The 115,343-nt window shown below is 59.9% G+C and carries 89 protein-coding genes and 1 tRNA gene (1 of these 90 running past the window's edge); 50 read left to right on the forward strand and 40 right to left on the reverse strand.

From position 1 onward, the window contains the following. From AC1DX3_RS16395 to AC1DX3_RS16420, 6 genes are all read right to left on the reverse strand, one after another. Nucleotides 1-468, reverse strand: a 468-nt coding sequence (locus AC1DX3_RS16395) for a calcium-binding protein (protein WP_476990394.1), incomplete at its 3' end; no start/stop codon positions are given. 82 nt (nucleotides 469-550) lie between these two features. Then, nucleotides 551-691, reverse strand: coding sequence for a hypothetical protein (locus AC1DX3_RS16400; RefSeq protein WP_476990395.1), 141 nt, complete (start codon nucleotides 689-691; stop codon nucleotides 551-553). A 67-nt stretch (nucleotides 692-758) separates the two neighbouring features. Beyond that, nucleotides 759-3,338 (reverse strand): beta strand repeat-containing protein, encoded by a 2,580-nt coding sequence (locus AC1DX3_RS16405; RefSeq protein ID WP_476990396.1) that lies wholly within the window; start codon nucleotides 3,336-3,338, stop codon nucleotides 759-761. A gap of 71 nt (nucleotides 3,339-3,409) precedes the next feature. Then, nucleotides 3,410-6,016, reverse strand: a complete 2,607-nt coding sequence (locus AC1DX3_RS16410; protein ID WP_476990397.1) for a hypothetical protein — start codon at nucleotides 6,014-6,016, stop codon at nucleotides 3,410-3,412. A 119-nt stretch (nucleotides 6,017-6,135) separates the two neighbouring features. After that, nucleotides 6,136-7,803, reverse strand: coding sequence for a calcium-binding protein (locus AC1DX3_RS16415; RefSeq protein WP_476990398.1), 1,668 nt, complete (start codon nucleotides 7,801-7,803; stop codon nucleotides 6,136-6,138). Between the two features lie 343 nt (nucleotides 7,804-8,146). After that, complete coding sequence (locus AC1DX3_RS16420; RefSeq protein WP_476990399.1) at nucleotides 8,147-9,607, reverse strand: calcium-binding protein; 1,461 nt, start codon at nucleotides 9,605-9,607, stop codon at nucleotides 8,147-8,149. A 213-nt stretch (nucleotides 9,608-9,820) separates the two neighbouring features. Here AC1DX3_RS16420 and AC1DX3_RS16425 point away from each other — a divergent pair. Next, nucleotides 9,821-9,912, forward strand: a tRNA-Ser gene (locus AC1DX3_RS16425). A 221-nt stretch (nucleotides 9,913-10,133) separates the two neighbouring features. Here the strand turns inward: AC1DX3_RS16425 and copD are convergent. From copD to AC1DX3_RS16465, 8 genes are all read right to left on the reverse strand, one after another. After that, nucleotides 10,134-11,045 (reverse strand): copper homeostasis membrane protein CopD, encoded by a 912-nt coding sequence (gene copD, locus AC1DX3_RS16430; RefSeq protein ID WP_476990400.1) that lies wholly within the window; start codon nucleotides 11,043-11,045, stop codon nucleotides 10,134-10,136. A 26-nt stretch (nucleotides 11,046-11,071) separates the two neighbouring features. Then, nucleotides 11,072-11,437 carry a copper homeostasis periplasmic binding protein CopC gene (gene copC, locus AC1DX3_RS16435; RefSeq protein WP_476990401.1) on the reverse strand — a complete coding sequence of 122 codons (366 nt, stop codon included), beginning with the start codon at nucleotides 11,435-11,437 and terminating at the stop codon, nucleotides 11,072-11,074. 25 nt (nucleotides 11,438-11,462) lie between these two features. Beyond that, the gene (locus AC1DX3_RS16440) at nucleotides 11,463-12,242 is read right to left on the reverse strand and encodes a copper resistance protein B (RefSeq protein WP_476990402.1); all 780 of its coding nucleotides are present in this window, start codon (nucleotides 12,240-12,242) and stop codon (nucleotides 11,463-11,465) included. Then, a complete protein-coding gene (locus tag AC1DX3_RS16445; RefSeq protein ID WP_476990403.1) occupies nucleotides 12,232-14,100 on the reverse strand; it encodes a copper resistance system multicopper oxidase in 1,869 nt (622 codons plus the stop codon). Before AC1DX3_RS16445 ends, AC1DX3_RS16440 begins: the two co-directional genes overlap by 11 nt. Nucleotides 14,101-14,175: 75 nt before the next feature. Beyond that, nucleotides 14,176-14,580, reverse strand: a complete 405-nt coding sequence (locus AC1DX3_RS16450; RefSeq protein ID WP_476990404.1) for a hypothetical protein — start codon at nucleotides 14,578-14,580, stop codon at nucleotides 14,176-14,178. A gap of 96 nt (nucleotides 14,581-14,676) precedes the next feature. Further along, nucleotides 14,677-16,182, reverse strand: coding sequence for an N-acyl-D-amino-acid deacylase family protein (locus AC1DX3_RS16455; RefSeq protein WP_476990405.1), 1,506 nt, complete (start codon nucleotides 16,180-16,182; stop codon nucleotides 14,677-14,679). A gap of 22 nt (nucleotides 16,183-16,204) precedes the next feature. After that, nucleotides 16,205-17,488 carry an alanine racemase gene (locus tag AC1DX3_RS16460; RefSeq protein WP_476990406.1) on the reverse strand — a complete coding sequence of 428 codons (1,284 nt, stop codon included), beginning with the start codon at nucleotides 17,486-17,488 and terminating at the stop codon, nucleotides 16,205-16,207. 12 nt (nucleotides 17,489-17,500) lie between these two features. After that, a complete protein-coding gene (locus tag AC1DX3_RS16465; protein ID WP_476990407.1) occupies nucleotides 17,501-17,890 on the reverse strand; it encodes a RidA family protein in 390 nt (129 codons plus the stop codon). A gap of 220 nt (nucleotides 17,891-18,110) precedes the next feature. Here AC1DX3_RS16465 and AC1DX3_RS16470 point away from each other — a divergent pair, with 220 nt between their 5' ends. Further along, a complete protein-coding gene (locus AC1DX3_RS16470) occupies nucleotides 18,111-19,037 on the forward strand; it encodes a MurR/RpiR family transcriptional regulator (RefSeq protein ID WP_476990408.1) in 927 nt (308 codons plus the stop codon). Here AC1DX3_RS16470 and AC1DX3_RS16475 read toward each other — a convergent pair. Further along, nucleotides 19,034-21,340, reverse strand: a complete 2,307-nt coding sequence (locus AC1DX3_RS16475; protein WP_476990409.1) for a beta-N-acetylhexosaminidase — start codon at nucleotides 21,338-21,340, stop codon at nucleotides 19,034-19,036. The two genes, AC1DX3_RS16470 and AC1DX3_RS16475, sit on opposite strands and share 4 nt — an antisense overlap. Nucleotides 21,341-21,820: 480 nt before the next feature. On the opposite strand from AC1DX3_RS16475, the gene AC1DX3_RS16480 reads away from it, so the two are divergent. The 4 genes from AC1DX3_RS16480 (at nucleotide 21,821) to AC1DX3_RS16495 (ending at nucleotide 29,017) form a co-directional block, all read left to right on the forward strand. Next, nucleotides 21,821-24,781 (forward strand): TonB-dependent receptor domain-containing protein, encoded by a 2,961-nt coding sequence (locus AC1DX3_RS16480; RefSeq protein ID WP_476990410.1) that lies wholly within the window; start codon nucleotides 21,821-21,823, stop codon nucleotides 24,779-24,781. Between the two features lie 134 nt (nucleotides 24,782-24,915). Beyond that, nucleotides 24,916-26,034, forward strand: coding sequence for an acyltransferase family protein (locus AC1DX3_RS16485; protein ID WP_476990411.1), 1,119 nt, complete (start codon nucleotides 24,916-24,918; stop codon nucleotides 26,032-26,034). A gap of 19 nt (nucleotides 26,035-26,053) precedes the next feature. Next, complete coding sequence (locus AC1DX3_RS16490) at nucleotides 26,054-27,403, forward strand: gluconate:H+ symporter (protein WP_476990412.1); 1,350 nt, start codon at nucleotides 26,054-26,056, stop codon at nucleotides 27,401-27,403. 63 nt (nucleotides 27,404-27,466) lie between these two features. Next, the gene (locus AC1DX3_RS16495; protein ID WP_476990413.1) at nucleotides 27,467-29,017 is read left to right on the forward strand and encodes a tetratricopeptide repeat protein; all 1,551 of its coding nucleotides are present in this window, start codon (nucleotides 27,467-27,469) and stop codon (nucleotides 29,015-29,017) included. Between the two features lie 58 nt (nucleotides 29,018-29,075). Here AC1DX3_RS16495 and AC1DX3_RS16500 read toward each other — a convergent pair whose 3' ends face one another. Next, nucleotides 29,076-30,548 (reverse strand): methyl-accepting chemotaxis protein, encoded by a 1,473-nt coding sequence (locus AC1DX3_RS16500; RefSeq protein ID WP_476990414.1) that lies wholly within the window; start codon nucleotides 30,546-30,548, stop codon nucleotides 29,076-29,078. A gap of 552 nt (nucleotides 30,549-31,100) precedes the next feature. On the opposite strand from AC1DX3_RS16500, the gene AC1DX3_RS16505 reads away from it, so the two are divergent. After that, a complete protein-coding gene (locus AC1DX3_RS16505) occupies nucleotides 31,101-31,706 on the forward strand; it encodes a cation efflux transmembrane domain-containing protein (RefSeq protein WP_476990415.1) in 606 nt (201 codons plus the stop codon). A gap of 6 nt (nucleotides 31,707-31,712) precedes the next feature. Here the strand turns inward: AC1DX3_RS16505 and AC1DX3_RS16510 are convergent, their stop codons facing one another. Then, nucleotides 31,713-33,737, reverse strand: a complete 2,025-nt coding sequence (locus AC1DX3_RS16510) for a M13 family metallopeptidase (RefSeq protein WP_476990416.1) — start codon at nucleotides 33,735-33,737, stop codon at nucleotides 31,713-31,715. 207 nt (nucleotides 33,738-33,944) lie between these two features. Between AC1DX3_RS16510 and AC1DX3_RS16515 the strand changes: the two genes are divergently transcribed. Then, a complete protein-coding gene (locus tag AC1DX3_RS16515; protein ID WP_476990417.1) occupies nucleotides 33,945-34,343 on the forward strand; it encodes a GFA family protein in 399 nt (132 codons plus the stop codon). Here the strand turns inward: AC1DX3_RS16515 and AC1DX3_RS16520 are convergent. Then, on the reverse strand, nucleotides 34,340-35,113 hold the full coding sequence (locus tag AC1DX3_RS16520; protein ID WP_476990418.1) for a class II glutamine amidotransferase: 774 nt from the start codon (nucleotides 35,111-35,113) through the stop codon (nucleotides 34,340-34,342). The two genes, AC1DX3_RS16515 and AC1DX3_RS16520, sit on opposite strands and share 4 nt — an antisense overlap. 213 nt (nucleotides 35,114-35,326) lie before the next feature. Between AC1DX3_RS16520 and AC1DX3_RS16525 the strand changes: the two genes are divergently transcribed. After that, on the forward strand, nucleotides 35,327-36,655 hold the full coding sequence (locus AC1DX3_RS16525; protein WP_476990419.1) for a hypothetical protein: 1,329 nt from the start codon (nucleotides 35,327-35,329) through the stop codon (nucleotides 36,653-36,655). Between the two features lie 6 nt (nucleotides 36,656-36,661). On the opposite strand, the gene AC1DX3_RS16530 is transcribed toward AC1DX3_RS16525, so the two are convergent. Continuing rightward, entirely contained in the window at nucleotides 36,662-36,910 is a 249-nt protein-coding gene (locus tag AC1DX3_RS16530; protein WP_476990420.1) for a hypothetical protein, read from the reverse strand. A gap of 686 nt (nucleotides 36,911-37,596) precedes the next feature. Here AC1DX3_RS16530 and AC1DX3_RS16535 point away from each other — a divergent pair. The 5 genes from AC1DX3_RS16535 (at nucleotide 37,597) to AC1DX3_RS16555 (ending at nucleotide 55,693) form a co-directional block, all read left to right on the forward strand. Next, nucleotides 37,597-44,688, forward strand: a complete 7,092-nt coding sequence (locus AC1DX3_RS16535) for a M10 family metallopeptidase C-terminal domain-containing protein (RefSeq protein WP_476990421.1) — start codon at nucleotides 37,597-37,599, stop codon at nucleotides 44,686-44,688. 378 nt (nucleotides 44,689-45,066) lie between these two features. Next, entirely contained in the window at nucleotides 45,067-46,173 is a 1,107-nt protein-coding gene (locus AC1DX3_RS16540) for a helix-turn-helix transcriptional regulator (RefSeq protein WP_476990422.1), read from the forward strand. Continuing rightward, a complete protein-coding gene (locus tag AC1DX3_RS16545; RefSeq protein WP_476990423.1) occupies nucleotides 46,173-47,144 on the forward strand; it encodes a helix-turn-helix transcriptional regulator in 972 nt (323 codons plus the stop codon). The genes AC1DX3_RS16540 and AC1DX3_RS16545 overlap by 1 nt, the downstream gene beginning before the upstream one ends. Before the next feature lie 708 nt (nucleotides 47,145-47,852). Next, entirely contained in the window at nucleotides 47,853-54,068 is a 6,216-nt protein-coding gene (locus AC1DX3_RS16550; protein ID WP_476990424.1) for a hypothetical protein, read from the forward strand. 200 nt (nucleotides 54,069-54,268) lie between these two features. After that, nucleotides 54,269-55,693: a calcium-binding protein gene (locus tag AC1DX3_RS16555; RefSeq protein WP_476990425.1), complete on the forward strand. Its 1,425-nt coding sequence runs from the start codon at nucleotides 54,269-54,271 to the stop codon at nucleotides 55,691-55,693. A gap of 1 nt (nucleotide 55,694) precedes the next feature. Here the strand turns inward: AC1DX3_RS16555 and AC1DX3_RS16560 are convergent, their stop codons facing one another. Both AC1DX3_RS16560 and AC1DX3_RS16565 read right to left on the reverse strand, forming a co-directional pair. Continuing rightward, complete coding sequence (locus AC1DX3_RS16560; protein ID WP_476990426.1) at nucleotides 55,695-56,201, reverse strand: PIN domain-containing protein; 507 nt, start codon at nucleotides 56,199-56,201, stop codon at nucleotides 55,695-55,697. After that, entirely contained in the window at nucleotides 56,202-56,453 is a 252-nt protein-coding gene (locus AC1DX3_RS16565; RefSeq protein ID WP_476990427.1) for a type II toxin-antitoxin system Phd/YefM family antitoxin, read from the reverse strand. 568 nt (nucleotides 56,454-57,021) lie between these two features. Here AC1DX3_RS16565 and AC1DX3_RS16570 point away from each other — a divergent pair. The 10 genes from AC1DX3_RS16570 (at nucleotide 57,022) to AC1DX3_RS16615 (ending at nucleotide 68,332) form a co-directional block, all read left to right on the forward strand. Continuing rightward, nucleotides 57,022-58,422 (forward strand): cation:proton antiporter, encoded by a 1,401-nt coding sequence (locus tag AC1DX3_RS16570; RefSeq protein WP_476990428.1) that lies wholly within the window; start codon nucleotides 57,022-57,024, stop codon nucleotides 58,420-58,422. A 142-nt stretch (nucleotides 58,423-58,564) separates the two neighbouring features. Continuing rightward, the gene (locus AC1DX3_RS16575) at nucleotides 58,565-59,044 is read left to right on the forward strand and encodes a nuclear transport factor 2 family protein (RefSeq protein ID WP_476990429.1); all 480 of its coding nucleotides are present in this window, start codon (nucleotides 58,565-58,567) and stop codon (nucleotides 59,042-59,044) included. Between the two features lie 69 nt (nucleotides 59,045-59,113). Further along, nucleotides 59,114-59,851, forward strand: a complete 738-nt coding sequence (locus AC1DX3_RS16580) for a hypothetical protein (RefSeq protein ID WP_476990430.1) — start codon at nucleotides 59,114-59,116, stop codon at nucleotides 59,849-59,851. 16 nt (nucleotides 59,852-59,867) lie between these two features. Then, nucleotides 59,868-60,761 (forward strand): pirin family protein, encoded by an 894-nt coding sequence (locus tag AC1DX3_RS16585; protein ID WP_476990431.1) that lies wholly within the window; start codon nucleotides 59,868-59,870, stop codon nucleotides 60,759-60,761. A gap of 14 nt (nucleotides 60,762-60,775) precedes the next feature. Next, nucleotides 60,776-61,180, forward strand: a complete 405-nt coding sequence (locus tag AC1DX3_RS16590) for a hypothetical protein (RefSeq protein WP_476990432.1) — start codon at nucleotides 60,776-60,778, stop codon at nucleotides 61,178-61,180. Between the two features lie 134 nt (nucleotides 61,181-61,314). Then, a complete protein-coding gene (locus AC1DX3_RS16595) occupies nucleotides 61,315-63,285 on the forward strand; it encodes a M61 family metallopeptidase (RefSeq protein ID WP_476990433.1) in 1,971 nt (656 codons plus the stop codon). A gap of 389 nt (nucleotides 63,286-63,674) precedes the next feature. Next, nucleotides 63,675-65,603, forward strand: a complete 1,929-nt coding sequence (locus AC1DX3_RS16600) for a M61 family metallopeptidase (protein ID WP_476990434.1) — start codon at nucleotides 63,675-63,677, stop codon at nucleotides 65,601-65,603. Nucleotides 65,604-65,860: 257 nt separating this feature from the next. Further along, nucleotides 65,861-66,664 carry a prolipoprotein diacylglyceryl transferase gene (locus AC1DX3_RS16605; RefSeq protein WP_476990435.1) on the forward strand — a complete coding sequence of 268 codons (804 nt, stop codon included), beginning with the start codon at nucleotides 65,861-65,863 and terminating at the stop codon, nucleotides 66,662-66,664. After that, nucleotides 66,651-68,039 carry a radical SAM protein gene (locus tag AC1DX3_RS16610; RefSeq protein WP_476990436.1) on the forward strand — a complete coding sequence of 463 codons (1,389 nt, stop codon included), beginning with the start codon at nucleotides 66,651-66,653 and terminating at the stop codon, nucleotides 68,037-68,039. The genes AC1DX3_RS16605 and AC1DX3_RS16610 overlap by 14 nt, the downstream gene beginning before the upstream one ends. Then, nucleotides 68,036-68,332, forward strand: a complete 297-nt coding sequence (locus AC1DX3_RS16615; RefSeq protein WP_476990437.1) for a hypothetical protein — start codon at nucleotides 68,036-68,038, stop codon at nucleotides 68,330-68,332. Before AC1DX3_RS16610 ends, AC1DX3_RS16615 begins: the two co-directional genes overlap by 4 nt. On the opposite strand, the gene AC1DX3_RS16620 is transcribed toward AC1DX3_RS16615, so the two are convergent. Then, nucleotides 68,333-68,992, reverse strand: a complete 660-nt coding sequence (locus tag AC1DX3_RS16620) for a TMEM175 family protein (protein WP_476990438.1) — start codon at nucleotides 68,990-68,992, stop codon at nucleotides 68,333-68,335. It abuts the gene before it with no gap. Between the two features lie 96 nt (nucleotides 68,993-69,088). On the opposite strand from AC1DX3_RS16620, the gene AC1DX3_RS16625 reads away from it, so the two are divergent. The 3 genes from AC1DX3_RS16625 (at nucleotide 69,089) to AC1DX3_RS16635 (ending at nucleotide 73,269) form a co-directional block, all read left to right on the forward strand. Then, on the forward strand, nucleotides 69,089-69,832 hold the full coding sequence (locus AC1DX3_RS16625; RefSeq protein WP_476990439.1) for a 16S rRNA (uracil(1498)-N(3))-methyltransferase: 744 nt from the start codon (nucleotides 69,089-69,091) through the stop codon (nucleotides 69,830-69,832). 83 nt (nucleotides 69,833-69,915) lie between these two features. Further along, nucleotides 69,916-71,271 (forward strand): glutamate--cysteine ligase, encoded by a 1,356-nt coding sequence (locus tag AC1DX3_RS16630; RefSeq protein ID WP_476990440.1) that lies wholly within the window; start codon nucleotides 69,916-69,918, stop codon nucleotides 71,269-71,271. A 120-nt stretch (nucleotides 71,272-71,391) separates the two neighbouring features. Continuing rightward, a complete protein-coding gene (locus AC1DX3_RS16635) occupies nucleotides 71,392-73,269 on the forward strand; it encodes a peptide MFS transporter (protein ID WP_476990441.1) in 1,878 nt (625 codons plus the stop codon). A 131-nt stretch (nucleotides 73,270-73,400) separates the two neighbouring features. Here the strand turns inward: AC1DX3_RS16635 and AC1DX3_RS16640 are convergent, their stop codons facing one another. The 3 genes from AC1DX3_RS16640 to AC1DX3_RS16650 form a co-directional block, all read right to left on the reverse strand. Continuing rightward, nucleotides 73,401-75,455 carry a TonB-dependent receptor plug domain-containing protein gene (locus AC1DX3_RS16640; RefSeq protein ID WP_476990442.1) on the reverse strand — a complete coding sequence of 685 codons (2,055 nt, stop codon included), beginning with the start codon at nucleotides 75,453-75,455 and terminating at the stop codon, nucleotides 73,401-73,403. Nucleotides 75,456-75,745: 290 nt separating this feature from the next. Further along, entirely contained in the window at nucleotides 75,746-77,182 is a 1,437-nt protein-coding gene (tldD, locus tag AC1DX3_RS16645) for a metalloprotease TldD (protein WP_476990443.1), read from the reverse strand. A gap of 36 nt (nucleotides 77,183-77,218) precedes the next feature. Next, the gene (locus AC1DX3_RS16650) at nucleotides 77,219-77,455 is read right to left on the reverse strand and encodes a hypothetical protein (RefSeq protein WP_476990444.1); all 237 of its coding nucleotides are present in this window, start codon (nucleotides 77,453-77,455) and stop codon (nucleotides 77,219-77,221) included. A gap of 79 nt (nucleotides 77,456-77,534) precedes the next feature. Between AC1DX3_RS16650 and coxB the strand changes: the two genes are divergently transcribed. The 10 genes from coxB (at nucleotide 77,535) to AC1DX3_RS16700 (ending at nucleotide 87,570) form a co-directional block, all read left to right on the forward strand. Further along, nucleotides 77,535-78,575: a cytochrome c oxidase subunit II gene (coxB, locus tag AC1DX3_RS16655; RefSeq protein ID WP_476990445.1), complete on the forward strand. Its 1,041-nt coding sequence runs from the start codon at nucleotides 77,535-77,537 to the stop codon at nucleotides 78,573-78,575. Nucleotides 78,576-78,600: 25 nt separating this feature from the next. Beyond that, nucleotides 78,601-80,295 (forward strand): cytochrome c oxidase subunit I, encoded by a 1,695-nt coding sequence (gene ctaD / locus AC1DX3_RS16660; RefSeq protein ID WP_476990446.1) that lies wholly within the window; start codon nucleotides 78,601-78,603, stop codon nucleotides 80,293-80,295. 138 nt (nucleotides 80,296-80,433) lie between these two features. Then, entirely contained in the window at nucleotides 80,434-81,414 is a 981-nt protein-coding gene (locus AC1DX3_RS16665) for a heme o synthase (RefSeq protein WP_476990549.1), read from the forward strand. Next, a complete protein-coding gene (locus tag AC1DX3_RS16670; protein ID WP_476990447.1) occupies nucleotides 81,411-81,599 on the forward strand; it encodes a hypothetical protein in 189 nt (62 codons plus the stop codon). The genes AC1DX3_RS16665 and AC1DX3_RS16670 overlap by 4 nt, the downstream gene beginning before the upstream one ends. 2 nt (nucleotides 81,600-81,601) lie before the next feature. Next, the gene (locus AC1DX3_RS16675; RefSeq protein ID WP_476990448.1) at nucleotides 81,602-82,150 is read left to right on the forward strand and encodes a cytochrome c oxidase assembly protein; all 549 of its coding nucleotides are present in this window, start codon (nucleotides 81,602-81,604) and stop codon (nucleotides 82,148-82,150) included. A gap of 224 nt (nucleotides 82,151-82,374) precedes the next feature. Further along, a complete protein-coding gene (locus AC1DX3_RS16680) occupies nucleotides 82,375-83,271 on the forward strand; it encodes a cytochrome c oxidase subunit 3 (RefSeq protein ID WP_476990449.1) in 897 nt (298 codons plus the stop codon). Beyond that, nucleotides 83,272-83,604 carry a DUF983 domain-containing protein gene (locus AC1DX3_RS16685; RefSeq protein ID WP_476990450.1) on the forward strand — a complete coding sequence of 111 codons (333 nt, stop codon included), beginning with the start codon at nucleotides 83,272-83,274 and terminating at the stop codon, nucleotides 83,602-83,604. After that, on the forward strand, nucleotides 83,604-84,305 hold the full coding sequence (locus AC1DX3_RS16690) for an SURF1 family protein (RefSeq protein ID WP_476990451.1): 702 nt from the start codon (nucleotides 83,604-83,606) through the stop codon (nucleotides 84,303-84,305). Before AC1DX3_RS16685 ends, AC1DX3_RS16690 begins: the two co-directional genes overlap by 1 nt. 96 nt (nucleotides 84,306-84,401) lie before the next feature. After that, complete coding sequence (locus tag AC1DX3_RS16695) at nucleotides 84,402-85,664, forward strand: M16 family metallopeptidase (RefSeq protein ID WP_476990452.1); 1,263 nt, start codon at nucleotides 84,402-84,404, stop codon at nucleotides 85,662-85,664. A gap of 103 nt (nucleotides 85,665-85,767) precedes the next feature. Continuing rightward, nucleotides 85,768-87,570 (forward strand): putative bifunctional diguanylate cyclase/phosphodiesterase, encoded by a 1,803-nt coding sequence (locus AC1DX3_RS16700; protein WP_476990453.1) that lies wholly within the window; start codon nucleotides 85,768-85,770, stop codon nucleotides 87,568-87,570. 11 nt (nucleotides 87,571-87,581) lie between these two features. Here the strand turns inward: AC1DX3_RS16700 and AC1DX3_RS16705 are convergent, their stop codons facing one another. Continuing rightward, nucleotides 87,582-88,208: a YqgE/AlgH family protein gene (locus tag AC1DX3_RS16705; RefSeq protein WP_476990454.1), complete on the reverse strand. Its 627-nt coding sequence runs from the start codon at nucleotides 88,206-88,208 to the stop codon at nucleotides 87,582-87,584. Between the two features lie 118 nt (nucleotides 88,209-88,326). Between AC1DX3_RS16705 and AC1DX3_RS16710 the strand changes: the two genes are divergently transcribed. Then, nucleotides 88,327-88,809, forward strand: coding sequence for a redoxin family protein (locus AC1DX3_RS16710; RefSeq protein WP_476990455.1), 483 nt, complete (start codon nucleotides 88,327-88,329; stop codon nucleotides 88,807-88,809). Nucleotides 88,810-88,938: 129 nt separating this feature from the next. Here the strand turns inward: AC1DX3_RS16710 and AC1DX3_RS16715 are convergent, their stop codons facing one another. The 3 genes from AC1DX3_RS16715 to AC1DX3_RS16725 all read right to left on the reverse strand — a co-directional run bounded on the left by AC1DX3_RS16715 (nucleotide 88,939) and on the right by AC1DX3_RS16725 (nucleotide 92,237). Next, nucleotides 88,939-89,850, reverse strand: a complete 912-nt coding sequence (locus AC1DX3_RS16715) for a DUF2268 domain-containing putative Zn-dependent protease (RefSeq protein ID WP_476990456.1) — start codon at nucleotides 89,848-89,850, stop codon at nucleotides 88,939-88,941. 146 nt (nucleotides 89,851-89,996) lie between these two features. Next, nucleotides 89,997-91,787, reverse strand: coding sequence for an acyl-CoA dehydrogenase C-terminal domain-containing protein (locus AC1DX3_RS16720; protein WP_476990457.1), 1,791 nt, complete (start codon nucleotides 91,785-91,787; stop codon nucleotides 89,997-89,999). Nucleotides 91,788-91,829: 42 nt separating this feature from the next. After that, complete coding sequence (locus AC1DX3_RS16725) at nucleotides 91,830-92,237, reverse strand: MerR family transcriptional regulator (RefSeq protein ID WP_476990458.1); 408 nt, start codon at nucleotides 92,235-92,237, stop codon at nucleotides 91,830-91,832. Nucleotides 92,238-92,395: 158 nt separating this feature from the next. On the opposite strand from AC1DX3_RS16725, the gene AC1DX3_RS16730 reads away from it, so the two are divergent. The 3 genes from AC1DX3_RS16730 (at nucleotide 92,396) to AC1DX3_RS16740 (ending at nucleotide 97,173) form a co-directional block, all read left to right on the forward strand. Then, on the forward strand, nucleotides 92,396-94,105 hold the full coding sequence (locus AC1DX3_RS16730) for a hypothetical protein (protein ID WP_476990459.1): 1,710 nt from the start codon (nucleotides 92,396-92,398) through the stop codon (nucleotides 94,103-94,105). Nucleotides 94,106-94,187: 82 nt separating this feature from the next. Continuing rightward, the gene (locus AC1DX3_RS16735; RefSeq protein WP_476990460.1) at nucleotides 94,188-95,858 is read left to right on the forward strand and encodes a lysine--tRNA ligase; all 1,671 of its coding nucleotides are present in this window, start codon (nucleotides 94,188-94,190) and stop codon (nucleotides 95,856-95,858) included. A gap of 151 nt (nucleotides 95,859-96,009) precedes the next feature. Then, nucleotides 96,010-97,173, forward strand: coding sequence for a serine hydrolase domain-containing protein (locus AC1DX3_RS16740; protein WP_476990461.1), 1,164 nt, complete (start codon nucleotides 96,010-96,012; stop codon nucleotides 97,171-97,173). Here the strand turns inward: AC1DX3_RS16740 and AC1DX3_RS16745 are convergent, their stop codons facing one another. Genes AC1DX3_RS16745 through AC1DX3_RS16755 form a run of 3 tightly spaced genes read right to left on the reverse strand, consistent with a single transcriptional unit; the run spans nucleotide 97,174 to nucleotide 98,731 of the window. Next, on the reverse strand, nucleotides 97,174-97,518 hold the full coding sequence (locus tag AC1DX3_RS16745) for an antibiotic biosynthesis monooxygenase family protein (protein WP_476990462.1): 345 nt from the start codon (nucleotides 97,516-97,518) through the stop codon (nucleotides 97,174-97,176). Next, on the reverse strand, nucleotides 97,515-97,844 hold the full coding sequence (locus AC1DX3_RS16750; RefSeq protein WP_476990463.1) for an NIPSNAP family protein: 330 nt from the start codon (nucleotides 97,842-97,844) through the stop codon (nucleotides 97,515-97,517). The genes AC1DX3_RS16745 and AC1DX3_RS16750 overlap by 4 nt, the downstream gene beginning before the upstream one ends. Further along, the gene (locus AC1DX3_RS16755; protein WP_476990464.1) at nucleotides 97,841-98,731 is read right to left on the reverse strand and encodes an alpha/beta hydrolase; all 891 of its coding nucleotides are present in this window, start codon (nucleotides 98,729-98,731) and stop codon (nucleotides 97,841-97,843) included. The genes AC1DX3_RS16750 and AC1DX3_RS16755 overlap by 4 nt, the downstream gene beginning before the upstream one ends. 82 nt (nucleotides 98,732-98,813) lie before the next feature. On the opposite strand from AC1DX3_RS16755, the gene AC1DX3_RS16760 reads away from it, so the two are divergent. Beyond that, a complete protein-coding gene (locus tag AC1DX3_RS16760; protein WP_476990465.1) occupies nucleotides 98,814-99,494 on the forward strand; it encodes an ArsR/SmtB family transcription factor in 681 nt (226 codons plus the stop codon). Here AC1DX3_RS16760 and AC1DX3_RS16765 read toward each other — a convergent pair. Both AC1DX3_RS16765 and AC1DX3_RS16770 read right to left on the reverse strand, forming a co-directional pair. Then, nucleotides 99,491-99,928 carry a PaaI family thioesterase gene (locus tag AC1DX3_RS16765; RefSeq protein ID WP_476990466.1) on the reverse strand — a complete coding sequence of 146 codons (438 nt, stop codon included), beginning with the start codon at nucleotides 99,926-99,928 and terminating at the stop codon, nucleotides 99,491-99,493. The genes AC1DX3_RS16760 and AC1DX3_RS16765 overlap by 4 nt on opposite strands. 5 nt (nucleotides 99,929-99,933) lie before the next feature. Then, entirely contained in the window at nucleotides 99,934-100,377 is a 444-nt protein-coding gene (locus AC1DX3_RS16770; RefSeq protein ID WP_476990467.1) for a PaaI family thioesterase, read from the reverse strand. A gap of 227 nt (nucleotides 100,378-100,604) precedes the next feature. Between AC1DX3_RS16770 and queC the strand changes: the two genes are divergently transcribed. The 3 genes from queC (at nucleotide 100,605) to AC1DX3_RS16785 (ending at nucleotide 104,108) form a co-directional block, all read left to right on the forward strand. Further along, nucleotides 100,605-101,354, forward strand: a complete 750-nt coding sequence (queC, locus tag AC1DX3_RS16775; RefSeq protein ID WP_476990468.1) for a 7-cyano-7-deazaguanine synthase QueC — start codon at nucleotides 100,605-100,607, stop codon at nucleotides 101,352-101,354. Further along, nucleotides 101,351-101,986, forward strand: a complete 636-nt coding sequence (queE, locus tag AC1DX3_RS16780) for a 7-carboxy-7-deazaguanine synthase (RefSeq protein WP_476990550.1) — start codon at nucleotides 101,351-101,353, stop codon at nucleotides 101,984-101,986. The genes queC and queE overlap by 4 nt, the downstream gene beginning before the upstream one ends. A gap of 76 nt (nucleotides 101,987-102,062) precedes the next feature. Beyond that, nucleotides 102,063-104,108, forward strand: a complete 2,046-nt coding sequence (locus AC1DX3_RS16785) for an alpha/beta hydrolase family protein (protein ID WP_476990469.1) — start codon at nucleotides 102,063-102,065, stop codon at nucleotides 104,106-104,108. A 6-nt stretch (nucleotides 104,109-104,114) separates the two neighbouring features. On the opposite strand, the gene AC1DX3_RS16790 is transcribed toward AC1DX3_RS16785, so the two are convergent. The 4 genes from AC1DX3_RS16790 to aroC form a co-directional block, all read right to left on the reverse strand. Next, nucleotides 104,115-104,588: a hypothetical protein gene (locus AC1DX3_RS16790; RefSeq protein ID WP_476990470.1), complete on the reverse strand. Its 474-nt coding sequence runs from the start codon at nucleotides 104,586-104,588 to the stop codon at nucleotides 104,115-104,117. Nucleotides 104,589-104,640: 52 nt separating this feature from the next. Beyond that, nucleotides 104,641-105,348, reverse strand: a complete 708-nt coding sequence (locus AC1DX3_RS16795; RefSeq protein ID WP_476990471.1) for a pirin family protein — start codon at nucleotides 105,346-105,348, stop codon at nucleotides 104,641-104,643. A gap of 68 nt (nucleotides 105,349-105,416) precedes the next feature. Further along, on the reverse strand, nucleotides 105,417-105,839 hold the full coding sequence (locus AC1DX3_RS16800; RefSeq protein WP_476990472.1) for a hypothetical protein: 423 nt from the start codon (nucleotides 105,837-105,839) through the stop codon (nucleotides 105,417-105,419). Nucleotides 105,840-106,118: 279 nt separating this feature from the next. After that, a complete protein-coding gene (gene aroC, locus AC1DX3_RS16805; RefSeq protein ID WP_476990473.1) occupies nucleotides 106,119-107,222 on the reverse strand; it encodes a chorismate synthase in 1,104 nt (367 codons plus the stop codon). Between the two features lie 130 nt (nucleotides 107,223-107,352). Here aroC and AC1DX3_RS16810 point away from each other — a divergent pair, with 130 nt between their 5' ends. Further along, the gene (locus tag AC1DX3_RS16810; protein WP_476990474.1) at nucleotides 107,353-108,633 is read left to right on the forward strand and encodes a dicarboxylate/amino acid:cation symporter; all 1,281 of its coding nucleotides are present in this window, start codon (nucleotides 107,353-107,355) and stop codon (nucleotides 108,631-108,633) included. Here the strand turns inward: AC1DX3_RS16810 and AC1DX3_RS16815 are convergent. Further along, a complete protein-coding gene (locus AC1DX3_RS16815) occupies nucleotides 108,630-109,367 on the reverse strand; it encodes a GNAT family N-acetyltransferase (protein ID WP_476990475.1) in 738 nt (245 codons plus the stop codon). The two genes, AC1DX3_RS16810 and AC1DX3_RS16815, sit on opposite strands and share 4 nt — an antisense overlap. Nucleotides 109,368-109,418: 51 nt before the next feature. Continuing rightward, the gene (locus AC1DX3_RS16820) at nucleotides 109,419-110,189 is read right to left on the reverse strand and encodes a DnaJ C-terminal domain-containing protein (RefSeq protein WP_476990476.1); all 771 of its coding nucleotides are present in this window, start codon (nucleotides 110,187-110,189) and stop codon (nucleotides 109,419-109,421) included. 80 nt (nucleotides 110,190-110,269) lie between these two features. On the opposite strand from AC1DX3_RS16820, the gene pdxH reads away from it, so the two are divergent. From pdxH to AC1DX3_RS16840, 4 genes are all read left to right on the forward strand, one after another. After that, complete coding sequence (gene pdxH / locus AC1DX3_RS16825; protein ID WP_476990477.1) at nucleotides 110,270-110,932, forward strand: pyridoxamine 5'-phosphate oxidase; 663 nt, start codon at nucleotides 110,270-110,272, stop codon at nucleotides 110,930-110,932. A gap of 45 nt (nucleotides 110,933-110,977) precedes the next feature. Continuing rightward, the gene (locus tag AC1DX3_RS16830; RefSeq protein ID WP_476990478.1) at nucleotides 110,978-112,408 is read left to right on the forward strand and encodes a bifunctional aminoglycoside phosphotransferase/ATP-binding protein; all 1,431 of its coding nucleotides are present in this window, start codon (nucleotides 110,978-110,980) and stop codon (nucleotides 112,406-112,408) included. 171 nt (nucleotides 112,409-112,579) lie between these two features. Beyond that, nucleotides 112,580-113,482 carry a DUF1499 domain-containing protein gene (locus AC1DX3_RS16835; RefSeq protein WP_476990479.1) on the forward strand — a complete coding sequence of 301 codons (903 nt, stop codon included), beginning with the start codon at nucleotides 112,580-112,582 and terminating at the stop codon, nucleotides 113,480-113,482. A gap of 715 nt (nucleotides 113,483-114,197) precedes the next feature. Further along, a protein-coding gene (locus tag AC1DX3_RS16840; RefSeq protein ID WP_476990480.1) for a TonB-dependent receptor domain-containing protein crosses the window boundary here: on the forward strand, nucleotides 114,198-115,343 show its 5' end (the start). Its footprint extends 1,938 nt past the window's final position; the window shows 1,146 of its 3,084 coding nt (coding positions 1-1,146); it begins with the start codon at nucleotides 114,198-114,200; its stop codon lies beyond the right edge, outside the window.

The raw sequence follows: 115,343 nt of genomic DNA on the forward strand, positions 1-115,343 counted from the left end.
AAGGCCGCCCTTCAAAGTGTCGATACCTTTTCCGCCATCGAGCGTATCGTCGCCCAGCCCACCGATCAGAATGTCGTTGCCAGCCAAGCCGTTCAGCCGATTGCCACCGTCATTGCCGGTGATGGTATTGGCCAGATTGTTGCCATTGCCCTGACTGTTGCCGGTGCCGGTGAGGGTCAGGTTTTCGACATTGGCGCCCAAAGTGTAGAGGCGCGAGCTGATAACCGTGTCGATACCTTGACCCGACAGTTCGGTGACAAGGTCGCCGCTGCTGTCGACATAATAGGTGTCGTTGCCCGTGCCGCCCGACATCTTGTCGGCGCCGGTGCCACCGTCAAGGATATCGTTGCCGCCTTCACCGAAGAGTTCGTCATTGCCGGCCAGGCCGTCAATCTGGTCATCGCCGCTGGTGCCGTGCAGCGCGATCGCGCCCGTGTCGTTGCCGGCTGTGCCGATGATATGCGCCATGATCATGTCCTCCACTTTTTTTATGGCCGGAAGGGTAGCATGCCCCGACCGTTTCGCACGTTACAAATTCGGGTGGGCGACCCTACCAGACGATATGGCTGAGGAAGGCGGCGTCGTTCGCGTTGGTGTTCAGGACGGTGACGGTATTGCCGCCGCCGGTGAGGACGTCGCTGCCGGCGCCGGCGCCGGTGTCGTGGCCGGCGGTTCCGATAATATGGGTCATGGCATGCTTTCCATGGACAAATGAAAATGAAAAGGCAGGCCGCGGGACCTGCCTTCAGGCTGTGCAACTAGAAGATATTGAAGTCATTCAGGGTGGTGTGCGCCAGGGTGATGACGTCGCCATTTCCCCAGTCATAAACCAGGTTGGAGCCGTCCTGATGAATGTTGACCGTCCTGCCGGCCGCCGAAAAGGCCGAGAAATTGAGGTGGTCGTAAGCAAAGGAGTGGCGATCATTGGTCGGCTGGAAGTCGTTAATGAGATCGTTGCCGCAACCTGGAGCGAAGACGAAGGTATCCAGCCCTACGCCCCCAGAGAGTATGTCGTCGCCGGCGCCGCCGATGATGGTGTCGTTGCCATGGCCACCGACAATGATATTGTCCAGATCGTTTCCGGTCGCCGTGACCCTGGCACTGCCGATGGTGTTGACCGTCAGATTTTCCACGGCCGTCCCAACCAGGCTGAAACTGGCCTTGGTGTAGACCGTGTCCGTGCCTTCGTTGGCATTTTCGACAACCTTATCTTTGATGTCGTTGACATAGTAGGTGTCATTGCCCGCGCCGCCGGTCATGATGTCGGCGCCCGCCTTGCCGTCGAGGACATTGTCATTGGCATTGCCTGTCAGAACATTGTCAAGCGTGTTGCCGGTGCCGGAGTTAGCGCCGGTGCCCGTCAGGGTCAGGTTTTCGATATTGGTGGCCAGGGTCCAGGTGACCGACGCCATAACGGTGTCGGTTCCGCCACTGGAGAATTCCAGGATCCTGGCGCTGGCGCTGGAAACGAAATAGGTGTCGTCGCCACTGCCGCCGGCCAGCAAGTCGTTTCCCGTCAGGGTGTCGGCAAAATCACTGCCCTGGACGCGCTGAATATTCATGAGCGTATCGTTGCCGGTGGCCGTGCCGCTGGCCGTGCCGGCCAGCAGGTCGACGGTCACACCAGCGCTGCTGGCCTTGTAGTCGATGGTATTGATGCCGCCGGCGCCGTCGATGAAATTGTCGCCGGCATTGCCGCGCATCACATTGTTGAGGCCATTGCCCGTGGCATCGATATTGGCGCTTCCCATCAGGTAAAGGTTTTCGACCTGGTCGTCGCCGAGACTAAAGGTGGCCGACGCGCGGACGAGGTCGATACCCCCGGTGTCGACGACCAGGTCACCCGAATTGTCGACGATATAGGTATCGTTGCCATTACCACCCGACATCAGGTCGGCGCCGGCCTTGCCATCCAGGAGGTTGTTGCCGTCGTTACCCTGGAGCGTGTTATCGAGGGCGTTACCAATACCCCGCCCGGCGGCACCGGTCAGGACAAGGTTTTCGACGTCATTGCCCAGGATGTAATCGACACTCGAAGTCACGGTGTCGTTGCCGCCGCCGAGGGCCTCAAAGACCTGGTCGCTTATTGTGTCGACATGATAGCTGTCGTTGCCGAGCCCGCCCGTCATGGTATCGGCGCCCGCCGCGCCGTCGAGATTATTGTCGCCGGCGTTGCCTGTAATGATATTGTCCAGGTCGTTGCCTGCGGCATCCGTGTTCGCTGAACCTGTCAGGGTAAGGTTCTCCAGATTGGCGCCGAGCACGTAGCTGATAGCAGCCCGAACCGTATCCGTGCCGCCTGCGGCCTCTTCGCTCACGGTATCGCCGGCAAAGTCGACGACATAGGTGTCGTCGCCAAGGCCACCTGCCATGGTATCTGCGCCGACTTTGCCGTCGAGGCTGTTATTGCCGCTATTGCCGGTGAGGAGATTATCCAGGCTGTTGCCTGTGGCCGTGATATCAGCTGTTCCTGTCAAAACAAGATTTTCAAGATTTTTGCCCAGTATAAAGTCGAGGCTGCTGTAGACTCGGTCCGTACCCTGGGCGGTATATTCGGCAACCGTATCGCCGGCGTTGTCGACATAGAAAGTGTCGTCGCCCTTACCGCCGCGCAGGGTGTCGGCGCCCTTGCCGCCGTCGATGACGTCATTGCCGTCGCCGCCGCCCAGCGTATTGTCGCCGGCGTTGCCAGTGATGGTATTGTCGAGCGCATTGCCGGTGCCGAAGAGGTTCTTCATTCCCGACAGGGTGAGATTTTCGACAAAGGAACCGAGCGTATATCTGACGGAACTGAGGACCGTGTCGGTACCGTGGCCGCCGAATTCAACCACCACGTCCCCGGCATTGTCGACATAGTAGCGATCGTCGCCCGTGCCACCGTCCATCAGGTCGGCGCCGATCCCGCCGTCCAGCGTATCATTACCGCCACCACCGCCAATGCGGTCGTCGCCCGCCCAGCCGTTCAGCCGATTACTGCCGGCATTGCCGGCAATGGAGTTATCGGCGGCATTGCCGTTGCCCTGGTAATTGCCGTCGCCTATGAGGATCAGCTTTTCCAGATTTTCGTCCAGGGTATAGATATGCGACGCCATGACAGTGTCGCTGCCCTGACCCGCCAGTTCGATGACCTGGTCTCCGGCATTGTCGACATAATAGATGTCGTTGCCCTGACCGCCGTACATCCAGTCCCTGCCTTCACCGCCGTCCAGTTCATCGTCGCCGTCACCGCCGAATAGCTGGTCGACGCCCTGCAGGCTTTGAATGATGTCGTCTCCGGAGGTGCCGTACAGCGCTTCCGCGCCGCGATCGTCGCCGGGTGTGCCGACAATATGGGCCATGAAATGTCTCCAATGTCGTCAAGAAGTAACCGCCGCCCTTATGAGCGGCGGCGAGCGCAGGGAGGAACCAGTTACCAGACGATTTGATCGTGCACGCCTGCGACTGTCGTATTGGTTAGCGTAATGACATTGCCACTGCCGAAGTCGAAAACGACATCGCTGCCTGATTGTGAGATCACCGAGGTGTCGGCGGTGCCATTGGTATAGGCGTGGACATCGATCAGATCGTAGTAGGAGCCGCCGTTGATGTATTGCTCTAGGAAGTCGGTGACGACGTCGTTACCACTGCCCGGCCCGAAAACGAACGTATCGATATCGGCCCCGCCGAACAGGGTGTCGTTGCCCGCCCCGCCGATAACGGTATCCTGGGCGTTGCCGCCCGTGATCACGTTGTCGCCTTCGCTGCCAGTCAGGGTAATCTTCGCATGGCTGCCGACGGCCGAGAGGACTTCCGTCAGGTTTTCTATATTAGTGCCGGCCAGGCTGAAACTGATCTTGGTGTTGACCGTGTCCGTGCCTTCGCCGGTGTTTTCGACGACGGTGTCGCCGGTTTGTTCGACGATATAGGTGTCGTCACCGGCGCCGCCCATCATGGTGTCGTTGCCGCCCAGGCCCCAAAGCATGTTATTGCCGCTGTTGCCGATGAGGGTGTTATTCGAAGCGTTGCCGGTGCCGTCGATATTGGCGCTGCCGGTCAGGGTCAGGTTCTCGACATTGGCCGTGAGGGCATAGGTGATCGATGCCATGACGGTATCGAGACCGGAACTGACATTTTCGACGACATTGGTGCTGGGGGCGGAGACGATATAGGTGTCGTTGCCCGTGCCGCCCGCCATGACGCCATTACCGGCCAGGGTGTCGGCGAAGGCGCTGCCCCAGACGTGCTGGATGTTGATCAGGGTGTCGCTGCCGATCGCCGAGCCGCTGGCTGTACCGGCGATGAGGTCGACCGTGACACCGTCGGCGCTGGCGGTATAGTCGATCGTATCGCCGCCGCCACCAGCGCCGTCGATGATATTGTCGCCGCTATTGCCGCCCATCACATTGCTGAGGTCGTTACCGACGGCATTGATGTTGGCGGTGCCGGTCAGGTAGAGGTTTTCCAATTGGTTGCCGGCATCCAGGCTGTAGGTCACCGACGATTTGACGATGTCCGTACCGGCGGTGTCGGCGATCATATCGGCTATGTTGTCGACGATATAGGTGTCGTTGCCGTTACCGCCCGATAGGGTGTCCGCGCCGGCGCCGCCGTCCAGGATATTGGCGCCGGCCGTGCCAGTCAGGCTGTTGCCCAGTGCATTACCCGTGCCGTTGAGATTGGCGCCGAAAAGCACCAGGTCCTCGACATTGTCGCTCAGCGTATAGCTGACGTTTGATACCACCGTGTCGGCGCCACCGGCCAGGCCTTCAACGACGATGTCGCCGGTAGTATCGACATGGTAGACGTCGTTGCCGAGGCCGCCCGCCATGGTATCGGCGCCGACACCGCCATTCAGGTCATTGTTGCCGGCATTGCCGGTGAGGGTATTGGCCTGACCGTTGCCGGTGCCGTTAAGATCGGCGAGGCCGGTCAGGGTCAGGTTTTCGATATTGGCGCCCAGGGTGTAGCTGAGGCTGGCGCGGACCGTGTCGCGGCCGCTGCTGACGGCCTCGCTGACGGTATCGCCGGCATTGTCGACGACATAGGTGTCGTTGCCGGTGCCGCCCGCCATGGTGTCGGCGCCGGCCTGGCCGTCGAGGACATTGTTGCCGGCATTGCCGGTGAGGGTGTTATCGAGGCTGTTGCCGGTGGCGTCGATAGGACCGGTGCCCGCCAGGGTCAGGTTCTCGACATTGTTGGACAGAGTGAAGTCGACCGAACTGAAGACCGAGTCCGTGCCTTGGCCGGTATATTCCGCGACGCTGTCGCCGGCATTGTCGACCCAGAAAGTGTCGTCGCCCATGCCGCCGCGCATGGCGTCCATGCCCAAACCGCCGTCGATGACATCATTGCCGTCGGCACCGCCCAGGGTGTTGTCGCCGGCATTGCCCGTGATAACATTGTCGAGCGCGTTGCCGGTGCCGAAGCGGTCGCCGGACCCCGTCATGGTCAGGTTTTCAATGTTCAGGCCCAGGGTATAGGTGCCGTTGATATAGACGGTGTCGTCGCCGTGGCCGGAATATTCGACGACGACGTCGGCGGCCTTGTCGAGGAAATAGCGGTCATTGCCGACGCCGCCGTTCAGGGTATCGATTCCCTTGCCGCCATCCAGGGTATCATCGCCCAGGCCGCCACCGATCGTGTCATTGCCATCGCCGCCGTTCAGCCGGTTGCTGCCGTCATTGCCGATGATCGAGTTGTTGAGCGCGTTGCCGTTGCCCTGATAATTGGCGGTGCCGGTCAGGATCAGTTTTTCGACATTGGCTGTCAATGTGTAGGCACGGGCGGCGAACACCGTGTCGCTGCCTTCGCCGGCCAGTTCAACGACCAGGTCGTTGGGATTGTCGACATGATAGATGTCGTTGCCGGCGCCGCCATACATTTTGTCGGCGTCTTCGCCGCCATCGAGCTCGTCGCTTCCGTCGTTGCCGAAAAGTTCGTCGCGGCCTTGGAAGCCTTCAATCAGGTCGTCGCCCGAGGTGCCGATAAGGGCGTCCGCGCCGCGGTCGTCACCGGCCGTACCGATAATATGAGCCATGGGATTATCCTTCCTGTTTTATGCCGGCACGGTAACACGGCCGGACGGTTTCACATGTTGCAAATTCTGCCGAGCGCTCCTGCCACCGGACCTTTCCGTCATTCCGGGACGGCTATCCGCTACCAGACGATATGGCTCAGCAGGTTGGGATCGTTATAGGTCGTGTTGACGATGGTAATGACATTGCCGCCGCCGAGATCGAGCCTGGTGTCGGCGCCGGCCTGGGACAGGTCCGACAGGGTGACGGTACCGCCGGTATAGGCGTGAACATTGATCAGGTCGTTCTGGGCGGCCGAGAAGTCGGTGATCGTATCCGCGCCGCTGTTGATATTGAACAGGAAGGTGTCCGCTCCCAGTCTGCCGGTCAGGGTGTCGTTACCGTCACCGCCATCCAGGACGTTGTCGAACTGGCTGCCGCGCAGGATATTGTTGTCGGCGCTGCCGGTGGCATGGACGGCGTGGCCGGTCAGTTCGAGATTTTCAATAGAGGTGCCCGCCAGGGAAAAATCGACCGAACTGAAGACCTGGTCGTTGCCAGCGCCGGCCGCTTCGACGACGACATCGCCGGCATTGTCGACCGTGTAAATGTCGTCGCCCAGTCCACCGATCAGGGTGTCGGCGCCGTAACCGCCATTGAGGACGTTGCCGCTGTCATTGCCGGTCAGGACATTGGCCAGGCTGTTGCCCGAGCCGAAACGCGCTGTTCCGGTCAGGGTCAGATTCTCGATCGGGACGCCCGACAGGCCGTAGTCGAGACCGGTGACGACGGTGTCCGTGCCGCCGCTGTCGCTGATGGCGTCGCCCAGGCTGTCGACCCTGTAGGTGTCATTGCCGTTGCCACCTTTCATGGTGTCGTCGCCGGCGCCGCCATCGAGGACATTGTCGCCGGCATTGCCGGTGAGGACGTTGGCGAGACTGTTGCCCGTGGCGTCGATATTGCCCGTCCCGGTCAAGGTCAGGGTTTCGACATTGTTGCCAAGCGTAAAGCTCGCGGTACTGAACACGCTGTCGGTGCCCTGGCCGGTATATTCGGTCACGACATCGCCGGTATTATCGACATAGAAGGTGTCGTTGCCGGTGCCGCCGCGCATGGTGTCGGCGCCAAGACCGCCGTCGATCGTGTCGTCACCTTCGGCGCCGCCCAGGGTGTTGTTGCCGGCGTTGCCGGTGATATGGTTGGCGAGATTGTTGCCCGTGCCGAAACGATCAGCCGTACCTGTGATAATCAGGTTTTCGACGCTGGCGCCCAGGATGTAGGTGCCGTTGATAATGATCGTGTCATTGCCCTGCTGGAAGAATTCGCGGACCACGTCGGTTCTGCTGTCGAGATAGTAGCGATCGTCGCCTTCACCGCCCTTCATCACGTCCAGGCCCTTGCCGCCATCCAGCGTATCGTTGCCCAGCCCGCCTAGCAGGACATCATTGCCGGCCAGGCCGTTCAGCCGGTTGCCGCCATCATTGCCGGTGATCGTGTTGTCGAGCGCGTTGCCGTTGCCCTGGGCATTGCCGATGCCGGTCAGGGTCAGGTTTTCGACATTGTCGGTGAGCGTGTACAGGCGCGACGCGAACACGGTGTCCTTGCCCTGGCCAGCCAGTTCGACGGCCTGGTCGTTGGCATTATCGACGTGATAGATGTCGTTGCCGGCGCCCCCATACATCTTGTCGCCGCCTTCGCCGCCGTAAAGGTCGTCGCGGCCTTGCAGGCCTTCGATCAAGTCGTCGCCCGAGGTGCCATGCAGCGCGTTCACGCCGCTGTCGTCACCGGTTGTGCCGATAATGTGAGCCATGTCTGGTTTCCTTTAGGATCTAAGGCAAAGAGCAGGCCGCCGCCCTGCGCTTAAGGCACTAAACGCGTTACCGAAATCATAGGTAGCAAGACGCCGCCGGACGTGTTGCTCGGTACTGTCATGACATGTTTATCGGGCAGGGCGCTTGCGCCAGCACCAAATCCTGTTGCGATCCATCCCGTCTTAGTTGGGCCGACTTATATCGGCCGATTTTTATTGACCGGGACGGTATCATGAACTTTTGGTTTAGCACGTTACAAATTAACGTGACTGCTGCTGAAGGTAGACAGCACGCCGACAGCCAAGCGATGGGGCCTGGCTGTCGGCTCAGGTTCGGTACGGCTTAACCGTGCGAATCGAGGTGGCTGCGGAAGGCGGTGTCGTCCATGGTGTTGAGCACGACGATGGTTTCGCCGGCACCGAACTGGATATGGACGTCGGCGCCGACCTGGGTGATGACGGCGGTCGACATGTGGTCGCCGTCATAGCTGATCATGTCGTCTTCCGAAGCCGAGAAATCGGTGATCGTATAGGTGCCGTCCTGGCTGGCGAAGAAGAAGGTGTCGGCGCCCGCCCCGCCGGTCAGCATGTCGTCACCGCCCACCCCGGCAATGAAGTTGTCGCCGGCATTGCCGATCAGGACATTGTCTTCGCTGTTGCCGTGGACGGCGCTATTGCCGGAACCGGTCAGGTGGACGTTCTCGATAAAGGCGTTGGCGATGACGCTGGCGTCGAAATCGACCGAGCTGAAGACCGTATCGGTCCCCCCGTGGTCCAGTTCGACGACGACGTCGCCGGCATTGTCGATATAATAGGTGTCGTCACCCTTGCCGCCGGCCATGACATCAGCGCCGGCCTTGCCGTCCAGGACATTGTCACCGTCATTGCCGGTCAGGAGGTTATTCAGGCTGTTGCCGGTGGCGTCGACATCGGCCACGCCGGTGAGGGCGAGGTTCTCGACATTATTGCCCAGGGTAAAGGAGACCGAGCTCAAGACGCTGTCATTGCCCTGAGCGGTATATTCGGTGACGGTATCGCCGGCATTGTCGACATAGAAGACGTCGTTGCCGGTGCCGCCGCGCATGGTATCGGCGCCCAGGCCGCCATTGACGATATCGTCGCCGCCGGCGCCGCCCAGGGTATTGTTGCCGATATTGCCGGTGATGATATTGTCCATGGCGTTGCCGGTGCCGAAGCGGTCGTGGGTGCCGCTCAGGGTCAGGCGTTCGATATTGTCGCCGATCGTAAAGGTCGATGAGCTGTAAACGGTGTCGAGGCCTTCGCCGTGATCTTCGGTGACGGTATCGTTGAGGTCGACAAAGTAACGGTCATTGCCTTCGCCGCCCTTCAGCGTATCGGTGCCCTTACCGCCATCCAGGGTGTCATTACCCCAGCCGCCGCTGATCATGTCGTTGCCGTCATTGCCGTTGAGCCGATTGCCGCCGGCATTGCCGACCAGGGTGTCATTGCCGGCGCCGCCGTAGCCGGCGATATTGTTGAAGCCGGTCAGCACCAGTTTCTCGACATTGTCGGCGATCGTGTAGATGACCGACGAATATATGGTGTCATTGCCTCTGTTCGTGCCTTCGGCGACCGTGTCGCCTCTGTCGTCGACCCAGTAGGTGTCGTCGCCATAACCGCCGAACATATTGTCGGCGCCGTTGCCGCCGTCGAGAATGTCGTTGCCGTTGAGGGCGTAGAGATCGTCGCGGCCGTCCAGGCCTTCGATCTTGTCATCGCTATTAGTGCCGGTCAGGGCTTTGCTGCCCAGGTCGTTGTCGTTCGTGCCGATAATATGCGCCATTGGGGCGTCCTCCAAAAGTTTCTGATGACGCAAGGTTAACAGGACCGTGAAAAGCCACCAGACGACGGTTCCTGACGAAACGACCGCGGATAATCATCGCTTTTTAACAGATACACGCACCAAGAGAGGACTTGAGAGCGGCATCCCGAGCGCTGTGGATTTTTCGCAAACGGCGTTGCCTTTTAAAATCGAACACGCTAAGTGAACCGTAACGGAGACGTGGCCGAGAGGCTGAAGGCACTCGTTTGCTAAATGAGCGTACCCCCAAAAGGGTACCCAGGGTTCGAATCCCTGCGTCTCCGCCACCAACCAAAAAGCTCGCCCTTCGGGGCGAGCTTTTTTGTTGGTCGCGGTCGACGCGGGATTACGAACCCGTGGGTTCGAAACGAGTGATGCGCTTTCGCGCATCGCGAGTTCGACGTAGCGAAGCGAAGTCAATCCCTGCGTCTCCGCCGCCCGCCGCAGGCGGGCATCTCTTCGATCATCCATTTCCGAAAAATATGAAATAAGTCACCTAAGCACGTCTCTACTCCGCCGTCAGAGGCTCAAGCATGCCGATGACGCCGACCACAGCGAGAACGACCAGTCCCGCCATGAATTCAATGAGAATGCTGCGTTTCAGGTCACCCAAGGCTTTGCTCACCCGGATTTCGTCGCCCAGGGCCAGTTCGAGCGCCGGCGTCAGGCGGAAGCGGTTCCCGGCTGCCAGCCCGACCATGACCGCGAAGAGGACGATCTTGATCATCAAAAGGCCGCTGTACACCGAGGTGAACAGGCGCGAAAAATGGTCGAGGCCGATCAGGAAATAGCTGTTGATCAGGCCCGAGACCACCAGGACCGCCACGAGGGCCGAACCGATTCCGGAAAAATTCGTGAGCGCATTGTAGAGCGCCAGTTGTTGTTCGCCATCCCCGGCCTTCGGAAGGCCGAGCAAAGCCAGAAACGCCGCCAGGGCGCCGAGCCACATCCCGGCGGCGATGAGATGGGCGATGTCGGCCAGGAGATGGACCAAGCCGCCCGCGCCTTCGGTGGAGGCGCCGTGACCTGTCCAGGCGAAGCTGGCCAGGATAAGGACGCCGAGCCAACAGCTTACCCACCACATCGCAGCCGCAGCCCTCAGACTGAAGGCGGCCACAACGGCGATCAGGCTGAGCGCGATCCGGACGGCGATCGCTTGGCCCCACTGCGTATCCGTAAGCACGACGGAAACCGAGGGGATGTCCAGTTTATCGAGCGAAATGCCGTTCATCGTGGCGGCCTGGGCCGCGAGCGACAGCAGGGCGCCCAGGAAGAGAAGAAGGCTGCTGGTGATCAGGAGCGGCTTCGGCCAGCGCAAGGTACCGGCCGATGCTTCGCCATGGGGCGGCAAGAGGATGAGACAGAACAGGGCCGTGCCGAAAAAGCCGGTTGCCCCTGCATATTCGAAAAATCTCGCCAAACTCGCCGCCCACATCCGGGTGTTCCTTACTTCACGGTGAAGGTGTATTCGCCCGTCACGCGGTGACCGTCATCGGTGGTCACGGCATGCCAGGTGACTTTGTAAGTACCGGCCATCAGGGTGGTCTTGACCGGCGCGGTCAACATCAGCCCGCTGGAATCGACGGCCGGGGTGACGTCGATCTTCATGCCGTCGGCCATGGTGACTTCGAAGCCTGACAATTTCGGCGCCAGCTTCTCGTTGAAATGCAGCATGATCGTCTTGGGCGACGGCACGGTCGCATTGACCGCCGGCATGGCGGCCTGCAGCTTGGCATGGGCGTCGGCGATATTGGCGACGAGTGCCGCGGTCAACACCGCGGCGGCGGCGAAGAACAGGTTGAGCTTTTTCACGATAGTCTCCTTGAGTTCAAAGGGTTTAGAACAGCCAGCGAATGCCGGCGGTGAGGGTGGTCGATTCAGGCTTTTCGCCCCTGAGCCGGGCAAAATCGGCGGTTTGGCCGAACTTTTTTTCGTATTTGAGGTCGATATAGGGTGCGACATGCCGCGAGATTTCGTAGCGGGTCTGGAGCCCCAAGGAGGCATCCGTCACACCCGTACCGAGGCCGTTGGCTCGGTCGGCCTTGCCGTTGAGGTTGATTTCCAGGCGTGGCTTGACGATCAGACGGTTGGTCAGGAGGATCTCGTTTTCCTGACGGAACCGGGCGCTTACCGCCCCATCGTCGCGAACGAAGAGGTGGGCTTCGGTGTCGAAGAAATAGGGCGCCAGGCCATTGACGCCGACGGCCAGGTAGGTGTGGGCCTTGCCGCCGCCGGCGGTTTGGAAATCCTGCCGCAGGCCGACCTGCGCGTCYCAGAAGGTCGAGACGTTGCGGCTGTAAAGGGCCCAGGCCTCGGCCTTGTCAGTCTTGGCGCCGCGCAACTCACCTTCGCTTTTCAGCCACAGCTTGTTGATGTCGCCGCCGATCCAACCGTCGAGGTCCCAAGAGGCGGTCGCGTCGCCGTCGTGATGGCCGATATCGGTTTCGAGCCGAATGGCGTGATAGACGCCGCCACCATGTTCGGCGGCCATGGCGGACGCGGAGTCCGGGCCCATCGGCATGTCTTTCATGCTTTGGCCCTTTTCATCCTGGGCCGTCGCGATGGCCGGGAGCGCGAGAAGGGCGATGATCACCGATGCCAGGGATTTAGTGCGCATGTTGGTTATCCTTCTGGCTCATATCTATCCCGCCCATATCCATGCCTTTCATGCTGGGTTTCGGCTTGGGCTTCGCCTTGGGTTTCGCCTTGGGTTTTTGGGCAACCGGAGCCGGCTTGGGCGCGGTCTTCGCGGTCTGGGCGGCGGCGGGCTGGGGCGCGGGTTTGCCCATGTCCATGCCCTGCATATCCGTCGAGCCGTCGGCCGGCTTGGCGGCTTCGGGCGCCGTCGTATCACTTGTGGCGGCGGGCTGAGGATCGTGTTGCTCGGCCGGCGGCAGCGGCGCGTTCGGATCGGGTTCGGCGACGATGAGTGTCGTCATCATGCCCGACGCCATGTGATAGATCAGATGGCAGTGGAACGGCCAGCTTCCCGGATTGTTGGCGGTCAGGAGGACGGACACGGTCTGGCCCGGCGGCACGATAACCGTGTGCTTGTTGGGCAGCTTGTCCATGGGCTGGCCGTTTTCGAGCTGCACGAACATGCCGTGCAGATGCATGGGGTGAGCCATCATGGTTTCGTTGGTATAGGTGATCCGCACGCGTTCGTTATAGGCCAGCCTGATCCCGTCATTGGGGTCGAAGGTCTTGCCGTTCATCGTCCAGATATAGCGGTTCATGTTGCCGCCGAGCGCGACGGCGATCTCGCGGGTCGGTTCGCGGGTGTCGGGCTGGCTGCCGAGCGCGCGCAGATCGTCATAGCTCAGCACCTTGGCGCCTTCGGGAGCCCCGGTCTGGGCCCAGCCGCTGGGTTCGTCCATGGACGACATATCCATATTGGGGTTGTCCTTCATCATGACGCCCATATTCATGTCGGCCATGGTGAGGCGCACGCGGGGGCGGTGGACGGGCGTGTCGCCCTTCATGCCTTCGCGTGGCGCAAGCGTGCCGAGGGCGAAACCTTCGCGGTCGATGGATTCGGCGACGATCGTATAGGCCTTGTCCTGCGTCGGTTGGACGATGACGTCATAGGTCTCCGCATTGCCGAAGCGGAACTCGTCGATTTCGACAGGCTCGACCGCCTGGCCATCCGCCGCCACGACCGTCATCTTCAGGCCGGGGATGCGAATGTCGTACATGGTCATGGCGGAGCCGTTGACGAAGCGCAGGCGCACCGTCTCGCCGGGCTTGAATATGCCCGTCCAGTTCTGGCTGTTGGTCATGCCGTTGACGAGGAACTGATAGCCGCTGACGTCCGACAGGTCGGTGGGCAGCATGCGCATCTTGCCCCATTCGGCGGCCGACTTGACGGCCTTGCCCAGGCCCTTGGCGCCGGCGTCGGTCAAGAGGTCGCCGAGCGTGCGCCGGCGATATTGATAATAGTCCGACGACATCTTGAGATGGGCGAGGATCTGGCGCGAATCCTCGCGGCTGTAATCCGACAGCAGCACGACATAGTCGCGGTCGGAGACGATTGGGTCCGGCGCTTTCGGCGCGATCACGATCCCGGCGTAGAGCCCGTCCTGTTCCTGGCCCAGGGTGTGGGCGTGGTACCAGTAGGTGCCGGACTGCCGGATCGGGAAACGATAGGTGAAGGTCTGTCCAGGCTTGATGGCTTCGAAGCCGCTGAAGCCGGGGGCGCCGTCCATATTGGCGGGCAAGACCATGCCGTGCCAATGGATGGAGGTATCCTCCGTCATGTTGTTGGTCACGTGGATGACCGCGTCGTCGCCTTCGGTGAAATGAAGGACGGGGCCGGGAATCGTGCCGTTGACGGTGATTTTCTTGAGCTTTTCACCGGTAATGGTCACGACCTGGCGGTCGATGGTGAGATGGTATTCTTTGGTTTCGGCAGACGCCGACAGGGGCAGGCATGCCCATGCCAGGCAGCCGAACACCCATAAAGCAAGGTATTTCATCGTATTGATCCTGGGGAGAAGACAGGGGGCGGCCGTGAGCGATCGCCCACGACACGTCGTCTAAAATTTCAGGAATCAGGCTCGAGGCGGCCGTTTCAGCGTGTCCGCCAGATAGGAGGGCAGGGCGGGATCGCTCCCGCCGAATATGGACGATGCTTCCCGATGAAAAACAGTCGGGAGGCCAAAGGTCAGCAGGGCTGGCGTGGCCGGGCAATGGCTGAGCGGGCAATTACAGCCGTCCGAGCAGCAATTATCGCCCATGTGCCCAACCGCCTTCTTGGTCTGGGAGACCTTATCCTTCGCGGCTTGCACAGTCATGGCCTTGGTACAGGCTGCGTCCATGCCGGGCATGGCCGTGGTTTCGGCCGTGGCCTGCGGGGAGCGGTCGTGTCCGGCCGACGCCTGGGCATGCAGGGGCGATGTCATCGTCACGAAGACGAAAACCAGTCCCATCAGCAGTCTTGTCCAAACCTTGGCCATGATCCCTTGGAGAGTGCGAACTTTGTACAAAGATATCCAGAACGACTCATATACCCCCTGTGGGTATGGCGGGCAAGGGCCAGTTTGCACTTTCGCTCAGTTCAGAGCATGAGCCCTGGCGGTCGTGGGCCGTGTGTCGGCGCGGATTCCGCCGTCGCCGCGGCGCAGGAACCGGCCGGCCCGTTCACCGGTCACGGCCTTGTCCGACCACCCCAAGGTGCCATTGACGAACACATGGACGATGCCGTCGGCCATTTGCAGGGGCGCCTCGTAGGTGGAGCGGTCGATGACGGTTGCGCGGTCGAAAACCGTGATGTCGGCCTTCATGCCGATGGCGATGCGGCCGCGATCGGATAAGGCGAAAGTCTGCGCCGTCAGGCCGGTCATCTTGTGCACGGCTGTTTCCAGCCCCAAGACCTTGAGATCGCGGGCATAGCGTCCCAGCACGCGCGGGAAAGTGCCCCAGAGCCTGGGGTGCGGCAGGGAATCGTGCGGCAGGCCGTCGGAACCGACCATGCAGGCGCGGTGCTTGAGGATGTCGCGCATATCCTGTTCGTGGATCTGGAAATAGCTGGCGCCGCCGGGCATCAACTTTTCGGCGGCTTCGGCCTCGGTCGTGCCCCAGTCCGCGGCGATGGCCTTGAGCGTGCGGCCCGCCATGTCCGGGTGAGGGGTCGACCAGTTGATCAGGATCTCGACCTCACCGTCGGCCAGGTCCGGGCGGATCACCGTCGATCCTGCAGTATAGGGATAGCAGTCGAGATGCACAGGCTGGGTTTTGCAGGCTTCATCGATCAGGCCGAGGGTCTCGGCGGCGCGGCCCCAATTGCGCACGCCGGCGCATTTGTGGTGCGACAGGACCAGGGCGGCGCGGTCCGGCCGGGCGACGACGAAGGCTTCCTGCAGGGCGTCGACAATGCCGTCGCGTTCGTCGCGGATATGGGCGGTGTAGACGCCGCCGGCGTGCGCGACGGTCCGGGCCAGGGGCTGAAGTTCGGCGATATCGGCCGCCTGGGCCGGGGTATAGAAGACGCCGGAGCTCATGCCGACGGCTCCGTCGTCGAGGGCGGCCTGCAACAACACCGCCATGTGCTCGCGCTCGGCCGCCGTGGCGGGGCGGTCGAGATCGGCGACGCAACGCACGCGCAGGGTCGAATGGCCGACCAGAGCGGCGACATTGACGCGCGGCGCGGCGTCGTCGACGGCCTGACGGTAGGCGGCGAAGGTGTCGTAGGCGAAATCCTCTGGCTGGCCCAAGAGGTTGAACGGTTCACTGACCGTGTCGGCGAAGCGCAGCGGCGGGGCGGAAATCCCGCAATTGCCGACAATGACCGTGGTGACGCCCTGGCTGATCTTCGGGGTCATGTCGGGTTGGGTGATGCAGATCAGGTCGTCATGGGTGTGGGCGTCGATAAAGCCCGGCGCCACGATGAAACCCGTCACGTCGATGACCCGGTCCGCCTTGACGCCGGTCATGTCGCCGACAGCGACGATGGTATCGCCGCGCACGGCGACGTCGGCGGCAAAGGCCGGCCGCTCGCTGCCGTCGATGACCATGCCGCCTTTCAGGACGAAATCGGCGCGGGGAAGGCTCTTTGTCATGGTAGCGGGTACTCGAAAATCATCAGAAAAAGGTCTTGAAGCCGCCGACGACCGTGTAGTCGTCATCGACCTCCATCAGGACCGACCATTTGTCGAAGGTGGTGCAGGGGTGCGAAATATCGCAGCCGATGAGATCGCCGACCGCCAGGTCCGTGCCTGCGGGGACGGTGAGGAAGCCGTGCTGGTCGCTGAGCTTGTCGACGATCACGCCGGCGATCGGCTGGGGTGCGTCGTGCAGGCCTTCGCGGTACCACAGGCGTGGCATCGGCAGATCGATATCGAAGGAGACATCGCGTTTGCCCATCATGACGATGGCCTGGTCCGGCTGGGGTCGCGAAATGACCCGGGTCCAGACCTGCAAGGCGGGCGTCAATTGCGGCGCCGGCCCGACAACGGCGCGGTCCGCGATGCGCGCCAGCAGGCGGCGGTAAAAGCCGCTGTCGTGGGTGAGGTAGCAGCCGCAGCGCAGGACCGGCACCATCCCCTTGGCGCCAGTTGCCAGGATATGGGCGGCCATATCGTAATAGGCGGAGCCGCCGGCGCTGAGAATGATTTGATCAGGATCGGCGAACAGGTTGTCAGCGGTGAGAGCGTCGAACAGTTGCAGCATGGTTCGGAGATAGGCCGACACCGCCCAGGCATCGCTGCCGGCGTGGTCACTGACGATCAGGCCTTCGTAGCCTTCGACGCCATGCAGTTCGACATGGGGCAGGGCGTGAATGGCCCGCGCCAGGGCCAGGCCTTCGTCCAGGGTGCGAACGCCGCAGCGGCCGTCCGTCATGCCGACCTCGATCAGGAGACGGGCGGGCGGGGCGCCGGGAACAGCGGCGAAACCGGCGGAAATCGCCCTGGCGCCATCGAGGCTGTCGACCAGGACGTAAGCGTTGCGCTCGGGCGCCTCCGCCGACATCCGGGCGAGGGCGATAATTTCGGCGCGGCCGACCAATTGATTGGCCAGGATGAGATTGGCGACACCCAGGTCGTGGCACAGCTTGAACTGAGTCATGGTCGCCACCGACAGGCCCCAAGAGCCGTGCGCCAGCTGACGGGCGAACAGTTGCGGGCACATGGTCGTCTTGGCGTGCGGCGCCAGACAGACGCCGGCGTGTTCGATATAGGCCTGCATGACCTTGAGATTATTGTCGAGCGCCGAACGCTTCAGCACGGCGACCGGCATGGGCAGGTCGCCGCGCAACAGGTTCAGGCCGCGGCCGGACAAATCGCCCAGGCACGCCACGCTGCCGTCGAGCGGAAGCCCCTTGGTGCCCAATGGCAGCGCCATGTTGATGATATCGTCCAGCCCCATGGTCGCCCTTTCTCAGGCCTGCGGCTTCAGGGCGATGACTTCAATCTCGACCTTGGCGTCGACCATCAGGGCCGATTGCACGCAGGCGCGCGCCGGCAGGGCATCCTTGAAATAGCTGGCATAGACGCGGTTGAAGGCTTGAAAATCGCGGGTATCGTCGAGCCAGACATTGGCCTTGACGACATCTTCCAGTGTACAGCCGGCCTTGGCGAGGATGGCAATGACATTTTGGATCGTCTTGTGTGTCTGGGCGATGATGCCGCCCTCGACGATTTCGCCGTCATCGCCCATGGCGACCTGGCCGGAAACAAAGACGAAACCGTTGGCGACGGTCGCCTGACAAAAGGGCAGATGCTGTCCGCCCGTGCCTGTCCGCGCGCCGCCAATACGTTCAATAGCCAAAAATACCTCCTGTTGTGGGCATGTCGTTTTCCAGTTCGAAATGCCATCAAAAATGTAGCAATGTCAATAAAAATGAAACATAATTGATATCATGCTCTACCGGTAGCCGTGGAAACAGGCCAATTGAAATGCCGGGCAAACATTATTATGGTCCGACACGGAATATCAGGTCCGGGTTCTCGCGTGGCTGCGCCGCGTTTCTTAGGAAGTATATGTCGACATGACTGACCCGCAGGCCGTTTCCGACCAAGGCGATATCCTCCCCCGGCTTAAAAGCATGATGGAATCGATGACGCGGTCGGATACCAAGATCGCCAAGATGATCCTGAGTGCGCCCAACGATTTCGTCCGTTCCAGCGTGCGTGCGGTGGCGGCCGATTTGGGAGTCAGCGAGCCGACCATCGTGCGGTTTTGCCGCACGATCGGCTGCGAGGGCTTCAAGGACCTGAAATTCCGCCTTATCCAGGAACTGGCCCTGTCCCAGGCGATCTCCGACCGGAGCCAGAGTGCCCGGGCGTCGCGGGCGGCAGTTCCACCGGCGACGGATGAGAGCGCGGACTATGACCGCCTGTTCGACACGGTCATCGAAGCCGTGTCACGGACCCGCGACACCCTGGTGCGCAAGGATATTCTCCAGGCCGCCCAGGCGATTGCCCAGGCCGGGCGCGTGGTCGTTTACGGTATCGGCGGCAGTTCGGCCGTCCTAGCGACGGAGGTGCATAACCGCCTGTATCGCCTGAATATTCCGGTCATGGCCTTCACCGACGGCTATGCCCAGCGCATGTCGGCGGCGATCCTGGGCGAAGGCGATGTCGCGTTGTTCGTGTCCTCGACCGGCCGCCCGCGCGAACTCCAGGAAAGCATGGAACTGGCGAAGTATTACAAGGCCTTTTGCATCGCCATCACCGACAGCGATACGCCCCTTGGGCGCGAGGCCGATATCTGCCTGCATGTCGGCCTATTCCCCTCGGGTGTCGAGGAGTTTCAGCCGAATCCGATGCGCTTCGCCCAGCTTTTCGTCATCGATACCCTGGCCTATGCCGTGGCCGTGGTCCTGGGCGATAAGGCCCATGTCGCCCTGCGCAAGGCGCGCGGCAGTGTCGCCTGGCTGCACGGCATTACGCCGCAGCAGCCCATTGGCGACTAGGGTACAAGCGATATTTGATCGATTGCCCATAGGGTGCCGGCCGATGGCCGGTTGAAGGTCAGGCACAGGTCGTGGACGCCGGCGCCGGCCGGGATATGGCCGGTAATCACGGACAGTTCCGGATTGTCATTGACTGCCTTTGACAACGGTATGACGGCCAGGGTTGCTCCTTCGCAGACCGCCGCGTCGCCGGTCCGCTGGCGCACGACCAGTTCGCCATAGGGGCTGAGGGCTGGCTTGTCGAACTGCACGATCCGCCGTCCGCCGGCCAGCTGGAAGTTGAACGGCGCCTGGCCGATACGTGCCGTTACGGTCAGGCCATGCGACAGGTCGACGGCGGGCCATACCCAGCATGGCTTGTAGATGCTGATCATGAAGACGGGACGCTTGCCGCTGGCCGGGGCGTCGTCCTCGAGGCGCAGCGGCACGCTGGTGGAGCAAGGTTGCAGCTGGCTGCTGCTGCGGGTGTCGAGGGCCTGGGTCGAGATGTCATAGCTGCGGGCGACGCCGAGCGGAGTCTCGCCCTCGAAAGTTTGCGCCTGCAACCGCGTGCCCTCCGGCAGGTTGAGCGGCGACTCATAGAGCGGTGATTGCGGCGACGGCGCTGAGCCGTCCGTGGTATAGCGGATATCGCCGATAGCGAGCGGCGAGGCCAGGGCCGCGGTGATGCCGGTATCGCTTTTCGACAAGGTTGCGAGCGGCTCGAACGGCACGCTGTCATAGGCCATGCCGAGACGGCGGAGCTGGGCCAGGGTCACCGGCAGGCCCGCGCTGAAGCGCGTCCAGCTGCGCGCCGCTTCCGGCGTCCAGCCGGTTTCGGCCAGAGCCGTCAACCGCGGGAAAGCCATTTCCTGCAAGCGTTTGGCTGTGCGCATATGCTCGGTCCAGGCATTGGCCTGGACGCCCAATATATGGTGGTACTGTTCCGGCGGAATGCCGGCCGGTTGCGTGTCGAACATGTAGACAGTCTGGAGCGTGCTGACTTCGCTGCGGCCCGGCGGCTCGTTCGGCGACAGACTTTGACGGCTGTCGAGATAGAGCGCCGGCTGCGGCGTCAGGATGGTGTCGTGGCCGAGACGGGCAGCCTGCGCGGCGCCGTCCAGTCCGCGCCACGACATGATGACCGAATCGGGGGCCGGGCCGCCTTCGAGGATCTCGTCCCAGCCGATGAGATGACGCCCGCGCGCCGTCAGATGCTCGCCGACCCGGGCGATGAACCAGCTTTGCAGGGCGCTTTCGTCCTTGATGCCGAGGGCCTTCATATGGGCCTGGATGTCGGGGCTGGCCTGCCACTGGTTCTTGATGGCTTCGTCGCCGCCGATGTGGATGTAGGGGCTGGGGAACAGGTCCATCACTTCGTCGAGTATGGTGTCGAGGAAGGTGAAGGTCTTGTCGTCGATGGAATAGAGATTGCTGTAGACGCCCCAGTCGGACATGCCCGATGCCGGGACCTGGCCGATGACGCCGTATTCCGGATAGGCCGTCAAGGCGGCGCTGGCGTGGCCGGGCAGCTCGATTTCCGGAACGATGGTGACATTGCGCGCCTGGGCGTAGGCCACCAGGTCGCGCACCTGATCCTGGGTGTAAAAGCCGCCGTATTTCCCGCCCGTATGTCCGCTGTCGGCGCCTTTCGGGGCGCGCCAGGCGCCGATTTCGGTCAGTTTCGGATAGGCCTTGATCTGTAGGCGCCAGCCCTGGTCGTCGGCGAGATGCCAATGCAGGATATTGAGTTTGAAGGCGGCCATGGCGTCGATCAGTTGCTTCAACTCGTCAACGCTTTGGAAATGACGCGCCGAATCGACCAGCAGGCCGCGCCAGCCATAGCGCGGCGTGTCGGCGATCGTCACGGCGGGCAGGACCGGAGGGCCGGCCGTGCCTTGAGTCGCCAGCTGCCAAACCGTGACGGCGCCATAGAACAGGCCCTTGCGATTGGCCGCGGAAATCGCGACGCGGCTGTCGTCGACCGTGAGACCATAAGCCTCGTCGGAAGACGATTCCGCTGTCCGGACCAGGACAACGGCCGGCCCCGTTGCCGGCGGCGTACCCTCTGCAATAGATAGGTGCAGACCCGGCGTCCCGGGGCGCAGCAGCATGTCGCGCAACTGCATCGCTACATTTCGCGCCTCGCGGTCGCCGGCGGGGACCCAGATAATTATATCTCCCTTGAGGGCGAAACCGCCATTGCCCGTGACGATCTGCGCCGGGTAGGGGACGATGACCGGCTGTGCGGCGTGTAGCGGCGTGGCCAGCAAAAACAGGGCTGTCAGGGAGATGGCGGCGCGCAGGAAGATCTTGGCTGTCATGGATAGGCCCTGGGATTGACGCTGACTGGGTCGGCCGGACGGATGCCCCGGCACGTCGTTATGTAACATTTCAACATTCTGTTTGCGGCATGATAGGAAAAAGTCGCTTCAAGCGCGAGATAATACGTATTCGATATGCGGCGAGAGGTGATCCTGATGCAAAATGTTGCAAAATAAACACATTGCACGGATGGGAATTGGAGTTAAAATATTGATATTTAACGAGAAGTGGTGATGCGTTGGCCGCCGTTGTCATAAAATGTTTACATAATTACATAAATGACAGCTTCATTGATTGACGGTTTTAGAAAGCCATGCCTATCCTCGGACGACCTGAAAATGGGGTTTCACAAGGTTGGGCGCAGCAAAACGAGTCCTTTGCTGTCATCGGCAGAGTCGCGCCGGCCCGTGAATGTTTGCGGCATTGTGTCGTTGTCAAAAGAAATACCGCCAGGGCGGTTTAAAAAATGGGGTTTACGGATGCTGAAGGTTAAGCGGAATATGTATGTCGGATCGGTGTCGGCTTTGGCGATATGGGCTGTCGCGGCCTGCGCCCATGCCGGCGGTCAGGTTGCAGCGTCGGATGCGGCCCCGGCTAAGGACGAGAGCGTGACGGAGGTCGTGGTCACCGGTTCGCGCATCACCTCGCGCGGCTTCACCCAGCCGACGCCGACCACCACCTTGTCGACTCTGGATATCCAGAAGACCGCCGAGCCGAACATCTTCAACACCGTGGCGCAATTGCCGGCGCTCCAGGGCAGCACCGGCCGCCAGGCCCGCGTCAACAGCACCAGCAGCGGCCAGCAGGGCCTGAGCTCTTTCAGCCTGCGTGGTCTCGGCGAGATCCGCACCCTGACCCTGCTTGACGGCCAGCGCGTCACGCCCGCCAACTTCATCGGCGTGCCGGACGTCAGCCAATTCCCGCAATTGCTGGTCAAGCGCGTCGATGTCGTGACCGGCGGCGCCTCAGCCTCCTACGGTTCCGATGCTGTCGGCGGCGTCGTCAACTTCATTACCGACAAGAAGTTCGAAGGCCTCAAGGCCAATATCGAAGGCGGCGAAACCACCTATGGCGACGACAAGAACATCACGGCGCAACTAGCCTGGGGGCGCGCCTTCCTGAACGGCCGGCTGAATGTCGAAGGCAGCGGCGAATACGGCTATGAAGGTGGCGTGCCGTCGGGTGGTTTCGGTGTCACCGGCGGCGCCAACGGCCGCACCTGGTACGACGCGCCGTCGCTGCTGACGCGTCCCAACAGCGCGACGACCGACGGCCTGCCGAAATATACCGTCATTCACAACGCCCAGCAGTATCAGTATACCAAGTACGGCCTGATCACCAGCGGACCGCTGCAGGGCACCGCCTTCGGCGTCAACGGCACGCCGTTCCAGTTCCAGTACGGCTCCAACGGCGTGCCGGTCGGCAATGGCACGGTCACCGGTTGTTACAGCCCGTTCTGCGTCGGCGGCGATCTCAGCGGCGATGTCGGCCAGGGCACCAGCCTGGCCAGCCGTTTGCAGCGCCAAGTCCTCTATAATCGCGTCGGCTACGACCTCGACGACAATAACGAAATCTATTTCACCGCCAACCTGGCGCGTGTGACATCGATGAACATCCCCAATGCCGGGGCTGAACGCGGCGCGTCTCTGACCATCCAGTGCGAAAATCCCTTCGTCCCGGCCTCGATCCAGGCGGCCTGCGCGACCAACAACATCACCAGCTTCCAGTTCGGCACCTCCAACGGCGGCTTTCCCAACTTTATCAATGTCCATACGCGGCGCAAACAGCAGCGCTTCGTCGTCGGGGCGGACGGTTCTTTCGGCCTGTTCGGCACGCGCTGGACCTATGACGCCTATGCAGCCCACGGTGAAAACGATACGGCGGTCGATGTCCGCGACATCATGAATGTGTCGCGTTACAACAAGGCGATCGACGCCATTGTCGGACCGAACAATACCATCATTTGCCGCGACCCGGTGGCCGTGGCGGCGGGCTGCAAGCCGCTGAACATCATCGGCCAGGTGACGATCGATCCCGCGGCGCTGGCCTATGTCGTGCCCGAAAACGGACCCATGCAGCGCTCGCATCAGACCCAGGACGTCGTCAGCTTCAATATGAGCGCCGAGCCGTTCTCCTCGTGGGCCGGCCCCGTCGGCGTCGCCACCGGCTTCGAATTCCGCTCCGAAGCTTACAGGACCGTCGCCGATCCTTACGGCAACGGCGTTTCGGCCGATAGTCCGAATTCCGTCGACTATCCCGCCGATCCCGTCATGAATACGGCCGTCGGCAACAACTGGTACGCCGGCAATTATCACAATGGCCACGGCAAATATAATGTCGGCGAAGCCTATGTCGAACTCAATGTGCCGGTCCTGAACTCAGCCACGCTGGGCGAAGCCAATATCAACCTGGCGACGCGCGAGACCCATTACAGCACCGCCGGCGACGTCAATGCCTGGAAGATCGGCGGCACGTGGAAAACGGCGATCGACGGCCTGCGTTTCCGTGCGGTGACCTCCCAGGATGTGCGGGCGCCGAACCTGAGTGAACTGTTCGCGGCGCCGATCGTGACCAATAGCACGGTCAATTACAACGGCACCTCGATCACCGTGCAACGACGGATCACCGGCAATACGGATCTCGTGCCCGAACTGGCGCGCAATACCGAGATCGGCGTCGTCCTGGCGCAACCGAAGTGGCTGCCCGGCTTCAGCGCCTCGCTCGACTATTACGACATCAAGATCGACAACGCGATCTCGGGCCTCAGCATCCAGCAGATCGTCGACCTGTGCGCCGCCGGCAACCAGGCCCAGTGCGACAAGGTGCTGCTCGACAGCCCGACACCGAACACCAACTATGTCGAGGTCTCGGCATTCAACGCCGCCAGCCTGGCGACCAGGGGCTACGACATCGAAGCGACCTATCGCACCAGCATGTCCGGGATCGGCTTGCCAGGTAACTTCACGGTGCGCGCCCTGGCGACCCATGTGATCGACTATATCACGACCTCGGACGTCATCGGCACGATCCCGATCGATACGGCCGGTGTCAATGGTGTCGTCGTCGGCGGCACGACACCCTCGTGGAAGGGGCTGTTCACCGAAAGCTGGGACACCGACACCTTCAGCCTCAGCCTGACGCAGCGCTGGATCAGCGACGGTGTTTACAGCAACGAATGGATCGAATGCCAGACCAACTGCCCCGTCGCGACCGATGCCCATCCGACCATCGATAACAACAAGATGAAGGGCTATCTGTATGTCGATGCCGGCGGCACCTACAAGGTGTCCGAGAAGGTGACGGCCTATTTCAAGGTCGACAACCTGTTCAATAAGTCCCCGGCCGCCGCGCCGCAGACGGATGTCGGTTACGGCGCCAATCCCTACCTCTACGATGTCCTCGGCCGCATGTATCGTGTCGGCTTCCGGATGAATTTTTAAGTCTCGACAACCGACGCGATCGGCGGGATTTTTCCCTCTGCCGGTCCGCATCGGGGGGACGTGCCGCAGGCCCCGAAGCCCGCGGCACATTTTATGAAAGCGGCAATAATGACGGTATCCAGGAAGGGTTGCAGATGAACGCCAATACGGGCCCGGAGCCGCAGCGTCTGATCTCCCTGGACGTCCTGCGCGGCCTGACATTGATCGGCATGATCGTGGTCAATACGGCGGCCGATCTGGAACAGAAGATGGCGACCTTTCCGTTCCTGCTCCACTCCCACTGGGAGGGGTTCACCCTGGCCGACAGCGTCTTTCCGGCGTTTCTGTTCATGGTCGGCACCTCGATTCCCATGGCGTTGGGAAAGGCGGCCGGTCAACCCGCCGCATCGACCCTGCGCCATATCGTGCAACGCAGCCTGGTCCTGATCCTGATTGGCTTTATCCTGCACAATCTCGGTTCGCTCAGCGACTTTTCCCGGCCGCTGCGCCCGTTCGGCGTGCTTCAGCGCACCGGCCTGGCCTATGGCGTCTGCGCCTTCCTGTTCCTGTACATGAAGCCGCGTCTGCGCTTGATGCTTATTCCGCTCCTGTTGCTGGCCTATTGGGCGTTGCTCTATGTCCCCTGTCCTGACGGCGTGATGACCGACCTGTGGCAGCGCGGGCATAATTTTGTCGGCGCCTTCGACCGCCTGCTGCTGGGCGATCATCGCTATGTCAAAGGCCCGGAAGGCTATGACCCGGAAGGCCTGCTGGGCGACATCCCCAGCATCGCCCACGTCCTGATCGGCGTCGCCGTCGGCGAATATCTCCAGAAAAACCGCGGGCTTGCCGCCATGACGCGATTGGCCGTGGCCGGGCTGGTCATGACCGCCGTGGGCGCCGGTTGGGGCTTTGTCCTGCCCGTCGTCAAGAGCCTGTGGACGCCCAGCTTCGTCCTGCTGAGCTGTGGTTTGACCATGACGGCCCTGGCGGCCTTGAGCGCGTTGCTCGACACCGGGCAGGGGGAGGGGCGGGCGCCCAATCCCGTCGTGGCCTTTTGCCTGGCCTTCGGCATGAACGCCATCCTGGCCTATACGCTGCACGTCCTGGCATCGTGCATCCTGGGGGCGGACCTGTTCACGGTGCCCTATTCCTATCTCGCGCCGCTGATCGGCGGGGTGTGGGCCGAGCTGCTGCCCATTACCATTTTCCTTGCGCTCGTCTGGCTTCCCCTGGCCTATATGCAGCGCAAGCGATGGATCGTGAAAATCTGAACGTCGAAGGAGAGCTGTTTTGATCGTTCTTGCCGTTGTGGTCCTGGTGGCGCTGCTGATCGTTCTGATCAGCTGGGGCAAGGTGCCGGCGTTTGCCGCCTTCCTGATTACGGCCGTCACCGGCGCCCTGGCTTTCGGTATGCCTTTGGAAGGTATCGGCAAGTCGCTGGAGCACGGCATAGGCGACATGCTGGGAGGGATTACGGCGATTATCTGCCTGGGTGCCATGTTCGGGCGCGTGATCGCCGAAAGCGGAGCAACCCAGACCATTGCCAGGACGCTGATCGGCCTTGTCGGACAACGCTTCATCCTGATCGCCATGGCCTTTACCGGCCTGATCGTCGGCATACCGCTCTTCTATACGGTCGGCTTCGTCGTCATGGTGCCGCTGATCTTCTCACTGGAACGCAGCGCCAGATTGCCCGCCGTCTATCTCGGTATCCCGCTTTTGTGCGGTCTGTCGATCGCCCACGGTTTCCTGCCGCCGCATCCGTCGCCGATCGTGCTGGTCAAGATGTTCGGCGCCGATACCGGCCTGACCCTGATCTACGGCCTGATTGTCGGCGTCGTCGCCCTGATGGTCGCCGGTCCCTTACTGGCCCTGACCCTGAAAGGCATCGCCCCCCAGGCCACGGATCCGGCGACCGGCCAGGCGCCGATGGCGTCAGCCCTGACCGATGTCCCCGAAGACAGCCTGCCCGGTGCGTTCAACAGCTTTTTCACCGCCCTGCTGCCCGTGCTGCTGATCGCCGCGGCGACCCTTCTGGCCTATGTGCAGGATAAACCACCCGTCCTCGCGGCGGTTTCGGCGCTTCTCGGACAACCGACGCTCGTCCTGTTGATCTCCCTGATCTACGCCACCTTCAGCCTGTGCCTGGCCCGCGGCAAGGACATCAAGGCCCTGATGCAGGGCTACGGCGTCTCCCTGAAGGACGTCGCCGGCATCCTGCTGATCCTGGCTGGGGCCGGGGCCCTGAAACAGGTCTTTGTCGACGCCGGCGTCACGGTGCAACTGGCCACCTGGCTGCAGACCATTCCTCTGCAGCCCCTGCTTCTCGGCTGGCTGATCGCCATGATTATCCGCATCGCCCTGGGCTCGGCCACCATTGCCGGGCTGACGGCCGCCGGCATCATGACGCCTGTCGTCGTTGCAGGTCACGCCGACCCGAACCTGATGGTCCTGGCGATCGGCGCCGGCAGCCTGATGTGCTCGCACGTCAACGACGCCGGTTTCTGGATGTTCAAGGAATATTTCAATCTCAGCCTGAGGGACACTTTCCGCTCGTGGACCCTGATGGAGAGCCTGGTGGGCGTGGTCGGCCTTTTGGGCGTGCTCGGCCTGAACCTGGTCTTGTCGCACGCCGGCTGAAAAATATCCGATTGATTGCCAAGGCACCGGCTGTCAGAATGGAGCAGGAATATGGGGGAAGCCATGAAACGAAGCCTGTGGACGGGCGCGATCGCCCTGACCTTGATGGCCGGCGCAGCGCACGCGCAGGTCGGCGTTTTTCACATCTATACACAACCGGCCCCGCCCGTGGTCTATCGCAACCTCACGCCGGAATGCCTGCCCGGCGACCAACGCTCCGCCCAGCAACATTATCGGACCGCGCTGAAAAACTGGCAGGCCAAGATCGGCGCCGGTGAGGAAAACGCCTATGCCTGCGCCACTCTGGCGGCGGTCGAAGGCGATGTGACGGCGCAAGGTTTGCTCGGCCTCATGTATGTAGAGACCACCCCCAGCGACATGATTGGCGTCTCGGCTTCGTCGAACTTTTACAACGACACCGACGCCGGACTCTATTGGCTGAAAAAGGCCGCCGATGCTGGCGACGCCTCGGCGGCCCTCCATCTCGGCAATCTCTACGACTATGGCCTTGTCGCCATGCAGGACGATGCCGAGGCGGCACGGTGGTATCAAAGGGCCCTGGAGCTGGGTTCCGGCCCGGCCAAGGATGCTCTCAAAACCTTGCAGGCCAGGCCCGCCAGGGAGCAGGCCTTTCTGAGCAAACTCCTGCCCCGGGCTGAAACCGGCGACGTCAGGGCCATGCAGGCCCTGGGCGAGGCCTATGGCAGCGGAAGAGGCCTGCGCATCGACTATGCCAAATCCGCGCAATGGCTGACCCGGGCGGCCGAGGCGGGCGATCATCAGGCGCAAAGCGATCTCGGCCTGCTCTATCGCGATGGTCTGGGTGTCCCCAAGGACGTCAATACCGCGGTGGACTGGCTGCTGAAAGCGAACGACCAAGGCTTTCATACTTTCGACTGGGTGGTCGCGGAATTGTACGACAGCCAGCAACTCGACAACGGTCACATGGACCTGGTCGCGGCGCGGGGCAAGGCCGGCAAGATGCGCTACGCCTTTGGCGATAGGATCGTGCTCGATGCGTCGCCGAAGGCCCGGACACAGGCGACCTCGGGCGGCGGCGCCCGGGCGTCCGATATTGCCGGTGTCTTGGCGAATAACGATGCGGCTCCGGCGGCCGCACCCGATGCCGCTGAACCGGATGCCGATCCGCAGACCCTGGCGAAAGCCGGGGCCGGCGACAAGGTGGCGCAATTCTATGCCGGGGTAATGTACCTCAACGGCACGGGTGTTCCGGCGGATACGGCGCAGGCGCGGCAGTGGTTCGAGAAAGCGGCGGACGCCGGTCTTCCCGACGCCCAGATCAATCTCGGTGACCTCTATTATGCCGGCAAGGGCGTCCCTCAGGACTATGCCAAGGCCTTTGCCTGGTATCAAAAGGCGGCGGATCAGGGCGACTATGACGGACGCTACAATGCGGCGGTCATGCTCGATAAAAGCCTGGGCGCCCCGCCGAATCCTGTCCTGGCCTATGCCGACGCCATCTATCTGCAGATATGGCACGACCCGCGCGCGCCAGGCCTGATCCAGGCGCTGAAAACCCATACCAGCTTTGAGGATCAGGCCATGGCCTTACGGCTGGCAACGCAATGGGCGCTGGCGCATTTCGCCAGTTGAAGTCTGTCAGCTGAAGCCGGGCAGTTGAAGTCTCGCGGTCGAGCTCTGCCAGGTGGTGTCAGCCAAGCGAGCGGGCGGCCTGACGGACGCTCTTCGCCGACTGATCGACCTGTTCCGCCGCGCTGGCGATCGTGGAGGTATTTTGCGTGATCGTATCGACGCTCCCGGCCGCGCTTTGCATGTTCTGGGCAATATCGCGTACGACGGCCGATTGCTCGTTCATGGCGCCGGCAATGCCGGTCGAGATCATGTTGATCTGTCCGATGATGTCGGCGATCTGTTCGATGGCGCCGACAGCGCCGCCGGTCGAGGCCTGGACAGCGGCGATCTGGTTGCCGATTTCCTTGGTAGCGCTCGAGGTCTGCGCCGCTAAAGTCTTGACCTCGGTGGCGACGACCGCGAAGCCTTTTCCCGCCTCGCCGGCGCGCGCGGCTTCGATGGTGGCGTTCAGCGCCAGAAGGTTGGTCTGGGAGGCAATCTGATTGATCAGGCCGACGACATCGCCGATGCGCTGCGCCGCCGCCGACAGGCCGGAAACGATATCCGTCGTTTCGCTGGCCTTCCTCACGGCTTCCTGCGACACGTCCAGGGCGAGATGGACCTGCTGATTGATTTCGCCGACGCTCGCCACCAGTTCCTCGGCGCCGGTGGCGACGACCTGGACATTGGAAGAGGTCTGGGTCGAAGCGGCCGCCGTATCGATGGCCAAGTGGCTTACCTCGGTGATGGCCGTGGTGATTTCCTCGAGATCGCGGCTGATCCCGGCCTGGACCTTCTCCCGGCGTTGGCGTTCCTGGACCTGGGCGGTGATGTCGGTGGCGAACTTCACCACCTCATGAGGCTTGCCGCTGGCGTCGAAAATGGGATTGTAGGAGGCCTGGATCCATACCTCCTTGCCGCCCTTGCCGATGCGCTTATATTCCGCGACCTGGAATTCCCCCCGGGCCAATGCTGCCCAGAACTCCCGGTATTCGGGGCTGTTGCGATAGCTGGGCTCGACGAACATTGAATGGTGCTGACCGCGGACTTCGTCGAGCCGATAGCCGAGCGCCTTTAGAAAGTTGTCATTGGCGTCGAGAACCGTGCCTTTGAGGTCGAAATGGATAACGGCCTGGGCGCGGTTGATCGCCACGATCTGACCTTCGGCCTCGGCGGCCTGCAGCTTCTGGCTGGTGATGTCGGTGGCGATCTTGACGACCTTGACGGGACGGCCGTGCTTGTCGAAAACCGGATTGTACGAGGCCTGGATCCAGACTTCCCGGCCGCCGTTGCCTATACGAAGATATTCCGCGATATCGAAACGACCTTCCTTCAGCCTGGCCCAGAACTGCCGATACGCCTCGCTGTTACGGTAGTCTTCCTTGACGAAGATGCTGTGATGCTTGCCTTTGATGTCCTCAAGCCGATAGCCCATGGCCTTGAGGAAGTTGTCATTGGCCGACAGAATAGTGCCGTCCATCGCAAATTCGATAATGGCCTGGGACTTCATGAAGGCCGCGAGCGTGGCCTGGGCGCTGGAGCTGAAAAACATGGCAGAACTCGGTTAAAGAAGGCGCGGGCAGGGCGCCACCGTGTAAAACCATGTTGTCGATTGGCTTAAAAAATTCTTACGAAAAGACACAGGTTTTTTTTCCAGGCATCTTTTCCCGGTTTTTTCCAACCTTCGGTCCGGAACGACAGTTGCCGGTTTCCTGTTGCCGTCAAAAGGCGCCAAGGCCGTTAGCTATGCCCGTTGCGTTGGTGGCGGTTGCGCCGTCCAGCACATTATTGCCGCCATTGAACAAGGGGCTGTCAAGGCTGCCTAACTTCGCGTCTTTTCCGTTCAACAGGGCGAATTTAGCGCAATTCACGCCGCTTTAACCGCCGAAAATCCGCACGCAAAGCCCTGATAACGCGTACCCGACCTCCTCCAAGCCGCCTCTAGGGCGCCAAAACTCCGGCCGGGAGGGGAGTGGCGGGCAATTCCGCAGGATAAGTGCGTCGGCCAAGGCACGCCAAAAGGTGAAAAGCGGGGCGACAAGACCACAGAACGCGCGCATATCCTACCTTTCACCTCCCTTTCACGCCACCCACGGAACAGACGATGATCGAAGCGGACGAAATCGCTGCCAATGCGCATTTGCGCCGTACCGTTATCATTGTCGCCCTGGCCAATCTTGCCTATTTCGGCGTCGAATTCATCGTCGCCCGCCAGATCGGGTCGGTATCGCTATTTGCCGACAGCGTGGATTTTTTCGAGGACGCCGCGGTCAATATCCTGATTGCGGTCGCCCTGGGCTGGTCCCAAAAGCTGCGATCGCGGGCCGCCATGGCCATGGCGTTCATCCTGTTGGCACCGGCCCTGGCTTTTATCTGGACGGCCTGGCAGAAATTCCACACCTTCGCGGCGCCGGAACCCTGGCTGCTGTCGGGCACCGGTCTCGGCGCCCTGGCCGTCAATTTGGCGTGCGCCTTCTTGCTGGCACGATTTCAGCATCACAAGGGCAGTCTGACGCGCGCAGCCTTCCTGTCTGCCCGCAATGATGCCGCGGCCAATATCGCCATTATGCTGGCCGGCGCCGCGACCCTGGTCTGGCCTTCGGCGTGGCCGGATTTGATCGTAGGCATCGGAATCGCCATCATGAACGCCGATGCAGCGCGTGAGATTTGGGAGGCCGCCAAATCTGAGCATGACGAGGCCAAGGCCTGACTGTCGTCACCAGATGCCGACACGGTCTTCCGGTGGCAGGTACAGCCTGTCGCCCGGTTTGATGCCGAAAGCCTTGTACCAGGCGTCGTCATTGCGCACCGCGTCGCTGCGGTATTCGCCGGGCAGGTGGGTGTCCGTCTTGACCTGACGGCGCAGGGCGGTCTCGTCCTGAAGTCGGCGCCATCTTTGCGCAAAGGCAAGATAAAAACGCTGTTCACCGGTCAGGCCGCCAATGACGACATCGGGTTTGCCATGCAAGGACAACAGATAGGCGTCGTGGGCCGTCCGCAACCCGGCCAGGTCGGCAATGTTTTCGCCCAGTGTCTGGGTGCCGTTCAGGCACAGGTCGGGCAGGGGGCAATCGTGATCGACCTGGGTTACCAATTTCGCCGCCGTGGCGTGGTAGTTGGCGGTGTCTTGCGGCGTCCACCAGGCGCCGAGGCGGCCCTGGTCGTCATAGATGTTGCCCAGTTCGTCGAAGCTGTGGCTGAATTCGTGGGCCATGCCGGCGCCGGCCGAGCCATAGTTCGACGCTGCATCGCCTTCGGGATCGAAAAACGGTGGCTGCAGCAAGGTAGCGGCGAAGAACTCGCTATTGGGGCTGAACATGATGATGGCGCCCACCGTTTGCGGATGGATCGGCCATTCCATCGGGTCCGCCGGCTGGGTGAGCCGGGTGAGGTTGCGCTGGCGGTTGAAGGCTTCAGCCCGGCGCAGATTGCCGAAAGCGTCGTCGCGCGCCACGTCCAGCGCGCCATAGTCGAGCCAGGTGTCGGGATAGCCGAGACCGACCTTGAAAGCGGCCAACTTGGTCAGGGCCTTGGCGCGGGTCGCCGGCGACATCCACGTCAGGTTCTCGATGCGGCCGCGATAGGCGGTCAGGATATTGGCGGCCATGTCGTTGGCCGCGGCCTTGGCGGCGGGCGGAAAGTAAGCCTGGGTGTAGAGTTGGCCAACGGCCTGGCCCACAGCGCCATTGGTGGCGGCGATGGCGTCCTCACCGCGGTCAGGCATTTGGGTCGCGCCGTTCAGGACAGTTCCGTAAAATGCGAAATGTTCGGCCTGGACGGCGCGCGGCAGGACGGCGGCGTAGTGGTCGATCAGGTGAACGCGGAGATAGTCCTTCCAGGTGTCGACGTTTTCACCTCCGACCAGGGCGGCCAGGCCGGTGACTGCCGTGGGCTGCCAGATGGTGAAATTCTGCTGATGGTCGAGGCTGGCGGCCGTGAACCAGGCCTCCCAGTCCATGCCCGGCGCCTTGGTGGCGAAGTCGGCGCGGTGCCACGGATTGTTCTGCTTAAAGACGTCCGCCGCGTCGGAATCCGGCGCATGCGATTGCGCTAGCTTGATTTCCAGCGCCAGGACACGGCCCGCGCGAGCATCGGCGTCGGGCAGGCCCGCCAGTTTCAGCACGGCGGCGATATGGGCCTGATACTGGGTCCGCAAGGTAGCCGCTTCCGGTGACGCGGAGAGATAGGACTCGCGGTCGGGCATGCCCAGCCCGCCTTGCAGGAGGTGCGGATAATTGTGCGCTCCGTCTTCGTAGCCCTGATTGACCAGCAGGCCCAGGACATGGTCGCCGTTGGCCGTGACGCCGTCGACCTCGCTGTTCAAGGTGCCGCCGAGGTAAGCCGACAGGGATTTGGTGTCGGAAATCGCGGCAATGGCGGCCATGTCGGCGGCCAGGGGTGTCAAACCTTTGGCCTCGATACTGTCCTGGTCCACAAAGGCCGCGTAATAGTCGCCGACCTTCTGTTGAGGGGTGCCGGAGGGCGCCTTGGCCGTGGCGGCGCCCTGGATCAGGTCGCGCACTCTTTGGCGAGTCAGGGCGTTGATCATGGCGCGGGTGTCGTAGGTCGTCAGGCCGGCAGGGACGTTGGCCGTTTTCAGCCAATTGCCGTTGGCATAACGGTAGAAGTCGTCGCCGGGCTTCACGGACGGGTCGATGTCCTGAACGGCCGGCGCTGCGAAAGCTGTTGTGGCGAGCGTGCAGAAGATCACGGCCAGAGCCGTCGAGCGGAAAAAGGGCATGGTGGCATCCTCAGGAGCGAACACGGAAAGGCAACAAACGCACGCCGCCGGGGCGCGGGATTCATGCCGGCCATGGCCAATGTCGAGCAGAGGTAGGTCTCCGGTCGCCAGAATCTGTCAGCAGCGAAATGGGTTGAGACTCGTGCTTATTGCGTTCGATGTGCGCGTGCCTGATAGTTCGAAGCGCGACGGCAGGGGAGGAAAGCCATGCAAAAAACAGTTACGGGCGGATGCCATTGCGGTGCCGTGCGGTATGTGCTCGCCGCCGTCCAGGCCAGCATGGTCTGTCATTGCCGCACCTGCCAGCGCATCTCGGGAGCGCCTGTCGTCGCCTGGGCGAGCGTCGTGACCGACGACTATGTTGTTACCCAAGGCGAGCCTGCGCGCTACGCATCATCGCCTGGCGTTTCGCGCACCTTCTGCGGTCATTGCGGGACGCAACTGACATACGAAGCCGAGCCGGGCGAGATCGATGTCGCGATCGCCAGTTTCGACGATCCGGATGTCTCTCCACCCACCCATCATTCTTGGCTCAGCCACAATATCGTCTGGGTGAAATTCGGCGACGGCCTGCCGAGCTATCAACAGTCGCGCTCGGATGGCTAAAAGCGCGCGCCGACCAGGTCGCCGTTGCGCGCGACCAGGGTCGTGCCCTGCGCCACCTGGGTCCAGGTCTCATTTTTGGTCAACGGTGTCGAGGCCAGGATCAATACGCGATCGTTGGGGGTTGTTTCCTTGGAAAAGTCGACCTCGAGGTCTTCGTCGATCAGGCTGGCCGGGCCGAACGGCGCCTTGCGGGCAACATAACACAGCTTGGTCGAGCAACTGGCATAGAGCGAACGGCCATCGCTCAGCAGGGCGTTGAAGACGCCGAGACCGCGCAGATCGGCAAAGAGCCCGGCGATCTTTTTCGACAATTGCCCATCCGTGGGACGTTTGGGGAAGGCGGCCCGAAGTTGATCGAGGATCCAGCAGAAGGCGTGTTCGCTGTCGGTCGTACCGATCGGCATATAATAGCCGAGTTTGCGCTTCTTGATGCCTTTTAGTTGGCCGTTATGGGCGAAACTCCAGGCGCTGCCCCACAGTTCGCGGGTGAAGGGGTGGGTATTTTCCAGCGAGGTCTTGCCACGGTTGGCCTTGCGGACATGGGCGATGACCATCAGGCTCTTGATGGGATAGGAACGGATAAAGCGCGCCAGTTCGGATTGGGCGCTCGGGTTCGGGTCGTGGATGCTGCGGCAGCCCTTGTGTTCGTAAAAGCTGATACCCCAGCCGTCGGTGTGCGTGCCCGTCGCCCCGCCGCGCTGGGACAGGGCGGCGAAGCTGAAACGCACATCGGTCGGCACATTGGCGCTCATGGCCAGGAGCTCGCACATCGGGGTACTCACGCAGGGCGTTTAAGGGATGGGCGTCGTAGCGCGAAAGGATATGCCGGAGCAACACGCGATGCGTCTCCAAGCCATTAATGGCAATACCGTGGCGCAAGATTTCACGTCTGAAACTCAATTTCTGTTACGTTATACGTAGCAACTTGTTATAACGTATCCATCGTTTTTCCGGGGGCGTTGGGCTGTTCTGCGGATGGCAATATGTCAGGTAAAATCTTTCTGGTCACGCGCAACGATGGTTTGGGCGAGCGTCTCAAGGCAATGCTCAACGCCATTGTCCTGGCCGACTATTTCGGTGTCGATTTCAAGATTCGGTGGCGTCTCAATCCGACGTTGACAGGTGGAGGGCATTGTATCGTTGCGGCCGCGGCGACCTTCGATCCGGTGTTTATAACGGATCATTGCGTGACGAATCCCGACCTTACCCGGTTCGTCACCCTAAAGCCGGTGGGATTGCCGCTGGAGGGTATCCGCAAGCTACTCGATAGCGCGCCTGACGGTATTATCGTAAATCAGGAGGCTATAGAGCGCCTGGTTACCGGACTTGACGATTTGCCCGGCCGGTTGAAGGACGCCTGGCGACGCATAGATTTCGCGTCGGATCTGCGCGATGAAATGGCGCGTGCCGCGACCATACCCCTTCCACCCAATGCGGTGGCACTGCACCTCCGCGCCGGAGATATGATCTATGGCAACTTCCGCCTGTTCGACAGCTATACCCATAAGGCGCTGTGCTATCCGGTCGCCAAGCACATCATCGAAGAGCGCCTCGCGGCCGGGCAGACGCCGATCATTTTCGGCCAGGACGTGCCGACCTGCCGGCTGTTGGCCGGGAAGTTCGGTCTGAAGCTGGCATCGGACTTGCTTAACCTGACAGACGATTTAGGTACGGCCCTCGCCGAAATCGTTCTGATGTCGCGCTGCGCCCAGATCTATGCTGGGGTGAGCGGGTTTTCCCGTGTGGCCGAGTTGATCGGCGGCGGCAAGATCATCACGCCGGCGGGCGAAAGTGCGGCGAGCGTCGTCGATATGATTGCCAGCGATCCCGACCTTTACGACCCCGAAGTGCCGCTGTCCGGACCACAGCGCGCTTTCGCCTTCTATAATCTGGTCCATTACGGCCGCGATGTCGTCGCGCCCGAGAGCCTGATCGAGGCCTTGGATTGCGCCCTTTTTTACGACCGCGGCAATGCTTTCTATGCGATCCTGAAGGCCATGTATGAGACTGAAGTCGGCAAGCTCGACGACGCCGAAAGAACCCTGTGCGACATGCTGTCGGTGTCATTGCAGGACGACGTCGATTTCAAGGAAACGACGGTACGCCGCGTGATCAAGAACGCTTTTGGCGGTTATCAGCGGACCAGCAAGACGAATTTACGCCCCTATCTGGAAAGCCTGAGCCAACGGCCGCAATACGATCGGCCATCGACGTTGTTCATTGGACAATTGGCGCGGCTGGCGGCCGAAAAGGGCGAGGGCTTCGAAGACGAACAGGCGGTGCGCCAGCAGCGCGTGGCGCAGTATGCGTAAGGAAAGCTAACAACCGACGCCTTCGACAGCGGCCAAGTGACGGTCTACCAACTTTTGCACGGCATAAACCAGGGTCAACGGACCCGTGACACACATGTCGTGTTTATCGAACAGGTTGTCGATCTCCTCGACGACGCGAGCGGACTCCGGCCGCAGGGCCACCAGTTGTTTGACGGCGGCGCGGGCCGTGTGGCGGTCGATGACCTTTTGGTCCAGGCGGCGAAAGACGCGGTCGATTTCCAGGGGCAGGGACATATGGCATCTCCATCTTCGCAAGCCGGACGTTAGCAGGCGCACACATAAATTGGCGATGTGGCTGCGCTGGTTAACGGCAATTTACTGTGGATTCTTCACGCGGCCGGCAAGTGGCCGGGATGCGAAGATCTGGGCTTGGAAATGGTATTTTGGGCTTGCAAAATGTGGCAAGAACGTTACGGTGGTGACACGTAACGTCGTTATGGTCGTTGCGGGGGTGACGAAGTCCGGTCGGGGCGGTCCGGGATTTTGTCGAAACGCGTCGAGTTTTTTGCTTTTGACCGCGTAAGCCGTTCGAAAAGTGCCGGAACCTTCCCGGAGACTTTGGCAACTGCGCGATGGTAACACGCGCTCGTTGTACCAGATGACTGGTCAATCGTGACAGTATGTTGAAGATGTAACTGCTCCTGTAGCAATCAGGTAAAATCTGATTTACCAACCGGCTCAATTACAGCGTTGAATCTGTACGGAAATTTTGTGCAATGCGGTTAAGCTTTACATAATGTTCACTAATAATTTATATCGATTTCTATAAAAAACGGCCTATGAAAACTTAAAAATCGGTATATTCTTCCGCTTTCTGTGCAGTATTGCCCCGGGGACAGGGTACATATCGTCCGCCGCGGCGCGTGAATCTCAGTATTCAGTAACGTTATACAATAACTTTTAAAATCAGGGTGACACCAATGCGCGCGCAATTTCGCTCGGGCACCGACACGTCGGTTGCCACGAATCTCAATCTGACAAACACAGCCAATATCGGCCTTTCGGAAGCGGCCTTCCAGGGCGGAGGGGGAGGCGCGCCCGCGGGCGTGGGCGCCTATAGCGGCGCGGCCGCCTTCAGCCATGCCCTCTCGGGTTTTCTCAACTATTCGGCCACGGCGGCGGTAACGGCGTCGCCTTTTGCTTTGCCTACCGACGGCTTTGTCGCCGCGCCCCGTGAAACCGCGGTCACACACGGCAGTCTCTTCGACACGGGCGGTTTCGACGGCAGTTCATTATTGGGGGCTTTGGGCACGGGCGGCGATACCGGTACAGTAGCCGGTGGACCGACGCGCCATTATGCCGGCAATTCCGGGGGCATTACCGACGCTTCCGGTCCCGGTCTCACGACGAGGTTGACGGAAACCTTTAGCGGCGGCACCTACCATTTCAGCGGCAATCAGGATATTGACGCCACGTTGATCGGTTCGAAATGGTCGATCACCAACCTGACCTACAGTTTCCCGACCAGCGGCGCCAATTATAATTCGCCCTATTACAAGCCTGACTACGTATCGCATCAGGTTGTGTTGAACGCGGCTCAGCAGGCGGCGTCGGTTTATGCTTTCAACCTCATTTCCAGCTATACCAACTTGCATTTCAGCCAGGTCACCGAAACGGCTTCGGTTCACGGCAACATTCGTATGTCGCAGACGACCAGCACTCAGCAGGGCTCGGCGGAAGGCAATTTCCCCGGCAGCGATGCGTCGGACGGCGATATCTGGATCGGCAAGAGTGCCAGCAATCCGCAGCCCTTCTACCTGACGCCGAATATCGGCAACTGGGGGCAGGCGACGTTCATGCACGAAATCGGCCACACCATGGGGCTGAAGCACGGGCACCAGGACTATACCAGTTTCGACCTGACGACCGGCGGCTATGTCGACGGTCCGGGACCGTTCTTCGGCACGGCGGCTTTGCCGTCGTCGCATGACGGTCAGGACTGGTCGCTGATGACCTATCGCTCCGATCCGCTCAACGGCATCAGCTTTCAGGGTGACCAGTTCAACCAGCCCCAGACCTATATGCAGGACGACATCGCGGCCTTGCAATATCTCTACGGGGCCAATTTCACCTCCAATGCCGGGGCGTCCGTCTATACCTTCAGCGCATCGACCGGTGAGATGTTTATCAATGGCGTCAGCCAGGGCGATCCGGACGGCAGCAAGATCCTGCGCACCATCTGGGATGGCAACGGCATCGACACCTATGATTTCAGTAATTACAGCAATAATGAAACCATCGACCTGGCGCCCGGCGCCTTTTCGACCTTCAGCACGGCGCAATTGGCCAATCACCGGGCCTATTCCGGCGGCACGGCCATGGCGGCGGGTAATATCGCCAATGCCTTGCTCTATAATGGCGATACGCGGTCGCTGATCGAAAACGCGAATGGCGGCTCGGGCAATGATTCGATGTCTGGCAACCAGGCGGCCAATACACTCAACGGCAATGCCGGTGACGACACCATAAACGGTCTGCTCGGCAACGATACGCTGAACGGCGGTGCCGGTAACGACACGATCAATGGCGGCGATGGCGCGGACACGATCAATGCCAGCGGCGCGTCCGGAACGGATACCGTGCACGGCAATGACGGCAATGATACGATATACTCGACAGGCGCCGGTACCTATTTCGGTGATCTTGGTAACGACTATATGTACGCCGGGATCGGTGTTAACGAGACTTTAGATGGCGGCGCGGGTACGGACACGATCGACACCAGCTTGTACACCGGCGACTATGTGCTCAACTTGGCGACCGGCGCCACGAATTTCCCCCCGGAATCCTATATCAATTTCGAGAACGCGACGACGGGTATCGGCGACGATACGATAACCGGCAGTTCGGGCGCCAATGTCATCAATGGCGGCGCTGGCGATGACAACATCACCGGCGGCGGTGGCGCGGACACGCTGAACGGTGGTGACGGTAACGACAATCTGAATGCCAACGCCTTTGCCAGCACCAGCCTCAATGGCGGCAATGGCAACGACTACCTTCAGGGTGGCTTCAATTATGGCAATACCTGGGATGGAGGCGCCGGCGTCGATACCATCGACCTGACCCTGCATAATTTTGCCGCCACCTATAACCTGGTCGCCGGTACCTATACGACCGTTAACGGCACACTTAATATTCTCAACTTCGAGAATGTTGTGGCCGGGGCGCAAAACGATACCATCATTGGAACAACGGGCGCCAATGTTCTCAATGGGAATAACGGTGACGACACGATTACGGGCGGTGGTGGCGCCGATACGCTGAACGGTGGCGACGGCAACGACAATCTCAATGCCACAGCTTTTGCTGCTACCAGTCTGAACGGCGGCAATGGCGACGACTACCTCCAGGGCGGGTTCCAATACGGCAATACCTGGGACGGCGGGGCCGGCATCGATACCGTCGATCTGACCCTGCATAATTTGGCCGCCACCTATAATCTGACGGCCGGTACCTACACGACCGTCAACGGCACGCTGAACATCCTCAACTTCGAAAATGTCGTTGCGGGTTCGAAGAACGACATCATCAACGGCACGACCGGCGTCAACAATCTCAACGGCGGCGGCGGCGACGACACGATCAACGGCAACGGCGGCGGCGACACCATCCACGGCGGCGCCGGCAATGATACGCTTGATGCTGGCGACTCCCTCAACAGCTTCGTTTACGGCGACTCGGGTAACGATTACATCTACGCTGTCGTCGGCAATCCCGAGACGCTTGACGGTGGAACCGGAACCGATACGCTCGATACGACAAGATGGAGCGGCAACTATGTCGTGAATCTGGCGACAGGGTTGACCAATTGGTCCGGCGAGTCCTTCACCAATTTTGAAAACCTTACGGCCGGCGCGGGCGACGACACCCTGACCGGTACTGCGGGCGCTAATGCCATCAACGGCGGTGACGGCAACGACGTCATCAATGGTGGCGGTGGTGGCGACACCATCCACGGCAATAACGGCAACGACACGCTCAATGCCGGAAGTGGTAGCAACGCTTCGGTCTATGGCGATGCCGGCGATGACGTTGTCTATGCCGTTCTCGGTACGCCGGAAACGGCCGACGGCGGCACCGGCACCGACCTGCTGGACACGACCTCCTTCAGCGGCGATTACGTTGTCAATATGACGACGGGTCTGACAAACTTCTCGGGCGAGTCCTTCACCAATTTCGAAAACCTTATCTCCGGCATCGGTAACGATACCCTGACCGGCACGTCGGGTAACAACATCATCCACGGCGGCGCAGGCAATGACACGATCAATGCCGGCGATGGCGTCGACAGCGTCTACGGTGATGACGGTGACGATGTCCTCGATGGCGGTGCCGGCTGGGACACCGTTATCGACGGTGGCAGCGGTTCCGATACGGTCGATTACAGCTGGATATCTTCGGGCTTCGACTCGGCTCACATTGTCATCGACCTGACGGTGAGCAGTTATTCTGATGACTTCGGCACCGAGACGCTGGTCAGTATCGAGAACGTGCTGGGCACACAGTCGGCGGATACCATCATCGGTACCTCGGGCGTCAATGTCCTCAATGGCAATGACGGCAACGACGTCATCAACGGTGGYGGCGGTGGTGACACCATCCACGGCGGCAACGGCAATGACACGCTGGACGCCGGCGATTCCAGCGGCAGTTCGGTCTACGGTGACAACGGTGACGACCTTATCTATGCCGTGCTCGGTACGCCCGAGACGCTGGACGGCGGTGCGGGTACCGATACCCTCGACACCACGCGCTTCACGGGTGACTATGTTGTCAATCTGACGACGGGTGTGACCAATTGGTCGGGCGAGTCCTTCGTTAATTTTGAAAACCTGACCTCGGGCAGCGGCAATGACACCCTGACCGGCACGACCGGAGCCAATGTCATCAATGGCGGCGCCGGCAATGACGACATCGACGGTAATGGCGGCAACGACACGATCGATGGCGGCGAGGGTGATGACAACATCCACAATACCAATACCGGAAACGGCCATTATTCGGGTGGCAATGGCAACGACACTATCGGTGGCATCTTCGCCTATGGCGTCGTTCTGGACGGTGGTGCTGGCACCGACACACTGGATATGAGCTTTGTCGGTAGCAGCAATCCTGTGCCGATTACGGTCGATCTCTCCGCCGGAACCTATTCGGACTCCATTGGCACCTTTACCTTGACCAATTTCGAAAACTATATTGGTTACGGTGGCGATGAGACGATCACGGGCACGTCGGGTGATAACAATATCAATGGCGGAGCTGGCAGTGACACCATCAACGGCGGTGATGGCAATGACGTCATCGTGGCCGGTGACATTATGGGCAACGATAGCACCATCGATACGGTCGACGGTGGCGACGGTGATGACACGATCACATCGTCGGGTAATGGCGCCTATGCCGGCGGTAACGGCAATGACCTGATCTATGCCGGCCTGACCAGTTCCGGACCGGAAAATCTGGATGGTGGCGCCGGCGTTGATACGCTGGATACCACCTCTTGGTCGGGCGACTACATCATCAATCTGGCCACAGGCTCAAGCAACTACGGCGGCGAATCGTTCATCAATTTCGAAAATGTGACGACCGGCGCAGGCAATGACAACCTGACGGGCACCGATGGTGATAATATCATCAATGGTGGCACCGGTGACGACACCATGGACGGCGGTCTCGGCAATGACAGCTACTATGTCGACAGTGCCGCTGATGTCGTGGTCGAGGCCACCGGCGAGGGGACGGACACCATCTATTCGTCCATCACCTATAATCTGGCCGGACACTTCGTCGAAAACCTGACCTTGATCGGCACCGCCGATATCGATGGGACGGGTAATAATTCGAACAATGTCCTGATCGGCAACAGCGGCATCAACAATCTCGATGGCGGCACCGGCAATGACACGATTGACGGTGGTGCCGGAGCCGACAAAATGACCGGCGGTGTCGGCAACGACACCTTCTATGTCGACGATATCGGCGACAATGTCGTCGAAGCCGACGGCGCAGGCACCGATCGCATCTTCTCGTCGGTCAGCTATACCCTGTCGGGACGCTTCGTCGAAACCCTGACACTGACCGGGACGGCCGATATCAACGCCACCGGCAACAGCAAGGACAACACGCTGAACGGCAATGACGGCGATAACGTCATCAATGGCGGCGGCGGCCTGGATGTCATGGCCGGCGGCAAGGGCGACGACACCTACACGGTCGACAATGTCGGCGACAATGTCGTCGAACTGACCGGCGAGGGCACGGATACGATCAACAGCTCGGTCACCTATAGCCTGTCGGGACGTTTCGTCGAAAACCTGAACCTGACCGGGGCCGGGGCCAACGACGGCACGGGCAACAGCCTGAACAACATCATCAACGGTAACGCCGCGGTCAACACGCTGAACGGCGGCAGCGGTGACGACACACTCGACGGCAAGGCGGGCGCCGACACCATGATCGGTGGCAGCGGAAATGACACCTTCGTCGTCGACAATGCCGGCGATGTCGTGACCGAGGCCGCGGCTCAGGGCAATGACACTGTCCGGTCCAGCCTGACCTATACGCTGGCGGCCAATTTCGAAAACCTGGTGCTGCTCGGCGCGGCGGCGATCGACGGCACCGGCAATACGGTGGACAACAGCCTGACCGGCAATAGCGCTGCCAACATCCTGAAAGGCTTGGACGGCAACGACTATATCGATGGCGGCGCCGGGGCGGACACCATGTATGGCGGCCTGGGCGACGACACCTTCATCGTTGATGATGCCGGTGACAATGTCGTCGAACTGACAGGCGAGGGTAACGACCGGATCAATTCGTCGGTGACCTACAGCCTGGCCGGACGCTTTGTCGAAACCCTGACACTTACTGGGGCGGCCAATATCAATGCCACGGGTAACGGTCTCGACAATAACCTCAACGGCAATGACGGCGTCAACAGTCTGGACGGCGGTACCGGCAACGACACCCTGGACGGCGGTCTGGGAGCGGATACCATGACCGGCGGCGCCGGCGACGACACCTTCTATGTCGATAATGTTGGTGATAATGTCGTCGAAGCCAGTGGCGCGGGGACGGACAAGATCTTCTCGTCGGTCAGCTATACCCTGGCGGGACGGTTCGTCGAAACCCTGACACTGACAGGGACGGCGGATATCGACGCCACTGGTAACAGCCAGGTCAATACCCTGGTCGGCAATGCCGGCAATAATACCCTGGACGGCGGCGCCGGCGCCGACACGATGAGCGGCGGTCTCGGCAATGACACCTATATCATCGACAATGCCGCCGATGTCGTCACCGAGCTGAGCGGGCAGGGCACCGACACGATAATGTCGTCGGTCACCTGGTCGCTGGTCGGCGCCTTTATCGAAAACCTGACCCTGACGGGCGCAGGAGCGATCAATGCCACCGGCAACAATTCGGCCAATATCCTGACCGGCAATTCGGCGGTCAACAGTCTGGACGGCGGTTCAGGCAATGATACGCTGGACGGCGGTCTCGGGGCGGACACCATGACGGGCGGTTCCGGCAACGACACCTTCTATATCGACAATGTCGGCGACAATGTCGTTGAAGCGAGCGGCGGCGGTACGGATATCATCTACACGTCCGTCGATTACAGCCTGGTTGGCCGTTTCGTCGAAACACTGCAATTGACGGGAGCGGGCAATATCAACGCCACCGGCAATAGCCAGGCCAATACACTGATCGGCAATACCGGCGACAATACCCTGAACGGCGGCAATGGCGGCGACGTCCTGACCGGCGGCCTGGGGGCCGATCTCTTCCTGTTCACGGTCGGCAGCAGCGCAGACACGATCACCGACTTCTCCGCTGGCGAGAACGACATGATCAATGTCAACGCCTATACCGGCGGTGTCGTGACCCTGGGCGACCTGTCGCAAGTCGGCGCCGACACCAAGCTCGACCTGGGCGGTGGCAATGTCATCACCATCCTGAACACGACCTATAACGATCCGAACCTGCTGAGCCATATCATCTGGTAAGGCGCTCGCCCGGCTCAGGTCGGGCGAGTCTGTACTGCGCGTTCGAGCTATAGTCTTCCTGAGGTAGTGCCCTCCCGTCTTTTGCGGGAGGGCACTATTTTTTTGCCATTTTTGAACGTTCGCGCTCTGAAATTATAGATGACGGGGCGACGACAAGTCGTTTGTTGCACTGCAACTACGATATCCGGGGGCATTTGCCTGTATTTTTGACGGTTATTTCATCTTCTTGTCATGATTTACCAAAAATTAGGTATGCGACTAAGGATTGTGGTCGCATAGTGTTTTTTTATTGATGATTTTAATATTTACAAAAGGCAGGCGGGGGCGGCCTTGACATCGAGCATAGTTGACCAACAATTCTTGGATCTGATTTACGCCATGCCGTTTGACGCCAGCTTGTGGCTCGAAATCATGGCGCGCGTTTCCGACGAAACGGGTTCGATGGGCGCGGTTCTGCAGTCGCCGCCGAAGGTAAACGGCGGCAAGGATTTCGAACTTTACGCCTTTCATAATTTCCGTCCCGAGGACATGGCCTACGGCATTGAGCACTATAGCCAGAGTGATCCCTTCAGCGGGCCCATGCTGGCCAAGTTGAGCGGTAATTATCAAAAGATTGCCCATGGCTTCGGCGCTATCGGCTCTCTCGACGCGCTGAAGGGCAACGGATTTTGGCACGATTACCAAAAGCGGATGGGCATGGGCGATGTCCTGGGGTTGATCCTGCACGAACCGGCGGCGCAGGCGTGGCCGGTCCTGTCCGTGGTGAAGAAGCGGGACAACGAAGCCTTTGACCCGGACCAGATCGCCAATTTTCAGGCACTGGCCTATCACCTCCGCTTCGCCACGCGACTACGTTTCAAACTTCTGGAGCTAGACAATCTGGCCTCCGATGTCACGGCGGTCTTCGACCATATTCCCACGCCATGTGCTCTGTTAGGGGCGCAGGGCAATGCCGTCCTAATCAACGAAGCCATGGCCGACTTTGTGGCCGGGCGAAGCGCTATTTCCTTGTCCAACGGGCGGTTCATGTCGTTGACCAAGCGTGTCGACGATGAACTTCAACGCGCCATCGCGATGGCGACGCGTGGCGTTTTCGGCGTACGTACCGGAGCGGAGGTCGTGGTTCCGGACGATTTGGGTGGCAAGCTGGTTGTTCTGGTGACGCCGGCCGGCGAGCGCAATGCCGTCATCTACGACCAGCGCTCGGCGTGTGCCGCGCTTTATGTCCTCCGCGAAAGCGTACTGGGGCCGGATGAACGTCAGACCCGGCGCCTCAAGGCGATCCTGCGTCTCAGCGATCAGGAAGCTCAGGTCGCCCGCGATATGATGGCCGGTCTGGCCCCCGAGGAGATCGCGCGGTTGCATGACAAGTCGGTTCTGACGATCCGCACCCAGGTCCGTTCGATCCTGACCAAGAACAATCTGCGGCGCGCGGGCGATCTGCAAGCTATGCGCCGGCTGTTCGACATCGACTTGATGTCATGATGGACGATCTTGCCCTCTCCGACGAGACTCTGATCGAGACGCTCTATATGGCAGGGGCGGATGCGCGCTACTGGCCAGACGTCCTGAAGGAAACGCTACGCGCCTTCGAAGCCCAGTACGCCGCCGTTTATCTTGCCTTGGGATTGGGCAAGGACCGGTTTGAACTGGTCTATCATCAGGATATGCCGGGAGACGGTTTTTTTTCGGCTGGCGATGGCGATCCCGGCGATATCGCGGACGCCCGCCGCCAGGCGGAGTTGGGCGTCACTTCCCATGCGTCGCACCGATGGATTCACGTCGTGGTGTCCGACACCGGCCGTCTGGCGCTTGTTCTGCGGCGACAGCCGGCCTTGCCGGCTTTCTCCGAGTTGACGGCGGAACAATTACAACGCCTGACACCCTTTTTCGGCCGGGTGTTAAAGGCGGCCGGCGATGGGCGCGGACGCATGACCGCCAACAGCCATCTGGAGGCCTTGAATGCCATGGCGATGGGATGCCTGGTCTTCAGCGAAGACGACAGGCTGGTATTCGCCAATGTCGCGGCGAAAGCTGTTGCAGCCCTAGATATCGGCATTCAGATAGTGGACGAGCGCCTGCGTTTTACGGACAAGCGAGCCCAGGCGACGCTCGACGCGGCTCTCTTGACCTTCTCACAAACGGAGCGGCGCACTCAGCGCCCGGTGATCGAGATCGTCGTACGCCCGCCTTCCGCAGCGCCCGTTCTGCTTATAGTCGTCCCAATCGGCGCGGAACCCGGTAATCCCTACCTCGCCAGCGGTCGTCTCAAGACAGCCGTCTATATTGTGCGGCCGGGCATAACGGATGGCCCGGGGACCGGGGCGTTACGCCTCGGCCGTCTCTACGGCCTGACCGTGGCGGAAGCCGAAATTACGCTCCAGTTGCTGTTGGGCAAGACGGCAAAGACGATTGCCGCCGATCGGGGTGTTTCGCTGCACACGGTGCGCGGCTAGATCAAGCAGATTCTCGATAAAACCCAGTCGAAGGGGCAGTCGGGCCTGTTCCGTCTGCAAGGCTTTTTTGAAGCCTGAGCGCGATTCAGCGACCTGGGAGGACAAGGTTTCCACCGTCTCGTGGGCAGATTTGACGAACGGCGTTCAATCTGCAAACGATACCAAAACCTGGGCATGCGAACATTGTTATCAAAAGTTAATGATAGGTTAACGGGCGCCGTGGGGGCGTCGATAAGCCCGGAGACAGAATGTCCTTGAAGATACACTATCCCTGAAGATGGGCGGAATTCTTAATGGCAGCGTCCTTGCGTTGATGGCGTGTGCGATCGCGTGCCAATTTTCAGGTATTATGCAAGATAATGTTTAGTATATTGCGTCCAAATATTTGGACGTGATGATTTTTTGCGGCCAAAAACGGCCTAAGAATAAGTACATTCAACTTGCAATTCTCAGTTAATTCTCGCCTCACGAGATATATTGCTTGACATATTGGGCGCGTGAAGAGTTTATCCCCAGGTGTTAATAAAATGTTAATGAAATATTTATGACAGATGAGCTGCCTTTGGCGGCACCATCTTGTCTGTCTGACCTAACGTTTCTCCGGGGGGAGCAGCGTTTCGGCTGTCATTCCGGTCGTCACTTCGATCTTCCCCGTTTCGACAATAACAGGTCTGCCAAAACGGCAGGCAATAAGCAGGGAAGTTACACATGGCTACCATCTATGTCAGCGACTTTAACGGCGATCTGCAAGCTGCCATCGCGGCCGCGGCGGCGGGCGACACGATTGTCCTCGATGCCGGTGATTACAACGGCGACGTCACCATCAACAAGGCGATCAACCTGGTTGGCGCCAATGCCGGCTTTGGCGGCACCGACGATCGCAATGCTGAAAGCAACATCATCGGTCAGGTCAATGTCACGGCCGCGTCGGGTACGGTGATTATCGATGGCGTGCGCATTGAAAACACCTCCAATGCCGCCACCCAACAATATGGCATCAATATTACCGGCGCCGCGGATGTGCGTGTCGAACATTCGATCATCCATTCCGATAACCCGAATGGAGCCAATGCCGGCAGCTGGGGCGATGTCGGGATTTTCATGGGCAGCGGCGCCACGGGCCATATGACCATAGAGAACAACCTGATCGATGGCGCCAGCACGAATGATTTTAGCGGCGCTGCATGGAACCGCGCGATCTTTGCCCAGTCGGACGCCACAACCCTGCTGATCCTCAACAACACGATCACTTCGGCGCGGACGGCGATTGGCGCCCAGGGCGTCAATTCGCATGACGTTATCGAACGTAATTCCATTAGCCACGCCGGCACGGGCTTCGCTTTTAGCTACGGCCTTTCCCTCGGTCGCGTTGATCACAACACGCTCGATAATGTCGCCACGGAATATAATCTGCGGTCGGCGACCAGCGGTGTCACCTTCAACGCCTCGACCAACACCCACACCAATACCGGCGGCAGCGTCCAGATTCTCGGCAGCGACTTCGGTGACACCCTGACCGGCACCGGTGGCGACGACTATATCGCCGGCGATGCCAGCAACGGCAACGCCGACGGCCTGACCTTCGGCGTCGGCACGGCGACCAACGACGCCAACACGCTGAGCGGCGCCGGCGGTAACGATATCCTGCTGGGTTCGACCGGCAATGACAGTCTGACGGGCGGTACCGGTACGGACGGCCTGATCGGCGGCGGTGGCGTCGATACCGCTCACTTCAGCACAGCGATGAGTGTAACCGACATCAGCTATGATGCCGGCACACACGTCTATACAGTCGATGGCCATGCTGATGGTTCAGACAGCCTGTCGCATGTCGAAGTCGTTCAGGGCAGTACTGCCGGCCATATCCTGCTGGTCGACCCAAATGGTGACGGCTTCGCCACCATCCAGGATGCGGTCAATGCCGCCCAAAGCGGTGATACCATCCTGATCCAGTCCGGCACCTATACCGAGCAGGTCGTGGTCAATGGTCTGTCCGACCTGACCATCATGGCGGCCGATGGCGCCGATGTGACGATCAAGGCGCCCGCCGACGTCCACCAGACGGCGACATCGACTTCGGGGCGCGCCATCAACGGTGTGGTGACGGTCCTCAACGGTAGCAATGTCACCCTTCATGACATCACGGTCGATGGCAACGGCGCCGGCAACAGTGTCGACGGCAGCAATGCCAACTTCCTCGGCGTCTATTATGGCAATGCTTCGGGCGGCCTGACCGATGTCGACGTTACAGGCATCCGCGACGCCTATGTCGGCACGACGCCGGACGGCGACGATGCCATGTCCGGCACGCAACGCGGCGTTGGTGTCCAGGCGGACAACAGCTCGCAAATGGCCTTCTACATGCATGGCGGTTCGATCAGCGACTTCCAAAAGAACGGTACGGTGTTCAACAACACCGATCTCGACGTCACCGGCGTCCATGTCAGCGGCGGCGGCACCCAGGCCATCAGCCAGAACGGCATCCAGGTCCTCAATTCGACCGGTACGATCGACGGCAATACGATTGATCACATGGGCAGCGTCGGCGGCGACGGCACCTATGCCACCGGCGTCCTGGCCTATGGCAATACCAATCTCGATATCACGGGCAACACTATTGTCGGCTCCAACACCGACACCTCGCACGACGGGCGCGTTATCGGTGTCGCCATTATGGACTTCGGAACGGCCAACAGCGGCGGCCATGTCACCGGCAATGATATTTCCTGGGTCGACGACGGTATCGACGTCAGCGGCCATATGGGGCCGGTGGCGGTCGAGGTCTCCGGCAACACATTCAGCCACATCGACACGACCGATCAATATTCCGGCGGTGTCGAATACTATCCCGATGCAGGCAGCCTGGCGCTCAACCTGACGGGCAGCGACCAGCACGACGATCTCGAAGGCAGCGCCGGCAACGACACCATCCACGGTGCGGCTGGTGACGACTTCATCAGCGGCGGCGCCGGCAGCGATGTCGCCACCATTGACGGTACCCTGACCATCTCGTCCTTCCAGGTCGTTGGCGGGCAGTGGACCGTCACCGGCGAAGGCACGGACACCCTGACCGGCGTTGAAAAGGTCAGCGACGGCAACGGCCACAACTTCTTCCTGGTCGGCGCCGGCGGCTTTAGCAGTGTCCAGGCCGCCATCGATGCTGCGGCGGCAGGCGATACCATCCTGGTTGCCGGCGGCATCTATACCGAGACGGCCGCGGCCCCCGGCGGTCCGGCCGGCCTCTATATCAACAAGGCAGGCCTGACCATTCAGGGCTTCAATGGCGATACCGGCAATGCGGTGACCTCGGCCCAGGAAGCCAAGGATCACGGCCCGACCATCATTTCTGGCGCTCAGACCAATTTCGGTGCCAACTTCTGGATCGGCACGGATGGCGACAATACCACGCTGAACGGGCTGCATCTTGAAGCCGGCGACGCCACCGACAACAAGTTGCTGGAAGTGTGGGGCGATAACGCCACGATCACCCACAACTTCATCGACGTCTATACGCCGGGCGGCGACTACAACTATCCGGCCGCCGTCTATTTCAACGACAACGGCACGGAAACCAATGACGACATCACCGCTTTCACCCTGGATCACAACATCCTCAATGAGGGCATTATCGTCGCCAATGGTCCGGGCGCCGGTACGTCGGGCACGGTCAGCACTTCGGAACTGATCACCAACAACACGTTCGAGGGCCACTTTGACGACGACGGCCTCGGCCGCTACGACACTGTGGCGTTGAACGGCAATGTCACCGGCGTCGGCTGGCTGCTGGAATCGACCCAGACGCCGACCATGACCGGCAATACGCTGGGCGACAATTCGACACCCTTCCTGTTGCGCGGTAGCGATAACAGCGAGGCCAACCTGCCGTCCGCGGCTCAGGTTGCGGCCTTCCTGGCGGCCAATGGTGATGCCGGCACGACCTACGCCTATGCCCTGACCTCGGGTGGCGCGCTCGACACTGCGCTACGCAATGACGGCAATGGCGACTATCACAGCTTCGCCGTCACCAACACGATCGACACCATGAACCTGGCGCTCGACAATACGGGTGACAATGTCTTCGGCGGCGAACGCGACTACATCCACACTGGCGACACCCTGGTCGTGCAGAGCGGATCCGGCGCCATGGCGTCCGACATTATGGTCGACAACCTGCATGTCGCGGCGACGGCCAATTCGGCTGACCTCAATCTGACCCTGGCAAGCATGCACACCGACGGATCGGCGATCGCCGGCGGCGTGCACACTGTAACCCTGGACGACTATGCCGCGGGTCAAGGCGCCAATGTCGATGTGACCGGCAATGCGCTGGATAACACGATCGCCGGCAATAGCGGCGCGAACAACCTGTCGGGCGGTGACGGCAACGACACCCTGGATGGCGGCGCCGGAACGGATAGCCTCGACGGCGGCGCGGGTATCGACACGGCCCGCCTGGGCGGCAGCCTGAGTGTTGCCGACTTCGATTTCGACAGCCTTGCCTCGACCTGGACGGTTACCGGTGCCGATGCCTTCAAGAACGTCGAAAAGGTCACGGACGGCGCCGGCCACACCTTCCTCCTGGTCGGGGCCGACGGCTTCGCGACCCTGCAGGACGCCATCAATGCGGCGTCCGCTGGCGACACCATCATCCTGGCTGACGGTACGGTCAGCGGTAATGTCACCGTCGACAAGGCGGTGACTATCCTCGGCGCTAACCATGGCATGGACGGCTCTTCGCCGCGTGGGGCCGAAAGCACCATCAACGGCACCATCACGGTTACGGCCAATGCCGGCAATGTGGTGATCGACGGCGTCTACATCCTGAACGGCTCGGATAACTCTACCAAGCAGGACGGTGTCGATATCACCGGCACGGCCAATGTGACCGTGAAGAACAGCGTCATCCATTCCGCCGGCGGCAATGCCAGTTTCGGCGCCGCGCCGTGGGGTGATGTCGCCGTCTATGTCGGCACCGCAGCGAACGGTAATGTCGTGGTCGATCACAACCTGATCGACGGCGGCGGTTCGGGAAGCTTTGGTGGCGCGTCCTGGGCTCGCGCCATGCAAACGGAAACCGATGCCACCACCTTGACGGTGACCAACAATACCGTCGCCGGCAACCGTTCGGGTCTCGGCTTCGCCGGCCTCAGCGCCAGCGACACGGTCAGTGGCAACTATCTGAACAATAACGGCACGGCTATCGCGGCCGGTCTGCCGCTCGACATGTCGCACGTTACCGGCAACATTTTGAACGGCAATTTCGACGAGTTCAACCTGCGCACGGCCTATAGCGGCGTCACCTTCGACGCCAGCACCCAGGTCGTCGCCAATGTCGGGCCGGACGGGGTCATCAAGATCCTCGGCAGCGATTTCAACGATATCCTGTCCGGCACCGGCGGCGACGACTTCATCTCCGCCGATGCCAGCGCCAATTCCGACGGTCTCGACTTCGGCGTCGGTTCGCTGACCAATGACAATAATACGCTGAACGGCAATGCCGGCAACGACATCCTGTTCGGTTCGACCGGTATCGATACGATCCGCGGTGGCACGGGTAACGACACCATCAATGGCGGTGGCGGCAATGACTTGATGTACGGCGGCGCCAATGACGACACCTTCTATGTCAACGATGCTGGCGACAAGGTGTTCGAATTGACCGGGGAGGGCGCGGACACGATCATTTCGTCGCTCAGCTTCGATCTCAGCGGACAGTTCGTCGAAAACCTGACCCTGACCGGTTCCGGTGATTTGACGGCCACGGGCAACAGCCTGAACAATACGCTGACGGGCAATAGCGGCAACAACGTTCTGACGGGCGGCGCCGGTATCGACACCCTCGTCGGGGGCGCCGGCAATGACATTCTCGACGGCGGCAGCGGAGCGGACGTCATGACGGGCGGGATCGGCAACGACACCTATTTCGTCGACAATCTGTCCGATACGATTGTCGAAAATGTTGGCGAAGGTTCGGATACGGTGCAATCGACCCAGTCGTTCACGCTTTCCGCGGCCTTGGAAAACCTGACCCTGGCTGGCGTCAACAATATCAGCGGTACAGGTAATACCGGCAACAACACCATTATCGGCAATGCCGGTAACAACGTGTTGAACGGTGGGGACGGCATCGACAGCCTGAACGGCGCCGGCGGTAATGACACGCTGGACGGCGGGACGGGGGCCGATGCCATGACCGGCGGCGCGGGCGATGACACCTTCTATGTCGACAACTCGGCCGACACGACCGTGGAATCGACCGGCAACGGCACGGATCGCGTCTTCGCCTCGGTGACCTACAGCCTGGCCGGGCAATTCGTCGAAAACCTGACCCTGACCGGCAGCGACAATCTCAACGGAACCGGCAACAGCCAGGCCAATGTGATCACCGGCAACAGCGGCAATAATGCCCTGAATGGCGGTTCCGGCGCCGATACCCTGGTCGGCGGCTTGGGCGACGACACCTATACCATCGACAATAGCGGTGACGTTGTCACGGAGCTGACCGGTCAAGGTACCGACCTGGTCATTGCCTCAGTCAGCTTCACCCTGGCCGGGACCTTTGTCGAAAACCTGACCATCAACGGAACCTCGGTGGCCAACGGCACGGGCAACAGCCTCGCCAATGTCATCGGCGGTAACAACGCTGCCAATATTTTGAACGGTGGTTTTGGCGCCGACACCCTGACAGGCCATGGCGGGGCCGATACCTTTATGTTCAGCAGCGCCAGTGGGATGGACACGATCACCGACTTCTCGGCGGCGCAGAACGACACGATCAATGTCAACGCCTATACCCACGGCACGACGCATTCGGCCTACCTGACCCAGGTCGGCGCAGATACGGTCATCAATTTGGGCGGCACCAATATCATCACCGTGTCGCACGCCACGATCGGCGATGTGGCCGCTCACATGATCTGGTAGCTGATCCAGTTTTCGAACACTCGGCAGGCAGGTTCCCGCGGGAGCCTGCCTGTTTCTTTGACTCCCGGACGAGGTGCCAGCGACCTCGCAGGAAATCTGTTCTACGCGTAGCTATTTACCCTATTGCAAGATTGTCACGAAGCACGCGTCCTGATAAGCTTCGCACCAAGGGTTGAACGCACAGGTCGAGGGGTTTTGAGATGTCCAAACACTTAGTTTCGCACGGTCCGGTAGCGGCTGGAGCGCCGGTGCCAGTGGAACTCACCGGTGATGACGGCGCCAATACGCTGAACGGCGGCGACGGCGACGACATGTTGTCGGGCCTGGGCGGTGATGACGTCCTGGACGGCAAGGCGGGGGCCGACACCATGGACGGCGGCACCGGTGGCGATACCTTTCATGTCGACAATATCGGCGATATCGTTATCGAGGGCGCCAGCGCCGGTTACGATACCGTTATTTCAAGTGTCAGCTATACTCTGGGCAACAATGTCGAGCGCCTTAGCTTGACCGGCCATGAAAATGTTGACGCCACCGGCAACAGCCTGCGCAATGTCATCGGCGGTAATTCCGGCGATAACCGTATCGATGGTGGCTTCGGGCAGGACACCATGATCGGCCATGGTGGCAATGACACCTACATCGTCGACCGTTTTGACGATGTCGTTACGGAAAAGGCCGGCGAAGGCAGCGACAGCGTCGAAGCCTGGTCGACCTGGCATATGTCGGCCAATGTTGAATATCTGACGCTGAGGGGCGAAGGCGCTACCTTCGGCAGCGGTAACGCGTCAGACAACACCATTACCGGCAATACTGGCGCCAATACGCTCTATGGCAGCGGTGGCGATGATATCCTGAACGGCGGCCTGGGCGCGGACCATATGATCGGCGGTATCGGCGATGATGTTTTCTATGTCGGCGATGCCGGCGACTGGGTGTCCGACTATGCCGGTCAAGGCACCGACACGGTCTATAGCACGCTCGACTATAGCCTGGGCGCCAATCTCGAGAACCTGACCCTGAACGGCGATGCTGTCACCGGGCGCGGCAACCATCTCGGCAATGTGCTTGATGGCAACAGTCGCGACAATGTCCTTTTCGGCTTCAGCGGCGACGACACGATCGATGGCAGCGCTGGCGCCGACCGCATGATCGGCGGCATGGGCGACGACAGCTATTATGTCGACAACGGCCATGATCGCGTCTTCGAACATGCCGGGCAGGGGGCGGACGTCGTCCATGCATCGGTTTCCTACACCCTCAGCGATAATATCGAAAACCTCATCCTGACGGGCGAAGCGAGCAATGGTCGCGGTAACGGCCTGGACAATACGATCGTCGGCAATGACCACGCCAACCGCATCGACGGCGGCGCCGGTGACGACAACCTGACGGGCGGTCTGGGCGCGGATATCTTCATGTTCGGCGTGGATAGCGGGAACGACACCATTACCGACTTCAACGGCCGTGACGGCGACCGCATCGATATCACCGTCGCTCAGGGCTTCACCATGACGGTGACGCAATTGGGCACGGACGTGGTGATCGACGCCGGTGATGGCAATACGGTGACGGTGCTCAATATGAGCGCCACCGACCCGCATCTGCTGAGCTGGATCGTCTGATTTAGAAGCGCAGGAACAGGTTTTTCAGCCACAGCGGGCCGGCCTTGGCGACCTGTTGCCAATCGGCATTGTCTTCTTCGGCTTCGGGCTCATAGCCCCACGGATTGAACACCTTCACCCGGCAGGACTTGTAGGCGGCAGGATTGCGCGTCGTCAGGGTCAGGCCATGGACCAGGGCCGTCGCGGCCATCAGGGCGTCGCGGTCGTGGCGCGGATCCGTAAAAGGCAGGGTCGCACGCTTTTTCGCCACCGCGGCGTCGACGCTAAGGATGCGGCCTTCGAAGGCCTTCATGACCTGGTCGTCGAGCCAGGTACGTACGCCGGCTGCCTGGATGCGGTCCTTGCGCTCCATCGCCGCCACGCCGCTTTCCAGCTCAAGCAGGGATATGGCCGACATGAACAGGTTCTGGCTGGCGATACTGCCGGCCCAGGTCACGACGCCGGGATCGGCCTTGCCATTGCGTGCCTTGCGCAATTCACTGATGACGTGGGTGTCGAGCAGGTACATCTAAAGGGACTCCTCGCGACGGTCCCAGGTGGCGCCTGTGCGCTGGGCATCGAATTCTATCTCGACCGGTTCGGTCATGGCCAGAAGATCGACGATGCTCTGGGTCTGGCCGGTGATCTGGCGGAAGGCCTCGAAGCTCATCAGCACGTGTGACGGCCTGCCGCGGTCGGTGATGAAGACCGGCTCGATTCGGGCGGCGCGCTTGGCCTTGCCGACATCCTGGTTGAAATCGCGGCTGCTGATCGTACTCATATCGCGTCCATGTACCTACATGTGTGAGGCAAATAATGTTGCTACATTACTACGCTGTGATGGTTTGGCAACTAAAAATAATCCAATAAAATAAAGGCTTTGAAATTCGTCTTTTCGCTTTGACGGCGATAAAATATCGGCTTAGCTAACGACACGTGACGCCGTCGTGCCTTCCGATCCCGAGTCGAGGCCCGCGGCAGACGTCACGGGGTCAGTCCTCCCGATCCCGTTGATTTATCACCCGTTTTTGACTGTCTTCTTCGACCCCTTAACACCTGAAATCCAGCTTCCCGTACCCCGGAAGCTGGATTTTTTTTGCCTTTCGGAACCGTATGTGTGGATGTGACGATAAGATCGTTTGCCGGCAAGGGGCGTGTATTAAATGTGCATATGTTGCTACATAGTGTTGTGGTGGTCACAATAAATAAATCAATAAAATAAATGACTTAAGAGAACATATTTTTGATTGACGGTCTTGAAAATCTCATATGTCTTTATCGCAGGCATACAGCCCGACCACGACAACACCATAAAGTTCAATAAAATCGTCTCTCCAGGGAACCCGTCCATGACACCCGATATTTTCTCACCGGCTGTGCTGAAAAGTATAACCGATACGGTTGCGCACATCCTGTCGCCGCACGGCCCGGCGGCTACCGCGGCGACGGCCGCCGTTGCCGGCGCCAAGACCTATGCACCCGGCGACTTCAGCGTTCACTTCTTTCTACAACTGGCCATCATCATCATCACCTGCCGCATCGTCGGCTGGCTGGGCCAAAAACTGCTGGGCCAACCTCAGGTCGTCGGTGAAATGATCGCCGGCGTTATCCTCGGGCCATCGCTTCTCGGCCTGTTCTTCCCGGAAATCCAGGGCATGCTGTTCCCCAAGGAGACCAAGAACGTGCTTTATGTCGGCGCCCAGTTCGGCGTCGGTCTGTACATGTTCATGGTCGGCACCGGCTTCCGCGGCGACCATTTCAAGACCAACGGCAAGAGCGCCTTCGCGGTCTCGCTGGCCGGCATCGCAGCGCCGGCTCTGATCGCCATCCTGATCACGCCCTTTCTGCTCAAGGTCCCGGGCCTGTTCGCCGACGGCCTGCCGGTGGGCCAGGCAACGCTGTTCCTGGCGGCGTGTATCGCCTTAACGGCCTTCCCGATGCTGGCGCGCATCATCCATGAACGCGGCCTCAGCAATTCGTCGCTCGGCACCTTGTCCCTGACGGCCGGTGCTGTCGACGATGCCGTGTCGTGGTGCGTTCTGGCGGTCGTGCTGGCAACCTTCGGCGGCGGCCCCGGCGTTGCCGTCCTCGCTATTGTCGGCGGCCTTGCGTTCGCTCTCTTCGTCATCTTCTTCGGCCGCAAGCTGTTGGCCCCGCTCGGCCGTATGGTCGAGGAAAAGGGCGAGATGACGTACACTATCATGGCCATCACCATGATCTGTTTCTGTGGTGCGGCCTTCATCATGGACGCCGTCGGTATCCACGCCATTTTTGGCGGCTTCATCCTGGGTACGGCCATGCCACGCGGCAAGTTCGTCGAGGAACTGAAGAAGAAGGTCGAGCCGTTTGCGGTCGTCGTGCTGCTGCCGATGTTCTTCACCTATTCGGGCCTCAATACCCGCATGGACATGGTCAATACGCCGACCTTGTGGCTGATCGCCGGCGGTATCCTGATCGCCTCGATCATCGCCAAGGGCGTCGCCTGCTGGGGGGCTGCGCGCCTCTGCGGTGAAGATAACCGTACGGCGCTCGGTATCGGCGCTCTGATGAACTCCCGCGGGCTGATGGAATTGATCATCATCAATATCGGTCTGCAAAAAGGCATCATCGGGCCAACCCTGTTCTCGATGCTGGTTCTGATGGCCATCGTCACTACGGTCATGGCGTCGCCTCTGTTTGAAGCCGTCTATGGCAAGAAGGCCCGCGAAAGCGGCGAATTGGGCGCCGTGCCGGACAATACAGCCAGTTAGAGTTGCGCGTACCTCCTCCTCCTAGTGCGCTCCTGTCCCCTGCCTCCTTTTGTTAAGAGGCGGGGGATTTTTTTGCCCATTGTCTCAGGCTGGCAGCCGGGCTAGCCATTTCAATTCGCCGGCCATTTTGTTGGAGATCGCCATGAGCCGTCCGCCCTTTCCGCCCTTCACCGCCGAGACCGCTGTGCAAAAGGCGCGCATGGCCGAAGACGCCTGGAACAGCCGTAATCCGGCCCGCGTCGCCCTGGCCTATACGCCCGACAGTGCCTGGCGCAATCGCTCGGAATTCATCACGGGCCGGTCGGAGATCGAGGCCTTCCTCACGCGCAAATGGCAGGCTGAAGACGATTACCGCCTGATCAAGGAGGTCTGGGCCTTTGACGGCAACCGGATCGCCGTGCGCTTTGCCTATGAATGGCATGACGCTGCCGGCCGGTGGTTTCGCAGCTATGGCAATGAAAACTGGCAGTTCGACTCCGAAGGTTTGATGGCGTTGCGTCATGCCAGCATCAACGATCTGGCGATCCGCGAAGACGAACGCAAGTTCCGCTGGCTACGTGGCGAGGATGGCGGCAGCCGCCGTCCGGACGATCATCCGGGCTTGAGCGAACTGGGGCTCTAAACGCCGGCTCAAGCCTTGTTCGGGCCGCGAACCCGTGACATAGTTGCGTCTTCGGATAAGGATGCGGCTATGCGGTATGGTTTGTGGGCGGGGTTGAGTGTCATCTTGCTGGCATCGGCCGTTTCGGCCGAAACCACCACGACGGGGGCGCCGACTGACGTCAAGCCGCCGATCATGGTGCCGAATGCACCGACAACGACCGATTACGACCCTAAGACCGGCTTTCCCGATCACAACGGCGCCTTTTCCGGTATGTTGATCGTCATTCCGCAAAGGGAACTGATCGAATTCGACAAGCCGTCGGGCAGCACACGTCAGCTCGATCGCGTCGCCAAGGCCGAGCCGGGTGCGGTCCTGGCCATCAAGCTGGTCTTTATCGGCATGAAGCCGGATTATTACAATCAGGCCAATGTCAGCTACGATTTGCAGGTCATCGCGCCCGACGGTAAGATCTATGGCGACAGCGATTATAAGGGCCTGGACGCCCTGCATGGCCAATTGGGCAACGAGACCGGGGTCTTCGACAATCGCAACAAGGTCGTCCTGATGCAGTTCGAAGCCCAGGATATGCCGGGTGTTTATACCATCAAGGCCGTTCTACACGACAATAACGCCAAGCTCGACTTACCTGTGCAGGCCAATGTCGAACTGCTGAAAAGGGCCGAGGCCGTAGCGGTCGCCCCGCAGCCAGAGGCTACCCCCGTCGGCCCGACGCCCTATACCGTCCTGGCGCCGCCGGAAATGCAGACCAAGACGACACCCCCTGTTAAGAAGGGCAAGAAACATCGTCGGCACCGCCGCCGCTAACCGGAAGGATTTTATCATGGACACTGTAGCAACCCTTCTGCCGGACGGTATCGATATGGTCATCCCGGCGCGGGAAAAGGATCTGGGCGGATTCAATGTCCGCCGCGTCCTGCCGTTCGCCAAGCACCGCATGGTCGGACCGTGGATATTCTTCGACCATATGGGGCCGGCTGATTTCGCTCCTGGGGTCGGCATCAATGTGCGGCCGCATCCGCATATTAATCTCGCGACCGTGACCTATCTGTTCGACGGCGTCATCCTGCACCAGGACTCGTTGGGGACGCGCTCGGTCATCCAGCCGGGCGATATCAACCTGATGGTGGCGGGGAAGGGGATTGTTCATTCCGAACGTGAGGAGGAGAGCGCCAGGGCACAGACACGTCATCTTGACGGTTTGCAGCTATGGCTGGCCCTGCCTGAAGCCGACGAGGAGATGGATCCGGCCTTCTTTCATTATGCGTCGTCGGATATTCCTGCCCACAATGACGACGGTGTCGCCGTTCGCGTCATGATGGGCCAGGCGTTCGGGCTGACCTCACCGGTCAAGACCTATGCCGATACGCTCTATGTCGAGGGCCGGTTGACGGGCGATGCGGCCATTGATGCGCCGTCCAGCGCCGATCAGCGCGCCGTCTATGTCTGCGCCGGCGAACTTTCGGTCGCGGGGCTCACGGTTCATGCCTATGAGATGGCGGTGCTGACGCCGGGCGCCCAGGTCGAACTCAAGGCCCTGGGTCATGACGTCCACTTCGTCATTATCGGCGGCGAGGCCCTGAGCGAACGTTATATCTATTGGAATTTCGTGTCGTCGCGGCCCGAGCGCATCGAACAGGCCAAGGCCGACTGGAAGAACGGTCATTTCCCGAAAGTGCCGGGTGACGAAGTCGAGTTCATTCCTTTGCCGGAATGAGTGGCCGCGCGGTGGTGAAATTACCCAGTCATAAGGCCTTCCTGAAAATTACCCTGCCCAGTCTTATGGCTGTGGCGGGGCTGGTTTTGGTCATCAGCCATACCTCGTTTTCGGGCATGAAACCGTATTGGAACGCCGCGCCCTTCGATCCGGTTGCGTGGCGGCAGGTTCAAGCCGAGCGATCGGGCGTCCGGCGGACCATGGTGCGGGATCTGCTCAAACACCATTCGCCAGTCGGCATGACGACTGTCGAGGTCGACAACCTTCTCGGCCAGCCGTCGTGGACACGGAAGTCAGCTGATAGCGACTATGAGTATTTGTTGGGCGATCAAGATGGCATCATTGTTCTCGCATCCAGCTTTCTGGAACTCGAGGTCAAAAATGGCGTGGTTACGCGAGCTTACTGTTTCACGGATTAGAGGGTACGCGCCAATGTCTGCTGGCGACGACTAGATTACCGATCGGTAATGTTGCCGCCTTTGTCTTTACAAACGTAACGATCTGCGCTTGGTTTACGCCTCTTCGGGGTAGCTTATTCAGTGGGATCAAGTTTATGAAATCAAACGCCTTGGCTTTCGTCAGCGCCGGAGCCCTTATTGTCGGCCTGATCGCGTCCGGCGCGTCCGCCCAGACGGACTCGCCGCAATCCGCGACCCCGCAATCCGCGCCCATGCCGCCGGCCATTGCCGCGCCCCAGGATGTCGCCTATCCAGGCACCATAAAGTTGACGGTCGACGCCACCGACCTCGATCACCGCATCTTCAAGGTTCATGAGACGGTGCCGGTGGCCCAGGCGGGCGATCTCGTCCTCATGTTGCCCGAGTGGCTGCCCGGCCACCATTCGCCAGGCAAGGAACTGACCAAGCTGGCCGGCCTGACGGTTACGGCCAATGGCCAGAATATCGGCTGGACGCGCGATCCGGTCGATGTCTACGGTTTCCATATCAATGTCCCCGCCGGTGTGACCTCGGTCGATGTCGATTTCCAGTACCTGTCCGCCACGACGATGCCGGCAGGCCGGACCGTGATCACCCAGGACATGCTGAACCTGCAATGGAACTCTACGTCCCTCTATCCCGCCGGCTATTATGCGTTGCGTATTCCGATACAGGCCAATGTCATACTGCCGGCCGGCTGGGGGCTCGGTACGGGACTGGAGACCGACGTCAGGGATGGCGATACCGTCCATTTCAAGGTCACCGATTATGACACCCTGATCGACTCGCCGATCTATGCCGGGCGCTATTTCAAGTCGTTCGATCTCGACCCCGGCGCCGAGGCGCCGGTGCGCATGAATGTGGTCGCCGACAGCCCGGAATTGCTCAATGCGCCTGACGATGTCATCGCCGTCCACCGCAAGCTGGTTCAGCAGGCCTACAAGCTCTTCGGTGCTCATCACTATAACCATTACGACTTCCTGGTGTCAGAATCCGACATCCTCGGCGGCAACGGCCTGGAGCACCATCGCTCGTCGGAAGACGGCGTGGCGAAGAAATACCTGACCGACTGGAAGAACGCCTTCGTCGGCCGCGACCTGCTGGCGCACGAATTTACCCATTCGTGGAACGGCAAGTATCGCCGCGGCGCCGATCTGTGGACGCCCAATTTCCAGGTGCCGATGCGCGACAGCCTGTTGTGGGTCTATGAAGGCCAGACGCAATATTGGGGCATCATGCTGTCGGGCCGTTCGGGCCTTTACAGCAAGGATCAGGCCTTGCAGGTCCTGGCCATGACCGCGGCGTCCTATGACAACCTACCCGGGCGGTCTTGGCGTGCCCTCCAGGACACCACCAATGACCCGATCATCGCCCAGCGTTGGCCGCAGAACTGGACGTCGTTCGAACGCAGCGAAGACTATTACAATGAGGGCCTGCTGATCTGGCTGGACGCCGACACCTTGATCCGTCAGAAGACCAATAATACCAAGTCGCTCGACAATTTCGCCAAGGCCTTCTTCGGTGTCAACAATGGCGACTGGGGCGTCAATACCTATAATTTCGACGACGTCATCAACACGCTGAACAGCGTCTACGCTTACGACTGGAAGACCTTCCTGCGTACGCGTCTGGATGGTCATGGCGAGGCCGATAATGGCGGTGCGCCGCTCGATGGCTTTACCCGCGGCGGCTACAAGCTGGCCTATGTCGAGACGCCGAGCGACTATTGGAAAGCCCAGGAGGGTTTGCGCAAGGTCAGCAATCTCAGCTATTCGATCGGCTTGTCGGTCAGCTCCAAGGACAACACCATCTCATCCGTGTTGTGGAACGGTCCGGCGTTCAAGGCCGGACTGGCGCCGGGCGCGACCCTTATCGCGGTCAATGGCAAGGCGTTCGACATGGACCTGCTGAAGGCTGACATTACCGCCGCCAAGACGGGCAGCGATCCGATCGAATTGCTGGTCAAGAGCGATGACAATTACAAGACGGTTAAGATCGATTACCACGGCGGCCTGCGTTATCCGGTGTTGCAGCCGATTGCTGGCGCGCCGGCCTATCTCGACGATATCCTGGCCGAAAAGAAATAGCTGATACGGCGCCGGTTTTTGAACCGGCGCCGTTTTTACTTGGGGTCGAGAGGATCTGGTGCGCATTCGGAGTAGATGTGGGGATTTTCACGGAAAACCCGCACTCCGAATGGATTTGCCCTTGAATAGCGCTCGTGTTTCAAGGGTAAGTTCAGCGCGCCGTCCGGCGGATTTTGGCGGTATTAAAATACCATATATGAAAGGCGGTCCATTCATTCGGAGTGTCGGTTTCGGCAATAAACCGCCCAGGCTACTCCGAATGGCGCCAAAGGACGTTTCCGAGATTACAAAAGCTTAATCCCAACAGTTGCTTAAGAAACCGCTTTGCCGTTGACCCGCGGCGGAAACTGGCTTTGAGTGTTACCAAATATCACTCTGAGGGGTTTTTCATGCTCAAATCGGCTCTGGTCGCCGGCGTCTCGTTCGCTGCCCTGACTGCATTCACCGCCCATGCGGCGCCGCAAGGTGCTGCGATGACGCCGGCGATCGCGGCGCCGCAGGATGTCGCCTATAACGGCACCTTGCACGTCGCTGTCGACGCCACCGATATCGATCGCCGCATCGTACGCATTCATGAAACCATCCCCGTCACCGCTGGCGACCTGACATTGCTGGTGCCCAAGTGGTTGCCGGGCGATCACCAACCCGATGGCGAGGTCTCCAAGATGTCGGGCTTCACCTTTACCGGCAACGGCCAGGCTATCGCCTGGATGCGCGATCCGGTCGCGGTCAATGCCTTCCATATCACCGTGCCGGCTGGCGTCACCGAAATCACCGCCGACTTCCAATATCTGGCGCCGGTCAGCGGCGATATCGGTCGCGTCGTCATCACACCCGACATGATGAATATCCAGTGGGACTTCGCCTCGATCTATCCCGCCGGCTACTATGTCAGCCAAATCCCGGTGGTAGTCTCATTGAAGCTCCCTGCTGGCTGGCAACAGGGCAGCGGCATGGATGTCGACACTACATCGGCCGACAATGTCGTCACCTACAAGCCGACGACCTACGAAACTCTGATCGACTCACCTGTTTTCGCCGGCCGCTATTTCAAACGCCTGGACCTCGACCCGGGCGCCGCCGTCCCCGTCCATGCGGATATTGTCGCCGACAAGGCATCCGCCCTGGAGGTGCCGGACGATGTGCTGAAAATCCACCAGAAGCTGGTCCAGCAGGCTTATAAACTTTTCGGCGCCCATCATTACGATCACTATGACTTCCTGGTCGCAGCCACCGATAATCTCGGCGGCATCGGATTGGAACACCATCGCAGTAGCGAAAACAGTGTCGACACCGAATATTTCACCAACTGGAAGGAAAAATTTATCGGCCGCGACTTGTTGGCCCATGAATTCACCCACTCATGGAACGGCAAGTACCGCCGGCCCAACGACCTGTGGACTCCCGATTACCAGGTGCCGATGCGCGACAGCCTGTTGTGGGTCTATGAGGGCCAGACGGAATATTGGGGCAATGTCTTGTCGGCGCGCTCGGGCCTTTACAGCAAGGATCAGTATATGGGGCAAATGGCGCAATTCGCCGCCTATTACGACAATCTGGCGGCGCGGCAATGGCGCGACATGGCCGACACGACCAATGATCCGATCATCGCGCAACGCGCCCGTCAATCCTGGCCCAACTGGCAGGCCTCGGAAGAATACTACGACCAGGGCCTGCTGATCTGGCTCGATGCTGACACCCTGATCCGCGCAAATACCAAGGGCAAGAAATCGCTCGATGACTTCGCCAAGGCGTTTTTCGGCGTGCATGATGGCGATTGGGACACCAATACCTACAGTTTCGACGATGTCGTCGCGACCCTGAACAGCGTCTATCCCTATGACTGGGCGACCTTCCTCAATACGCGGCTGCACGATCACGGTCAAAAGCCGCCGTTCGACGGTTTGACCCGGGCCGGTTACAAGCTGGTCTATACCGATACGCCGTCGGACTTTTTTAAGGCCCGCGAAGGTGAGTATAAATACAGCGATTTCACCTATAGCCTGGGCCTGGCCGTCAACAAGGAGAGCAAGATCAACAATGTCCAGTGGGACAGCCTGGCCTATAAGGCCGGCTTGACGATCGGCCAGCAGATCATCGCGGTCAATGGTATCGCTTTCGATCCAGACAATCTGAAAGAGGTGCTGAAGGCCGACGCCAAGGCCGGCAATACCGATCCGATCGAATTGTTGATCAAATCCGGCGACCGTTATAAGACGGTCAAGATCGATTATCACGGCGGGCCGCGCTATCCGAGCCTGGTGCGCATCGATGGCACGCCGGACTTGATGAGCGATATCATCGCTGAGAAGAAATAACGGTCGGCGCGTTCTGGAGGTTTGCAAATCATCTTCTGTCTGCGCGCGTTCTCTCATGTACTGAAGTACACGTCGCTTCGCCTAGGCGGCCCCACATGCTCGACAGCTAACAATTTTGGCTGCGCCGAACTTTGTTTCGACTCACCAGAACGCCCTTCTGGCCGGTAGTATCGGCAGGTAGTTTACAGGCCGTCCGGGCTGCGTTACCCCTGTTTGGTTGAGCCGGGCAGGGGAGTCCTTTTTGTGACGCAGCAACTGTGACCTTTCCGGTCGTCTTCCATGTCTTCGGTCTCGCCCTGCCGGCGCATCTGGTCATGGAGACTCTGGCCTATACCATTGGATTCCGGCTCTACCTGTTCCTGCGCAAGCAGCAGAAGGATGCCCTAAGCGACGAGACGCGGCTGACGGCCCTGGCCGGCGGCATTGTCGGCGCGGCCCTGGGCTCCAAGCTGTTGGGATTTGCCGAACATCCGGAACTGTGGGCCCTGGCGCGCACCAATTTCATCTACGCCATGGCGGCCAAGACCATCCTGGGTGGGTTGCTTGGCGGCATTATTGGTGTCGAAATCGCCAAGAAGGTCACGGGCATTACGCGCTCGACCGGTGACCTCTATGTCTTTCCGCTGCTGGTCGCCATTATGATCGGCCGGGTCGGCTGCCTGCTGACCGGGGTGTCGGACGGCACCTGGGGTAAGTCGACAAGTTTTTTTATGGGTTACGACGCTGGCGACGGCGTTATTCGTCACCCGACGCCGTTGTACGAAATCGTCTTCCTCGCTCTGCTGGGCATAGCGCTTTCCGTCGTGCGCAGGCGTGCCACCCTCCGCGACGGCGACCTGTTCAAGATATTCATCATGGCCTATTGCGCCTGGCGCTTTGGTGTCGAATTTATCAAGCCGGTGACGACCTATGCGCTATCGGGATTGAACATCGTTCAAAATAACGCTATGGACTCATCCAGCGCCGGTCTTTCCATCCTGCAAATCGCTGCCTTGCTGGGCATTTGCGCATATGGCTGGGTCTTCGTGCGGCGGAAATGGGGACCACATGGCGGCGCGTGACTATATCTTTTTCGAGTTGACCAATTCGATCTGCTCGACCTGTTATCGCAAGCTGGAAGCCAAGATCATCTTCCAGAATGAGCGCGTCTATATGCTGAAAACCTGCCCGGAACACGGCAAGGAAAAGGTCCTGATCTCTACCGATATCGCCTATTACAAAAAGACGCGCGATTTCAACAAGCCTGGCGACATGCCGCGCAAGTTCGGCATGAAGGTCGAACGCGGCTGTCCCTATGACTGCGGCCTGTGCAGCGATCACGAGCAACATTCCTGCGTGTCCATCGTTGAATTGACCGATCGCTGCAACCTGACTTGCCCGACCTGTTATGCCTCTTCGAGCCCCAGTCACGGCCGCCATCGCACGCTTGGCGAAATTGAAAAGATGCTCGACATTGTCGTGGCGTCGGAAGGCGAGCCCGACGTTGTGCAATTGTCGGGCGGGGAGCCGACCCTGCATCCCGATTTTTTTGCTGTCATGGATATGGCCAAGGCGCGTCCGATCCGCCATCTGATGATCAATACCAATGGCATACGCATCGCCAAGGATTTCGCCTTTGCCGAACGGCTGAGCAGCTACATGCCGGGCGTCGAGGTCTATCTGCAATTCGACTCGTTTGAGGCTGAGGCGCTGATCTCGCTGCGCGGCGAGGACCTCCGTGCCACGCGCACCCAGGCCCTGGAGCATCTCAACCATTTCAATATTTCGACCACCCTGGTCGTTACCCTGCAAAAGGGCTTGAACGACCACGAGATCGGCGCCATCCTGGCCTTCGCGCGGACGCAAAAATGTGTTCGTGGCGTCACCTTCCAGCCGACCCAGATGGCCGGGCGGCTGGAACATTTCGACCCGGCCACCGACCGCATCACCTTGTCGGAGGTGCGCCAATCCATACTTGATCAGAGCGATATCTTCGTACCCGAGGATCTGGTGCCGGTGCCGTGTCATCCGGACGCCATCATGATGGGCTATGCCTTGAAACTGGGTGACGAGATCGTGCCGTTGACGCGCTATTTTTCACCGGAGGAACTGCTGGCGACGTCGCGCAACACGGTCAATTTCGAGACCATGCCCGAGGTTCACGACAAGCTGATCAAGCTTTTCAGCACCGGCAATTCGCCCCAGGACTGCACTGAGCAAATCGCCGACATCATGTGCTGTTTACCGCAGGTCGAGGCGCAAGGCTTGACCTATTCGAACCTGTTCCGTGTCATCGTCATGAAGTTTTACGACGCCCACGATTTCGATGTCCGCGGCGTCAAGAAGACCTGCGTCCATATCGTCCACAAGGACGGACGCATCATTCCCTTCGACACCATGAACCTTTTCTACCGCGACGCCGCGGTCGAACAAAAACTGATGGAGAGTATAAGATGAAGGCTACGCCTTTTCGCGTGATTGCCGCGCTTAACCTGCTGATCATCGCTGCCATCTACCTGGCGCCCATGGGCAATCAGGGCGGCTATATCGCCCTGGTCTGGGCCATGCTGACGGTAGTACATGTCGGCGCCAACCTGGCCCTTGGCGCCGTGACGGCCATTATCTCCGCCGTCATGGGCGCCAATAACGCCGCATTGAAGGGCGTGCCCCAGGCCTTTCTCATCTGCGCCGGACTGGTGCTGCTGATCTCTTTTCCGTTGTGCTTCGCGATGGCGCAAATTCAACATTGATCAGACCGCGGGTGTCTCGGCTTCCGGCTCTTTACCAAAGGGGCTGGAATGAAGGGTCCCGGAAATAAAGGCGCAAATCGCGACAAAGATAACGGCCGGCGCCAGGCCGAAATGCATGCCGAACCACAGCGACGCCACGCACATGACGGGTGGGAAAACGGCCAGGCGCAGTAGCGTGATCCAGCGAAAACGTGTGGTGACGCGCGGATCGATCAACTTGCCGATCACCGCGACATAGGCCCATAGCAGGCCGATGACGAGCGACAGGGCGACGATCAATCCGACATAGATTTCAATCGACGACAGATGGGCCTGGGTTCCGCCGACGCCTTTCTGCAGCACGGCGGTCGCCAGCGGCATCAAACCGATCAACATGAGAAAGAGGAGATTGAGCCAGGACGCCGGTTCGCTGAATTTTTGCACGTAGCGAAACACCAGGCGATGCGACATCCAGAAGGCGCCGATAGCGGTGAAACTAATGGCGTAATAGAGGATATGCTGTTGCAATTCCTTGACGAGATCGATCAGGGAGCCGTCCCAGCTTTCCGGCGGTCGCATTTCAATTACCAGGAGCGTAATGGCGATAGCGAAGACGCCGTCGGAGAAGAAGATCAGCCGTTCGAGGTCGTAGATTTTTTCCGGCGTGTCGTGCGATTTCATGTCGGGCCCCTCAGGTCTGGGGTAAAATCAGCCTGACTCAGGGGGCTAAGTCAAGCGGGACTTGGCTTGACGATCATTCGGAGGTACACCGCGACCATGATCCGTCTCTATATCGCAGAACCGACCCCACCGTTTGCCGAAGGCCTTATGGTTACGCTCAATGTTGACCAGGGGCGCTACCTGACCTCGGTCATGCGCCAAACCGTGGGTGATGAGGTCGCGCTGTTCAACGGTCGCGACGGCGAATGGACGGCCCGTATCGTCGAGGCTGGCAAGAAGACGGTGAAGCTGGAACTCGTCGCCCAAACGCGCGCGCAGATTTTGGGGCAGGGGCCGGTGTTGGTCATCGCCCTGGTCAAGCGCGCGGCGCTGGAGACCATTATCGAGAAGGCGACGGAGCTCGGTGCCGCAAGCATCCAATTGGTTATATCGCACCGTTCCAACAGCAGTCATACAAACGTCGAGCGGCTGAATGCGATTGCACGCGAAGCCGCCGAGCAGACGGAAAGGCTTGATGTACCTCAGGTTCTACCACCTGTAAAACTGGACAAATGGCTTGGCGAGCATGGCGCCGAGACCCTGATTTTCGCCGACGAGGAATCGACCCATGAAGGTGCGGCGCGGCGTACCAAGCCGGTTCTCGAAGCTTTGAAAGACTTCGCCGGTCAGGCCGCCATTTTGATCGGACCCGAGGGCGGCTTCGACGATGAAGAACGCCGTGCATTACGTACCCTGGCCCTCACTATACCGGTCAACCTCGGACCGCGTATCCTGCGCGCCGATACCGCGGCGATCTCGGCCTTGACGCTCTATCAGGCGGCCTGCGGCGACTGGCGCTAAATTTCCCGTGACAGCCTTGTCAGAGACATTGCGGCGGCCCATATAGCACCGGCAATCCATCAATGGGCTAAAGGGCAGGGCGTATGGCGTATAATTTGGAAGCAGAACCTGTCCGCTCGTTCCCGGAACTGGTCAGCTATTTCGAGTCCGGCAACAAGCCGCGCGAGAAATGGCGTATCGGCGCCGAGCACGAGAAGTTCGCCTTCCACCTCGATAGTCTGCGCCGCCCGACCTATGAGGGGCCCGACGGCATCGAAGCCATGCTGACTGGGATGCAGCGCTTCGGTTGGAAGCCCTACGAAGAAAATGGCAAGCTGATTGCCCTGTTGCGCAATGGCGCCTCGGTGACTCTCGAACCCGGCGGGCAGTTCGAGCTGTCGGGCGCACCGCTGGAGACCATCCACGACATCTGCGAAGAGACTGGGCAGCACCTGGAAGAGGTCAAGACGGTAGCGTCGGAGCTGGGGCTGGGTTTCCTTGGCGTCGGTTTTTCACCACTATGGACGCGTGACGAGACCCCGGTCATGCCGAAGGGCCGCTACAACATTATGCGGTCCTACATGCCGAAAAAGGGCAAGCTTGGTCTCGACATGATGCTGCGGACCTGTACGGTCCAGGCCAATCTCGATTACGAATCCGAAGCCGACATGGTGCTGAAGTTCCGCGTCTCGCTGGCGCTACAGCCGATCGCGACAGCGCTGTTCGCCAATTCGCCATTCACCGAAGGCAAGCCGAACGGCTTTTTGTCGGCCCGCGCCAATGTGTGGACCGATACCGATCCGGACCGCACTGGGATGCTCGATTTCGTTTTCGAAGACGGTTTCGGTTTTGAACGGTATGCCCGTTATGCCCTTGATGTACCTATGTATTTCGTTCACCGCGACGGCTATATTGATGCCTCGGGCCAGGACTTCAAGGACTATATGAAGGGTAACCTGGCAGCCTATCCCGGTCATTATCCGACCATGGACGACTGGGCCGACCACCTGACGACGCTGTTTCCGGAAGTGCGCCTGAAGAAGTATCTCGAAATGCGCGGTGCCGATGCTGGTCCGTGGAGCCGCTTGTGCGCCTTGCCGGCGCTGTGGGCGGGCTTGCTTTATGATCAAAGCGCGTTGGAGGCCGCGTGGGAGCTGGTCAAGGGCTGGACGACGGCCGATCACAACGCCTTGCGCGGCATGGCAGCGAGGACGGGTTTGAAGGGCGATATCGCCGGCCGCCCGGTCAAGGATTGGGCGATGGATGTTTTGAACATCGCCAGGATGGGGCTGAAGAACCGCAATCGCCTGTCGGGTGGCATGATCGACGAAAGCGGCTATTTGGGCGAACTGTTTGAGATCGCCGATAGCGGTATGACCCCGGCCGATCGTTTGCTTGAGAAGTACAACGGCGTTTGGCAGGGCGATATCCGCAAGCTGTACGAGCAGGAAGCCTATTAAGTTCGGGTTTCGGCCCTCCTAAACGACAGCACTTGCCAAGTCGCGCTTAAGCTGGTCTGATCCTTGAAAATGTAACCATCTGTTCGGCGGATGGTATACCGTTCTCAGGGGCCACGCCTTATGCTCAATCTCGTCCTTATCGCCGGCTTCGTCATTACGATCGCAACCGGGATACCGGTTTTCCTGCAATTGCGCACCCATCCGAAGGGGTTGGTGATCTGCTTTTTCACCGAGATGTGGGAGCGCTTTTCCTACTACGGCATGCGGGGCCTGCTGATCTATTATTTGACCAAGCAATTCCTGTTTACCGACAGCCACGCCGCCCAGCAGTATTCCTCCTACGCCACCATGATCTATCTGATGCCGCTGATCGGCGGCCTGGTGGCGGATCGTTGGATCGGGACGCGCAAGGCGGTCATCTTCGGTGGCATATTGCTGGTGCTCGGTCACTTCGGCATGGCGTTCGAAGGCGCGCCGGCGCAGCAGACCCTGGTTTATCAGGGCCACAGCTATGAATTCGTCAAGATGGACGACAAGACATCCAAGCTCAAATTGGATGACAAGCTCTATTCGGTCTCTTCCGACGACACGGAAAACCTGACCATTCAAGGCTTGCCAACTGGTGCGCCGGTGCCGGCGACCCTGGCCAAGGGCCAGTACCAGACGGGCGTCAAGGTCGTGACGCCGTGGGCGGAAAGCGCCTTTTATCTGTCGGTGTCGTTGATCATCATGGGGGTCGGGTTCCTTAAACCCAACATATCAACCATTGTCGGCCAACTGTATCGCGATCGCGACCCGCGCCGCGACGCCGGTTTCCAGCTCTATTATTTCGGCATCAATCTCGGCTCGTTCTGGGCGGCCATCCTGTGCGGTTGGTTGGGCCAGACCTACGGCTGGGGCTATGGTTTCGGCCTGGCCGGCGTCGGCATGCTGGCGGGCCTGTTGATCTTCCTGCTGGGCAAGAGCTGGCTGCAGTGCAAGGGCAGCGCGCCCGATCCGGAGGCTTTGAAGGTCAAGGTCGGCAATGTCATCAGCAAGGAAAACCTGATCTATCTGCTCGTGGTGGCCAGCATAGCCCTGATTTATTTCCTGGTGCAAAAGAACACCATCGTCTTCTATGTGTTGTGCGGATTGTCCATCCTGATGCTGGGCTATGTCATCTACAACATGTGCACGCGGTTTAGCCGGGCGGAGAATTTCCGCATCGCCCTGGCTTTGATTTTGAGCCTGGCTTCGATCGTCTTTTTTACGCTCGAGGAGTTGTCGGGCTCGGCTCTGAGCTTGTTTACCGACCGCAATGTCAATCTTGAATTCCTGCCGGCGCCGATTCATTTGGGGCAGTTCTTGCTGGCCTCGACGAAGCAGGTGGCGGCCATGGGCGGCGTGCCGGCGGGCACGACCTGGGTCAATATGGGGATCACCGCGGCGCAGACCCAGTCGATCAATACGGGTTTTATCTTGATCCTGGCGCCGATATTCGCGGCCCTGTTTACCTTTTTGGGCAAGCGCGGCAAAGATCCGGATCCGGTCAAGAAGTTCTCGGTCGGGATCGTGGCGACGGGTTTGGGGTTCATGGTGTTGGTATGGGCGGCACCCTTGGCCAATAGCGCCTTCCAGTTACCGCTGATCTTCCTGGTGCTGAACTATCTGTTGACGACGATCGGTGAGATGGCCTTGTCGCCGGTGGGCTTGTCGCAGCAGACCAAGCTGTCGCCGGCCATGGTGGTGTCGACCATGATGGCCTTGTGGTTCACTGGTTTGTCGTGGTCGCAATTCCTCGGCGGCAAGATTACCGAGATGACGGCGTCGTTTACGATCGGTGGCGAGGTTGTCGATCCAGGGGCAGCGCTGCGTACATCATTGACGGTGTTCAGCCAGATCGGGTTGATGACGATTGCGTTTGGTGTTGGGTTGTTTGCCTTGTCGTTCTTTATCAAGGGCTGGTCGCATGGTGTGAACGACTCGACGCCGGAGGTTCTGGAAACGGAAGTGCGCTAAACTAACGGGGCGTGGGGTCCGCGACCCCACATCTTCTCTTGCTTCCATCTTTGATCCTTGGCCCATAAGGGCCAGGTCAAAGAAGGAAACCTGGAAAGACTTGGGGGCACAGCCCCCAAACCCCGTTAGTCTTAGAGCTCTTTCTTGATCCGGAAGATAAAGAACGGCTTGTTATACGACACATTGTGCTCGATCCGCTGGATCGCGCTATCGTCCCGCAGCCCCGTCCATACAATCCGGTCATTCTGATCGCGGCGACGTAAGGCGTTCTGCAACACCACGCCGTAGGTGATATTGTCCTTCGACTTGTACTCCGCGTACAGCGACATCCACGGCGCCGACTTGTTACGATAATATTCCGTTGCCTGGTACGACGGCGAATTGTTCAGGCTGTCGAACTCGACGCCCCAACTGGTCCGCGACTTCGGGAAGTTTTGGTTGAAGACAATGCTGTAATTATCCGGGTTCAAATTCGAAATGGCCCGAGTGCGATGGGTCGTCGGGTCGGTGACGCTCGACTTGATGCGCGTATAGTCGATCTTCAACTCGCCGCCCTTGATATGCAGCTTGTCCGTGGGAAGGGTGAGCGAAATACTGGCCTCGTCGCGCGTGCCTTCACCGATATTGCCACGCGCATTGAAGACGCCGTCATCAGTGATGATCGGAGCGAAGTCGAGCGTGTCTTCCAGCGCCGCGTGCTTGTAGCCCAGCGTAATGGCACCCTTGTCCCAGAAACTGTAGTCGACTGTCAGACCGTTCTGCCATTCCTTCTGCGGCACGATCGCCGGATTGCCGGCCTTTACGACCGTGGTCTCCAACGACACCGATGAAGCGAAATCGCTGAAATTCAGCTGTCCGACTACGCGCTCGCTGCGCCAGCTCAGTTTTAATTTTTTCGTAGGCGACCACACGATCTGCAACGATGGCTTCGGGTAGACGAAAGATTGCGAGCGGTTGTCCTGCCGGACCGAAATCGTCGAAGTCTCAACCTTGAGGCCGGTCTCAATATTGATCTTGGCCGTCGCCGCCCAGTTGCGCGTGGCGTAATATTCCTTGCGGTCTTCCTCGACAAAGACACGGTCGAACGGCACATTCTGGGTCGTGTCGTTCTGAGTGTAGAGCGAACTGTTATCCAGGCTGTTGAGCGCGCTTTCGGCGCCGAACTTATAGGTCAGCTTGTCATTGGGCTGCCAGGTCAGTTTGGCGCTGAAAATATGTTCGGACGTCAGGGCCAGCGAACGGTAGTGACCGACGTCGTCGCCATCGTGGAAGACATCGTCCTGGCTGAGGCGGTCGTAGCGCCGCAGGGCGTTCAGGTCCATCTTCAGCGTCTTAGTCAACGAGCGCTCGTACTGCATGCCCAATTCGCTCTCAATTTCCTTGAGATCGAGATGTTCCCTGGCTGTATCGTCGTCGGAGATGTAGTCGGCGTCGTAGTCGTAATCGATCGGATTATAATTGCCGTTGAACGACAGCTTGCCGCCCAGGAAAGGCCGCGAGTGATCGAACTTTTCCTGGTGACCGGTGCCGCCCGCCCATTGATGAATGAACATGTGGTCGGGTGAGGGATCGCTGTAATCCGGAAGATAGGTATAGCGCTGGGTATTGTTGACGCCGTTGTCGCGGAAACCGAAGGCCTCCATGTAGAAGTCGGTCGTCTTGCCGTCCTTGTTGCTGGCATAGCTGAAGAAACCGGCCGGCCGGGCGTGCTGCGGGAAGGTTTTGACGTTGCCGCCGAACTGGATGACAGGCTTGCCGCCGGACTTGCGCACGACATTGACGATCTGGCGGTAACCCTGCATGTCGATGCCGGGCGCGCCGCCGATGATCAGCTCGACGTGGTCTACCTGGGCGGAAGAAATATTGCCCAGGGTCTCATCGAGGCCACTCTTGCTGGCCGGGCGCTGGCCATCGATCAGGACATTGCCGGCGGCGCCGGCAAAGCCACGCACTTCTTCGCCGCGATTGAAGCTGAAACCCGGGACATGGAACACCATGTCGAGCGCCGATGAGACCTGGAATTCAGTGAAATAGTCGGGCTGATATTTGATGACCTGGTTGGCGCCGTCGGTGGCAACGACCGGCGTCGCTGTTGTAGGCGCCGCAGCGGCATCCTGGGCCTGGGCTGAGGTGCCCAAGCCGGCCAACACGAGACAGGTGAGGGCGGACGTCAGATAGTAGCGCATGGTACTCAGTTCCCCGGTCAACGACCGCGAGAGACGATCATTGTTTCGGCAACGAGATAACCGGGCAGGAGCTTATGACAAGTTAAACTGCTGTAACCATTTTAGCGGACTTCGGCCGCGAAATCAGGGACAGAAATCGGAAATGTGAGCGGAAACAAAGCTTTGTCAAAAGAAACTACGGCAATTTTCGTACATCAAAAAAGTTAATCATGACAAAGATTTAATCTTCCGCAACCTGGGTGCCCCTGTCTTCACCACATTGCCGCCACAGTTGACCGAAGCAGCCGCGCTTAAGAGGTGCCGCCGACCGTCAAACCGCGGATGCGCAGGCTGGGCTGACCGATGCCGACCGGCACGCTTTGGCCGCCCTTGCCGCAGGTGCCGACGCCGGGGTCGAAGCGGAAATCGTCGCCGATCATATCGATCTGGCTCATCGCCGCGGGGCCATCGCCGATCAGCGACGCTCCCTTGACCGGTGAAGTCACCTTGCCGTCCTCAATCAGATAGGCCTCGGTGCATTGGAAAACGAATTTGCCGTTGGTGATATCGACCTGTCCGCCGCCGAAATTGACGGCGAACAGCCCCTTTTTGACGCCGGCGATCATATCGGCCTGCTTGTCCTGGCCGCCGCGCATGAAGGTATTGGTCATGCGGGGCAGGGGTTGGTGCGCATAGGACTGCCTGCGGCCGTTGCCGGTCGCATGTGTGCCCATCTGCCGTGCCGACAGGCGGTCATGCATATAGCCGACCAATATGCCGTCTTCGATCAGGGTGGTGCAGGAGGTCGGCGTGCCTTCGTCGTCGATATTGAGCGAACCGCGCGCGTCGCGGATGGTGCCGTCATCGACCACGGTCACGCCTTTGGATGCGACCTGTTTGCCCATCTTGCCCGAGAAGGCCGAGGTGCCCTTGCGGTTGAAGTCGCCTTCCAGACCATGGCCGACGGCTTCGTGCAGCAGCACGCCCGGCCAGCCTGGCCCGAGCACGATATCCATTTCGCCGGCCGGCGCCGCGACGGCGTCAAGATTGACGAAGGCCATGCGGATGGCTTCGTCGACCTGGGCCTGCCACTTTTCCGGCTGGGTGATATCGAACCATGAGATACGGCCGCCACCGCCCATGGAGGCCGTTTCGCGGTGGCCGTTCTTCTCGACCGAGACGCTGACATTGAGGCGGACGAGGGGGCGGTAGTCGTGATAGATTTCGCCGCCCGAGCGCAGGATAGTGATGGCGCGTTTATCGCAGGCCAGAGATGCCGACACCTGGACGACATTCGGATTGCGGTCGCGGGCATAGGCGTCCATGGCCTGGAGCAGGGCGATCTTGTCGGCGAAGGCCATTTCGCCCAGGGGATCATGGGCCTTGTAATAGCTTTGGTTGGAGCGCACCGGATTGCCGGCCACCGCAACATTGACGGCCTTGCCCTTTTTGGCCAGGACGGCGGCTTCCGAGGCGCGATGAATGGCGTCCAACGACAATTCGGCGCTGTTGGCGAAACCGATGGTCTCGTCGGCGACGACGCGAAAGCCGAAACCCTGGTCGGCGCCGTAGGCCGATGATTTCAGCCGGCCGTCGTCGAACAACAGGGATTCGCTTTCCTTCTTCTCGATAAAGATTTCGCCATCGTCGGCGCCGTTCAAGGCCTCTTCCAGCGCGCCCTGGGCAGCGGCTATGTCGAAATCGCCCCAATCGGTGGCGACAGACAGAGAATCGAGGGAATCGGCCATGACGAACTCTTTGTAAAATTACGTATCGATGTCTATTTAAGCATCACGGTTGCGAATGGCTATGGCCAAAGTCCGGTCACGGGCGAAAAACTGACGCACCCCTGCGACATAAGACCGCATGCCGCTTATTGCCAAACCCAAGGCCTGCCTGTTTTTGCGCACGCGGCGTTGATAAAACTGGACATTCGCTTTTTTGCCCTTTGCATTTTCTTGTGAAGGCATTATGGGATCACTCTCAATGGCTGGTTCTGCTTCGCCGTATGCATGAGTCATGCGGGTGTTTTGCGGTCTCGCCGACAAGAATTTCAAAGGGTACGGCCGCTCTCGCGGCCTTAGGATGAGGTATTCTCGAATGGGCATGCGAGCGCTGTTCAAAGCCGCTTCGGCAGCTGTTGCGACATTTCTGCTGGGAAGCGCGCTTTCCGTTTCGGCCTTTGCCGAGCCGTTGAACGAAGGCCAACCGACGGACAAGGCGATGGGCTGGCAGCCCGCAGCGACCTTGTTCAAGGTCAAGGTCGAGCACTTCTACGATTACGGCCTGTTTCCCGTTATCACCGTCATCTCGCTGCTCGTTCTGGCCCTGCTGGCCTGGATCGTCTTCCGCTACAACAAGAAGTCCAACCCGGTTCCCGCGCGCTTCTCGCACAACACCCTGATCGAAATCATCTGGACGCTCGGCCCGGTCATCATCCTGGTCGTCATCGCCATCTTCTCGCTGTCGCTGCTGAAGTACGAAAACGATATGCCGACACCGGACGTTGTCGTAAAGGCGACCGGCAACCAATGGTTCTGGACCTACGACTATCCTGAACTGGGTGTCACCGATGTCGAGTCGCGCATCCTGCCCGACGCGCTGGATATCAAGAAGGCCAAGGCCGCCAATATTCCCTACCTGCTGGAAGTCGACAACAAGCTGGTCGTTCCGGTCAATCGTGTCGTCCATGTCGAAGTCACCGGCGCCGACGTCATCCACTCCTTCACCGTGCCGGCCTTCGGCTTCAAGATAGACGCTGTTCCAGGCCGTCTGAACAATACCTGGTTCAAGGCTACCCGCATCGGGACCTTCTATGGTCAGTGTTCGGAATTGTGCGGCAAGGACCACGCCTATATGCCGATTGAAGTCCAGGTCGTCAGCGATGCGAATTTCGACGCCTATATCATCAAGGCCGGTGGCAAAACCCGCGCCATGTTGGCGGCTGATGCCGCGGCTTCAGCGGCCGCTTCCGCCGCCTCGGCGTCCGACGCTGCGGCCGCCAGTGCAGCAGCTGCCTCGGGCGCCCCTGCCGATGCTTCGGCCAGCGGCTCTGCCGCCGCTCCGGTCGCGGGGGCTCCCGCCGCTGCCACAGGTACAACGTCTTCCGCTTCCGCAGCCGCTGCGGCGCCCGCGAACTAAATACAAGTAAGAGAGATAGATCCCCATGGCCACCGCCGCCGCCTCTCACGATCACCACGATGATCACGCTCACGAGCACAAGCCCGGTTTCCTCGACCGTTGGATCTTTACGACCAACCACAAGGATATCGGCACGCTCTACCTGATGTTCGCCATCATGGCCGGCATTGTCGGCGGGTCGTTCTCCGGCCTGATCCGTTGGGAACTGTACGAACCCGGCTTGCAGGTTTTTGCCCACGGTTCGCTGCTCGACCATTTGGGGCTGTTCAACCTCAGCAATCCCGACAACGCGAAACACGCCTATAACTCCGTCGTAACGGCCCACGCCGTTATCATGATCTTCTTCATGGTCATGCCCGCTATGATCGGCGGCTTCGGCAACTGGTTTGTGCCGATCATGATCGGTTCGCCCGACATGGCTTTCCCGCGCCTCAACAACATCTCGTTCTGGCTGCTGGTCGCGTCGTGGATCCTGCTCTGCACCTCGATCTTCACGCCTTCGGGCCCGGGTGAGGGACAGCACGGCTTCGCCGGCGGCTGGACCATGTACCCGCCGATGTCGAGCCGCGTCGGGTCGCCTGGACAGGCCATGGACCTGGTCATTCTGTCGCTCCACCTGGCGGGTGCATCGTCCATCCTGGGCGCGATCAACTTCATCACCACGATTTTCAACATGCGCGCGCCGGGCATGACCCTGCACCGTATGCCGTTGTTCGCCTGGTCGGTTCTGGTCACCGCCTTCCTGCTGTTGCTGTCCCTGCCGGTTCTGGCCGGCGCCATCACCATGCTGCTGACCGACCGTAACTTCGGCACCTCGTTCTTCGACCCGAACGGCGGCGGCGACCCGATCATGTTCCAGCATCTGTTCTGGTTCTTCGGTCACCCGGAAGTCTACATCCTCATCCTGCCGGGTTTCGGCATCATTTCGCACATCGTTTCGACCTGTTCGAAGAAGCCTATCTTCGGTTATCTCGCCATGGCCTATGCCATGGTCGCCATCGGCTTCGTCGGCTTCATCGTGTGGGCTCACCACATGTATACGGTCGGCATGAGCTTCGACCTGCGTGCCTATTTCGTTATGGCCACCATGGTCATCGCGGTGCCGACGGGCGTGAAGGTGTTCTCTTGGATCGCCACCATGTGGGGCGGCTCGATCGAGTTCAAGGTACCGATGGTATGGGCGATCGGCTTTATCTTCCTGTTCACCGTCGGCGGCGTTACCGGTGTCGTACTGTCCAACGCCGCGGTCGACTACTCGCTGCAAGACACCTATTACGTCGTCGCCCACTTCCACTACGTGTTGTCGCTGGGCGCCGTCTTCTCGATCTTCGCCGGCTTCTACTACTGGTTCGAGAAGATGTACGGCATCAAGTACAATGAGTTCCTCGGTCACCTGCACTTCTGGATCATGTTCATCGGCGTCAACCTGATCTTCTTCCCGCAACACTTCCTGGGTATGCAGGGTATGCCGCGCCGTTACATCGACTATCCGACCGGGTTCACCTACTGGAACCAGATCTCGTCGATCGGCTATGCTATTACCCTGGTCGGTGTCATTGTCTTCCTGGTGATGTGCATCGAAGCCGCCATCGTTCGTCGCAAGGGTGAAGCCAACCCCTATGGTGAAGGTGCCACGACCCTGGAATGGACACTGTCCTCGCCGCCGCCCTATCACCAGTTCTCGGAACTGCCGGTGATAAAAGACGACGAAGAGCACTAAGCCTTTCAGTCGTAAACTAAAATCGGGGGGTGAAGGTTCAAGCGATCTTCACCCCCTTCTTCATTCAAGGCGCAGAATTTGAGCTCCGATCCAAAATCCCAATCTGAGGTGAAGAAGGCGAGAAAGCCGGACATGCCGATGACACGCGAGCAACTGGCCGCCAATTATCAGGCGGCCTATGCGTCAAAGGCCATGCGCGGTACGCCCGGTGAATATTTCCAGTTGCTCAAGCCGCGTGTCATGTCGCTGGTCATCTTCACGGCCGTAACAGGGCTGGTCATTTCGAACGGCCACCTCAACTGGTTTCTGGCTACGGTCGCCATCCTCTGCGTCGCCCTGGGGGCCGGCTCGGCCGGCGCGCTCAATATGGCTCTGGAAGGTGAAACAGACGCCCTGATGCGGCGTACGCGCCTGCGTCCTGTGGCGGCCGGGCGTGTGACAAAGAACGACGCCCTGGCCTTCGGTGGCATCCTGGCCTTCCTGTCTGTCATGACCATGGGCCTGGCGCTGGATAGCTGGTTGGCGGCTGGCCTGTTGGCCCTGACCATCGTCTATTATGTCGTCTTCTACACCATGATCCTGAAGCGTCGCACGCCGCAGAATATCGTCATCGGCGGCGCCGCCGGCGCGTTTCCGCCGGTGATCGGGTGGGCCGCCGCGACCGGCCACGCTCCCCTGGAAGCCTGGATACTATTCGCCATCATCTTTTTGTGGACGCCGCCGCACAGCTGGGCGCTGGCGCTTTACACCACGGAAGACTATGCCAATGCCGGCATTCCGATGATGCCGGTTGTCAAGGGCGCCAAATCGACGCGCCTGCAAATTCTCATCTACAGCCTGGTTATGGCGCCCGTCGCCTGTTTGCCGATAGCCTTTGGCATGGGCGGTCTCGCCTATGCCGCCGTGTCGATCCTGGGCGGTGCCTTCTTCGTCTATCTCGCTGTCCGCGTCTTTTTGTCGCGTGCCGGCGACCATCCGGAAGGTGGTGAGCACAGTCTCTACGATGTTAAGAAGGAAGCCATGGCGGCGCGCAACCTGTTCGCCTTTTCCATTCTCTATTTGACGGCACTGTTCGCCACCTTGCTGATCGAGCACCTGATCTCGGGATTCCTGCCATGACAACCGAAGACGACAAACAGGCCTATCTCAAGGCTCAAAAGCAACGCAACCTGTTCATCGGCTTAGGCTTGGCTGCCTTCGTCATCCTCGTCTTCTTCGTGTCGATGGCGCGCATGGCGCAAGGCCTGCACCGCGACAGCGTGACGAAACAGGTCACCAGCGCTTCGATCGCCGCTTCACACTGACCATGAGTAAAAACTCCCGCATGGTGTTGATTTTGGTGGGGGCGCTCGTCTTCATGGGCGGCCTGGCCTATGCCAGCGTGCCGCTCTATCGCGCCTTCTGCACCGCTACCGGCTTCAACGGCACCGCCCGCAAGGCGCGTGTCGCCCTGGCTGAGTCGCAGGAGACCAATACCATCATCCGCGTCCACTTCGATTCCAACACCAACGGTATCCAGTGGAGCTTTAAGCCTGACAAACCCTATATCGACACGCGGGTCGGCAAGACCGCGCTGATTCAGTTCAGCGTGCGTAACAATGCCGATCATCCGGTGACCGGCCGCGCCAGTTTCAACGTCCTGCCCGACACCATGGGCCCATACTTCATGAAGCTGCAATGCTTCTGCTTTACCAATCAGACCCTTCAGCCGGGGGAGTCGCGCCAGTTTCAGGTGCTGTACTTCCTCGATCCCAAGCTGATGACGAACACCGACACGAAGACGGTCAAGGACGTGACCCTGTCCTATACCTTTTTCGAAGCGAAAGACGGCCAAAGCACGACAAAAACAGAATGATTAAGCTCAAGCGCCGCATGGCTCCTCGCATAAGCTCGGGCGCACGGTCGTGCTTGCCAGGCTTGCATGCAAAAACGCATCAAAGCCTGGAAATCTAGTCGATTTGTGCGCCGCGTTGCATTGTGTTTGAAAAGGAATTGGCATAAACGGGATTTCCGGCCTTGTGCCCGCAAGATACGAACAACTGCGCTTCGACGCAGAGCAAAATAGGTGAGTTAAGCTCGATGGCCCATCACGGCGTTAAACACGACTATCATATCATCAACCCCAGCCCGTGGCCGTTGCTCGGTTCGGCCTCCGGCCTGATCTGGGCTTTTGGCATGGTCATGGGCATGCGTGGCCTGTTCGGCGAGCCGAAAGGCACCTGGTGGCTGCTGTTCGTCGGCATCGCCGGTATCCTGCTGACCATGTTCGTGTGGTGGCGCGATGTCATCAAGGAATCGAAGGCGGGCGATCATACCCCGGTAGTGCAGCTGGGGCTGCGCTACGGCATGATCATGTTCATCTGCTCCGAAGTCATGTTCTTCGTCGCCTTCTTCTGGATGTTCTTCGAAATGGCCCTGTTCCACGGTCACCGATCCGGCGCTGCCGAGGCGATCGACGAAGTCAAGACGGCCTGGTCGAAATGGCCGCCGGAAGGCGTCGAAACGCTTGACGCCTGGCAATTGCCGCTGGTCAACACCCTGCTGCTGCTGACCTCGGGCACAACGGTTACCTGGGCGCACCATGCCCTTCAGGTCAACGACCGCAATGGCGCCAAGTGGGGCCTGATCCTGACGGTTATCCTCGGCGTCCTGTTCACCTGCGTCCAGGCCAACGAATATATGGAAGTCATCAAGGAACATAATTTCCACTTCTTCCTGCTGCCCGATGCCGCCGATGCGACCGGCGCCGCCAACCTCTACGGTTCGGCCTTCTTTATGGCGACTGGCTTCCATGGTTTCCACGTCCTCATCGGCACGATCTTCCTGTTCGTCTGCCTGTTGCGTGTTCTGGCCGGCGATTTCACGCCGAAGAAGCACTTCGGTTTCGAAGCCGCCGCTTGGTATTGGCACTTCGTCGACGTGGTCTGGCTCTTCCTGTTCGCCTTTATCTACGTCATCTTCGGCGGCACGCATTAAGTGAACTTCTTAGCGGCGGCCATGGGCAAATGCCCGGTATGCGGCAAGGGCAAGCTGTATAAATCCTACCTCAAAGTGGCGGATAATTGCACCGCCTGCGGGCAGAAATTCAAGGCGGCGGACACCGGAGACGGTCCCGTCGTCTTTGTCATCCTGATCGCCGGTTTCCTGACTTGCGCCGGTTTGATGGTCAGCCTCCTGGTCTACAGCTGGCCGGTCCTGTTTTTGCTCGGTGTCTGGCCGCTTTTCGCCGTCGTTTTGTGTCTTATCCTGATGCCCGTGCTGAAAGGATTGATGATCGCCTCCCAACTCAGGCACAAGGTCCGGGATTGATGTCCATCACCGAAATCCTGCGCGCCGTCCCAAAGGGCATGCTGGTGAGCGTCATCATTGCCTTTGTCTTCCTCAACGGCCTCGGCATCTGGCAATTGGAACGCCTGCGGTGGAAAGAAGGCTTGATCAACGACATGGCGCGCACCGAAGCCATGCCGCCGGTGCCTGCCGAACAAGCGCTGACCCAAGCAACTCCGGCATGGCGCTCCGTGACCCTGCCGCCTTGCACATTGGCGCCCGAGCGCTTCATCTATATGCACAGCGAATTGGCCGGTGAACCCGGTTTTCGCGTCCTCACGGCGTGCGGTGTTGCCGGTGGCAAGAGCGTCCTGGTCGATCTCGGTTTTTCCACCGCCAAACTGACCCTGGCCGACGGCGCCGATCTTACGCCGGTAGGACGGCTCAGGCCTTTTGAAAAACCCGGCATGGTGACGCCGGTCAATCGCCCTGCGGATAGTGACTGGTATTTTCGTTCGGTCGCCGATATGGGGCCGGTGTTGAAGGCCGATCTGCGCGACGATTATTTCGTTGTCCTTGATCTCTCGCGTTCCAACGCCCATATCGCCGGCCTGGCGCAAGGGCCGCTGACTGCGCCTCTGCCCAACCGCCATTTTGAATATGCCCTGACCTGGTTCGGCCTTGCCTGGGCAATGCTCGGCATGTTCGGGTCCTTTATTTATCAACGCGCAAGGGCGCGTTGAGTCTTTCCGCTCAAGCGCCGCGAGGCTCCTCGCAAAAGCTCGGGCGCACACTTGTGCTTGCCATTTGCATCCTGCAAATGGAATATCGGACTTAATATGAACTCAACCATTCTCGACGGCCAAAAGCTCTACCAGTTTGACAACGGCTTGCGCCTGTTGGTCGATCCGATGCACGGCCTGAAGACCTTTGCTCTGACGGCCTTGATCTATGGCGGCGCCCGTTTTGAAACGGCAGCGCAGTCGGGTTGGGCGCACCTTTTGGAACACATGGTGTTCAAGGGGGCGGGGGGGCGCAACGCCATGGAACTGGCCGAAGCCATCGAGCACAAGGGCGGCAGCATCAATGCTTCGACAGGTTATGAACACACCCGTTTCGAGGTCCGCGGCCTGAATTCGCTGTTGCCGTTAGCGCTGGAAATCGTCACCGATCTGATGTTCCGCCCGACCCTTGATGGCGAAGAGCTGACTCGTGAAAAGAAGGTGGTCGAGCAGGAAATCCATGAAGCCTTCGACACGCCCGACGACCACGTTTTCGATCTGCTGCAATCGGCCATGTTTCCGGACCAGGCGATCGGCCGCCCGATCCTCGGCAGCAAGCAAAGCTTGAAGCCGGCCAATCCGCTCAATCTGCGCGCCTTTGCCGAGACGCTCTACGCCCCGCATCAGATCGTCATCTGCGTCTCCGGCGGCGTCGATCCGGCGGAGGTTTATGACGTTGCCAAGCCGCTGATCGACAGCGTACCGGCCCATGCCGGTTTCGGTGCGCCGGTGCCGCTGAGTTTCGCACCCAATCGCGCCGTCCATAAACGCAAGATCGAACAGGCCAATGTCACGCTCGGTTTCAGTGCTATCGGCCGTCTTGATCCCGATATCATACCGCTGCGTTTGTTCAGTGAAATCCTGGGCGGCGGCATGGCCTCACGCCTGTTCCAGGAAGCACGTGAAGCGCGCGGCCTGGCCTATGCCATCGATTCGTTCGCCACGCCTTATCGCGACGGCGGCGTTTTCGGCATCTATGCCGGCTGTGCTCCTGCGGACGTCGAACCCTTGATCCAATTGGTGCAAAAGGTTTTGGGCGAACTGGCTTCCGATCCGACGGTCGCCGAACTCGAACGCGCCAAGGCGCAATTCATGACTTCGCTGTTCCTCAATCACGAAGGTGCCGCATCGCGAGCCAGTACCTTTGCCAGCCAGATGTCGACCCATGCCAAGGTCTTTACGCTGGACGAGGTCGCGGCCGAGATTAACCGAGTCAGCCGCGACGACCTGGTCCGCGTAGGCTCCGGCATAGCCAGCCAAAAGACCTTCGCCAGCGCGCTTTTGGGCCCACGGTCGATGGGCGATTTGCTGGCGGCCTGAAGCTTTATAAAATCCTCAGGTGCAGCATCATCACCTTATCCCAAACGTAACCAATTATGGTTAAATTGTCCGTTTGGCAGGGCGCGCGGTTCCGGGTAGAGACATGTCTGACATCAATCATCAAGGCTGGACGATGACCGGTTCCGACAGCCAATCAGGTCACGATCTACTCATGGCGGTAAATCACAAGTGTAATCCGCAGGCCGACCTTGGTAATGCCGAGGTCCAGGCCGAAGCGCTGAAGGCCGCCGACAGCCTGTTATGGTCTTACGACCTGTCGCAAGGACGTTTCGAATTTCGAGGCGATCTGCGCGCGCTCGACTTGCCGCCCATCCATGGCCGCATCACGCTCGACGATCTGGCGCCGCTGTTCGAAAAGGGCGAGATCGGCCGGCTCGAATCCGTGCTGCATTCCGTCGAAGTCCTGACCATGGCCGATCTGCCGGCCGATGATCACGTGCAATGCCTGCTGCGTCTGAAAGATCAACGCCTCGTCTATCTCAAGGGGCGCAAGGTCGCCAAGCACGTTGTTCTGGGCACCCTGACCGAATTGAGCCGCGATATACGCCGCGCCAGATCAACCATGGACAGCGGCCTGGCCGTCCATGACGTCAATCACGATCCGTTGACGGGGCTCTATAACCGCCAAGGCTTTCTCGGCGCCGCCGGGCATTTTCTGGCGCGTGAAGGCGACTATGACCTGGTCGTAGGCGACCTTAATCGCTTCCGCCGTCTCAACGAAGCCCTCGGCCACGAGCGCGCCGATATCGTGCTCAACCTGTTGGCCCAGCGTTTGCGCGACGCCTTTGGCGACCACTCCGTGCTGGCGCGCCTGGGCGAAGATGAATTCGCCGTCTTGACCGCCCGCGGCTTTCCGCGCGTCTCCGAGCGCATGCGCAATGCCTTGGAACGCACCATCACGGTCGCCGGCTTCGACATTCACCCGACCTTTTCAATGGGGGCGGTTTCGGTCGAAGGCGGGGCTGCCGCCCTGGAAAGCGCCGAACTGTTGCGCCGCGCCGAAATGGCCGTCGAAGCCGCCAAACAAAAGGGTGTCGGCGGCGTCGCCTCTTACAAACGCGATCTTGAAAGCGATGGCCTGACGCGCCTGGCTTTGGAGGCCGAACTGCGCAAGGCCTTTATCAGCGGCGAGATTCATGCCTGGTTCCAACCCATCGTCAATCTGGCGACCGGACGCATCGCCGGTTTCGAAGCCCTGGCGCGCTGGGTGCATCCGAAGCGCGGCGTCATCCCGCCCGACCATTTCCTCGGCGCCGCACGCGATCTCGGCATGATGGTCGACCTCGGTACCATCATCCTGAACGCTACGGTCAATAATCTGAAGGGATGGATGAAGGTCTATACCCTGCCGATCGACTTCTTCGTCAGCGTCAATCTGTCGGCGCCGGAAATCGAGCGCCTGCATCTGGTCGAGGACGTGTCGCGCCTGATCCGTGAAGCCGGCTTGCCGCGCAAGTGTTTGAAACTCGAAGTCACCGAAAGCGACGTGATGCGCGATCCGCAAGCGACGGCCCTGGTGTTGGAAGCCTTGCGCGACGCCGGCGCCGGCATCGCGCTCGACGATTTCGGCACCGGTTTCTCGTCGCTCAGCTATCTCGCCAAGCTGCCTTTCGACACCCTTAAGATCGATCGGTCGTTCGTCATGACCATGCAGGACGAGGAATCGTCGGAAAAGATCGTCCGTGCCATCTTGACGCTGGGGCGCGATCTTGGCTTGGACGTCGTGGCCGAGGGCGTGGAAAACATGGCCTTGGCCAATCGCCTCAACGGATTGGGCTGTGGTTTGGGGCAGGGTTGGGGCTTCGCCAAGGCATTGAAGCCGATCGAGGCCGAGGCCTTTCTGGCGGCGTCTTTGGGTTACAATACCAATGCGTTGATCGCCTAAGCCAAAATACCTTAAGCCCGCCCAGCTGTGCCCGACAGGTGGCCAGGCTCGACGCCCATGCTGGCCAGCGCACGTGACCACAGATGTTCCGGGTCTCCGCCGAACAGCAATTCCTGGCTGGCCGGCGCCACAAGCCAGGCATTGGCGCTGAGCTCCGTTTCCAGTTGTCCCGGGCCCCAGCCGGCATAGCCGAGCGCGATCAAGGTCTTTTTCGGGCCGGTTCCGGTTGACAGATCGACCAGTATGTCGCGCGACGCGGTGAGACCAACGCCTTGTTCCGTACCTTCACCCACCGTTATATAGGGGCCACCGAGGTCAAGGGTGATATCGTCCAGCGCATAGTCGAGTGTATGCAGCACGAAGCCGCGATCGTTTTGCACCGGACCGCCGCGATAGATCTTGATGGCCGAAGTCGCCCCATCGGCGCCTTCGATACCCAATTCCCGGGCCATCTTGCCGAAATTCAGCCCGTTGATAGGCTGGTTCAGCACCAGGCCCATGGCGTGCAGTTCATCATGCTGGCAAAGATAGATGACGCTGTGGTCGAACGGCTGTTCGGCCATGGACGGCATGGCGATCAGCAGTTGTCCTTGGTAGGACGTGTGCGCGTCGGCCTCTGGCGTTTCGGTTGTCGTCATCTTGGGGTGTAAATCCTTGGTCTTATACGAGACTAACATATATTCGCCTTCCGGTCTTGGCGCGATCCCCGATAAAGTTATATAGGGGATCACGTTTTAAACATATAAGGAGCCTGCCATGACGCTGCAAGTTGGTGATAAGTTGCCGGAGGTCCCCGTAACCGTCGTGGACGAGGCGGGTCCTAAATCGACCGCGTCGCGCGATTTTTTCGGCGGCAAGACGGTTGTGCTGTTTGCCGTTCCGGGCGCCTTTACCCCGACCTGTAGCGCGCGCCACCTGCCGGGCTTCAAGGACCATGCTGCCGATTTCAAAGCCAAGGGTGTCGATGTCGTCGCCTGTACGTCGGTCAACGACTATTTTGTCATGAAAGCGTGGGCCAAGGATCAGGGTATTGCGGACGAGGTCGTGTTGCTGGCCGACGGCAATGGCGATTTCGCCAAGGCAGTGGGGCTTGAGTTCGACGGCAGCGGTTTCGGTATGGGGCCACGGTCGAAGCGTTACGCCGCCGTGATCAAAGACGGCGTTGTCGACAAGCTGTTCGTTGAGGCGCCGGGTGAATTCCGGGTGTCGAGCGCGGAGTATGTGCTGGAGAATTTGTAAAGCGAGGGGATGCGTCCCCTCGACCCCATAACTTGTCCGTAGAAATACTTAAAGCCGGGTCCGAAGTGGCCCGGCTTTAAGTATTTATAATGAACGACTTACGAGGTCCAGGAGGCGTGCCTCCTGGCCTTACAACGCCTGCAACACATCCCGCACAATCCCCAGCAACTGATCATTCGGCACACGCGCCATCTGGGCCGGTGTCATCGTCTTACCCAGCCGTTCAGCCACTTTAAACCCAATCAGATACCCCATCCGCGACGGGATCGAGCCCTTATAATTGGCATAGAAGAAACGACCATAATCCTTGTCGTCGCGCGATTCCAGGCAGGTCAGCAGGTCGGCCACGGCCACGTGAACCGTCTCTGGCGTCACCTGGGTGAGTTCGGCATCATCGAGCAAGACGTTGACGCGTGACGCCTTCGGATTCATCAAACCGCTGACATAGGTGGCACAGCCCTCCATCCACAGCGCGACATAGACCTGCGGCGTCGCGTCGAGGCTTTGTTCGGGATAAGCTTGGGCCTGATACAGGTGGAAGGATTCGTGGTCGAGCAGCACCGACAGATCGGTCTTGGCCCCGTGATATTTGATGATGCCATCCAGGCCCAGGAACAGCGGTACCTTGCCCTGCCACGGCTGCAGATGGCCGTCGAAATTATACAGGGATGGCATGACATAGATGGGCGCGCGGTTTGAGTCGAAATCGGGCAGGAATTGCGCGAAATGTTGATTGTGCCTGCGGAACTGTCGCGGAAAATGCCGCCACAGCCGGCGGACATCGTCAGCTGTGGGATCGAACTGCGGCAGCCATTTGGTGATGCGCTCCTCGCTGAGTTTGACGCCCGAACCGTCATAGATGTCGGCATGCGGCGTGAAGAAACCGGCCATCAAGGCAGCGGCGCGATCGGGCCTGTTGAGCGTCCTGTCGTAGACCGGCCAGAAATCGGCCATCAGGTCGATATAGTCGGCGTTCTTCGCCAAGGCAGGGGAGGCGATGGCTGAGGCGAGCGCGGTCAGGAAAAGGCGGCGATGGAACATGGAAGGCACCCAGGATTGAGGCCGGGGGTCGCGGACCCCTGGACCCCATAACTATTTGTATAAATAATAAAAGCCGGGCCCAACAGGCCCAGCTTTTATTATTTTCTCGAATGGCTAACGAGGTCCAGGAGGCGCGCCTCCTGGCCTTAAAACTGATCATCCGCCAACGCCATCAACCCATCCGACCCGGCCTTCATCTTCACCAGATGCGCCTCGGCGTCCGGTAAGATGCGCTCCAAAAACACCCGCCCCACCTTCAGTTTCGTATCGAAGAACGGATCGGTCGAACCCTCGGCGACCTTTTCCTGCGCCGCCTTGGCCATGCGCGCCCACATATAGGCCGAACACGTCAAACCGAACAGATGCAGATAATCCAGCGACCCCGCCGCGGCGGCGTCCGGATTACCCATGCCATTCTGCATCAACCACATCGTGCCGTCGAACAGCTTCGCCTTCACGTCCTTCAAAGCCTTAATATAGGCCGGCACGATCGAACCCGGCTCTTCAGCCGCAATATAACCGTCGATTTCACCCAGGAAGCTCTGCAAAGCACGGCCGCCCTTGCTCGGCAACTTGCGGCCAACCAGATCCAGGGCCTGGACACCATTCGTGCCCTCATAGATCAGGGTAATGCGTACATCGCGCATATATTGCGACGCCGGGAAGTGCTCGGTAAAGCCCGAACCGCCGTGCACCTGCATGGCGTCCTGGGTCACCTTCAACCCCTTTTCCGTCAGATAGGCTTTGATCACAGGCGTAAGCAAGCCCATATAATCATTGGCCTTTTCACGGCCCGCTTCGTCTTCTGCCACCTTGGCCAGATCGGCTTGCAAAGCAACCCATGTCAAAAAGGCGCGACCGCCTTCGATCAGGGCGCGCGACTCTAACAACATGCGGCGTACATCGGGGTGAACCAGGATCGAATCCGCCGGACCGTCGGGGTTTTTCGGGCCGGTCAAAGCGCGGCCTTGAAGGCGGTCCTTGGCGAACTGCGTCGCGGCGACCAGCGAGGCGTGACCGATAGCCAGGCCCTGCAAACCAACGCCGAAACGGGCATTGTTCATCATGTAGAACATGATCTTCAGGCCCTCGTTCGGCGCGCCCAGCAGGAAACCCTTGGCGTCTTCATAGACCATGACGCAGGTCGAATTGCCGTGGATGCCCATCTTGTGCTCGAGCCCGGCGCATTGCAGTGAATTGCGCTCGCCCGGCACGCCGTCGGCATCGGGGATGAACTTCGGCACCAGGAACAAGGAGATGCCCTTGACGCCGGCCGGGGCGCCTTCGATGCGCGCCAAAACCAGGTGACAGATATTGCTGGTGAAATCGTGCTCACCGGCCGAAATCCAGATCTTCTGGCCGCTGATCCTGTACGAACCATCGGTCTGCGGCACAGCCTTGGTGCGCAATAGGCCGAGATCCGTGCCGCAATGGGGCTCGGTCAGGTTCATCGTCCCCGACCATTCGCCGGAGATCAGCTTGGGCAGGTACATGGCCTTCTGTTCGTCCGTGCCGCCGGCGGTCAGGGCCGAGATCGCGCCTTCGGTCAGGCCGGGATACATGCCAAAGGCCGAACCGGCGCCCGACAGCATTTCGGAAAAGGCGGTGTTGACGAAATGCGGCAAGCCCTGGCCGCCATATTCCGGATCGCCCGACAAAGCCGTCCAGCCGGCTTCCGCCATGGCCTTATAGGCTTCCTTATAGCCCTTCGGCGCCGTCACTTCGTGGGTGACCGGATCCAAGGTGCAGCCTTCCTTGTCGCCCGAAATATTGATCGGGTGGACGACTTCCTCGGTGAACTTGGCGGCTTCTTCCAGGATGGCGAAAACCGTGGCGCTATCGGCGTCGGCAAAGCCCTTCAGATTGCTGTACTGGTCGGTGTTGAAAACATCGCCGAAAAGAAACTGATAATCGCGGACGGGGGCTTGATAGGCCATTTTCTTATATTCCCTGTTGAGAAGTTCGCAGTTACGCTTTGATTAGGCTTCGGTTTCGGCCTCGACCGTCTTGATCTGTTCTTCCAGCCAGACACAACCGTCGGCCATGTCGCGGATGGCCGCATCGATATCTTCGCGCTGACGCTTGAGCGTCTCGATCTGGCCGCGGTACTTGACCAGGGTGGCGCGCATCTGCGAGGCACCATGGTCCTTCGGGGTATAGAGGTCGAGGATTTCGTGAATTTCGATCAGCGAAAAGCCCAACCTTTTGCCGCGCAGAATCAGTTGCAACCGCGCCCGGTCGCGCGGTGAATACAGCCGAGTCTGGCCCTTGCGTTCCGGCGAGATCAGGCCCTTGTCCTCGTAGAAACGCAGGGCGCGCGCCGTGACGTCGAACTCCTTGCTGAGCTGACGGATCGAATAGGTCTTGTGCAGGTCTTTGTGTTCCATGTCGGTTCTGTATGGCAAAAGTTTACATTAACGTCAACGTAAAGCTTAAGCAGATTTGACTGGCACGTCAACAAATTTGTTTCCCTAAGGGGAGGTTTTCCATGTGCATTGACACTGTGAAAGGCGCGTGGTCTCAATGGCGAAAAGGGGAGCGCGTCATGACATCCAAAGCCAGATTGATGATCGCCGCCAGCGCGTTGGCCTGTCTGATCACCATGGGCTGTGCCGGCAAGGCGGCGGCCCCGGCCACGGCGACGAGCGCGCTCGATCCAGCCTATCTGGCGGCCCATGTCTGCGGCAAGCCCGGCGATGCTGCGCCGACGTCTGATAAGGCCATGCCGTTGCTGGGGGGACTGGCGCCGATCCATTACGCCGTCTCTTCAAAAAATCCCGAGGTCCAGCTTTACTTCGATCAGGGTATCGCCCTGTTGTACGGCTTCGAATATGAGACGGCCTATAAGAGCTTCAAAATGGCGAAGACGCTCGACCCCAACTGCGCCATGTGCGGCTGGGGCATGGCCATGGCCCTGGGGCCCAATATCAACAACAGCGATATGAAGGCCAAGGATCTGGACGAGGCGCGCGCCTTGCTCGCCACGGCCACCAAGGCGACGGACCTAACCGATCGCGATCGTGCCCTGATCGATGCGCTCAATATCCGCTACGCTGCCGGCGCGCCGTCCGCCACCGGCAATGTCTGGACCGAAAAATTCGCCGACGCTATGGGCGCGGCGGCTCAGCGTTGGCCCGACGACGATTTCGTCACAGTCCTGGCAGCCGAGTCGGCGATGGATATGCGCCCCTGGGATTATTGGGAGCCGGGCGGTCATGTCGCCAAACCCTGGGGCGCCAAGGCCATGACCCTGGTCGAAGCCGTTCTAAAGCGCAATCCGGACCAGGCAGAGGCCATGCACCTCTACATCCACCTGACCGAAGATTCCGACAATCCGCGTCGGGCAGAGCCCTATGCCGATCGTTTGGGTGCCCTGGCGCCCAATTCGCCGCACCTGGTCCACATGCCCAGCCACACCTTTTATCCGCTGGGCCGTTTCAAGGATTCGATCGTCGTCAATGAAAAGGCGATTGCATTGGACGAAGGCATGGCGCGAGATATCGGCGCCGATCCGGCCTGGTACGGATATTATTTCCACCATGCGCGATTCATCATGTCGGCGGCCCAACAGGTCGGCGACGGGCCGACGGCCTTGCGTCTGGCGGCGCAGATGGAACAGGGCGTGCCGCTGGACAAGGCTTTGACGTCGGAATGGGCGGAAAGCACCCTGGCTCTCACCCTGCAGGCGCGCGGGCAGTTCCAGACCCCGGCCGAGGTCCTGGCCCTGGCCGCGCCGGACAAGCGGTTGAAGATTGCCACTGTGGCCTGGCGCGCCGTTCGCGCTGAAGCCTTTGCTCGCGCCGGCGATGTCGTTTCGGCGCGCAAGGAATTGAAGGCGCTTAAAAAGGCTCGCGATGGGGCCAAATCGAAAGATTGGAAGGGCTTTGTCGACCTGGCAAATGAGATGGCCCTGGGCCGTGTCGAATTGGCGGCCGGCAATAATGCCGCTGCGATCGCGCATTTCCGCACGGCCGTGACCCTGGACAGTCAGTTCGAATATGCCGAACCGCCTTTGTGGTTCCAACCGGCCGATATCGCGTTGGGCCGGGCCTTGCTGGCCTCCGGCGACGCCGCCGGCGCCAAGGCGGCCTTCGACCACGCGATCGCCGTTCGTCCGGGCAATGCCTATGCCGTCTGGGGGCAGGCTCAGGCCGAAGCGAAACTGGGTGACACGGCCAGTAGCCAGGCGGCCACAGCAGCCTTCGATGGCATCTGGTTGGGAGATACGGGCACGATGACGATGGATCGGCTTTAGGCTGGTCATGCTAAGTAATTGACCTGATGACCGTTGCGCCGTAAAGCCAAGCCTCTCTTATATGAAAGGCTCAAATCCCATCATGTCTTCCCTCGCCACCCTCGCATACGCCGGCCGTGCATGGCCGTTTGAACAGGCTCGCGCTCTGATCGCCCGCCTGATCAAATCACGCGTCGACGGGCACGAGGCGCAGAAACGGGCGCTCAGCCTGATCGAAGCCGGCAAGACGGATGAGGCATTGGGCGAGTATGAAGGCCTGGGCCGGCCGGTGATCTTCGAGACCGGCTATGGTCCGTCTGGCTTGCCGCATATCGGCACCTTCGGCGAGGTGGCGCGCACGACCATGGTGCGCCAGGCGTTCGAGGCCATGACCGGTGGCGTGTGGTCGACGCGTCTGATCTGTTTCTCCGACGATATGGACGGGCTGCGTAAGGTACCGGACGGTATCCCCAATGCCGAGGTGCTGCGTGAGGACCTGTACAAGCCTCTCACCGTCGTGCGCGATCCGTTCGGCGAATACCCGTCGTTCGGTGAACATAATAACGCGCGTCTTAAAAAGTTCCTCGATGGCTTTGGATTCGCTTATGAATTTTTGTCCTCGACCGATTGTTACAAGGGCGGGGTTTTCGATCAGACCTTGTTGACGGCACTCGATCGTTTCGACGATATCCAAAAAGTGATGTTGCCGACTTTGGGGGCCGATCGCCGTGCGACCTATTCGCCGTTCCTGCCGATTTCGCCCAAGACCGGGTTCGTCCTTCAGGTGCCGACGCTCGAGCGCAATGTGTCCAAGGGCACGATCGTCTTCGAGGAGAACGGAGAGAAGTTCGAGGTGCCGGTGACCGGTGGTCACGTCAAGATGCAGTGGAAGCCGGATTGGGCCATGCGTTGGGCAGCTTTGGGCGTCGATTACGAGATGGCCGGCAAGGATCTGATCGATTCCGTCAAGGTGTCGTCGCAGGTGTGCCGCATCCTGGGCGGCGTGGCGCCGGAGGGCTTTAATTATGAGCTCTTTCTTGACGAAGCCGGTCAGAAGATCAGCAAGTCGAAGGGCAATGGATTGACCATGGAGGACTGGTTGCGTTACGGCGCGCCGGAGAGCCTGGCCTATTACATGTTCCAGTCGCCGAAATCAGCCAAGAAGCTCTATTTCGACGTGATTCCGCGGGCGACGGACGAGTTCTTCCAGCAGTTGGATGCCTTCCCGAAGCAGGAATTGGCCAAGCAGATCGAGAACCCGGTGTGGTTTGTGTTGCGCGGCGATACGGCAATCAAGTCGCCGCCGGTGACGTTTGGGTTGATGTTGAACCTGGTGTCGGTGGCCAATGCCTCGGACAAGGAGACGTTATGGGGCTTCCTGCGCGCCTATATTCCCGGGGCGACGCCTGAGAGCGAGCCGGTTCTGGATCGTTTGGCGGGTTATGCGATCAACTATTTCGAGGACTTCGTCAAACCGACCAAGGTGTTTCGTTTGCCGGATGACAAGGAAAAGGCCGCCCTGGTGGAATTGGCGGCTAAGTTCCGTGAATTGCCGGTCGATACGCGGGATGCCGAGTTGTTGCAGAACATCGTCTTCGAGGTTGGAAAGGCGCATGAATTCGAGCCTTTGCGGGCATGGTTTCAGGCTTTGTATGAGGTTCTTTTGGGCCAATCCCAGGGACCGAGGTTTGGGTCATTCGTGGCTATCTTTGGCTTGGAGCGGACGATTGCGTTGCTGGAGCAGGGCGTGGCCGGTGAGCTGGTAGCTGCTTAACTTATGGGGTTTGGGGGCTGTGCCCCCATAACTTTTCTTTTCTTCTCTTTTCTTCCGCCCCAAAAGGGGCGAAGAAAAGAGAAGACAGGGAAGACTTGGGGCCTCAGGCCCCGTGGGCGCCCAGTCAAACCCCATAAGTTTGGAGGCTACCATGCTCACCGCCGCGCTCGCTCTCGCCACCGGTCTCCTCGCTGCCCCCAATCTTCCGGCCCCTCTCGAAATCGACGCTAAAATCCACGAAGCCATGGCGCAAACCCATGCCAAGGGCCTCGCCATCGCCGTCATCGACGAAGGCCACGTCGCCTACGTCCAGGCCTACGGCGTCCGCAACGCCGCCGGCGATCCGCTCCTCCCTGATACCGTCATGTACGGCGCCTCGCTCACCAAAACCGTCGTCGCCTACACCACCCTGCAACTGGTCGACCAAGGTAAACTCAAACTCGATACCCCCCTGGCTGACGATCTCGACAAACCCCTGATCGATTACGACCCTGAAGCCATCTTCCCCGACAAATACGGCCCCTACAAAACCCTGGCCGGCGACGATCGCTGGAAACAGATCACGCCGCGTATGGTCCTGACCCACTCGACCGGCTTCGCCAACTTCTGGTGGCTCGAACCCGATCAGAAACTCCACATCCACTTCGATCCCGGCACCCACTACAGCTATTCCGGCGAAGGCCTGATCCTCCTGCAATTTGTCATCGATAACGGCAAGAAATCGCAAGGCCTCGGCACGGCCATCGAAACCCTGACCCAGCCCAATTTCGACCGCCTCGGCATGACCCGTACCTCCCTGGTCTGGCGTCCCGACTTCCGCCCCAACCTGGCCGATGGCTGGAACGACAAGGGCGAGGTCGGCGAACACGACGAACGCAGCAAGGCGCGCGCCGCCGGCTCCATGGACACCACCATCACCGACCTGTCGAAGTTCGTCGCTGCCCTGGTCAAGGGCGATGGCCTGTCGCCCGCCTCCCGCGCCGAAATGGTTAAACCCTTACTCCACATCGGCACGCGCACCCAATTCCCACCGTTCCAGGACGATCTGCCGCCCGACCAACAGCGGAAAGATCTGGCCGCGGGTCTCGGCGTCATCGTCTTCGACGGTCCGCAAGGCCACGGCTTCTTCAAGGGCGGCCACGACGGCCAAACCGCCAACACCATGGTCTGTGTCGAAAACCACAAACGCTGCGTCCTCATCCTGTCGAACGACGTCCGCTCCGAAGCCGCCTTCGCCGACCTGGTCAAGTTCGTCCTCGGCGATACCGGCGTACCCTATGACTGGGAATATGGCGATCAGCCCGGCAAGTCTTAATCAACTGTTGACCATGCGCGAATCCGCCGGCGCCTGATCCCTATCGTTCATGCCGTAGTCGCGGATGACGCTGGCGATCCTCAGACGATAATCCGTGAAAATACCATGCCGGCCGGCCGTCTGCGCCCAGCGGTGCGGCTCGACATTGCGCCACGCCGCTACCGCATCCTCGTCGCGCCAGAACGACAACGATAGCAATCGCTTGGGATTGCTCAGCGACTGGAAACGCTCGATGGAGATAAAGCCGTCGATCCCTTCCAACCGCGGTTTCAGGCTGGCGGCTAGGTCGAGATAGGCGTCTCTCTGCCCCTCTGCCGGCTCAACCTCGAAAATGACGGCGATCATGACGGGTTCCGATCCAGGGTGCCGGCGACGTCCTCCAGAAAGGTTCGCTCCTCGCGCTGGATAAAGCGCATCTCCTGCGCTATGGCGAAATTGGCGATGCCTTCGACATCGGCACGCAAGCGGGCGCGATAGGCCTCATAGGCCGCCAGGTTATCGAAACGTATCAGGCCCCAGGCGATGTCGTTTGTCCCCTCCGACGGCAGAAAATAGCCGATCAGATGGCCGCCACAGCGCGGAATGATGCGGCCCCAGGCCTCGGCATAGGTCCGGAAAGCCTCGCGTTGAAAGGGATCGATCTGGTAGCGGATAAAGCAGGTCAGGCTCATGGTTTAATTCTCAATTGTTGACGGATGAAGTCTTCGCAGGCGGCATAAAGGGCAAAACGATTGGCTTCGAGATGCAGCAGGTGCGTGCCACACGCGACCGTCGCTTCGTGAAACAGCGGCGCCGGCACGCGGCCACGGAACCAGGCGATGTCATCGGCGTCGCACACCTTGTCCCAAGCGCCATGCACGATCAGGGTCGGGCAGGCGAGCGCACCAGGGTCGTAGCCGAGGTGTCCGCCCCAAGCCGCGGCCAGGTCGTTGTAGGCGTGACACGGCACGCGCACGCTGGGCGGGTTGCGTTCTGCGTTGCTGGGATCGGTCGCCAGCCATTTCGGCGCCCAGCCATCGAAATGCACACGCGACAAGACCTGGGACTCACCCGCCGGCACATCTTCGACAAAGCGGCGATATTGGTCGTCGGCCGTAATCAGCTTCCAGCCTTCCAAGGTGGCATCAGCTGTCCCCCGGCGCTGCGCGATCGGACCGAACAAAATCAAGGCTTTGATCTTATCAGAGCAGGCCGTCGAAAACATACCTATCGGTATGCTGCCCCAGCTGTGGGCGATGATAACGATCTGGGCATAACTGGTCTCGGACAGAATAGCCGTGACCGCCGAAGCAATCTGTTCGGACGCCGGAACGGTCGGCAGGTGCTCGCCACGCGAAGCACCATAACCGGCAAAATCCAGGCCCCAGACATCGAAGCCGGCGGCGTTCAAACTGTCGGCCCAGGAATAGCCGTCGAACCTGTGCCCAACCGAAAGGGCAATGGGGAACGTAGCGCCGTGAATATAGAGCACGGGCTGGCCGGCGCCGGCCAATGACCTGGAAGCATGCCGCCATAGGGAGAGCGGGCAGGGATGGGTGAGGCGAGTGAAGATGTCCATGCCGCCATCCTAAGGATTGACGACCATCGACAGTTCGATCACGATCGAAGCATGCCGAATATTTTCGTTGTAGGATCATGCCATGAAAAACGGTCCCGACATTGCCTACCTCGCTGCTCTTATAGGTGACCCCGCCCGCGCCAATATGCTGACCGCCCTGATGTCGGGCAAGGCGCTGACCTCGTCGGAACTGGCCCTCGAAGCCGGCATCACTCCTGCCACGGCCAGTTCGCATCTCGCCAAATTGGCCGAAGGCGGACTGATCTGCCAGATACCCCAAGGCCGTCATCGCTATTGGAGCCTGGCCGATGCCGCCGTGGCCGAGGTGCTGGAAAACCTGATGGGGCTAGCCGTCCGATCCGGCGGCCGCGTGCGCACCGGACCGAAGGAGCCGGCCCTACGCAAGGCGCGCGTCTGTTATGACCACCTGGCGGGCGATCTCGGCGTCCACCTGTTCGATAGTCTGATCGAAAAAAGCGTTATTGTTCAAAACAATGCGGGCGTAAGCTTAGGCCCCACGGCAGGCCGGTTTATCGAAGACATGCATCTCGACCTGACATCCGGCCATCGCGCCACCTGCCGGGCCTGTCTCGATTGGAGCGCACGCCGCCATCATCTCGCCGGCAAGCTGGGCGCCGCCCTGTTGCAGCGCTTTTTCGCCCTCGGCTGGGCGCATCGCGACAAGGACTCACGCGTCGTCACCTTCTCAGCTGATGGCGAACGGCAGTTCCTGTTGCTGACACGGATCGACGCGGCCGCTTAACCGATCAGGAAATGCGCCTGCAAGGTGGCGATCGGATGATGCTTGTGTTCCTGCCACGCGGACACCTCGACATTGGCGACCGTCCGGCCGACACGGTTCAGCACGGCGCGGGCATAGGTCGCCACCGGCTTGCCAGGGCGCAGATACTGCACGGCGACATTGATCGGCTTGGGGATATGGTCGAAGTTTTCGCTGAAAGCCAGTTGCGCCATGGCGGTGATTTCCATGAAGGCGCCGATGACGCCGCCGTGCAGGGCCGGGATCATCGGATTGCCGATCAGCTTGGCGGCAAATGGCAGGTGCGCCGTCAATTCGTCGCCGGCCAGTTCCAGTTGGACACCAAGAAAAGCGGCGAACGGGATTGAGGCCAGAACGGCTTCCGGATGCGGCCGGTCATTAGGATTGGTTAAATTGCCGGAATTGCTGTGCGCCATAATACTTACGCTTTCGACTTCAGGGTCGGCGTGGAAATGATAAAGGCCGCCTGGGCGGCTGCGACCGGGTCGTCAGGACTGACTTCATAGGCAAACGCGCGGACGAAACCGATCGAGCGCGTCACCTTGTAGCACTTGGCGGTGACCTTTAAGATGTTGTCGGGCATGGCCGGGCGCATGTAATCGATACGCAGGTCGAGTGTCGCTACTGGTTTATATTCATTGAGCTTGTCCCACACCGCCATGCCGCAGCAGTGGTCCAGCATGGCCGTCACGACGCCAGAAGCAATGACTCTCGTTTCGGGATCGCCGACCAGGTCGTCGCGATAGGGCAGGGAGGTCGTGACTCCGTCGTCGCTACGGCCGACATATTGCGCTCCGATCGCCTTCATGTAGGGCGTGTGTTCGACAATCGTGGCGAACATCTCGGAAAAGTGCGGCTGGCTCATGGCGAACTCATTTTTGTCTTGTCGGGACATTCTTGCGCATCTTGACCGCCGCGTCAAAACCTAATCCGACAGCTATGGGACATAGCGGTCGGCAAGGGCGAACGCCCGTCCGAGCTTATGCGAGGAGCCCGGCGGCGCTTGAGCCAAAAAAAGCAAAAAATCCTTGCAAAACCAACCAAAGGRGCATTTTACATGGAACATCCCTTATCTGTAACGAAAGCCCAACGATGTCCGCGTCCCTGGACCATGTTCCCGCCGCCAAATCCGCTCTGGTCCTGTTCTCCGGTGGCCAGGACAGCGCCACCTGCCTGGCCTGGGCGCTGACCCACTTTGAGCGCGTCGAGACGGTCGGTTTCGACTACGGCCAAAGGCACAGCATCGAGATGATCCAGCGCCAGACCGTGCTCAAACATTTCCGGGATGTCTTTCCGTTGGCGCGCACGCGCCTGGGCGAAGACCATGTCTGCGACCTGAAAGGCTTCGGCGCCGTTGCCGAATCGTCCCTGACGCGTGAAACCGAGATCGTGATGACGAAGCGCGGGCTGCCGTCGTCCTTCGTGCCTGGCCGCAACCTGGTCTTCTTCGTTTACGCCGCCGCCGTGGCCGACCGCCGCGGCATGGACCATCTGGTCGGCGGCATGTGCGAAACCGACTTTTCCGGCTATCCGGACTGCCGCAACAACACCCTGCAGTCGATGCAACAGACCCTGCAACTGGGTATCGAACGCCCGTTCGAAATCCATACGCCGCTGATGTGGCTCGACAAGGCCCAGACCTGGGCGCTGTCAAAGGAACTCGGCGGCCAGCCCCTGGTCGACATGATCCTCGAAGACACCCACACCTGCTATATGGGCGAACGCGGTGAGCGCCACACTTGGGGCTATGGCTGTGGTGACTGCCCGGCCTGTCAGTTGCGCAAGACCGGCTTCGAGCATTTCCTCGAACCCCAGCCGACCTCCCAGCCGCAATCGCGCTGATGTATAGCTTCAAGGAAATCTTCCTGACCCTGCAAGGCGAGGGCGGCCAGTCCGGTCGCGTCAATGTCTTCGCCCGCTTTTCCGGCTGCAATCTATGGAGCGGCCGCGAACAGGACCGCGCCATGGCCGCTTGCGATTTCTGCGACACCGATTTCGTAGGCACGGATGGAGAGAACGGGGGTAAGTTCCCCAAGCCGGCCGACGTCGTCGCAGCGTTAGATGCCGTCTGGGGTGGCCACTATACAGCCCAAAAAGCGGTGGTTTTCACCGGGGGCGAACCCTTGCTGCAACTGGATGCCGAATTGATCGCCGCCGTCAAAGCGGGCGGCTATTTCATCGCCGTCGAGACCAACGGCACTCTGAAAGCCCCCGATGGCATCGACTGGATCTGCGTCAGCCCCAAGGCCGACAATCGCCTGCATCAGACGCACGGCCAGGAATTGAAACTGGTGTGGCCCCAGGCCCAGGTCGATCCCGCCGAATTCCTCGGCCTGGATTTCGAACGCTTTTACCTCCAGCCCAAGGATAACCGCGACCAGGCCGCCAATACTCAAGCCGTCATCGACTATTGCCTGTCGCACCCGCAGTGGCGCATGAGCGTCCAGACACACAAACTGGTCGGGTTGAAATAAGGGGCTTACCCTTTTGAAAGCGTTTACATTATTGCCCCAAGTGCTAGTCTGGCGGTAACAGATCGAGGGGACGAACATGACGAAATTGAATCGCCGGCACGTGCTGGCCGCCGGATTGGGCGGCGGCGTGCTGAGTTTTGCCGGCCTGCGGGCGCGGGCGGCCGACGCAGCCGGTGATCCGCCGCCTCTGGCCGACTACGCCAAATCTCCGGTCATCGCCCATATTTCGATATCACCTGACGCGCAAAAGATCGCCGTCATCACCCAGGACGGCGACGACCAGTACCTCAAGACCTTCAGTCGCAACTCGCCGGACGTCCACACAATCGGCTTCGGCAAACCCAAGATACGCGGAATCTCGTGGGCCGACAACGACCATGTCATGGTCGTGACATCGTTGACGGTCGCTCTTGAACTCTATGGCGGCTTTATCCAGGAATTTCCGCAGGCGCGAATCTTCGATCCTGTCACGGGCAAATTCAAGCTGTTGTGGGACAAACTGCCTGACATCAGCAATGCTGTCGCGTTCGGCCAACTGCGTCGCATCAAGACGGCGGACGGCTATAAGATCATCAGCTCGACCCTGGCTACGATCGACACCAACATGACCAATCTCGGTGCCGAGGACCCGCGAAGCATCTGCCTCGACGCTTTTTCGTCCGACCCGAACAAGGTTTCCAGCCAACCCGACACGTTGAAGAGCATCGCCAATAGCAGTCTGCCGTGCTTCCCGGCTGAGGTATCGGATATTGTCCTGTCTCCCGATGGCCACGTGTTGGCTGCGGCCATGCAGGGGGAATTGTCGCATGGCGTATCGAAGTCCTGGGCCGTGCTGTGGAACCAGGCGGGACCGGGCGAGCGGGTCTTCATGAAAGAGGTCTACCGCACCAACTATACGACTCAGCCGCCCGAACTCCTGGGTCTGAGCGCCGACGGCGCCAGCGTCCTGATGACGGTGATGGATGACGACGGTTGGAGCTTTTATGTCATCGACAGCCATGGCAAGCTTAGCCCCACTTTGAGTGCGGGGAATCCGAATACCGAGCGCGGCGCTTTGTTCCATCCTGTAACCTGGCGCCACGCCGGTTTCGCCAACTATGGCGAGGTCCTGACCTATAGCTACAGCGATCCGTTGATGGATCAGATCGCGAAGGCCTTGCCTCAGGTTATCGGCGAAGAGTACCGTACAGAGATCGTCGATTTCGCCGAGGACCCGCGGCAATTGATTGTCCGGGTCGAAGGCGCCGACGATCCCGGCAGCTACTGGTTCCTCGATCTCGGCGCCGGCGTCACGACCTCGCTCGGCAGCATCTATCCGCAGTTGCCGCAGGCGTGGGTGACGCAGAAAACGGCAATACAATATAAGGCGGGTGACGGATTGGACATCCCGGCGTACCTCACCTTGCCGCCGGGCAGGCCCGCGAAGGATTTGCCGCTGATTGTCCTGCCGCATGGCGGGCCCGAAGCCCGCGACCACATCGATTTCGACTGGCAGGTCCAGGCCCTGGCGTCGCGCGGCTATGCCGTCTTGCAACCCAATTACCGCGGCTCGTCAGGCTACGGCATAGCCTTCACCCAGGCGGGCTACGGCGAATTCGGACGCAAGATGCAAACCGACCTCAGCGATGGAGTACGGTTCCTGGTGGCGCAGGGCACGGTCGACCCAAAGCGTGTGGCTATCTGCGGCGCATCCTATGGTGGCTATGCGGCCCTGGCCGGCGCGACGCTCGACCCGGGCGTCTATAATTGCGCGATTTCGATTGCCGGCGTCTCAGATCTCAAACTCAAAATGCAGATGCTCAAGGACAAGAGCGTCAACAAGTACGGTTCTTCTATGCTGTACTGGCAGAACTATTTCGGCGACAAGACTGACCTCGACGCCATTTCACCGATTGCCCACGTCGACCGAGTCACTATTCCGATCCTGTTGATCCACGGCAAGGACGATACCGTTGTCGAATACGAACACAGCGTGCGTATGGAAAAGGCGCTGAAGGCAGCCGGCAAAAGCGTCGACCTTATCTCCTACGCCGGTCAGGACCATTGGGAAACGATCCAGTCGTCGCGTATCGACATGATCACGCGCATCGTGGATTTTCTGAAACTTCACAATCCGGCCTGATGAGCCTTACGGCCGGCTCTTCGCCATCTCGGCCGTCGCCATGGCGCAGCCCTTGAGCACTTCCGTGCCGACGTGAACCTCGGCCGTCAGCGGATAGCGGCGCTCGCTCATCCCGTCTGAACAGGTGGCGACAGCAAGATTGACGGTCAGTTCGCCGGTTTGCAAAGCAGCCTGGTTACCATTGACCACAAAATCCGCCGGCATGTAGTCCTTCTCGGGTGCATCGGGACGGCTCAGTTTTATACCCTCCGGTTTAACCGTCAGGCCCCAGAAGGGCTCGGTGCCGTTCAACGAGACCGGTTCACGCAGATCCACCGTGTTTAACACATGCACGGCAGGCGGCGCATTCGCAGCGGCCGGCGGTTCCGATGGTGCTTCTGACGGCGCATCGGCTGGCGCTTCGGCCGGAGTCGAATCCATCGACCGCGAACAGGCCGCCAGGGTAAGGCACATAAAAAGAAGAGGCAGGCGAGGGGACATGGGGCGCTCCGGATGGCGCAGCCTAACACCATCCGGCACGTCCTGAAAGCCCTTAGGCCGCGTCGAGCAGCACCACCTCGGCGTCTTCCAACGCGGTGATGGTCAATGACGCTTCATCCTTGATAGCGGCGCCGTCGCGTGGTCCCAATTCGACGCCATTGACCATCGCGCGGCCTTTGGCGACGACCAAGTACAGATGCCTCTCCGCACCGGTGTCGACGGGCGTGTAGACTTCGCTCTGATCTTTCAGCAGGGTGGCGCCCAGCAAACGCGCTGGCGTATGAATTTTCAACGCGTCAGCGTCGCTATCGAAACCCGACGCCAGGGCGACGAACTTGCCCGACCGGTCGTCCTTCGGGAAGGGCTTTGCGCCCCAGGACGGTTTTTGGCCGCGCACATTGGGCTGCACCCAGATCTGGAACAGAGTCGTCTTGACGTTTTCGACATTGTATTCGGCGTGTCGGATACCGGTGCCTGCGGACATCACTTGCACATCGCCAGCTTCGGTCCGGCCCTTGTTGCCTAGGGAATCCTCGTGAGTAATGGCGCCTTCGCGGACATAGGTGATGATTTCCATATTGTCGTGCGGATGCGGCGGAAAGCCCGACTGCGGGTCGATTTCATCATCGTTCCACACGCGGATCGAACCCCAGCCCATCTTGGTGGGGTCATAATAACTTGCAAAGGAAAAGTGGTGTTTGGCGTTCAGCCAGCCGTGATTGGCTCCGCCCAGCTGATTGAAGGGTCTCTTGTCGATCATGGGAAAATCTCCTTGGTTGACGAGAATATAAGTGTAACCGATTTGATTACAATATGTCAGCTATGATGCTACTTACAGCCTTGGTCGTCAGTCGGCTTAAGGAGGCGGAAATTCGACAGCAGCATGGGACCGATGGGATGGGGCCACATTTCCATGCCCATCATTTCGCTTTCGATCGGGCAGGTCGACGTATAATGCTTTTCATAAGCATTCGGCTTGATGATCATCATCGCGGCATCGAGTTTTAGTTTTCCATTCAGATTATGCTCGATCGTCATGAACATTCCTGAAGTGGTGTCCGTTTGGCCATAGGACACCACCAGTACGTTGTCGGGCAAGGCGGCCAGTTCCTCGGAGGCTAAGTCTCCTGTCAAGGCGGGTAAGGAGGCGTTGTTGGGGTTGTCGGCAGGGCGATCGTCGACGTCTATCTTCGCCGGAAAATGCGGGGCAAAGGCTTTGGAAAAAAGCGGGAATGCCCAGCCTGTCGCCATCGACCGGGAACTGGACTGCGAACGTTTCGCCGGGAAAGATTAGTATCTTGCCGTCTTCTACGACATAGGGCGCTGGACTGACAGGAACGTCTTGAAAATGTGTGGCGTCTTGCCAAACGATCGCCTGGTAGACGCCGGTGCGACATGCCGCCTTGGCGCACAATTCCGCCACTTTGTCCTTGTCGTACGAGTCTTTCGCTTCCACCGGCATCGCCGTGATTAAGGCCGTTGCCGCGAAAAGTATCGTGAAAATTCGCATTCTTTCCCCCCTTTGTTCAGTTAACCGACTTTGTGAATTCCGCCGCCGGTCTGACCGCGATGGCGCAGATACGCATCCAGCAACACGCACGACATCATGGCTTCGGCCACTGGCACCGCGCGGATTCCGACGCAAGGGTCATGACGCCCTTTGGTCAGTAGCTCGACCTCCTGGCCCGTCATATCGATCGACTCGCGCTTGTTGAGAATCGACGAGGTCGGTTTCAGAGCCATCCGCGCGACCACGGTTTGCCCGGTCGAAATCCCGCCCAGCACGCCGCCGGCATGGTTGGATTTGAACTCCGGACCGTCCGGGCCCATGCGCATCTCATCGGCATTGTCTTCGCCCGACAACTCCGCCGCGGCAAAGCCTTCGCCGATTTCGACGCCCTTGACGGCATTGATGGTCATCAGGGCGCCGGCCAGTTCGCTGTCGAGCTTGCCGTAGATAGGTGCGCCCCAACCGGCCGGCACGCCCTCGGCCTGGACTTCAACGACGGCGCCGATCGACGATCCCGCCTTGCGGATGCCATCGAGATAGTTTTCCCATAGAGTAACGGACGCCGGATCGGGGCAAAAGAAGGGATTTTCGCCGACGATATCCCAATCCCAATTGCCGCGCGCCGCCTTATGCACGCCCAATTGCACCAGGGCGCCGCGCACCTTGAGATGCTCGCCTATCAGGGTTTGCAACACCTTCAAAGCCACCGCGCCGGCCGCCACACGTGCCGCGGTTTCACGCGCGCTCGACCGTCCGCCGCCGCGATAATCGCGCACGCCGTACTTGGCGAAATAGGTATAGTCGGCATGCCCAGGGCGAAACTGCTGGGCGATATCGCCATAATCCTTCGAGCGCTGATCGGTGTTTTCGATCAGGATCGAGATCGGCGTACCCGTGGTCACGCCTTCAAAAACGCCGGACAGTATCTTCGCCTCGTCGGCCTCGCGCCGCTGGGTAACGAAGCGCGAGCCGCCGGGTTTGCGCCGGTCCATCGCCCATTGGATGTCGTTCTCGCTCAGCGGCACACCCGGCGGGCAGCCGTCGATGACGCAGCCGAGTGCCAGTCCGTGGCTTTCGCCCCAGGTCGTGACGCGGAAAAGATGGCCGAAGGTATTGTGCGACATGGGAATTTCCAAAGATAAACAGGCCTTGGCTTTAGTGGAATTCACCTCAGCCTGCAATTTTTTTAGTGTGCAAATCGCCCATCACGTGGCCATATGTCGGAGACTGGTTTCACACGAAAGCACCTTGGCCATGCTCACGTTTCTCGGCAAGATTCCCTTCTGGCTCAAGACCGTCGTCGCTTTCGCCGCCGGTATTGCCGTGGCGCTCTATTGGGGTAAGGACGCCCTGCCGGTGTTTAATCCCATCGGCGACACCTATATCCGCGCCATCAAGATGCTGGTCGCGCCGCTTGTCTTTTTCACCATCGCCAGTTCGGTGGCGCGCCTGGGCCATCAGGAAGAGGGCGCGGAAAAAGGCGCCGGCGGCCGTGCGCTGCGTTTGGGCGCCTATACGATCGGCTGGTTCATGCTGACCTCGGCCATCGCCGTCTCGATCGGCCTCGCCATCGGGATCTACTTCCAACCGGGGCTCGGCGTCGGCCACCTGCCGCTCGACACGTCGCCGGTTAAGGTCATTCCGGGCCCTGTCGAAGTCATTACCGGCATCATTCCGTCGAACATTTTCCAGAGCTTTGCCGAGGGCAAGGTGCTGAGCATCGTCTTTTTCGCCATTCTGGTCGGCGCAGCCTTGGGGGCTTTGGGTAACAAAACCAAGGAGTTGGGGACGCTGATTGAACAGGGCTCTCAGGTCATGTTCAAGCTGACGCGCTGGATCATTCAATTGACGCCTATCGGCGTCTTCGGCCTGATCGGCAGCGTCGTCGCCGGCTACGGCCTCGAGGCCCTGCGACCGCTTATCCCCTATATCGGCCTGATCTATATGGGCTGCCTGATCGAAATCTTCCTGGTTTATCCGACTCTGCTGAAACTGCACGGCCTGCGCGTCACCGGCTTCTATAAAGGCATTTTCACCGCCCAGCAGACGGCCTTCTTCACGTGTTCGTCGATCGGTACCTTGCCGGTGTCGCTGCAAGTGGCGGTCGACAACCTCAAACTATCGAAAGCCTATGCGGGGTTTGCCTTGCCGCTGGGCGCCAATATGAAGATGGATGGCTGCGGCGCCATCTATCCGGCGATTTCGGCCATCTTCACCGCCAACTATTTCGGCGTCCACCTGACGCCGACCCACTATATTATCATTGCGCTCAGCAGCATTCTGGGCTCGCTGGCGACCGCCGGTGTGCCGGGCGTCGCCACGGTCATGCTGACGGTCACCCTCTCGGCCGCCGGCCTGCCTTTGGAGGGCTTGGCGCTCCTGGCCGCCATCGACCGTATCCTCGACATGATGCGCACGGCGACCAATGTCACAAGCCAGCTGGTCTGCGCCACCCTGGTCAGCCGCGAGAACGGCCTGATTGAAGCCGACTCGCCGCTGCTATCCAAAACCGCGGCCAAGGTTGCAAAAATTTAGGCGCTTTCCATGGCGCGCAAGGCCATAGCCCGCAAAGCCCTCTTCTGTACGCCGGCCTCGTCGAAATTGGCGGCGTTCAACCAAGCGACCAGCCGCGCCTCGACCTGTGGCCATTCCTCGCAAATCACTGCATACCAAGCGGTATCCCGTCTGCGGCCCTTGGTGACAATGGCGTTGCGGAAAACCCCTTCAAAGGTGAAGCCCAGCCGCAAGGCTGCGGCATTCGACGGCGCGTTCAACTGATCGCACTTCCATTCGTAGCGGCGGTAGCCGTGCTCAAAGGCGTGTTTCATCATCAGATACATGGCTTCGGTCGCCACGGTCGATCTCTGCAATGACGGTGAAAAGGTCAGGCCGCCAATTTCAACGCAGCCATTGGGGCAATCATACCGCATATAGCTGGCGTGACCGACCGGTTGGTCACCCTTCAGGATAACAAAGGTGTGGAAGTCCCTGTTTTTTTGGTAGGTTTCGATACTGTCAGCCAGTTCCTCAGCCGATCCGAACGGGCCGTAGGGCAGGTAGCTGAACATCCGCCCGTCGTCCTTGGCATATTCTTCGAACAACCCTTGCGCAAACACCCTGTCATAGGGCTCGACGCTGCATGTCCGGCCGATCAATTCGGCGCCCGGCAATTTATGGCAGCCGTGCCAGTCCGGCAGGGCTTTGCCGATCGGGTTGCCGAAAGCGTCGTTGCGAATGCCGAGCGACGGGCTGAAATCCTGATAGGGCATATGGCTTCCTCTTCTGGTCTCTTTGCCAGAGGTTAGCCACAGATTCCGGCCTTAGGCCACCCACTTTTGCCGGAAGTCGCTCACAGCTTCGTGCCATGGCCGCACGGTATCGGCAGCGGCCTCCAAACGGAGATAGAGATTACCCGCGGCGGCCATGCCGGTGGCTGGCAAACCCAGCCCATTCAGGCAAAGACTCGAGCCGCGCGGCGTGTCCTTGGCGACATCAACCGGGTGCGGTCCGTGGGGCGTCATGACCTCCGCCGTGCCGCCTGTCGCGAACAGGCGCGCTTCGATGCGTGCCGTCATCCAGATGTCGTCACCCCAGGCACGGCAATGCGGTTCGGTGTCGATCGCAATATGAAACAGCTGCTCCGCCCGCGCTGCGCCGGCCGTTTTCAGCGCCAACGTATCGCCATTACGCAGCCCTTTCGGTAAGTCGATACGCACGGTCTTCATCTGGGTCAGAGACGTCAGTTCCTCGTGTACGCCGGAGACTTCAAGCGCCGGGACATCGCGCTGAATTTCGCCACCGAGGATGGCCTGTTCCAGGGTAATGCGCAATTCAATCGCGTCACCGTGCGTCAAATCCTGCAATAATTCAGGTTCATGGACCGATGTCCTGCTGTCCGACATCAACATGTCGCGCGCTCTTAAGATGCGCCGAAGCAAGATATCGCTGCCGCCATTGACGTCGGGATGAGCTTCTTTCAGCTTTTGGCGAAAGGCATTGCGCACATCGTCTTCACTCACCTGACCGCCCAACCCGAGCTCACTCAGCGCGCCGGCTCGCGTGTCCGTATCGAGACTTTTTACCAATGCCATCTTGAAGTTCAGGGTCCCGAAGTCCATTGTCCGAAAGCGATTTATCGCCCAGCTATGGTTTGCAAAGTCTTAAAATTCTCATGTCATCGACGCTCATTCCGCCCAGCCCGTCCGAAGCCGACTACGCCGAAGCCCACGCCGCCCACGAGGCCGAGATCGAGGCCGGTGAACCCTTCGCCTTGTTCGGTCAGTGGCTGAAGGACGCGGCTGCCCGTGAACCCAACGATCCGAACGCCATGGCGGTCGCGACAGCCGATGCCGACGGCCTGCCGGACTGCCGCATGGTGTTGTTGAAGGACTTCGGCGAGGCCGGTTTTGTCTTCTACACCAACACCTTGTCGGCCAAGGGGCGGCAACTGACGCAGAACCCGAAGGCTGCCTTGCTGTTCCACTGGAAATCCCTGCGCCGCCAGGTACGTATCCGCGGCGAAGTCACGACCGTCAGCGATGCCGAGGCCGATGCCTATTTCCACAGCCGCGCCCGTCAAAGCCAGATCGGCGCCTGGGCGTCCGACCAATCCCAGCCCTTGCCGGATCGCTTTGCGCTGGAAAAACGCGTCATCGATTACGGTTTGAAATTCGGCCTCGGCACGATCGACCGGCCGCCGCACTGGACCGGCTATCGTGTCGCTCCGCTGGCCATGGAGTTCTGGCGTGACAAGCCGTTCCGTCTCCACGATCGCGTGCACTTTACCCGCGACACCGTCACGGCCAATTGGTCGCGCGAAAAGCTTTATCCGTAACCTACGGATAATCCTTATTCTTCCAATACCTACAAGGACCCGATCTTGTCTCTCAGCCAAGTTCTCTACCACCTGAAAGAAGGCGCCGACGCCGTCATCGAAACCTCGTGCGCCACGGTCATCCTCAAAGGGACCAAGGCCTATAAGGTCAAGAAAAGCGTCGACTACGGCTTTCTCGACTTCACCTCGCCCGAAAAGCGCCGCGCTGCCCTGCTGCGTGAATTGCGTTACAATCAACGCATGGCGGCCGACATCTATCTCGGCGTCGAGGATATCGGCGGCGAAAGCGTCCTGGTCATGCGCCGTTTCGACACGGCCGGCGTCCTGGGAGAGCAGAGCACGGCCCAGGCCGGTTGGACGCCCGATCCCGAGACCATGCACGACCTGGGGCAATTGGTGGCCCGTTTTCACGCCGGCTCGGAAATTTGCCGCGACGCCGAACATGTCAACAATATCAAATACGTCGTTGATTCCAATAAAAGAAATATCGATGTTTTCCGCGATCAATTGGGCGCCGAGGCGGTTGATGCCTATGACGCGGCGATCCAAGCGGCTTACGAATCGCTCAAGGACGAGGTCGTCAAACGCTTTGACGACGGCCATGTCCGCCACTGCCACGGCGATCTGCATCTCGGCAATATCCTGATCGAGCACAACAAGCCGGTCTTGTTCGATTGCATCGAGTTCAATGAACGCCTCAGCCAGATCGACGTCTTTTACGACCTAGCCTTCCTGCTTATGGATTTGTGGGTGAGGGGGCATGAAGCCGCCGCCAACAGCGTCCTCAATGTCTATCTCGAACAGGCCGCGCGCCTGGAAGACGATGTCGCCGGCATCTACGCCGGTCTGAAATTGCTGCCCCTCTATATGTCAGTGCGCGCCGGCGTGCGTTGCCACGTCAATGCCAACTATGTCGGCGAAGCGACCTACGGCATGGACAAGGCGCGCATGTATCTCGAAGCCGCGCATCGCTTTCTCGACCTGGTTCCGGCGACTCTCGGCGCGGTCGGGGGCCTGTCGGGCTCAGGCAAGAGCACGGTAGCCAGACAAAGGGCGCCTGAGGCCGGGCGGGCGCCGGGCGCCGTTATTATCCGCAGTGACGAGCTGCGCAAGCGTCTGTGGGCATGTCCCGAATATGAACCTCTCCCTAAGGAGGCTTATGCCGCCGATGAGAATGATCGCGTCTACGGTCATATGCTCGATCTAGCGGCGGTCGCTTTGCAGGCTGGTCAGTCTGTTATCCTCGACGCAACCTTTCGCGAATCCACCTGGCGTGAGCGTGCGGAGGTACTCGCCCAGCAGGAGAAACTTGCGTTCGGCGGGATATGGCTCGATGTTTCGGCGGAGGCGCGCGCCGAACGTGTAAAGGCTCGTCTTAGAGATGTTTCAGATGCAACTGCTGCCGTAGCGTTAAGCCAGCAAACGGTTGATACCTCTCAACTTTCATGGCATATACTCACCCCCGATCGCGCCTGATTTTAACCCATCCAGTTGTTCATCCATGACGTATAATAGTGGGCATTGGTCAAGATCGGACAATTGCCACTCGTCGTTTTTCGCCTGTTGAAGGTAATTCCGTGACGTAGCTCCGGCGGGGGCTAATGTGCGCGTACGCCGTTAAACCAATAAATAAGGGAAACCCCATACGTGACGGATGACTTGCCTGATCCCGCCGACAAGAAGCCGCAAAAGAAGAAAGGCCTGGCCTTTGCTCAATGGGCTTTTATAGTTGCGCTTATCGTGCCATTGTTTCTGCTCGGCACCATGATGGCAACCAATCTCGGTTTTATCCCGACGGATGTTGGTGTCCGTACCCTGGCACTCGGAGTGGGGCCGCGTTTGGCCATGGCGGCCCTGGCGATTTCCGGTTTGTCTTTGTTGATTTCCTTGTTTATGGCGCCGAAACGGTACGCGCCGTGGGCCTTGGCAGCGGCTCTTATTTCCGGTGGCATAATGGGCGGCTATTCGCTTTATCACCGCCAGCTTAAGGCCTATCCTCCAATCGCCGATGTCGCCACGAATTGGTCGCCGGCCGTCAGCCTGTCGGACAAACTGATCGCGGCTCGTGGGGCCGATGCCAAAGCGGTCGAAGATCTGCCGCGTGTACCGCGTAACGAATCGATGGAGTGGGGCGGCAAGACGATACCCGCCATCAACGACGCCACGTGTCCGGGCGCTCGAACCGTCCATCGTAAGGATATTAGCGCCGAGCAGGTCGAAGGTTTGTTTCGGTCCGACAAGAGCTATAGGGTATATGGTAAGGCCCCCTGGCGTGTCGAAGCGATACATCAGGACAACTTCTTCGGGCTCAAGGCAGATGTCGTCGTGCGCCTCGATCCGACGGGCGTAGATGTCCGCTCGATCAGCCGTTACGACATGCCGGATCTGGGCGACAATTGCCGCCGTGTGACCGACATCGTCAACAAGATCAAAGCCTTGCCAAGTGATCCTGATATGCTGGACCAAACAGCGGCGGATGGTGTGGCCTTGTCTGCCGCGTCGGGAATGGCGCCGGGCAGCGATATGCCTGCCGATGGCGGTGGCGATTGAACGGATTGGCTTAACTTTTGCTTAACCTCTGGCGAAACGACAGAGGTGCACCGTGGCTGAGGCAACTATTTCTTATATATCAAAACGTTCCCAACGCTGGGTGGCGGCTGTGCTCAGTCTGGTTTTGATACATGTGCTGGTAGCGAGCTGTACGCCCGAGCCCGTTTCGCCCATGGCGGCACGTATTACCCTCACGCGGTAACTGCGGTAAAAAGTTCCTGAGCGAGGTTACTGTGTGACAACGCCGTCATCCTTACCGGGTGCGATTGCGACCGGCCTGTGACGAATCTCCATCATTGAGGCATATTTTCGCACTTGCGGCACATTGTCTGCTTGTCGCGGCGCCACGATCTAAGAAATGATTATGGGCCCAATAAGCGAAAATGGGGTGTTTTTTTGCAAAACGCTGTCCCTGTCCTCCCTGCCCGCAATTAATCTTTAATCAATTGATTTGCCTTAGCTATATTCTGCGCATCACCAGTGGTGACGCAATAGTAGGCGTGGAAAAAATCACCCCATAGGCGTAGTCCGGCCTGACCCTGTGTAAGGTTGCTCGTGTGACTTTATTGAAACAGGTTTCAAATGATATAGACAAAAATGTGTCGTGCGATTGACGGATTCACGACAGCGGTCTTTAAGTTCATTAACAGCGTGTAATGCTGGAAACTGCGGCGGGTACGCCTATACCCACACTGTAAACCCGGAGAACAAACGAGTGAAAAAGATAACTCTGCGATCGGGCCTGATGGCCACGACGACAATTTGCGGCATGCTGTCCGGCGCCTTCGCCGTCAGCGCGCTGACCCCGACGGCCGCGCTTGCTCAGGACGCCGCCCCGGCGGCCGCCGCTCCGGCCGACGACACCACGACCGTGGTTGTTACCGGCTCGATCATCCGCAAGAAGGCGCTGACCTCTATCTCGCCCTTGACCGTCACTTCGGCGGCCGACTACGAAAAGCGCGGTATCACCACGATCGACCAGGCTGCTCAGCACCTGTCCGGCAACAACGGCGGCGCGATCACCAACAACTGGTCGACCTTCGGCTTCTCCACCGGTGCCTCCGGTCTGTCGCTGCGCGGCCTGACGTCCAACTCGACCCTGATCCTGGTCGACGGCATGCGCGAAGCCTATTATCCGCTCGGCGACGACGCGACCCGTAACTTCGTCGACCTGAACACCATTCCCGACGCCACCATCGACCGCATCGAAACCCTGCAGGACGGCGCGTCGTCGACCTACGGCGCCGACGCCATCGCCGGCGTTGTCAACGTCATCACCAAGAAGACCTTCAACGGCTTCACTGGCAAGATCGAAGGCGGCTCCGCTGAAAAGGGCTTCGGCGGTCACCAGATGGTTTCCGGCATCTGGGGTAAGGGCAACCTGAACACCGACGGCTATAACTTCTATGTCAGCGCCGAATATCAAAAAGACGACCTGATCAAGTTTGCCGACACCGACTACCCCTACAACACCGCCGACCAAAGCAAGACCTGTAACGCCGACGGCTCCGACTGCCGTACCAATGGCGTCACCAACGGCATCCAGTTCGACGATACCTTCCCGGGCGTCGGCACGAACACGGTCGCTTCTGTTCGCCCGTATACCCAAGCCTTTGCCCCCCACGGCAACTGGCAGGAAATCAACCCGGCCCTGAATTGCAGTGGTTTGAAGGAAGTCACTATCACTGCAGACGAAGCCGCCAACTCCGGCATCGGGGGCATAGCGGCGGGTACCAAGCTTTGCCAACAAGACCTGGTCAAAGACTATGGTGTCATGCAGCCGGAAGATACTCGCAAGAGCCTGTCGGCGCGCTTTAGCAAGCGTTTCAGTGACGACATGGAAGGCTACGCGTCGGTTAAC

It is taken from the genome of Asticcacaulis sp. P2_B1 (assembly GCF_056404915.1).

Excerpts from the sequence above, each read along its gene's own strand:
- tldD (WP_476990443.1), bottom strand. The coding sequence starts at position 77,182 with ATGGCCGATTCCCTCGATTCTCTGTCTGTCGCCACCGATTGGGGCGAT.
- AC1DX3_RS16695 (WP_476990452.1), top strand. The coding sequence starts at position 84,402 with ATGAACTCAACCATTCTCGACGGCCAAAAGCTCTACCAGTTTGACAAC.
- AC1DX3_RS16445 (WP_476990403.1), bottom strand. The coding sequence starts at position 14,100 with ATGAAATACCTTGCTTTATGGGTGTTCGGCTGCCTGGCATGGGCATGC.
- AC1DX3_RS16675 (WP_476990448.1), top strand. The coding sequence starts at position 81,602 with ATGAGTAAAAACTCCCGCATGGTGTTGATTTTGGTGGGGGCGCTCGTC.
- AC1DX3_RS16820 (WP_476990476.1), bottom strand. The coding sequence starts at position 110,189 with ATGGCATTGGTAAAAAGTCTCGATACGGACACGCGAGCCGGCGCGCTG.
- AC1DX3_RS16690 (WP_476990451.1), top strand. The coding sequence starts at position 83,604 with ATGTCCATCACCGAAATCCTGCGCGCCGTCCCAAAGGGCATGCTGGTG.
- AC1DX3_RS16620 (WP_476990438.1), bottom strand. The coding sequence starts at position 68,992 with ATGAAATCGCACGACACGCCGGAAAAAATCTACGACCTCGAACGGCTG.
- AC1DX3_RS16495 (WP_476990413.1), top strand. The coding sequence starts at position 27,467 with ATGAAACGAAGCCTGTGGACGGGCGCGATCGCCCTGACCTTGATGGCC.
- AC1DX3_RS16665 (WP_476990549.1), top strand. The coding sequence starts at position 80,434 with ATGACACGCGAGCAACTGGCCGCCAATTATCAGGCGGCCTATGCGTCA.
- AC1DX3_RS16615 (WP_476990437.1), top strand. The coding sequence starts at position 68,036 with ATGAAGGCTACGCCTTTTCGCGTGATTGCCGCGCTTAACCTGCTGATC.
- AC1DX3_RS16650 (WP_476990444.1), bottom strand. The coding sequence starts at position 77,455 with ATGACTCATGCATACGGCGAAGCAGAACCAGCCATTGAGAGTGATCCC.
- aroC (WP_476990473.1), bottom strand. The coding sequence starts at position 107,222 with ATGTCGCACAATACCTTCGGCCATCTTTTCCGCGTCACGACCTGGGGC.
- AC1DX3_RS16455 (WP_476990405.1), bottom strand. The coding sequence starts at position 16,182 with ATGACAAAGAGCCTTCCCCGCGCCGATTTCGTCCTGAAAGGCGGCATG.
- AC1DX3_RS16575 (WP_476990429.1), top strand. The coding sequence starts at position 58,565 with ATGAGCCGTCCGCCCTTTCCGCCCTTCACCGCCGAGACCGCTGTGCAA.
- coxB (WP_476990445.1), top strand. The coding sequence starts at position 77,535 with ATGGGCATGCGAGCGCTGTTCAAAGCCGCTTCGGCAGCTGTTGCGACA.
- AC1DX3_RS16750 (WP_476990463.1), bottom strand. The coding sequence starts at position 97,844 with ATGAGCCTGACCTGCTTTATCCGCTACCAGATCGATCCCTTTCAACGC.
- AC1DX3_RS16745 (WP_476990462.1), bottom strand. The coding sequence starts at position 97,518 with ATGATCGCCGTCATTTTCGAGGTTGAGCCGGCAGAGGGGCAGAGAGAC.
- AC1DX3_RS16790 (WP_476990470.1), bottom strand. The coding sequence starts at position 104,588 with ATGTCCCCTCGCCTGCCTCTTCTTTTTATGTGCCTTACCCTGGCGGCC.
- AC1DX3_RS16515 (WP_476990417.1), top strand. The coding sequence starts at position 33,945 with ATGCAAAAAACAGTTACGGGCGGATGCCATTGCGGTGCCGTGCGGTAT.
- AC1DX3_RS16770 (WP_476990467.1), bottom strand. The coding sequence starts at position 100,377 with ATGAGCCAGCCGCACTTTTCCGAGATGTTCGCCACGATTGTCGAACAC.
- AC1DX3_RS16630 (WP_476990440.1), top strand. The coding sequence starts at position 69,916 with ATGGCGTATAATTTGGAAGCAGAACCTGTCCGCTCGTTCCCGGAACTG.
- queC (WP_476990468.1), top strand. The coding sequence starts at position 100,605 with ATGTCCGCGTCCCTGGACCATGTTCCCGCCGCCAAATCCGCTCTGGTC.
- AC1DX3_RS16570 (WP_476990428.1), top strand. The coding sequence starts at position 57,022 with ATGACACCCGATATTTTCTCACCGGCTGTGCTGAAAAGTATAACCGAT.
- AC1DX3_RS16550 (WP_476990424.1), top strand. The coding sequence starts at position 47,853 with ATGGCTACCATCTATGTCAGCGACTTTAACGGCGATCTGCAAGCTGCC.
- AC1DX3_RS16625 (WP_476990439.1), top strand. The coding sequence starts at position 69,089 with ATGATCCGTCTCTATATCGCAGAACCGACCCCACCGTTTGCCGAAGGC.
- AC1DX3_RS16460 (WP_476990406.1), bottom strand. The coding sequence starts at position 17,488 with ATGGGGCTGGACGATATCATCAACATGGCGCTGCCATTGGGCACCAAG.
- AC1DX3_RS16705 (WP_476990454.1), bottom strand. The coding sequence starts at position 88,208 with ATGACGACAACCGAAACGCCAGAGGCCGACGCGCACACGTCCTACCAA.
- AC1DX3_RS16800 (WP_476990472.1), bottom strand. The coding sequence starts at position 105,839 with ATGGCGACAGGCTGGGCATTCCCGCTTTTTTCCAAAGCCTTTGCCCCG.
- AC1DX3_RS16500 (WP_476990414.1), bottom strand. The coding sequence starts at position 30,548 with ATGTTTTTCAGCTCCAGCGCCCAGGCCACGCTCGCGGCCTTCATGAAG.
- AC1DX3_RS16470 (WP_476990408.1), top strand. The coding sequence starts at position 18,111 with ATGACTGACCCGCAGGCCGTTTCCGACCAAGGCGATATCCTCCCCCGG.
- AC1DX3_RS16730 (WP_476990459.1), top strand. The coding sequence starts at position 92,396 with ATGACATCCAAAGCCAGATTGATGATCGCCGCCAGCGCGTTGGCCTGT.
- AC1DX3_RS16585 (WP_476990431.1), top strand. The coding sequence starts at position 59,868 with ATGGACACTGTAGCAACCCTTCTGCCGGACGGTATCGATATGGTCATC.
- AC1DX3_RS16475 (WP_476990409.1), bottom strand. The coding sequence starts at position 21,340 with ATGACAGCCAAGATCTTCCTGCGCGCCGCCATCTCCCTGACAGCCCTG.
- AC1DX3_RS16640 (WP_476990442.1), bottom strand. The coding sequence starts at position 75,455 with ATGCGCTACTATCTGACGTCCGCCCTCACCTGTCTCGTGTTGGCCGGC.
- AC1DX3_RS16530 (WP_476990420.1), bottom strand. The coding sequence starts at position 36,910 with ATGTCCCTGCCCCTGGAAATCGACCGCGTCTTTCGCCGCCTGGACCAA.
- AC1DX3_RS16505 (WP_476990415.1), top strand. The coding sequence starts at position 31,101 with ATGATCGAAGCGGACGAAATCGCTGCCAATGCGCATTTGCGCCGTACC.
- AC1DX3_RS16710 (WP_476990455.1), top strand. The coding sequence starts at position 88,327 with ATGACGCTGCAAGTTGGTGATAAGTTGCCGGAGGTCCCCGTAACCGTC.
- AC1DX3_RS16540 (WP_476990422.1), top strand. The coding sequence starts at position 45,067 with ATGCCGTTTGACGCCAGCTTGTGGCTCGAAATCATGGCGCGCGTTTCC.
- AC1DX3_RS16785 (WP_476990469.1), top strand. The coding sequence starts at position 102,063 with ATGACGAAATTGAATCGCCGGCACGTGCTGGCCGCCGGATTGGGCGGC.
- AC1DX3_RS16510 (WP_476990416.1), bottom strand. The coding sequence starts at position 33,737 with ATGCCCTTTTTCCGCTCGACGGCTCTGGCCGTGATCTTCTGCACGCTC.
- AC1DX3_RS16555 (WP_476990425.1), top strand. The coding sequence starts at position 54,269 with ATGTCCAAACACTTAGTTTCGCACGGTCCGGTAGCGGCTGGAGCGCCG.
- AC1DX3_RS16400 (WP_476990395.1), bottom strand. The coding sequence starts at position 691 with ATGACCCATATTATCGGAACCGCCGGCCACGACACCGGCGCCGGCGCC.
- AC1DX3_RS16525 (WP_476990419.1), top strand. The coding sequence starts at position 35,327 with ATGTCAGGTAAAATCTTTCTGGTCACGCGCAACGATGGTTTGGGCGAG.
- AC1DX3_RS16810 (WP_476990474.1), top strand. The coding sequence starts at position 107,353 with ATGCTCACGTTTCTCGGCAAGATTCCCTTCTGGCTCAAGACCGTCGTC.
- AC1DX3_RS16480 (WP_476990410.1), top strand. The coding sequence starts at position 21,821 with ATGCTGAAGGTTAAGCGGAATATGTATGTCGGATCGGTGTCGGCTTTG.
- AC1DX3_RS16635 (WP_476990441.1), top strand. The coding sequence starts at position 71,392 with ATGCTCAATCTCGTCCTTATCGCCGGCTTCGTCATTACGATCGCAACC.
- AC1DX3_RS16610 (WP_476990436.1), top strand. The coding sequence starts at position 66,651 with ATGGCGGCGCGTGACTATATCTTTTTCGAGTTGACCAATTCGATCTGC.
- AC1DX3_RS16700 (WP_476990453.1), top strand. The coding sequence starts at position 85,768 with ATGTCTGACATCAATCATCAAGGCTGGACGATGACCGGTTCCGACAGC.
- AC1DX3_RS16450 (WP_476990404.1), bottom strand. The coding sequence starts at position 14,580 with ATGGCCAAGGTTTGGACAAGACTGCTGATGGGACTGGTTTTCGTCTTC.
- AC1DX3_RS16415 (WP_476990398.1), bottom strand. The coding sequence starts at position 7,803 with ATGGCTCACATTATCGGCACAACCGGTGACGACAGCGGCGTGAACGCG.
- AC1DX3_RS16725 (WP_476990458.1), bottom strand. The coding sequence starts at position 92,237 with ATGGAACACAAAGACCTGCACAAGACCTATTCGATCCGTCAGCTCAGC.
- AC1DX3_RS16565 (WP_476990427.1), bottom strand. The coding sequence starts at position 56,453 with ATGAGTACGATCAGCAGCCGCGATTTCAACCAGGATGTCGGCAAGGCC.
- AC1DX3_RS16545 (WP_476990423.1), top strand. The coding sequence starts at position 46,173 with ATGGACGATCTTGCCCTCTCCGACGAGACTCTGATCGAGACGCTCTAT.
- AC1DX3_RS16735 (WP_476990460.1), top strand. The coding sequence starts at position 94,188 with ATGTCTTCCCTCGCCACCCTCGCATACGCCGGCCGTGCATGGCCGTTT.
- AC1DX3_RS16595 (WP_476990433.1), top strand. The coding sequence starts at position 61,315 with ATGAAATCAAACGCCTTGGCTTTCGTCAGCGCCGGAGCCCTTATTGTC.
- AC1DX3_RS16715 (WP_476990456.1), bottom strand. The coding sequence starts at position 89,850 with ATGTTCCATCGCCGCCTTTTCCTGACCGCGCTCGCCTCAGCCATCGCC.
- AC1DX3_RS16815 (WP_476990475.1), bottom strand. The coding sequence starts at position 109,367 with ATGCCCTATCAGGATTTCAGCCCGTCGCTCGGCATTCGCAACGACGCT.
- ctaD (WP_476990446.1), top strand. The coding sequence starts at position 78,601 with ATGGCCACCGCCGCCGCCTCTCACGATCACCACGATGATCACGCTCAC.
- AC1DX3_RS16755 (WP_476990464.1), bottom strand. The coding sequence starts at position 98,731 with ATGGACATCTTCACTCGCCTCACCCATCCCTGCCCGCTCTCCCTATGG.
- AC1DX3_RS16795 (WP_476990471.1), bottom strand. The coding sequence starts at position 105,348 with ATGATCGACAAGAGACCCTTCAATCAGCTGGGCGGAGCCAATCACGGC.
- AC1DX3_RS16520 (WP_476990418.1), bottom strand. The coding sequence starts at position 35,113 with ATGTGCGAGCTCCTGGCCATGAGCGCCAATGTGCCGACCGATGTGCGT.
- AC1DX3_RS16580 (WP_476990430.1), top strand. The coding sequence starts at position 59,114 with ATGCGGTATGGTTTGTGGGCGGGGTTGAGTGTCATCTTGCTGGCATCG.
- AC1DX3_RS16420 (WP_476990399.1), bottom strand. The coding sequence starts at position 9,607 with ATGGCGCATATTATCGGCACGAACGACAACGACCTGGGCAGCAAAGCC.
- pdxH (WP_476990477.1), top strand. The coding sequence starts at position 110,270 with ATGTCATCGACGCTCATTCCGCCCAGCCCGTCCGAAGCCGACTACGCC.
- AC1DX3_RS16720 (WP_476990457.1), bottom strand. The coding sequence starts at position 91,787 with ATGGCCTATCAAGCCCCCGTCCGCGATTATCAGTTTCTTTTCGGCGAT.
- AC1DX3_RS16410 (WP_476990397.1), bottom strand. The coding sequence starts at position 6,016 with ATGGCTCATATTATCGGTACGGCCGGTGACGACCGCGGCGCGGACGCC.
- AC1DX3_RS16600 (WP_476990434.1), top strand. The coding sequence starts at position 63,675 with ATGCTCAAATCGGCTCTGGTCGCCGGCGTCTCGTTCGCTGCCCTGACT.
- AC1DX3_RS16760 (WP_476990465.1), top strand. The coding sequence starts at position 98,814 with ATGAAAAACGGTCCCGACATTGCCTACCTCGCTGCTCTTATAGGTGAC.
- AC1DX3_RS16560 (WP_476990426.1), bottom strand. The coding sequence starts at position 56,201 with ATGTACCTGCTCGACACCCACGTCATCAGTGAATTGCGCAAGGCACGC.
- AC1DX3_RS16670 (WP_476990447.1), top strand. The coding sequence starts at position 81,411 with ATGACAACCGAAGACGACAAACAGGCCTATCTCAAGGCTCAAAAGCAA.
- AC1DX3_RS16680 (WP_476990449.1), top strand. The coding sequence starts at position 82,375 with ATGGCCCATCACGGCGTTAAACACGACTATCATATCATCAACCCCAGC.
- AC1DX3_RS16405 (WP_476990396.1), bottom strand. The coding sequence starts at position 3,338 with ATGGCCCATATTGTCGGCACACCCGGCGACGATCGCGGCGCGGAAGCG.
- AC1DX3_RS16740 (WP_476990461.1), top strand. The coding sequence starts at position 96,010 with ATGCTCACCGCCGCGCTCGCTCTCGCCACCGGTCTCCTCGCTGCCCCC.
- AC1DX3_RS16765 (WP_476990466.1), bottom strand. The coding sequence starts at position 99,928 with ATGGCGCACAGCAATTCCGGCAATTTAACCAATCCTAATGACCGGCCG.
- AC1DX3_RS16485 (WP_476990411.1), top strand. The coding sequence starts at position 24,916 with ATGAACGCCAATACGGGCCCGGAGCCGCAGCGTCTGATCTCCCTGGAC.